Consider the following 90,219-nt stretch of genomic DNA (forward strand, 5'->3'; position numbering starts at 1 on the left):
GAGCGGTAGTTCAGTTGGTTAGAATACCTGCCTGTCACGCAGGGGGTCGCGGGTTCGAGTCCCGTCCGTTCCGCCACCCTAATTAGGGGCGTAGTTCAATTGGTAGAGCACCGGTCTCCAAAACCGGGTGTTGGGAGTTCGAGTCTCTCCGCCCCTGCCAGAAATAATCCTTAGCATCTGCTAAGGATTTTTTTTTTGCCTGAAATTACCTGATTATCTGATCAGGTAATCGTAAGTTCCCTTCTTTTTCTTTTCATCATTTTCATTGTTCATCCAGCACATCCGTTTTTAACAGATCGCAGATCAGCGAGTATTTATCGCTGTTTTGCAGCCAAATGGCGTATAGCGGCCGTGAAAGCGTTGCGCTGTCGGCAACGGTATGTAATCCGCCCTTTTCATTTGCCCAGTTTACAGGAAGCCAGCTACAGCCATTTAATGCGCTAAGCTGCTGTCGGGCGAGTTCGGCTGAGCTGGTTGTTAATACCGGCACTTCATCTGCTGCGATCAACCCGGTTTCATGCTGTTGGAAGTCTGGGCCCCACTCCAGCCGCAGATAATTGAGTTCTGATTTCTTACGGGCAGGGCTGCTGCAATATAACGCCAAAGTGAAGTGCCCTAACAGCTGACTGCTGAACTCATCCATTTTGGGCGCTTCGGTAGTAATGAGGAGATCAAGCTGGCGTTCATGAAGTTGCTTCACAAGCGATTGCCGTTGAGCGATTCTGGCTTCGAATTGCAGGCCGCTTTGCGGCTCCTGTAGTTGGTACAGTCGCCCCAGCCAGGCGTTAAGCATACACTCCCATAAAGACGCGCTGGCGCCGATGGAAAACTCGTTATGGCGTGAGGTATGCGCCACCTCTTTACGTGCCGCCTGCCACGTATTCATCAGCGTTTCCGCATACGGTAAAAGTTTTTCGCCAGCCGTGGTTAAACGGATATTGTTTCTGTGCCGCGTAAAAAGGTTTACGCCCAGTTGATTCTCCAGTTGCCTGATACGAAAGCTCACCGCGGATTGCGTCAGGTAAAGTGCTTCTGCGGCCCGCCCGAAATGGCGTGTCCGGCTAACTTCCAGGAAAGTTTTTAACAATTCCGTATCCACTGTGCTCTCCACAAAATTATTTGTCGTTATGATTTAAATGTTTTGTTTTACACTCTGTCAAGCGTAACTAATACTCCGCGCCATAAATAGCTCAGACAAAGAATTAGGAGCGTGCAGGATGGCGGAAAGCTTTACGACGACTAATCGATATTTTGACAATAAACATTATCCACGTGGATTCTCTCGTCACGGTGATTTCACGATTAAAGAGGCACAACTGCTTGAGCGTCATGGTCATGCCTTTAATGATCTGGATCTTGGCAAGCGTGAGCCTGTGACTGAAGAAGAGAAGCTGTTTGTAGCGGTATGTCGCGGCGAACGCGAGCCGGTAACGGATGCAGAACGCGTCTGGTCCAAGTATATGACGCGTATCAAGCGTCCAAAACGCTTCCACACCTTGTCTGGCGGCAAGCCGCAAGTTGAAGGCGCAGAAGACTACACCGAAGCTGATGATTAATAAAAAGGGCGTAATGCCCTTTTTTTACGCCAACAGCTTTTGCAAATGAATTAACAATCTGTCTATCGCCCGATAGCTTACCGCCTCCTGCAAATGCTGACGCGAGATCTGGTCAGCCAGTTCTATGTCGGCAATGGTTCTGGCCACTTTTAGTAAACGCTGCCAGGCGCGAATGGATAATCCAAGATGCACCAGCGTGTCTTCAAGCCAGCGGGCGTCATCGTGATGCAAAATACAATATTTTTGGATTTCGCGACCCTCCAGACGCGCGTTTAACTTCTTCTGCCGTCGGTACTGCCGTTCATGGGCGGCGATGACCCGCTTTTTTACCGTAGCGCTGCTCTCACCCTTTGAGGCGTGTTGGCTAAGAATCCCGGGCGGTGGAAGCGGTATCTCAAGCGAAAGGTCAAAACGATCAAGAAACGGGCCTGACAACCGATTAAGGTAACGTAGTGTCTGTTCTGGCGTGCAGCGATTATGGTTTCCCTGATAATGTCCGGTCGGGCTGGGATTCATTGCGGCGATTAACTGGAACCTGGCAGGGTACGTTATTTTCGCTCTGGTACGGGATAAATGAATTTGACCGGATTCTATAGGTTCACGTAGCGCATCCAGTGTGCGTCGTTCAAATTCAGGCAATTCATCAAGGAACAAAATTCCGTTGTGCGCCAGCGATATCTCTCCCGGGGCGGGTATTGCGCCGCCGCCGACCATAGCAGTAAGTGAGGCGCTATGATGAGGTGAGCGAAAGGGACGTTGCTGCCATCGTTTTTGTACCGTATCGGCATTAACCAGACTGAGGATCGCGGCGCTTTCCAACGCCTCTTCATTGCTTAATGGTGGAAGAATCCCGCTCAGTCGACTGGCCAGCATGGTTTTACCCGTACCCGGCGGGCCGATCAATAGCAGATTATGTCCCCCTGCCGCTGTAATCTCCAGGCCGCGTTTACCCTGCTCCTGACCGATCACATCGCGAAGATCGGCAGTTGCGGTAGACGATGCCATATCCTGAGCTAAAGGTCTTTCCAGGGCGTGTTTCCCTTCCAGAAAGGCGCAGACGGTTTGTAGATGATCGGCGATAAAACATCCTTCTTTGCTGATAAGCCCAACCTCCGCCGCGTTCTCTGTTGCGACGATAATATTTCTGCCGGCCCTGATGGCTTCCGTTGCACTTGATATTGCGCCAGGAACGCCGCGTAATGCGCCTGTAAGCGCTAACTCACCCACCAGCTCATATGCCTCAAGATTCGACGCTGTAAGCTGCTCAGACGCGGCCAGAAGCGCAACAGCAATAGGCAGGTCATACCTTCCGCCCTCTTTCGGTAGATCGGCTGGAGCAAGGTTAATGGTTATTTTTTTAGCCGGAAATTCATATCCGCTATTAATAATCGCACTACGTACCCGGTCACGCGCCTCTTTTACCGTGGTTTCCGGTAGGCCAACCATGGTTAATCCCGGTAATCCATTACTGATATGCACCTCTATAGTGATAGGCGGCGCATTGACGCCAAGTGCGGCGCGAGTATGAACAATCGCCAGTGACATAATCCCTCCTGTTACGTGGATTATGCGGGATAGAAGAGAAAATCGAATTACTGACTTTTTGTTTTTTAGCGGCTGCTTCCTGAATTTTGGCGTCATTTTCAGGTAAGAAACATCAAACTAGAAGAACGCTCGCAGAAGCGAAAAGAAGGAAAACAGGGTGTAAAGCGCGCCAAAAGGGGGAGGAAAACGTGAAAATTTTTCAGTTGCTAATTTTTCTTATAAAAAACAAAGCACTTTTAGGCATTCACCTGCATTATCTGAAACGTGGTTAAAAAAATATCTTGTGCTATTGGCAAAACCTATGGTAACTCTTTAGGTATTCCTTCGAACAAGATGCAAGAATAGACAAAAATGACAGCCCTTCTACGAGTGATTAGCCTGGTCGTGATTAGCGTGGTGGTGATTATTATCCCACCGTGCGGGGCTGCACTTGGACGAGGAAAGGCTTAGAAATCAAGCCTTAACGAACTAAGACCCCCGCACCGAAAGGTCCGGGGGTTTTTTTTGGCCTGAAAAACTTAAGCGAGGAGCAGAACGTGAATAACAGCATAAAATTCTGTTTCTCAAGATTTACGACGGGGATGTAACTATGAACGGGGCACAGTGGGTGGTACATGCTTTGCGAGCGCAGGGGGTGAAAACCGTATTTGGTTATCCTGGCGGAGCAATTATGCCGGTTTACGACGCGTTGTATGACGGTGGTGTGGAGCATTTGTTGTGCCGACACGAACAGGGTGCGGCAATGGCGGCAATCGGTTATGCCCGTTCTACCGGCAAAACCGGTGTTTGTATCGCCACTTCCGGCCCTGGCGCCACTAACCTGATCACTGGCCTGGCGGATGCGTTGTTAGATTCGGTCCCCGTCGTCGCGATCACGGGTCAGGTTTCCGCCCCGTTCATCGGCACTGATGCGTTCCAGGAGGTGGATGTGTTAGGCCTGTCGCTGGCCTGTACCAAACACAGCTTCCTGGTGCAGTCGCTGGCAGAGCTGCCTCGTATCATGGCAGAGGCTTTTGAAGTCGCCAACGCTGGCCGTCCTGGCCCGGTTCTGGTGGATATCCCGAAAGATATCCAGTTGGCCAGCGGTGAGCTGGAACCCTGGTTTACTACCGTTGATAACGAAGCGACTTTCCCGCAGGCTGATGTGGAACAGGCGCGCCAGATGCTGGAACAGGCGAAAAAACCCATGCTGTACGTCGGCGGTGGTGTTGGTATGGCGCAGGCGGTTCCGGCGCTGCGTAAATTTATCGCGGTAACGCAAATGCCAGTTACCTGCACGCTGAAAGGGCTGGGGGCTGTTGAAGCTGATTATCCGTACTATCTGGGCATGCTGGGAATGCACGGTACTAAAGCGGCTAATTTCGCGGTGCAAGAGTGTGATTTACTGATCGCCGTTGGTGCACGTTTTGATGACCGGGTGACCGGTAAGCTGAATACGTTTGCGCCGAACGCCAGCGTAATCCATATGGATATCGACCCGGCGGAAATGAACAAACTGCGTCAGGCACACGTCGCGTTGCAGGGCGATTTAAATTCGCTGTTGCTGGCATTACAGCAACCGCTGAAGATCGACGCATGGCGTCAGTCCTGTGCAGAGCTGCGCGCAGAACACGCCTGGCGCTATGACCATCCTGGCGAGACTATCTATGCGCCGTTGTTGTTGAAGCAATTGTCGGAACGCAAACCCGCAGACAGTGTGGTGACGACGGATGTTGGGCAGCATCAGATGTGGTCAGCCCAGCATATGACTTACACCCGCCCGGAGAACTTCATCACTTCCAGCGGTCTGGGGACGATGGGATTCGGCTTACCGGCGGCCGTTGGCGCGCAGGTAGCGCGACCGAATGATACTGTTATCTGTATCTCCGGTGACGGCTCCTTCATGATGAATGTTCAGGAGTTGGGCACCGTAAAACGCAAGCAGTTACCGTTGAAGATAGTCTTACTCGACAACCAGCGGTTAGGGATGGTTCGACAATGGCAGCAACTGTTTTTCCAGGAGCGATATAGCGAAACCACCCTGACCGATAACCCCGATTTCCTCATGCTGGCCAGCGCCTTCGGCATTCCAGGCCAGCACATTACTCGTAAAGACCAGGTTGAAGCGGCACTCGACACGATGTTGGCAAGCGAAGGGCCGTACCTGCTTCACGTCTCAATCGACGAACTTGAAAATGTCTGGCCGTTGGTGCCGCCTGGCGCCAGTAACTCTGAAATGCTGGAGAAATTATCATGATGCAACATCAGGTCAATGTATCGGCACGCTTTAATCCAGAAACCTTAGAACGTGTTTTACGCGTGGTGCGCCATCGTGGTTTTCAGGTGTGCTCCATGAATATGGAAGCCGCGACCGATGCGCAGAATATAAATATTGAATTGACCGTTGCCAGTCCCCGGTCGGTCGACTTACTGTTTAGTCAGTTAAGTAAACTGGTAGATGTTGCGCATGTCGCAATCTGCCAGAGCGCTGCCACATCACAACAAATCCGCGCCTGAGCGCAAAAGGAAGAAAAATGACGACGAAAAAAGCTGATTACATTTGGTTCAATGGCGAGATGGTGCGCTGGGAAGACGCGAAGGTTCACGTAATGTCTCACGCGCTGCACTACGGTACGTCGGTATTTGAAGGGATTCGGTGCTACGACTCTCACAAAGGCCCGGTAGTGTTTCGTCATCGTGAACATATGCAGCGCCTGCGCGACTCAGCAAAAATTTATCGTTTTCCGGTTTCCCAGAGCATTGATGAGCTGATGGAAGCCTGCCGCGACGTAATTCGTAAAAATAATCTGACCAGCGCCTATATCCGTCCGTTGGTATTTGTCGGCGATGTCGGTATGGGCGTTAACCCGCCCCCGGGATACACCACTGACGTCATCATCGCCGCGTTCCCGTGGGGGGCATACCTGGGCGCCGAAGCGCTGGATCAGGGGATCGATGCGATGGTTTCTTCCTGGAATCGCGCTGCGCCGAACACCATTCCAACCGCTGCGAAAGCGGGCGGTAACTATCTTTCCTCACTGCTGGTGGGTAGCGAAGCGCGCCGCCACGGCTATCAGGAAGGCATCGCCCTGGATGTAAACGGCTATATCTCCGAAGGCGCAGGCGAAAACCTGTTTGAGGTAAAAGATGGCGTGCTGTTTACTCCGCCGTTTACCTCTTCCGCGCTGCCAGGCATTACTCGCGACGCGATCATCAAACTGGCGAAAGAGCTGGGTATTGAAGTGCGCGAGCAGGTGCTGTCCCGTGAATCGCTGTATCTGGCCGACGAAGTGTTTATGTCCGGAACCGCGGCAGAAATTACTCCGGTACGCAGCGTTGATGGTATCCAGGTAGGTGAAGGCCGTTGCGGCCCTGTTACCAAGCGTATTCAACAAGCCTTCTTTGGTCTCTTCACTGGAGAAACCGAGGATAAATGGGGCTGGTTGGATCCGGTAAATTCATAATAAATAAAATTAATATTTTCCCAAAATAATTTGCGTCACAGGAAGGCGGCAACGCAGCGAATCCCCAGGAGCTTACTGTAGTAAGTGACTGGGGTGAGTGAGGCAGCCAACGCACCTGTGGCGTGAAGTATGAAGGGAAAAGATGGGGAGTAAATAAAGCATGCCTAAGTACCGTTCCGCCACCACCACCCATGGTCGTAATATGGCGGGTGCCCGCGCGCTGTGGCGCGCCACCGGAATGACCGACAGTGATTTTGGCAAACCGATTATCGCCGTGGTGAACTCATTCACTCAGTTTGTGCCGGGTCACGTTCATCTGCGCAATCTCGGTAAGCTGGTCGCCGAACAGATTGAAGCTTCCGGCGGTGTGGCGAAAGAGTTCAACACTATTGCCGTGGATGACGGGATCGCCATGGGGCACGGGGGTATGCTCTATTCACTGCCGTCGCGCGAGCTGATCGCCGACTCCGTGGAGTACATGGTGAACGCTCACTGCGCTGACGCGATGGTGTGTATCTCCAACTGCGACAAAATCACCCCAGGGATGCTCATGGCCTCGCTGCGCCTGAATATTCCGGTGATCTTTGTTTCCGGCGGACCGATGGAAGCCGGGAAAACCAAACTGTCCGATCAGATCATCAAGCTCGATCTGGTTGATGCCATGATTCAGGGAGCGGACCCGAAAGTCTCTGACGATCAAAGTAACCAGGTGGAGCGCTCCGCCTGTCCAACCTGCGGCTCCTGCTCCGGCATGTTTACCGCTAACTCCATGAATTGCCTGACCGAAGCGCTGGGCCTGTCGCAGCCGGGCAACGGTTCGCTGCTGGCGACCCATGCTGACCGGAAGCAGTTGTTCCTCAATGCCGGTAAGCGGATTGTTGAACTGACTAAACGTTACTACGAGCAAAACGACGAAAGTGCACTGCCGCGTAACATCGCCAGCAAAGCCGCGTTTGAAAACGCCATGACGCTGGATATTGCGATGGGCGGTTCGACCAATACCGTTCTGCATCTACTGGCGGCGGCGCAGGAAGCGGAAATCGACTTCACCATGAGTGATATCGACAAGCTGTCCCGCAAGGTGCCGCAGTTGTGTAAAGTGGCGCCAAGTACCCAGAAATACCATATGGAAGACGTTCACCGTGCCGGCGGTGTGCTGGGTATTTTAGGCGAGCTGGATCGCGCCGGGCTGCTGAACCGCAACGTGAAAAACGTATTAGGCCTGACGCTGCCACAAACGCTGGAACAGTACGACATCACGGTTACGCAGGACGAAGCGGTTAAAAAAATGTTCCGTGCTGGCCCTGCCGGTATCCGTACTACCCAGGCATTCTCGCAGGATTGTCGCTGGGATTCGCTGGATGACGACCGCGCAGCGGGTTGCATCCGCTCGCTGGAATATGCCTATAGCAAAGACGGCGGTCTGGCGGTGCTGTATGGCAACTTCGCCGAAAACGGCTGCATCGTTAAAACCGCGGGCGTCGATGACAGCATCCTTAAATTCACCGGCCCGGCGAAAGTTTACGAAAGCCAGGACGACGCGGTAGAGGCGATTCTCGGCGGCAAAGTAGTGGAAGGCGATGTAGTCGTGATCCGCTACGAAGGGCCGAAAGGCGGGCCGGGAATGCAGGAAATGCTCTATCCGACCAGTTTCCTGAAGTCGATGGGGCTGGGCAAAGCCTGCGCGCTCATCACCGATGGGCGATTCTCCGGCGGTACTTCGGGTCTTTCCATCGGCCACGTTTCGCCGGAAGCGGCCAGCGGCGGCACTATTGCGCTGATTGAAGATGGCGACACTATTGCGATTGATATCCCGAACCGCAGCATTCAGTTGCAGTTGAGCGAGGCTGAAATCGCCGCACGCCGCGAGGCGCAGGAAGCTCGCGGCGATAAAGCCTGGACGCCGAAAAATCGTCAGCGTCAGGTTTCGTTTGCCCTGCGTGCCTACGCCAGCCTGGCGACCAGCGCCGATAAAGGCGCGGTGCGCGATAAATCGAAATTGGGAGGTTGATGATGGCGGAATCTCAACCTCTGTCAGTCGCGCCGGAAGGGGCGGAGTATCTGCGCGCGGTGCTACGCGCGCCAGTATACGAAGCGGCGCAGGTGACGCCGCTGCAAAAAATGGAAAAGCTCTCGTCACGTCTGGACAACGTTATTCTCGTCAAACGCGAAGACCGGCAGCCGGTACATAGCTTTAAGCTGCGCGGCGCTTACGCGATGATGGCCGGATTGACCGAAGAACAAAAAGCCCACGGCGTGATTACCGCGTCGGCGGGGAACCATGCACAGGGCGTGGCGTTCTCCTCCGCACGGCTTGGCGTGAAGTCTCTGATCGTCATGCCAAAAGCAACGGCGGATATTAAAGTCGATGCGGTACGCGGTTTTGGCGGCGAAGTGCTGTTGCACGGCGCTAATTTTGATGAAGCGAAAGCGAAAGCTATTGAACTGGCGCAGCAGCAGGGTTTTACCTGGGTGCCGCCGTTTGATCACCCAATGGTGATCGCCGGGCAGGGCACGCTGGCGCTGGAGCTGCTTCAGCAGGATTCGCATCTCGATCGTGTCTTTGTGCCGGTTGGTGGTGGCGGCCTGGCGGCGGGCGTAGCGGTACTGATCAAACAATTGATGCCGCAAATCAAAGTGATTGCCGTCGAAGCGGAGGATTCCGCCTGCCTGAAAGCGGCGTTGGAAGCCGGTCATCCAGTGGATCTCCCGCGCGTTGGGTTGTTTGCTGAAGGCGTGGCGGTAAAACGCATCGGCGACGAAACCTTCCGGCTGTGTCAGGAATACCTTGATGATATTGTCACCGTGGATAGCGACGCTATCTGCGCGGCGATGAAAGATCTGTTTGAAGATGTGCGTGCGGTGGCGGAACCGTCCGGCGCGCTGGCGCTGGCGGGGATGAAAAAATATATCGCCCAGCACAATATTCGCGGCGAACGCCTGGCGCACGTCCTTTCCGGCGCCAACGTCAACTTCCACGGCTTGCGCTATGTGTCTGAACGCTGCGAGCTGGGGGAACAGCGCGAAGCGCTACTGGCGGTGACCATTCCGGAAGAAAAAGGGAGCTTCCTCAAATTCTGCCAGTTGCTTGGCGGGCGTATGGTCACCGAATTTAACTACCGTTTTGCCGACGCGAAAAATGCCTGTATTTTTGTCGGCGTCCGCGTCAGTCAGGGGCTGGAGGAGCGAAAAGAGATTATCACCCAACTGTGCGACGGCGGTTATAGCGTAGTGGATCTCTCCGACGATGAAATGGCGAAGCTGCATGTGCGCTATATGGTCGGCGGACGCCCCTCCAAGCCATTACAGGAGCGTTTGTATAGTTTCGAATTTCCGGAGTCGCCCGGCGCGTTGCTCAAATTCCTGCATACGCTTGGCACGCACTGGAATATTTCGTTATTCCATTACCGCAGCCACGGTACCGATTATGGCCGCGTGCTGGCGGCGTTCGAGTTAGGCGATCATGAGCCGGATTTCGAAACCCGGCTGCATGAGCTGGGCTATGAATGCCATGATGAGAGCAATAACCCGGCGTTCCGGTTCTTTCTGGCGGGTTAATTCAGCGTTTAGTTTTTCAGGCCCACAAAGTAAAGTGGGCCTGATATCCAGATATGTCTTCCCTCAGTTATTGGGCTTTTCTGCCAGCCCGGAGCATCCACTCATTTAATTTTGCGAGACGTTTTCCAGAAGGCGCTCAATCTGCTTGTGGTGAAACTCGGCTCACCATATCGTTAGCACCGCCATCATTTGCACCTGTTAAAAGCAATGTATAAAATTTTATACACAAGGGTGTTATGTTACTCACCCGAGCTCTCTCCAATGAAAAAGAAATTCGATGGGTGGGATCTTCTCTGGAGGATCTCCTGGCTTTTCCCATAACGGTACGTAAAGCAGTCGGTTATCAGCTTCACAAAATTCAGTATGGAATTGAACCCGATGACTGGAAACCGTTTTCAGAAATTGGGGCTGGGGTAAATGAAATTCGGATTCGTGACAACAATGGTATCTATCGCGTTATGTATGTCGCTAAGTTTGAAGAAGCACTCTACGTTTTGCATAGTTTCCAAAAACAGACGCAACAAACCAGCAGCACGATAAAAACATCGCCAGAACGCGTTATAACCGGGTGGTACAACAACGGAGAAACAGCTTGTGATTGCCAAAACTGATAGTGATATTCGCCATGTGACGCCATCTGGCGGTAATGTTTTTGCTGATTTGGGGGTTCATAAGCAGGACGCAGAAAAGTTTTACATTGATTCCCTAAGTGAAATCGAAAACACGTTAGCCATTAAAGAACAGCTCATGGAAGAAATTACCCTCTGGATTACGCGAAACCAGATGAAGCAAGCCGAGGTTGCTACAGTTTTGCATATATCCCGACCGCGCGTTTCTGATGTCGTCAACAAGAAATGCAGCAAATTCACCATTGATGCTCTGGTGAATATGCTTAGCCGTATTGGGAAGCCTGTTCGGGTAATGGTAGGGCCGTAAAACTAATTCGGTAAAATCTTCCAGAACGCATCAATTAGCGGCTCATGCAGCCGCTTTTTTTGCGCGCAGACGCCAAGCTCAAACGGCGTTTTTTCATCACTACGTTCTAAAATCATCACCCGGTTGCGCACCGGTTCCGGGCTGTTTTCCAGCACCACTTCCGGCAGCAGCGCCACGCCGCAGCCCAGCGCCACCATTGAAACCATCGCTTCATGACCGCCGACGGTGGCGTAAATCTGCGGATTGCTGATTTTATGGCGGCGAAACCACAGCTCAATGCGGCGGCGTACCGGCCCCTGATCGGCCATGATAAACGGCACCGTCGACCAGTCGGGCTTATCAACCGAAACCTGATTACGCACCGGGCAGGGCAGCGCCGGGGCGATCAGCACCACCGCCAGATTCTCCAGCATCGAAAACGCCACTGCGCCAGGCAGCGTTTCTGGTTTGCCGGCGATTGCCAGGTCCGCTTCTCCCGTTACCACCTTTTCCATCGCATCGGCAGCATCTCCGGTCGTCAATTTGATTTCAACAGAAGGGTGTTCGGCGCGAAAACGGTCGAGGATCGGCGGCAGATGACTGTATGCCGCGGTCACTGAACAGAAGATATGGAGTTCGCCGGAAAGGGATGGCCCCTGCTGATCGAGGGTATGGCGCAACTGCTGATATTGCAAAAGTGTCTGTTGGGCAAACACTCGCAGCTCTTCACCCGCTTCGGTCAGCGTGACCGTGCGGTTATCGCGCACAAACAGCGGCTGGCCGAGATCTTCTTCCAGCCGCTGAATCTGCCGGGAGAGCGTGGAGGGGCTGACGTGCATCGCCCGCGCGCTGCGGCCAAAGTGGCGGCTTTCCGCCAGATGCAGGAAGGTTTTTAGATCGCGTAAATCCACAGACAGACCTCCGGTTTTTGACGTTGCATAAACCGCAACATAACGTTGTGAATATATCAATTTCCGCAATAAATTTCCTGTTGTAATGTGGGTTCATTCGCACAGATAGCAATCTGTAAACCGAACAATAAGCGCGACAACACAACATCACGGAGTACACCATCATGGCTAACTACTTTAATACACTGAATCTGCGCCAGCAGCTGGCGCAGCTGGGTAAATGTCGCTTTATGGGCCGCGACGAATTCGCCGATGGCGCGAGCTACCTGCAGGGTAAAAAAGTGGTCATCGTCGGCTGTGGCGCTCAGGGGCTGAACCAGGGCCTGAACATGCGTGACTCCGGTCTGGATATTTCCTACGCCCTGCGTAAAGAAGCCATTGCTGAGAAGCGTGCTTCCTGGCGTAAAGCGACCGAAAACGGCTTCAAAGTGGGTACCTACGAAGAGCTGATCCCGCAGGCTGACCTGGTGGTTAACCTGACGCCAGACAAACAGCACTCCGACGTGGTGCGCTCCGTACAGCCGCTGATGAAAGACGGCGCGGCGCTGGGCTATTCACACGGCTTCAACATCGTGGAAGTGGGCGAGCAGATCCGTAAAGACATCACCGTGGTGATGGTAGCGCCGAAATGCCCGGGTACCGAAGTGCGTGAAGAATACAAACGTGGTTTCGGCGTGCCGACGCTGATCGCCGTTCACCCGGAAAACGACCCGAAAGGCGAAGGCATGGCGATTGCTAAAGCCTGGGCGGCAGCCACCGGCGGTCACCGTGCGGGCGTACTGGAATCTTCTTTCGTTGCGGAAGTGAAATCTGACCTGATGGGCGAGCAGACTATTCTGTGCGGTATGCTGCAGGCCGGTTCTCTGCTGTGCTTCGACAAGCTGGTGGCAGAAGGCACCGACCCGGCATACGCCGAAAAACTGATTCAGTTCGGCTGGGAAACCATCACCGAAGCGCTGAAGCAGGGCGGCATCACTCTGATGATGGACCGTCTGTCTAACCCGGCGAAACTGCGTGCTTACGCGCTGTCCGAGCAATTGAAAGAGATCATGGCACCGCTGTTCCAGAAACACATGGATGACATCATCTCCGGCGAATTCTCTTCCGGCATGATGGCTGACTGGGCTAACGACGATAAGAAACTGCTGACCTGGCGTGAAGAGACCGGCAAAACCGCGTTCGAAACCGCACCGCAGTTTGAAGGTAAAATCGGCGAGCAGGAGTACTTCGATAAAGGCGTGCTGATGATTGCGATGGTGAAAGCGGGCGTTGAGCTGGCGTTCGAAACCATGGTCGATTCCGGCATCATCGAAGAGTCCGCTTACTACGAATCACTGCACGAACTGCCGCTGATCGCCAACACCATCGCCCGTAAGCGTCTGTACGAAATGAACGTGGTTATCTCCGATACCGCAGAATACGGTAACTACCTGTTCTCTTACGCTTGCGTACCGCTGCTGAAACCGTTTATGGCGGAATTGCAACCGGGCGATCTGGGTAGTGCTATCCCGGAAGGCGCGGTAGACAACGCACAGCTTCGCGACGTGAACGATGCGATTCGTAGTCATGCGATTGAGCAGGTAGGTAAGAAACTGCGCGGCTATATGACGGATATGAAGCGTATTGCGGTAGCGGGTTGATATACCTTGTCGGGTGGCGCTAGCGCTTACCCGACCTACAAAATCAAGCAGACGATGTAGGCCGGGTAAGGCGTAGCCGCTACCCGGCTTTTTATTTGCGATACAATACTTTAATGATGTGGTAACCGAACTGGGTATGCAGCGGGCCGGTTGGCTCCAGTACCGGGCAGGAAAATACTACTTTATCGAATGCCGGAACCATCTGGCCCTGACGAAATTCGCCTAAATGACCGCCTTTTTTACCGGATGGGCAGATAGAATGCTTCTTCGCCAGCTTCTCAAAATCGCCGCCGTTTTTAATTTGCTCCAGAAGATCTAAAGCCAGTTTCTCTTCTTTTACAAGAATATGCAGTGCTGCTGCCATTTTTGCCATTATTGAGTTCTCACGTCGCAAAGATTGGCCGTCACTTTATCACTCCTTAGGCCGTCAGACATATACTCTTCGCCATTACAGGACAGATGTCCCGCCTGATTTAATGAACCGGGAGATAAGCGGCATTTTTAGCGGGCGTATTTCGGATGCGCGGGACGGCGGTCCTGTCCTTTCTGACAAGGGGCGAGATACCATGAACATAATGAAAAACGCAGAATTTCCAGACGACTGGCTTTTAGGGCTACGCCAGGTTGTACGCGACCCAGTGCTCTATGAATTACTCAAATACTGCCCGTTGGAAATCATGCAGTACAGGGCGTTTATGCGATGTCGCTTGAGTATGTTCTGCTGACGGGGGTTCTTACAGTTGGATCAAGAGCGCACAGCGTAATGGCTATACGCCGCTTGCCGCCAGAGCCTGCTGATTGACCTTTTCCAGGCTGCCTGAAAAAGCAGCCTGGTCTTCTCTGGGCCTCGCTTTCTGCTACAATCCCTCCCCCGTTCGAAGATTGAGCACTATTCCCATGCGTTTAAATCCCGGCCAACAACACGCTGTCGAATTCGTCACCGGACCCTGCCTGGTGCTGGCAGGAGCGGGTTCTGGTAAAACTCGCGTAATTACCAATAAAATCGCCCACCTGATCCGCGGATGCGGCTATCAGGCCCGGCATATTGCGGCGGTGACGTTTACCAACAAGGCCGCGCGTGAGATGAAAGAACGCGTCGGGCAGACGCTCGGCCGTAAGGAAGCGCGCGGTTTGATGATCTCCACCTTTCATACGCTAGGGCTGGATATTATTAAGCGCGAGTACGCTGCGCTGGGGATGAAATCGAACTTTTCATTGTTTGACGATACCGACCAGGTCGCCTTGCTCAAAGAGCTGACCGAAGGCCTGATCGAAGACGACAAGGTTCTGTTGCAACAGCTGATCTCCACGATCTCCAACTGGAAAAACGATCTCAAAACGCCTGCACAGGCAGCGGCGGGGGCGAAAGGTGAACGCGATCGTATTTTTGCCCACTGCTACGGGCTTTACGACGCCCATATGAAGGCATGTAACGTTCTCGATTTTGATGATTTGATTTTGCTGCCGACGCTGCTGCTGCAACGCAATGACGAGGTGCGCGAGCGCTGGCAGAATAAAATTCGTTATCTGCTGGTGGATGAATATCAGGATACTAACACCAGCCAGTATGAGTTGGTTAAGCTGCTGGTCGGGCAACGCGCGCGCTTTACGGTCGTAGGCGATGACGATCAGTCTATCTACTCCTGGCGCGGGGCGCGTCCGCAAAACCTGGTGTTACTGAGCCAGGACTTTCCGGCGCTGCAGGTGATTAAACTGGAGCAAAACTATCGTTCTTCGGGCCGCATCCTGAAAGCGGCGAATATTCTCATCGCCAACAATCCGCACGTCTTTGAAAAGCGCCTCTTTTCCGAGCTCGGTTACGGCGCGGAACTCAAAGTGTTAAGCGCAAACAATGAAGAGCATGAAGCTGAGCGCGTTACCGGCGAACTGATTGCCCATCACTTTGTTAACAAGACCCAGTACAAGGATTACGCCATTCTGTATCGCGGGAATCATCAGTCGCGGGTATTTGAAAAATTCCTCATGCAGAACCGTATTCCGTACAAAATTTCCGGCGGCACCTCATTTTTCTCCCGTCCGGAGATTAAAGACTTGCTGGCCTATCTGCGGGTGTTGACCAACCCGGATGATGACAGCGCTTTCCTGCGCATCGTGAATACGCCAAAACGCGAAATCGGTCCGGCCACGCTGCAAAAGCTGGGTGAATGGGCAATGACGCGTAATAAAAGCCTGTTTACCGCCAGCTTTGATATGGGACTTAGCCAAAAGCTGACCGGACGTGGTTACGATTCATTGACGCGTTTTACCCACTGGCTGGGGGAAATCCAGCGTCTGGCCGAACGCGAGCCTGTCGCCGCCGTGCGCGATCTCATCCACGGTATTGACTATGAATCCTGGTTGTACGAAACCTCGCCGAGCCCCAAAGCGGCGGAAATGCGTATGAAAAACGTTAACCAGCTCTTTAGCTGGATGACTGAGATGCTGGAAGGCAACGAACTCGATGAGCCGATGACGCTCACCCAGGTGGTTACACGCTTTACGCTGCGCGATATGATGGAGCGTGGCGAGAGCGAAGAAGAGCTGGATCAGGTACAGTTGATGACGCTTCATGCATCGAAAGGACTGGAGTTCCCGTATGTCTATATGGTGGGAATGGAAGAAGGATTTTTGCCGCATCAAAGCAGCATTGACGAAGATAACATTGAGGAAGAGCGTCGGCTGGCCTATGTCGGGATCACTCGCGCGCAGAAAGAGCTCACCTTTACATTATGTAAAGAGCGCCGTCAGTATGGGGAACTGGTGCGCCCGGAACCCAGTCGCTTCCTGTTAGAACTGCCGCAGGATGATTTAATCTGGGAGCAGGAGCGCAAAGTGGTAAGCGCTGAGGAGCGAATGCAAAAAGGGCAAAGTCACCTGGCTAATCTGAAAGCCATGATGGCGGCAAAGCGAGCGAAATCGTAGGCCGGATAAGCGAAGCGCCATCCGGCAATCAGACTACGGTTAGCGAACGTCCAGCGGCCAGTGTACATAGCTTTGCCACTGGCTTTCCTGATCAATCAACTCTTTACCCAGCGGGTGATGCGCCAGCCAGTCGCCAGGCAAGGTTAACGTCAGATTTTCATTTAGCGCCTGTAGCGTAATTTCTGGTACCAGATCGTCACGACGGCGACCGGCAAAAAGAATCGCCAGGCGCAGCAAACGGCATAGCTGTTCCGCAACACGGGGCGGTACCGCGTTTTGCTGATGAAGCGAAGAGAGATCGACCGGATTGGTCTGATTCAGTAAGAGGGTGGCGAGCAACTTTTTCTGCGCGGGCGTATAGCCAGGCAGATCCAAATGGCGTACTAAATAGGCGGCATGATAGGGCGCCTGTTTAAAATCAACGCTCAGACCGATCTCATGCAACTGGCAAGCGCTAAGCAACAGTTCACGACTGATAGGCTCAATATGCCAGGCATTTTCTACCTGTTTGAGGAAGTTATCTGCCAGCTTCGCTACGCGGTTCGCCTGATCGGTATCGACGATAAACCGACGCTGAATGTTTCGCAGCGTGCGGCTGCGGATATCCTGATCTACCGCCAGATGCAACATCCCATACACCAGCCCTTCGCGTAACGCGCCGCCTGCCAGCGTCATGCTCTGGATGTTCAGCTCGGTAAATATCGCGATCAGAATAGCCAGCCCGCTTGGGAAAACCAGCGCGCGCTCCAGCGTCAGGCCCTCGATTTCCAGCTCTTCCAGACGCCCGCACTGTATCGCGCGTTGTTTTAGCTGCTGCAGTTTGGCGAGCGTAATGCGCTCGTCCATCCCCTGCGCCATCATGATTTCCTGCAATGCCTGTACGGTGCCGGAGGCACCCACGCAGACCTTCCAGCCATGAAAACGCAGTTCATCGGCGACCGGACGCAGTACATCGCGCGCGGCCTTCTCCGCATCATCAAAGTTTTCTTGCGCCAGATTACGATCGCTAAAATAGCGTTCAAGCCACGTTACGCAGCCCATCGACAGGCTAAACAGCGACGTGGTTTGCGCGCCAGTGCCGGTAACCAGTTCAGTGCTGGCGCCGCCGATATCCACCACCAGCCGCTGATCTGCGCCGCCGGTGGTATGAGCGACCCCCTGATAAATCAGCCGCGCCTCTTCTTCGCCGCTGATAACCTGCACCGGACAACCAAGGATAGTCTGCGCTTTCGCGATAAATTCACCCGCATTGACGGCGAGACGCAATGTTGCGGTGGCAACCACGCGGATTTGCGGCTGCGGGATATCCTGCAAACGTTCAGCAAACAGGCGCAGACATTGCCAGCCGCGTTCCATCGCTTCGGCTGAAAGGTAGTTGTCGTTGTTCAGACCCGCGGCCAGACGCACCTTGCGTTTTATTCGGGTCAGCGTCTGGATGCTTCCCGCCGCCTCGCGCACGACCAGCATATGAAAACTATTGGAACCGAGATCAATAGCGGCATACAACGAGGTGGAATTCATACACTTCATCCTTCAACCTGTATCCGTGTTGGCTGCGTACTCTTCCTAAGCTCATCGGGATTTGTTTTCTTGCCGCCTTGATACAGGCTAAATGATTTTGTGTATGGCATAACTTTTCTTAACCTGAACGACGACGATTACGCGGAGCGCCAGCGCGGCGCGGACCATTGCCAGGACGCGAACGCGTCAGGCGCAACGGCTTGGGCAGATCGTTCATGAGCGCTTCCGGATTGTATTTGCTGACCGGAATCGAGTGGCCGATATAGCTCTCAATGGCGGGCAGATTCAGCGCATACTCTTCGCAAGCCAGGCTGATGGAATGTCCGCTGGCGCCAGCGCGACCGGTACGACCGATACGGTGAACATAGTCTTCACAATCATCTGGCAGATCGTAGTTAAAGACGTGCGTTACGGCGGGGATATGCAACCCGCGCGCCGCGACATCGGTCGCCACAAGAATATCCAGATCGCCGCGGGTGAACTCATCCAGAATCCGCAGGCGCTTTTTCTGCGCGACGTCACCGGTCAGCAGACCAACACGATGGCCATCTGCCGCCAGATGTCCCCAGATATCTTCGCAACGATGCTTGGTGTTGGCGAAAATAATGGCGCGATCCGGCCACTCTTCTTCGATCAGCGTTTGCAGTAAACGCATTTTCTCTTCATTAGAGGGGTAGAAAAGCTCTTCTTTAATGCGGTGGCCGGTCTTTTGCTCCGGTTCCACTTCAACATATTCGGCGTTGTTCATCTGTTCAAACGCCAGCTCGCGAACCCGATAAGACAGGGTGGCGGAGAACAACATGTTCAGACGCTGCGCAGCCGGCGGCATACGACGGAACAGCCAGCGGATATCTTTAATAAAGCCCAAATCGTACATGCGATCGGCTTCATCGAGTACGACGACCTGAATGGCACCGAGGTTAATGTGATTTTGTTTGGCGTAGTCAATCAGTCGGCCCGTCGTACCAATAAGAATATCAACGCCGCTTTCCAGCACTTTAAGCTGCTTGTCGTAACCATCGCCGCCGTAAGCCAGGCCTAATTTTAAGCCTGTCGCTTGCGCCAACGGCTCCGCGTCTGCGTGAATTTGTACGGCTAATTCACGCGTCGGCGCCATGATCAGCGCGCGCGGCTGGTTCACCTTGCGATCGTCGATCGCGGGATGAGAAAGTAAATAATGAAACGTTGACGTCAGAAACGCCATCGTTTTCCCGGTACCGGTTTGCGCCTGCCCTGCAACGTCACGACCCGCCAGCGTTAGCGGAAGGGCCAGTGCCTGAATGGGCGTACAATTATAAAACCCTTTTTTTTCAAGGGCTTCAACCACCTGTGGGTGCAGGGCGAAGTCGGAAAACTTCTGTTCTGTTAAATGTGTTTTGCTCATAGTGTGGTAGAATATCAGCTTACTATTGCTTTACGAAAGCGTATCCGGTGAAATAAAGTCAACCTTTGTTGGCGAAGTTAACATCAGCACCTCGTTGGTTAATGCTACACCAACACGCCAGGCTTATTCCTGTGGAGTTATATATGAGCGATAAAATTATTCACCTGACTGACGACAGTTTTGACACGGATGTACTCAAAGCGGACGGGGCTATCCTCGTTGATTTCTGGGCAGAGTGGTGCGGGCCGTGTAAAATGATCGCTCCGATTCTGGATGAAATCGCTGACGAATATCAGGGCAAATTGACCGTTGCCAAACTGAACATTGACCAGAACCCAGGTACTGCGCCTAAATATGGCATCCGCGGTATTCCGACTCTGCTGCTGTTTAAAAACGGCGAAGTGGCGGCAACCAAAGTAGGCGCACTGTCTAAAGGTCAGTTGAAAGAGTTTCTCGACGCCAATCTGGCGTAATACCTTTTATACGTCGAATGACAAAGGCGCTGTATGGTCAGGCGTCTGTCATTCGACGAATGATTAAGGTATCAGGCAGTTTCGTGGCGTCTGTTGTCCTTACGTTATTCTTAAATTGTCAGGATCTCTGGACGCCCGGTCTGAGTCGTGCTAAGTTAGTATTGACTTCGAATTAAACATACCTTATTAAGTTTGAATCTGGTTTTATCCGTCACTTCCCGTTTTTTCTCGCACGAGAAGTGGAAAGATTCCTGGCTCTTCGCTCATTCCGTCTTGTCGTTTCAGTTCTGCGTACTTTCCTGTGACCAGACAGCGAACAGACATGAGTTGATAGCCGTAAACAGGCATGGATGACCCTGCCATACCATTCACAACATTAAGTTCGAGATTTACCCCAAGTTTAAGAACTCACACCATTATGAATCTTACCGAATTAAAGAATACGCCGGTTTCTGAGCTGATCACTCTCGGCGAAAGTATGGGGCTGGAAAACCTGGCCCGTATGCGCAAGCAGGACATTATTTTTGCCATCCTGAAGCAGCACGCAAAGAGTGGCGAAGATATCTTTGGCGACGGTGTGCTGGAGATATTGCAGGATGGATTTGGTTTCCTCCGTTCTGCAGACAGCTCCTACCTCGCCGGTCCTGATGATATCTACGTTTCCCCCAGCCAAATCCGCCGTTTCAACCTCCGCACTGGTGATACCATTTCTGGTAAGATTCGCCCGCCGAAAGAAGGTGAACGCTATTTTGCGCTGTTGAAAGTTAACGAAGTTAACTACGACAAACCGGAAAACGCCCGTAACAAAATCCTCTTTGAGAACTTAACCCCGCTGCACGCAAACTCTCGTCTGCGTATGGAGCGTGGTAACGGTTCTACCGAAGACTTAACGGCACGCGTTCTGGATCTGGCTTCGCCGATCGGTCGCGGCCAGCGCGGTCTGATTGTCGCGCCGCCGAAGGCGGGTAAAACCATGCTGCTGCAGAACATCGCGCAGAGCATCGCGTATAACCACCCAGACTGCGTGCTGATGGTGCTGCTGATTGACGAACGTCCGGAAGAAGTGACCGAGATGCAGCGTCTGGTGAAAGGCGAAGTGGTTGCGTCTACCTTTGACGAACCGGCATCCCGCCACGTTCAGGTTGCCGAAATGGTTATCGAGAAGGCGAAACGTCTGGTTGAACACAAGAAAGACGTTATCATCCTGCTCGACTCCATCACCCGTCTGGCGCGTGCCTATAACACCGTGGTGCCGGCTTCCGGTAAAGTACTGACCGGTGGTGTGGACGCTAACGCCCTGCATCGTCCGAAGCGTTTCTTCGGCGCGGCGCGTAACGTGGAAGAGGGCGGTAGCCTGACGATCATCGCGACGGCGCTAATCGATACCGGTTCCAAGATGGACGAAGTTATCTACGAAGAGTTTAAAGGCACCGGTAACATGGAGCTGCATCTTTCGCGTAAGATCGCTGAAAAACGTGTCTTCCCGGCTATCGACTACAACCGTTCCGGTACCCGTAAAGAAGAGCTGCTCACCACTCAGGAAGAGCTGCAGAAAATGTGGATCCTGCGTAAGATCATCCATCCGATGGGTGAAATTGACGCGATGGAATTCCTCATTAACAAACTGGCGATGACCAAAACTAATGACGACTTTTTCGAGATGATGAAGCGCTCATAACCTGGTCTTTACCTGAAAACGCCACGTTTTTACGTGGCGTTTTTGTTTTATATCTGTAATCTTAACGATACATTTACAAAATGATGATAAACCGGGTCGGGGCTTCGCCATCCATTCGTTATCGGTATCGTGTGGTTGATATTTAAACAATTCTGCCTGATTCAGAGCAGGGTTTCCCTTCTGAATAAAGGTCTTCATGGTTATACTTCTGGTACTAATTTTATCTGAGAGCACGCATTGTGAATTTACTGACCGTGAGTACTGATCTCATCAGTATTTTTTTATTCACGACACTGTTCCTGTTTTTTGCGCGTAAAGTCGCAAAAAAAATCGGTTTAGTGGATAAACCCAACTTTCGTAAACGCCACCAGGGGCTGATACCGTTGGTTGGAGGGATTTCGGTTTACGCAGGGATTTGCTTCACATTCGGAATCGTTGACCACTATATTCCTCATGCGTCGCTTTATCTTTCTTGTGCGGGCGTACTGGTTCTTATCGGTGCGCTGGACGACCGTTTTGATATCAGCGTGAAGATCCGTGCGACCATACAGGCCGCGATCGGTATCATTATGATGGTATTCGGTAAGCTCTATCTTAGCAGCCTCGGCTATATCTTTGGCTCCTGGGAGATGGTGCTCGGTCCCTTCGGCTATTTCCTTACTCTGTTTGCCGTATGGGCGGCGATCAACGCTTTCAATATGGTGGACGGTATTGACGGCCTGTTGGGCGGGCTATCCAGCGTCTCATTCGCGGCGATGGGGCTGATTTTATGGTTTGACGGTCAAACCAGCCTGGCAATATGGTGCTTCGCCATGATCGCCGCGATTCTGCCTTACATTATGCTTAATCTCGGTATTTTGGGGCGGCGTTATAAAGTCTTTATGGGCGATGCCGGTAGTACTCTAATTGGTTTTACCGTTATCTGGATCTTACTGGAAACGACGCAGGGGAAAACTCACCCTATCAGTCCGGTTACCGCGCTATGGATTATCGCTATCCCGCTGATGGATATGGTGGCGATTATGTATCGCCGTCTGCGTAAAGGAATGAGTCCCTTCTCACCTGATCGTCAGCATATTCACCATCTTATCATGCGCGCCGGATTTACCTCTCGTCAGGCGTTTGTACTGATTACGCTTGCCGCCGCCATTCTGGCGGGAGTCGGCGTAGCGGCAGAATATTCTCATTTTGTTCCTGAATGGGTTATGTTGGTGCTCTTTTTGCTAGCATTCTTCCTCTATGGCTACTGCATTAAGCGGGCCTGGAAGGTGGCGAGATTTATTAAGCGTGTGAAGCGTCGCCTGCGCAGACACCGTAAGAACCGGCCAAACTTAACCAAGTAAATGAGGATACGATGACACAACCATTACCGGGGGCACGCGCGGTGAGCGCTGAAAATGAACTGGATATTCGCGGGTTGTTTCGTACTTTATGGGCTGGCAAATTCTGGATTATCGGCATTGGCCTGCTATTTGCCCTTATCGCGTTAGCCTATACCTTTTTTGCTCGTCAGGAGTGGAGTGCGACGGCGATCACCGATCGCCCAACCGTAAATATGTTGGGCGGTTATTACTCCCAGCAGCAGTTTCTGCGCAACCTGGATATTAAGACCGATCCTGCTTCTTCTGATAAGCCCTCGGTGATGGATGAAGCGTATAAAGAGTTCATCATGCAACTTGCCTCCTGGGATACGCGTCGCGATTTCTGGTTACAGACGGACTATTACAAGCAGCGAATGGTCGGGAATAGCAAAGCTGATGCGGCGATGCTTGATGAACTGATCAATAACATACAGTTTACGCCCGGCGATTTTACACGCGCCATCAACGACAACGTGAAGCTGATTGCTGAAACTGCGCCGGATGCCAATAATCTGCTGCGTCAGTATGTCGCATTCGCCAGCCAGCGGGCGGCGAGCCATCTGAATGATGAATTAAAAGGTGCCTGGGCTGCGCGTACCGTGCAGATGAAAGCGCAGGTCAAACGGCAGGAAGAGGTTGCGAAAGCGATCTATTCACGTCGTGTAAACAGTATTGAGCAGGCGCTCAAAATTGCGGAACAACATAATATTTCTCGTAGCGCGACGGATGTCCCGGCGGATGAATTACCGGACTCAGAGCTTTTTTTACTCGGTCGCCCTATGTTGCAGGCGCGTCTTGAAAATCTGCAAGCGGTTGGCCCTGCGTTCGATTTGGACTACTTTCAAAATCGGGCAATGTTGAATACGCTTAATGTGGGGCCGACCCTGGACCCTCGTTTTCAGACCTATCGTTATTTGCGTACGCCGGAAGAACCGGTAAAACGTGATAGCCCACGCCGAGCCTTCCTGATGATTATGTGGGGTATCGTTGGGGCGCTAATCGGTGCGGGCGTTGCCTTAACCCGTCGCCGCACGATTTAGCAACACCTCTGCAGTAGGGGGCTGGGCCCCTGCTGTCTATTCGAAGAGAATCGATGTGAAAGTACTGACTGTATTTGGTACACGACCGGAGGCCATTAAGATGGCGCCTCTGGTCCATGCGCTGGAAAAAGATCCTCATTTCGAGGCCAAAGTATGCGTTACTGCGCAGCATCGGGAGATGCTTGATCAGGTATTAACTCTTTTTTCTATTGTGCCTGATTACGATCTCAACATTATGCAGCCGGGACAGGGGTTGACGGAAATTACCTGCCGAATTCTGGAGGGATTAAAGCCGATCCTGGCAGATTTTAAACCTGATGTGGTGCTGGTTCATGGCGATACCACCACTACGATTGCTACCAGCCTGGCGGCTTTCTATCAACGAATTCCGGTAGGGCACGTAGAAGCCGGGTTGCGAACCGGCGATCTTTATTCCCCCTGGCCGGAAGAGGCAAACCGCACGCTGACCGGACATCTGGCGATGTACCACTTTGCGCCGACGGAAAACTCGCGGCAGAATCTGTTGCGGGAGAACATTCCGGATGAGCGCATTTTTGTCACTGGCAATACCGTTATCGACGCGCTGATCTGGGTACGCGATCGCGTTCTGGCGAGCGATACATTACAGGCTGAACTGGCCGAGCAGTATCCTTTCCTCAATGTGAATAAGAAGATGATTTTGGTGACCGGTCATCGGCGTGAAAGCTTTGGTCAGGGCTTTGAGCATATCTGCCAGGCGCTGGCGGAAATCGCCGCCGCGAACCAGAATGTGCAAATTGTCTATCCGGTGCACCTCAATCCCAACGTCAGCGAACCTGTCAACCGTATCCTCGGCCATGTTGAAAACGTGGTGCTGATTGAGCCGCAGGACTACTTACCTTTTGTCTGGCTGATGAATCACGCCTGGCTCATTCTGACCGATTCCGGCGGTATTCAGGAAGAAGCGCCGTCATTAGGTAAGCCGGTATTGGTCATGCGTGAAACCACAGAGCGTCCGGAAGCCATTACCGCTGGTACGGTAAGACTGATCGGCACGGACTCCCGGCGCATTGTGGCGGAAGTTATGCGTCTGCTGCACGACGAAAATGAATATCAAACTATGAGCCGCGCCCATAATCCTTATGGTGACGGGCAATCATGCGCGCGCATTTTACAGGCGTTAAAAAGTTATCGGGTATCGTTATGAGTTTTACGACCATTTCTGTTATTGGGCTGGGGTATATCGGATTACCGACTGCGGCCGCTTTTGCTTCCCGCCAGAAGCAGGTTATCGGCGTGGATATCAACCAACATGCGGTAGACACCATAAATCGCGGTGAAATTCACATCGTGGAGCCGGCGTTGGGCAATGTGGTGAAGATGGCGGTGGAAGGCGGCTTTCTGCGTGCGACGACGACACCTGTCGAGGCCGATGCGTACCTGATTGCCGTGCCGACGCCATTCAAAGGCGATCACGACCCTGACATGGCCTATGTGGAAGCCGCGGCGAAATCCATTGCGCCGGTATTAAAAAAAGGGGCACTGGTGATTCTGGAATCAACATCGCCGGTCGGCGCAACGGAGCAAATGGCCGGCTGGCTGGCCGGGATGCGCCCGGATCTGACCTTTCCCCAGCAGGCGGGCGAGCAGGCCGACGTGAATATCGCCTATTGTCCGGAGCGTGTGCTGCCGGGTCAGGTGATGGTGGAACTCATTAAAAATGACCGCGTGATTGGCGGTATGACGCCAGTATGTTCGGCTCGCGCCAGCGCTCTGTACAAAATTTTCCTTGAGGGCGAATGCGTTGTCACCAACTCGCGCACCGCAGAGATGTGCAAGCTGACGGAAAATAGCTTCCGTGATGTGAATATCGCCTTTGCGAATGAATTGTCGCTGATTTGCGCCGAACAGGGGATTAACGTCTGGGAATTGATCCGCCTGGCGAACCGCCATCCGCGCGTCAATATTTTGCAGCCGGGCCCAGGCGTTGGCGGGCACTGCATTGCGGTCGATCCGTGGTTTATTGTGGCGCAAAATCCGCAGCAGGCGAGACTGATTCGCACCGCGCGTGAAGTGAACGACGGCAAACCGCACTGGGTAGTCGATCAGGTAAAAGCCGCGGTCGCAGATTGCCTGGCGGCCACCGATAAACGCGCCAGCGAAGTGAAAATCGCCTGTTTTGGGCTGGCCTTTAAGCCGAATATCGACGATTTGCGCGAAAGCCCGGCGATGGGGATCGCGCAAAGTATCGCCCGCTGGCACAGCGGCGAAACCCTGGTCGTCGAACCGAATATCCGTCAGTTGCCGAAAAAATTGGACGGACTTTGCACGCTGGCGAAACTGGACGCGGCGCTGGCCGCCGCCGATGTGCTGGTGATGCTGGTCGATCATGACGAATTTAAAGCGATTCCCGGCGATGCGGTTAATCAACGTTATGTGGTTGATACCAAAGGAGTCTGGCGCTGATGAAACGGATTCTGGTGACCGGCGGCGCAGGCTTTATCGGATCTGCGGTGGTGCGGCATATCATCCATGAAACGGCAGACGCGGTGGTGGTGGTGGATAAACTCACCTATGCGGGCAACCTGATGTCTCTGGCGTCGGTGGCGCAAAGCGACCGTTTCGCCTTTGAGAAGGTGGATATCTGCGATCAGGCATCACTGGAGCGAGTTTTCCAGCAGTATCAGCCCGATAGCGTGATGCACCTGGCGGCGGAAAGCCATGTAGACCGTTCCATCGACGGCCCCGCGGCGTTTATTGAAACGAATATCGTTGGTACTTACACCTTGCTGGAAGCCGCTCGCGCTTACTGGTCCGCGCTTGACGCGGACGCTAAAGCGGCGTTCCGCTTCCACCATATCTCCACCGATGAAGTGTATGGCGATCTGCATACTGCAGACGATTTCTTCACCGAAACCACGCCATATGCGCCAAGCAGCCCTTATTCCGCCTCCAAAGCCAGCAGCGACCATCTGGTACGCGCCTGGTTACGTACCTACGGTTTGCCTACGCTTGTCACCAACTGCTCTAATAACTACGGGCCCTACCATTTCCCGGAAAAACTGATCCCGCTGATGATTCTGAACGCGCTGGCGGGTAAACCATTGCCGGTCTATGGCAACGGTCAGCAAATTCGCGACTGGCTGTATGTGGAAGATCATGCCCGTGCGTTGTATCACGTGGTGACGAACGGCGCGGTGGGCGAAACGTATAATATCGGCGGTCATAACGAACGTAAAAATCTGGATGTGGTCAGGACGATTTGCGCTCTGCTGGAGGAACTGGCCCCGCAAAAACCGCAGGGTGTGGCGAATTATCACGATCTGATTACCTTCGTCGACGATCGACCCGGCCATGACTTACGTTATGCCATCGACGCGTCGAAAATCGCCCGCGAGCTGGGCTGGACGCCGCAGGAAACCTTCGAAAGCGGGATGCGAAAAACCGTTCAGTGGTATCTCGCCAATGAGGCCTGGTGGAAACCCGTGCAGGATGGCAGTTATCAGGGCGAACGCTTAGGTCTGAAACGCTAAACGGCAGGTTCTTACTCCTGGAGGAGAAACGAATGAAAGGCATCATTCTGGCGGGAGGTTCCGGTACCCGGTTGCATCCCATTACGCGCGGCGTATCAAAGCAGCTTCTGCCCGTCTACGATAAACCGATGATTTACTATCCGTTATCGGTGCTAATGCTGGCGGGCATTCGTGAGATCTTGATCATCACCACGCCGGAGGATAAACGCGACTTTCAGCGTTTGCTGGGTGACGGCGCAGCGTTCGGTATCGATTTACACTATGCCGAACAGCCCAGTCCGGACGGGCTGGCGCAGGCCTTTATCATTGGCGAAACGTTCCTCAACGGTGAACCCTCATGCCTGGTATTGGGCGACAATATCTTTTTTGGTCAGGGTTTTAGCCCCAAACTCCGTCAGGTCGCGGCGCGTACCGAAGGCGCTACAGTATTTGGCTATCAGGTCATGGACCCGGAACGCTTTGGCGTCGTGGAGTTTGACGATGATTTTCGCGCGCTCTCGCTGGAAGAAAAGCCGAAACAGCCTAAATCTAACTGGGCGGTCACCGGCCTCTATTTCTATGACAGCAAGGTCGTCGAGTATGCGAAGCGCGTGAAACCGTCCGGGCGTGGCGAGCTGGAGATCACTTCTATCAACCAGATGTATCTGGAGGAAGGTAAGCTGACCGTTGAACTGCTGGGCCGCGGTTTCGCCTGGCTGGATACGGGCACCCACGACAGTCTGATTGAGGCGAGCACTTTTGTGCAGACGGTGGAAAAGCGCCAGGGCTTCAAAATTGCCTGTCTGGAGGAGATTGCCTGGCGCAACGGCTGGCTGGATGATGATGGTTTGAAACGCGCCGCCAGTCAGCTTGAAAAAACCGGCTATGGCCAATATTTACTGGAGTTGCTCCGTGCCCGTCCGCGCCAGTATTGAACCGTTACTCTGGGAAAATACGTTCTTTGGCGTGAATAGCGGCATTGTGCGTATCGATGCCTCAGCGCCCGAATTAACGCCAGAAGCGCTGCAGGCGTGGCAACGCGTGCAGGTAAAAGTGCCGGCTGAAAACATCGCCTGGCTGTCGGCGTTGCAATCGCTGGGATTCTCTTTGGTTGAAGGCGAAGTGGATTTTGCGTTGCCGGTAAAAGGGCATCGCGACCAGCATGGCGCGGAAATTGCACACCTTAAAGACATTCCTGCTTTGCGTCAGTTGGCCGGAGAGGCGTTTACGCAGAGTCGTTTTCGCGCGCCGTGGTATGCGCCCGACGCCAGTGCCCGTTTTTACGCCCAGTGGATTGAGAATGCGGTACGCGGCACGTTTGATCACCAATGCCTGGTGCTTCGCACAGAGACAGGCGCTATCCGCGGTTACGTCTCGCTGCGGGAATTGAATGATACCGACGCGCGCATTGGCCTGTTGGCCGGACGCGGCGCGGGAGCGGAACTTATGCAGGCGGCGATCTGTTGGGCGCAGAGTCGCGGCAAAGCAACATTGCGGGTGGCGACCCAGTTGGGCAACACCGCCGCGCTTAAACGTTACATACAAAGCGGTGCCAACATCGAAAGCACTGCGTACTGGTTATACAGGTGACAACATGATTCCTTTTAATGCGCCGCCGGTGGTGGGAACCGAACTCGAATACATGCAGTCTGCAATGAGCAGCGGCAAACTGTGCGGCGACGGCGGCTTTACGCGCCGTTGCCAGCAGTGGCTGGAGCAACATTTCGGCAGCGCGAAGGTGTTGCTGACGCCTTCCTGTACCGCGTCGCTGGAGATGGCGGCTCTGTTGTTGGATATTCAGCCCGGCGATGAAGTGATCATGCCGAGCTTTACGTTTGTCTCCACCGCTAACGCTTTTGTCCTGCGCGGCGCGAAAATTGTGTTTGTCGATATTCGTCCGGATACGATGAATATTGACGAAACGCTGATTGAGGCGGCAATTACTGATAAAACCCGCGCTATCGTGCCGGTACACTACGCTGGCGTCGCTTGTGAAATGGACGTCATCATGGCGCTGGCGGATAAGTATAATCTGTTCGTTGTCGAGGATGCCGCCCAGGGCGTGATGTCCACGTACAAAGGGCGCGCGTTAGGAACGATCGGCCACGTCGGCTGTTTTAGCTTCCATGAAACCAAAAATTACACCGCTGGCGGCGAAGGCGGCGCGACGCTGATCAACGATCGTACGCTGATTGAACGCGCGGAGATCATCCGCGAAAAAGGCACCAACCGCAGCCAGTTCTTCCGTGGTCAGGTGGACAAATACACCTGGCGGGATATCGGCTCCAGTTATTTGATGTCCGATCTGCAGGCTGCCTACCTGTGGGCGCAACTGGAGGCCGCCGATCGTATCAATCAACAGCGTCTGTCGCTGTGGCAGACTTACTACGATGCGTTAACGCCGCTGGCGCGCGCCGGGCGTATCGAGCTGCCTTCTATTCCGGAAAACTGCGGGCATAATGCCCACATGTTTTACATCAAACTGCGGGATATCGCCGATCGCAGCGCGCTGATTAATTTCCTGAAAGAGGCGGAAATCATGGCGGTATTCCATTACATTCCGCTGCATGATTGTCCGGCGGGCGATAAATTTGGCGAGTTTATCGGGGACGATGTCTACACCACAAAAGAGAGCGAACGTTTGTTGCGTCTGCCGCTGTTTTATAATCTTGCGCCCGTCGATCAACGAACGGTGATTACTACCTTGCTAAATTATTTCTCCTGATATGTCGCTTGCTAAAGCCTCCCTGTGGACGGCGGTCAGTACGCTGGTAAAAATTGGCGCCGGACTGCTGGTGGTGAAACTACTGGCCGTCTCTTTTGGTCCGGCGGGCGTCGGACAAGCGAGTAACTTCCGCCAGATGATCACCGTGCTGGGCGTATTGGCTGGCGCCGGGATATTTAACGGCGTTACCAAACTCGTCGCACAATATCATGATAACCCGGCGCAGTTACGTACCGTGGTGGGAACCTCCTCCGCGATGGTATTGGGTTTCTCTACGCTGCTGGCGCTGGTCTTCCTGCTGGCGGCGGCGCCGATTAGCCAGGGACTGTTCGGTCATACGGACTATCAAGGGCTGGTGCGTCTGGTTGCGCTGGTACAAATGGGGATCGCCTGGGCGAACCTGCTGCTGGCGCTAATGAAGGGCTTTCGTGACGCGTCGGGTAATGCCTTATCGTTAATTGTCGGCAGCTTTTTGGGCGTTGCCGCCTGGTATCTCTGCTACCGTGTCGGCGGCTATGAAGGCGCTCTGCTTGGCCTGGCGCTGGTGCCGGCGCTGGTGGTAGTGCCAGCCGGTATGATACTGATTAAGCGCGGCACCGTCCCGCTACGCTATCTCAAGCCCTCCTGGGACAACGGTCTGGCAGGGCAGCTCAGTAAATTTACCCTGATGGCGCTGATTACCTCCGTTACGATGCCGGTCGCCTATGTGATGATGCGAAACCAACTGGCCGCGCACTATAGCTGGAGCGATGTCGGGATCTGGCAGGGCGTAAGCAGCATTTCTGATGCCTATCTGCAATTTATCACCGCCTCCTTCAGCGTTTACCTGTTACCCACGCTCTCACGCCTGACGGAAAAACAGGACATTACGCGTGAAGTGGTAAAAGCGCTGAAATTTGTTTTACCGGCGGTCGCGGCGGCGAGTTTTACCGTCTGGCTACTGCGCGATTTTGCTATCTGGCTGCTTTTTTCCGCCAAATTCACCGCGATGCGCGATCTGTTCGCTTGGCAGTTAGTGGGCGACGTGCTGAAAGTCGGCGCCTATGTTTTCGGTTATCTGGTGATTGCCAAAGCGTCGTTGCGATTTTACATTCTGGCCGAAATTAGCCAGTTCATTCTGTTAACGGCATTCGCTCACTGGCTGATTCCCGCTCACGGCGCGCTGGGTGCGGCACAGGCTTATATGGCCACCTATATTGTCTATTTTTCACTTTGTTGCGGCGTATTTTTACTCTGGCGTAGGCGAGCATGACTGTACTGATTCACGTCCTGGGATCGGATATCCCTCACCATAACCACACCGTGTTGCGGTTTTTCAATGATACGCTGGCCGCCACAAGCGAGCACGCGCGTGAATTTATGGTTGCCGGCGAAGATAACGGCTTCACGGAAAGCTGCCCGGCGCTCTCGCTTCGTTTTTATGGCAGTAAGAAAGCGCTGGCGCAGGCGGTCATCGCCAAAGCGAAAGCAAATCGTCGACAGAGATTCTTCTTTCACGGTCAGTTCAACACCAGCCTGTGGCTGGCGCTGTTAAGCGGCGGTATTAAGCCAGCTCAGTTTTACTGGCATATCTGGGGCGCGGATCTCTACGAAGTGTCCCACGGGCTGAAATTCCGCCTTTTCTACCCGCTTCGTCGTATCGCGCAGGGACGAGTAGGGGGCGTATTCGCGACGCGCGGCGATCTCAGCTATTTTGCGCGCCAGCACCCGGGCGTACGCGGCGAGTTGCTCTATTTCCCGACGCGCATGGATCCTTCCCTGAACTCTATGGCAAAAGAGCGCCAACGTGCGGGGAAATTGACCATTTTAGTAGGGAACTCCGGCGATCGCAGTAACCAACATATTACGGCGTTACGGGCGGTGTATCAGCAGTTTGGCGATACGGTAAACGTGGTGGTGCCGATGGGCTATCCGGCCAATAAGGCCTATATTGATGAGGTTCGCCAGGCCGCTCTGGTGCTATTTAGCGCCGAAAATCTACAAATTCTTAGCGAAAAAATGGAATTTGATGCCTATCTTGCGCTGTTGCGCCAGTGCGACCTCGGTTATTTTATTTTTGCCCGCCAACAGGGGATCGGGACGTTGTGCCTGCTAATTCAGGCCGATATCCCGTGCGTACTGAATCGCGACAATCCTTTCTGGCAGGATATGGCGGAACAGCATCTGCCCGTCCTGTTTACCACGGACGATCTTAATGAGCAGGTCGTGCGCGAGGCGCAGCGTCAGCTCGCATCGGTAGATAAAAGCGGTATCACCTTCTTTAGCCCCAACTACCTGCAACCGTGGCATAATGCGTTGAGAATCGCCGCAGGAGAAGCCGAATGAGTTTAATGCAATTCAGCGGGCTGCTGGTGGTCTGGCTGCTCTCTACGCTGTTTATCGCCACGCTGACCTGGTTTGAATTCCGCCGCGTGCGTTTTAACTTCAACGTTTTCTTTTCGTTGCTGTTTTTGTTGACCTTCTTTTTTGGTTTTCCGCTAACCAGCGTGCTGGTATTTCGTTTCGACGTTGGCGTCGCGCCGCCGGAAATCTTATTGCAGGCTCTATTATCCGCCGCCTGTTTCTACGGCGTGTATTACGTGACCTATAAAACGCGTTTACGCAAACGCGTTGTGGATGTACCACGCAAGCCGCTATTTACCATGAACCGGGTGGAAACCCACCTTACCTGGGTGATCCTGATGGGCATCGCGCTGGTGAGCGTGGCGATTTTCTTTATGCATAACGGCTTTTTGCTGTTCCGGCTGCACTCCTACAGCCAGATCTTTTCCAGCGAAGTCTCCGGCGTGGCGTTAAAACGGTTCTTCTATTTCTTCATTCCGGCGATGCTGGTGGTCTATTTCCTGCGCCAGGACAGCAAAGCGTGGCTGTTTTTTCTGGTGAGTACCGTCGCGTTTGGCCTGTTGACCTATATGATTGTCGGCGGCACGCGCGCCAACATCATTATTGCGTTTGCTATCTTCCTGTTTATCGGCATTATTCGGGGCTGGATCAGCCTGTGGATGCTGGCGGCGGCGGGCGTGCTGGGAATTGTCGGTATGTTCTGGCTGGCGCTCAAACGCTACGGATTAAATGTGAGCGGCGATGAGGCGTTCTATACGTTTCTTTATCTAACGCGCGATACCTTTTCGCCGTGGGAGAATCTGGCGCTGCTGTTGCAAAATTACCACAATATCGATTTTCAGGGGCTGGCCCCTATCGTGCGTGATTTCTACGTCTTTATTCCCACCTGGTTATGGCCGGGACGACCCAGTATCGTGCTGAATTCTGCGAATTACTTCACCTGGGAAGTCCTGAACAACCATTCTGGCCTGGCGATATCGCCAACGCTTATCGGATCGCTGGTGGTCATGGGCGGGGCGCTGTTTATTCCGCTCGGCGCGATCGTCGTCGGGCTGATTATCAAATGGTTCGACTGGCTATATGAACTGGGTAACCGGGAGCCCAATCGCTATAAGGCGGCGATTCTGCACAGTTTCTGCTTTGGCGCCATCTTTAATATGATTGTGCTGGCGCGAGAAGGGCTGGATTCGTTTGTCTCGCGCGTGGTTTTCTTCCTGGTGGTTTTTGGCGCCAGCCTGCTGGTCGCTAAGCTTCTGTTCTGGTTATTTGATAGCGCCGGACTGATTCATAAACGTACAACTTCGCTCCCTCAGGCACAGGTGGAAGGAAAACTATGACTAACAATGCCGCTGCGCCCCTTTACTCGCTGCGAGGATTACCTCTGATTGGCTGGCGCGACATGTCACACGCGCTGAATTATCTGTTTGCCGATGGACAACTGAAGCAAGGTACGTTGGTGGCAATCAACGCCGAAAAGCTGCTGACGGCGGAAGATAATCCGGAAGTCCGCGCGTTGATAGCGGCGGCGGAATTTAAATATGCCGATGGCATCAGCGTGGTGCGTTCAATACGTAAAAAATTTCCGCAGGCGCAGGTTTCTCGTGTGGCTGGCGCTGACCTTTGGGAAGCGTTAATGGCGCGCGCGGGTAAAGAAGGCACGCCGGTATTTCTTGTCGGCGGCAAGCCTGAGGTGCTGGCGCAGACGGAAGCAAAACTGCGGACGCAGTGGAACGTCAATATTGTGGGTAGCCAGGACGGTTACTTTACGCCGGAGCAGCGTCAGGCGCTATTTTCGCGTATCCATGCCAGCGGCGCGAAAATTGTCACCGTCGCGATGGGATCGCCAAAACAGGAATTGCTCATGCGCGATTGTCGGGAAGTGCATCCCCATGCGCTATATATGGGGGTGGGCGGTACCTATGATGTGTTTACCGGTCACGTCAAACGCGCCCCCAAAATATGGCAGAACCTGGGGCTGGAGTGGTTGTATCGTCTGCTTTCTCAACCGAAGCGTATTACCCGCCAGATGCGTCTGCTGCGCTACCTTCGCTGGCACTATACTGGCGATCTCTAATTCTCCCTTCTGATGACTTGAGCAGCGGATTGTGCTTATGGCGCTGCTCATTTACAACACAATCGATGATTTCTTACACAATAAGTGCATTTTTTTAATGCTCCATTTGCCATTTGTCCAAATTTAAGAAAATATTCGCAACAATCAATGTACCCATAACAATAACCGGTACTACCGGAACCGTTGCAAACACGACATGAGGATTTATGGCAGAGAAAAAACCGGAGCTACAGCGTGGGCTGGAAGCTCGTCATATTGAATTGATTGCCCTCGGGGGCACCATCGGCGTCGGACTCTTTATGGGTGCCGCCAGTACGCTGAAATGGGCGGGCCCGTCAGTGCTGCTGGCGTATATTATCGCCGGATTGTTCGTCTTTTTCATTATGCGTTCGATGGGGGAGATGCTCTTTCTGGAACCTGTTACCGGCTCTTTTGCCGTGTACGCCCACCGGTATATGAGTCCTTTTTTTGGCTATCTTACCGCCTGGTCATACTGGTTTATGTGGATGGCGGTCGGGATCTCGGAAATTACCGCCATTGGGGTCTACGTCCAGTTCTGGTTTCCGGAGATGGCGCAGTGGATACCGGCGCTGATTGCCGTCGGACTGGTCGCGTTGGCGAATCTGGCTACGGTGCGCCTGTATGGTGAAATCGAGTTCTGGTTTGCGATGATCAAAGTCACCACGATTATTGTGATGATCATCATCGGTCTGGGGGTGATTTTCTTCGGTTTTGGTAACGGCGGCCAGGCGATTGGCTTTGGTAATCTGACCGAGCATGGCGGCTTTTTTGCTGGCGGCTGGAAAGGCTTTCTGACCGCATTATGTATCGTGGTGGCCTCTTATCAGGGGGTTGAGTTGATCGGTATTACCGCCGGTGAAGCGAAGAATCCGCAGGTGACGTTGCGTAGCGCGGTGGGTAAGGTGCTGTGGCGTATCCTAATTTTTTATGTTGGCGCGATTTTCGTGATCGTCACCATTTTCCCGTGGAATGAGATTGGCAGCAACGGCAGCCCCTTTGTACTCACCTTCGCGAAAATCGGCATCACCGCCGCGGCAGGCATTATCAACTTTGTCGTGCTGACGGCGGCGCTCTCCGGCTGTAACAGCGGAATGTATAGCTGTGGGCGTATGCTTTACGCGCTGGCGAAAAACCGTCAACTGCCGGCGGCAGTCGCGAAAGTCTCTCGCCACGGCGTGCCGGTCGCGGGCGTGGCGCTCTCTATTTTGATTTTGCTGGTAGGTTCTTGCCTGAACTACATCATCCCCAATCCGCAGCGCGTCTTTGTTTACGTTTATAGCGCCAGCGTACTGCCGGGGATGGTGCCGTGGTTTGTCATTCTGATTAGCCAACTGCGCTTTCGTCGGGCGCATAAAGAAGCGATTGCGGATCATCCTTTTCGTTCCATTATGTTCCCGTGGGCGAACTATTTGACGATGGCGTTTCTGGTTTGCGTTTTAATCGGCATGTACTTTAATGAAGATACGCGCATGTCGCTGTTTGTCGGCGTCATCTTCCTGCTGGCCGTCACGCTGGTCTACAAAGTTTTCGGTCTGAATCGTCACGGAACCGCCCACAAGGTGGGGGAATAAGCGCCAAAATGCGCAAAGCATAACCAAACGCGCATTTTATTTAAAAAGGCACTGGACAGCGGGGTGTGAAGTCCGTATTATCCACCCCCGCAACGGCGCTAAGCGCCCGTAGCTCAGCTGGATAGAGCGCTGCCCTCCGGAGGCAGAGGTCTCAGGTTCGAATCCTGTCGGGCGTACCATTTATTTAGGTGCTTGAGCTGCGGTGGTTTAATACCGCGTAAAAAGTTTCAGTGGTGGCTATAGCTCAGTTGGTAGAGCCCTGGATTGTGATTCCAGTTGTCGTGGGTTCGAATCCCATTAGCCACCCCATTAATATAGAGTTGTGAAACGCGAAGGTGGCGGAATTGGTAGACGCGCTAGCTTCAGGTGTTAGTGTCCTTACGGACGTGGGGGTTCAAGTCCCCCCCCTCGCACCACGACTCAATGAATTGAACTAAAAATTCAAAAAAGCAGTATATCGGCGAGTAGCGCAGCTTGGTAGCGCAACTGGTTTGGGACCAGTGGGTCGGAGGTTCGAATCCTCTCTCGCCGACCAATTTTGAACCCCGCTTCGGCGGGGTTTTTTGTTTTCTGTTTCTTTTCAACCGCTTATCCCGCACGTGTTGCCATTATGGTTTATTGGCGATATCCCAGGCTTTATTTGTCGCTATTCGGTGACGAATAATCTATTGATTTATAATCACTTTATAAAAAACATCCTGTTCTGTCTCCGCCAGGCGACACGCTAAAACCTCGCCAGCGGCGGGGGGATGACAATCGCGTGAATTCTCTACGTTTTTTAATACCTGCGCCTGTTTTTTAGCGGTGCAAAGATGGCACGTTATGTGCAATAATATACGGGTAGATGCTCATTCCATCTCTTATGTTCGCCTTCTGGCCTCATAAACTCAGGAATGATGCAGAGCCGTTTACGGTGCTTATCGTCCACTGACAGATGTCGCTTACGCCTCATCAAACACCCTGGACACAACGTTGAGTGAAGCACCCCTTTATGTTGTCATACAGACCTGTTTTGACGCCTGCCCCTTAACCGGGCAGGCGTTTTTTTATGCATCCCGAATGATTTTGTGTAAGCGGTAGGCCCGGTAAGCGAAGCGCCACCGGGCAAGAGGGAATTACTGCGGGGGATTGTTCTGTAATGTCAGCATCAGGCCGTCGCGCCGCATGGCGGCGGCCTCTTCCGGTTGATGCAGTCGATCAAGCGCATCGGCAAGCCAGGCATAATCATACGCGTCCGGGCGTTGTTTCAGCGCGGCGCGGAAAGCCAGAGTCGCCTCCTGCCATTCACCGTGTTTCATTAGCGACTGACCGAGCGTGCTCCATAACAGCGGGCGATCGCCTACTGTCTTAATTTGCTGGCGCAGCACTTTCTCCAGTTGTTCCGGATTATTGGTTCTGAGACGAGGAATGGGCAGCACCAGTCGATCGTCATACTGGCGTTTCAGACCGTCGATGATAATCTGCTGCGCCATATCATGATCGTCACATTCGATCAGATGCTCGGCCATCGCGACCTGCAGCGCCACCTGATGGCGGGTTTTACGGCTTTGGTTTTTCCACCAGGTGCGTAATCCTTCGCTGCCCTGCTCGGCGCGCGCCTGATCCATGAGTCCTATCCACGCCTGTTGTTCGAGCATGGCGCGATGCGCTTCATCGCCAACGTGCGCTTTCGCCATGGATGGGATGATATCCAGTAAAGAACTCCATGCGCTGGTGCGAATATAGGCCTGCTCCGCCAGACGCAGAACTTCCGGGTGACGCGGCGTGACCTCCAGCAGTTTGTCCACGCCGTGACGCGCCGCGTGATTTTCATTGCGCGCCAGCTGTAAGCGCACGCGTGTGATCTCGACCGGGATGGTGTCGTTCCCCGCCAGCTCTGCCGCACGTTCAAGGTGCTGATTAGCGCGTGCTTCATCGCCGCGCTGCTGCGCCGCTTCTGCCGCCAGCAGATAATTTACCACCGGTTGTTCAGCATGGTCGGCATTTTTTGACATCAACTTTTCAACCTGCTGATAGTCGCCCTCCGCCAGCTTCAGCAGCGCCTGTTCGGTCTGCTTGCGGGCGCGACGGCGTTTACGGCCGGCAAACCAACCGCGGGTGTGCGCGCCGGTACGAAACAGACGGCGTAGCAACCACTCAATGGCGAATAGCACCACCATAGCGACGATGAGAATGATCGCCAGTCCGGTGACGCTGGTTTCAATGTTGTAGTTATCGGTCTGGATTAACACATAGCCCTGGTGACCGGCTATCATCGGGCCGACCACGATACCCGCGAGCAACAACACAAAGAGCAATAATACTTTTAGCATCATTATTCTCCTTGCGGCGCGGCTGCCGGAGCGTCTGTCTGCGTGGCAGGCGCTGCCGTAGAGACTGTCGGTTGCGCCAGCAGATTACGCACGCGGGTTTGCATCAGTTTTTCAAGAATCGCCTGGCTTTCCAGGGTTTCCGGCAGATCCATCGTGATATTTTGCTGGCTTAATTTATCGACCTCCTCCAGGAAGGCTTTTGTCGCGGCGTCGTCAGTATCGTAATAAGCGCGAACCCAGGTCGAAACGTTATCCAGCGCCTGACGGTATGTTTCTTCCTGATGGCGTGGCACGGCCTGCGCGGCGACTAACAGGCGAGAGCGAATATTTTCGCGTAAATAGACGTCCTGGTTGGGCGCCAACAGCGGTACAGCGGTATCATCGCGGCGGCGAATGGTAATAAAGCTGTCCATAAAGTTCTGCCAGCTTTTTTGCAGGTTAACGCGCCATTCGCTTAGCGAGCTGGACAGCTCGCTGCTGTCTGAATCCATCGGCGAACCATCGGTATCGTTATCCGCCAGACGCAAGTTATCGATTTGGTTAGAGAGCTGATTGAGCTTGAGAATAATGCCGTCGTAGTCGATCTGCGCAACGGATGACAGGCTGGCGATATCGTCAGTAATCGCGCGTCGTGCGGTAATCAGGCTGGGGTCATTCATGTCCGCCAGACTGGCGTCAGCGCTTTTGAGCAGCGCAGCGGCGGTAGTGACGTCCTGATCGCTCCACAGCTTGCGTCCGGCGAGTTTCACCAGGAAATCAGCCTGCGCCAGCAGCCAGGTTTTAGCATCGCTGCCGGAAATGGTGGCGACTTTTTGTTGTACTTCATCAAGCTGTTTCGCCAGCGCCGCCTGTTGGCGATTCGCGTCATCTAACTGCGCCGCTTGTTTTTTGATAATCCCTTCCAGCTCCGCTTTTTGGCTCTCCTGCGCCTTTTGCAAGGCGGTCAGTTGCGTCGCCAGCGCATCGCTGGTTTCCGTTTGCGCGGTTGCTTGCTGTTTCCCCCAGCCATAAAGCCCAATACCTGCCGCCAGGGCAATCGCAATCGCCACCGCGCTTAATACCAGCGCGGCGCCGTTCTTACTTTTTTTCTCGGTATTAACTGGCTGTGGCGTGGTTTCCACGCTCTCCCTGGTCTCATCAACCACGGCGGAGGATTTTTCTTGTTCCGTCATTATGGCATCCCATTATGAGAGTTATTGTAATGCGCGCAACAGCGCATCGTTGTCGGCGTTATCAGCGACCTTAATATCTTGCCAGCCCAGTTCCCGGGCGAGGTGCGCCAGACGCTCACTGACGACCAATAGCCGACAGCGTAGTAACCAGTGCTCACGATACCACTGGGGAGTCAGCGACCAGAGCCGTTGCAACATCTCGCCGCTGGTAACAACAAGCGTTGTTACGCCGCGAGTATGCCAGCGCATCGCTTCTTCCGCGCCATCGTAATGTTTCGCACATCGTTGATAACATTCACAAAAACTGACTTCGGCTCCGCGAGCTGTCAGGGTTTCGCCCAGCAGTTCGCGGCCGCCATTGCCACGCAAAATCAGCGCGCGTTTGCCCGCAATATTTTGTAATTCAGGTAATTGTAGCAAGGCTTCGCTGATTTCCCGATCCAATGGATAACGAATATCGAACCCGCTAACGGTATGAAGGGCGAGCGCCGTGGTGCGGCCAATCGCGAAATAGCGCGGCGACGCAGGCCAGTTTCGGCCATCCCGCTGGAGCTGGGCGTGAGCAAAGGCGACGGCGTGCTGTGAAAGGGCAAAAACCAGATCGTTTTCCGTCAGAGTCGCCAGGCGGTCGGCCAGGGTGGGTAGCTCCCGACCGGCGACAAATTCAATCAGTGGAAAACTCCAGGCCACCTGCCCCAGTGCGCGCAGACGGCTCACTAACGCTTCCCCTGCGGGAGAGGGGCGGGTGATCAGAATACTCATGCGGGCGTCTCGCCGTTATAAACTTCCGTCAGAATCGCGCGCGCGCCGTTTTCCAGCAGTTCCTCTGCAAGCGAGATGCCCATTTGCTCCGCTTGCTCGGGAGAACCACGACGTTCGCCGCGCACCATCACCGAACCGTCCGGCGCGCCAACCAGCGCGCGTAGCCAAATTTCACCGTTGATGATTTCTGCATAGCTGCCAATCGGCACCTGACAACCGCCTTCCAGGCGGGTGTTCATAGCGCGTTCCGCCGTTACGCGCAGCGCGGTTTGCGAGTGATTCAACGGTGCGAGCAGCGCCTGCGTTCGCGCGTCGTCAAGACGACACTCAATCCCGACGGCGCCCTGGCCTACGGCAGGAAGTGAAACGTCGGGCGGCAAGGCTGTGCGAATGCGCGACTCCAGACCTAAGCGTTTCAGACCGGCCACGGCCAGGATAATGGCGTCATAGTCGCCGTTGTCCAGCTTGCCGAGACGTGTGCCGACGTTGCCGCGCAACGAACGGATAATGAGGTCCGGACGGCGTTCCGCCAGTTGACACTGACGACGCAAACTGGACGTCCCGACGATACTACCCGCGGGCAGATCGTCCAGACTGTGATATTTATTCGAGACAAACGCGTCGCGCGGATCTTCGCGCTCGCAAATGGTCACCAGACCGAGACCATCCGGGAAGGCCACCGGAACGTCTTTCATAGAGTGCACGGCGATATCAGCGCGTTTTTCCAGCAGCGCGATTTCAAGCTCTTTAACAAACAGTCCCTTACCGCCCACTTTCGCCAGGGGAGTATCAAGGATCACGTCGCCGCGTGTGACCATCGGCACCAGTTCTACTGTCAGTCCCGGATGGGTTGCCATCAATGCGTCTTTGACATAATGTGCCTGCCAAAGCGCAAGGGGACTTTGGCGTGTGGCAATTCTTAAAACATTGTCTAACATGCTTGTTACCGTCATTATCAATCATTGACCATCCTAACATCCTTATAGAGAGTATGTTAGTTTTCCGGTCACCGTGAGTGAGAGGATAAGGCGCAGTGTCGTCAATGACAGTGAATAATGACGAGAAACCGCCAGCCCGTATTTAAGAATTTACACGCAGCGAACGGTGCTACACTTGTATGTAGCGCATCTTTCTTTACGGTCAATGAGCAAGGTGTTAAATTGATCACGTTTTAGACCATTTTTTCGTCGGTATTAGATAAAAATATGCAGGCGAGAAAGGGTAACGGTTATTTTTGACATACGGTTTATCCCGAATGGCGACGGTCAAGTACTGACCTGCACCATGACGGGTAGCAACATCAGGCGATACGTCTTGTACCTCTATATTGAGACTCTGAAACAGAGACTGGATGCCATAAATCAACTGCGTGTGGATCGCGCGCTTGCTGCCATGGGACCCGCTTTTCAGCAGGTTTACAGTCTTCTGCCGACATTATTGCACTATCACCATCCACTGATGCCGGGTTACCTTGATGGTAACGTTCCCAGCGGTATTTGCTTCTACACGCCTGATGAAACCCAACGCCACTATCTGAACGAACTTGAGCTGTACCGCGGTATGACGCCGCAGGACCCGCCGAAGGGCGAGCTGCCGATTACCGGTGTTTACACCATGGGCAGCACCTCCTCGGTCGGGCAGAGCTGCTCGTCCGACCTGGATATCTGGGTGTGCCATCAGTCCTGGCTCGACGGCGAAGAGCGTCAGTTGCTGCAACGTAAGTGTAGCCTGCTGGAAAGCTGGGCCGCCTCGCTTGGCGTTGAGGTGAGCTTCTTCCTGATCGACGAGAACCGTTTCCGCCATAACGAAAGCGGCAGTCTGGGCGGGGAAGACTGTGGTTCTACGCAGCATATCCTGTTGCTTGATGAGTTTTATCGTACCGCTGTGCGCCTGGCCGGGAAGCGTATCCTGTGGAGTATGGTGCCGTGCGACGAAGAAGAGCATTACGACGACTATGTCATGACGCTCTACGCGCAGGGCGTATTAACGCCAAACGAATGGCTGGATCTGGGGGGCTTAAGCTCGCTCTCCGCCGAAGAGTACTTTGGCGCCAGCCTGTGGCAGCTATACAAGAGCATTGACTCGCCGTACAAAGCGGTGCTGAAAACGCTGCTGCTGGAAGCCTACTCATGGGAATATCCCAACCCATGTCTGCTGGCGAAAGATATTAAACAACGTCTGCATGACGGTGAAATCGTATCGTTTGGACTCGATCCCTACTGCATGATGCTGGAACGGGTCACTGAATACCTGACGGCGATTGAAGATCCGACGCGGCTGGATTTAGTCCGCCGCTGCTTTTACCTGAAAGTGTGCGAGAAATTAAGTCGCGAGCGTGCCTGCGTAGGCTGGCGTCGGGAAGTATTAAGCCAGTTAGTCAGCGAGTGGGGATGGGACGACGCGCGTCTGACCATGCTCGATAATCGCGCAAACTGGAAAATCGATCAGGTGCGCGAAGCCCACAACGAATTGCTCGACGCCATGATGCAAAGCTATCGTAATCTGATTCGCTTTGCGCGGCGCAACAACCTCAGCGTGAGTGCCAGCCCGCAGGATATCGGCGTACTGACGCGTAAGCTGTACGCGGCGTTTGAAGCGTTGCCGGGTAAAGTCACGCTGGTGAACCCGCAGATATCGCCGGATCTGTCCGAGCCGAATTTAACCTTTATCCATGTGCCGCCGGGACGCGCCAACCGTTCAGGCTGGTATCTCTACAACCGTGCGCCGAACATGGATTCCATCATCAGTCATCAGCCGCTGGAATATAACCGTTATCTTAATAAGCTGGTCGCGTGGGCGTGGTTCAACGGCCTGCTGACGTCGCGAACGCATCTGTTTATTAAGGGCAACGGTATTGTCGACCTGCCTAAGTTACAGGAGATGGTCGCCGATGTTTCGCACCATTTCCCGCTGCGCTTGCCTGCTCCGACGCCGAAAGCGCTCTACAGCCCCTGTGAAATTCGCCATCTGGCGATTATCGTTAACCTCGAATATGACCCGACGGCGGCGTTTCGCAATAAAGTGGTCCATTTTGACTTCCGTAAGCTGGACGTTTTCAGCTTTGGCGAAGAGCAAAACTGTCTGATAGGCAGTATCGACTTGTTATATCGCAACTCGTGGAACGAAGTGCGTACTCTGCACTTTAACGGCGAGCAGGCGATGATCGAAGCGCTGAAAACGATTCTGGGGAAAATGCACCAGGATGCCGCGCCGCCGGATAGCGTCGAAGTGTTCTGCTACAGTCAACATCTTCGCGGTCTGATTCGCACCCGCGTGCAGCAACTGGTTTCCGAGTGCATTGAACTGCGCCTTTCCAGTACCCGTCAGGAAACCGGCCGCTTCAAAGCGCTGCGTGTCTCCGGGCAAACCTGGGGGCTATTCTTCGAACGCTTGAATGTCTCGGTGCAGAAGCTGGAGAACGCCATCGAATTCTACGGCGCGATTTCGCATAACAAGCTGCACGGGCTGTCGGTACAGGTGGAAACCAACCAGGTGAAATTGCCGTCAGTGGTGGATGGCTTCGCCAGCGAAGGGATTATCCAGTTCTTCTTTGAAGAAACGGGTGATGAGAAAGGCTTTAATATTTATATTCTGGATGAAAGTAACCGGGCGGAAGTGTATCACCACTGCGAAGGTAGCAAGGAAGAACTGGTGCGCGACGTCAGTCGCTTCTATTCGTCATCGCACGATCGCTTCACGTATGGCTCCAGTTTTATCAACTTTAACCTGCCGCAGTTCTACCAGATAGTGAAAACCGATGGCCGCGAGCAGGTGATCCCATTCCGTACGCAGCCTATCAACACCGTGCCGCCAGCAAACCAGGATCATGACGCGCCGCTATTGCAGCAGTATTTTTCCTGAGGATTTTTGCCCGGTGGCGGCTACGCCTTACCGGGCCTACAGTAAGCCGGATAAGAAAAGCGCATCCGGCAAATAAATCAACGGAAGCTCACCGCTTCACCTGCCTGCTGTGTCGCCGCCTGCTCCAGCAGATCCCAGAAGGTTTCGCCGCTGCGATCGCAAATCCACTCGTCGCCTTTCAGGTCAAAGTGATAGCCGCCCTGTTTGGTCGCCAGCCATACCTGATGCAGCGGCTCCTGACGGTTAATAATGATTTTACTGCCGTTCTCAAAGCTGAGGGTCAGCACGCCGCCGTTAATTTCGCAGTCGATATCGCTGTCGCCGTCCCAGCTATCGAGGCGTTCTTCAATGGTGAGCCACAGGGCGTCAGCCAGGCGATGAAATTCACTGTCGTTCATTGTTTTATCCCGCTATTGAGTGATAGCGCCAGTATAAGGGGAAGCGTCAGCTTCTGGAACCGATACGCCTTAGCGTTGTGAGCGGTAAAGAATAAAACCCAGCGGTAGATAAATGACGATAAATAGCGCACTGGCAATGAGGATGACGGACGCATTAACCGGGAAATGGTTCAGAGCCGACAGCATTGCTACCATCAGCACGACGCAGCTGCCGCAAAGGAGAAAATGCAACAGGATTAAGGGGGCGCGCGGCTTTGCTTTGATATCCAAAAGAGCGCTAAGCAGACCGAGTACCGCGCTTATCGTCAGAACCCCGGCAGCTTCAACACCGTTTATCGTGCCGTGCATAACGCTTTCAATAATGACGTAAATGCATGAACCGATCCCCACGCCCCGAAGGGCGTTTTTCAAATGTTTATCCAAGCGCGCAAAACGGCTTAGCGGCGTGATTTTTGGCATTCCTGTGCCTGCGTTATGATGATGATGTCTTTATTGTTGGTGTACCTGACGTTCCTATTCAGAGTATGCGTCTTATCCGGGCAGGGGGATGCTGTTCGGTAAAGCTGGCTGCCAATCCACGTATAAACGTAGCGGTTGTCATACGCAAAACGCTCGGTGACTTTTAGCGGCCCATTGATGCTAAAGATCTGAATACCCTGACCTTGTTGGCTATCACGCATAAAATAGCCGTGCTCTTTTCCGGCGTTAATTTTCCGGTTCAGGAAGGGGGTTGCGCTATCCAGTTCCAGCGTTTCCAACTGGTCTTCGCCAAAAGGTGAGAGCCTCGCAATGTATAGCCGGTTCTTATATTGCGCGATGCGATCGTTAACCAGATGAAACTGACTCGGGTCAACGTTGGGAATGGTTTGCCAACGGCCCCACTCGCCGTCAGGTGACAGAACCTTGCGCCAGCGAACCGCTGTTTTGCCGATGTCAAAGGTGCCATCGGTTTTAACATAGGCTGTTTTTACGGAAGGATCGCGCGGGATACCCGTGGCGATAAAAGAGCCATCCTCCATGAGAGCGCCATCTAACTGGGCTATGCGGTAATCCACCCAATAGCCGTATCCTGAGTACGTTGTTTGCCATTTCACGCGTAGAGCTTTGGGATTGGGCGTAGGATAGCGCCACAGTTGAGCGCCATCAAACGCGTAAACATAGCGATCGTCGCGCGCGTACCATTTTTTGTAATGTGGGCTGTCGCCCAGATGCGCTTCTGTCTCGCCCGGAACGTGATAGTCCATCAGAATAAGCGGGCCAGCCGACTCGAATACCTGCAATCCGTCTTCTTCCTTAAAGTCGGATCGCGTTTTAGTGAGTAAATAACCGTGATGCCGCCCGGCATTAAAACGCTTGTCTATCACCAGATTTGGGTTATCCAGCGTGACGACATCCAGTTGGTTTTCGCCGAATTCCGTTTTCCTGATGACATAAAGCCGATCCTGATACTGCGCCACCGCATTACTGAGCGGATGAAATTGTTCCGGGTCAAGGCCGGGGATTTCGGCAAATTTACATCCCGGACCTTTACGCCACAGCACGCGTTTTTCCTGCAGGTTGAACGCATCACAGTGTTTTTCAATTTGCATGTCCCAATCCAGGTTGTTCTGGTTGAGAACGTAACGGTGCAAGCCGTTTTTATCGCGCCAGGTCAATAGAGAACCGGGCATCCAGCGCACCACGGAAAAGGTATCCGGATCGGCATCCAATAGTTCGCCATTGAGCATTATTTTTGTACGCGTGCGGGCCAGCGTATCCCAGGGATCAAAGGGGACAGCGACACACGGATTAAATGTGGCGGAAAATTTACCGCGCTGATCCCAGGGCTTTTGCGCCAGAACGGTGAAACTGCCCGGGTCGCTCAGGCGATGCCCTTCGAAATAAAGAAAGCGATCGTCGCGCAGCGTCAAGCCCATCAGGTCTGGTTTCCACTGGCTGCTGAATTCAACTTTGCGCAATGACTGTAAATTAACGCGGTTTTCGCCGCCGTTGTCATCCGTTCGTTTGCCTTCGTAATAGAGACTATTTTTATCAACACCGATTTTGCCAAAGGCGCGAAATGAGGCGACATCTACCGATGGCGTCCCCGGCGGATTACGCATGATTTTTCCACCGTACAGAATAACGCGTCCGTCGCTGTAGTAGGAAAAGTGCGGGAAGATAGCCTGTGCACCGGTATGAACGTGATCGGTCGTCAGGTCGGTGAGCGGTGGTTCCCTGTCCCACTCATCCTGAGTTGCTGGGTTAATCAATGAATTGGGTAACCGACGCAGGCGTTTGAAATTCACCTCCGGCAACGAAAGATTGTTCTCCTCTTCTGGCTGGAGATAAACCACGCCGCTGCCTTGCCGTTGATAAACATTGTGCGGAGATTCACTTAGCCGGCATCCCCAGGCGGGAGGCAGCAGAAGTGAAAGCGAAAAAAGGCAAAACAAATTACGATATTGCATAAGGTCATCCGGACGTGGTACGTAAACCTAAAGTGATTAGCAAAGCATGTTTCCTGATGTAAATGCGCAATAATCATGGCAACGCGCCGCTTTTCAGATTTTATAAAGAGCCCCTAAACGCTTGCTTTTACGCCTTCTCCTGCGATGATAGAAAATAGAAAGCATGAACTTACAGGCAATCCATAATGAAAAACGTGTTTAAGACACTCGCTGTACTTCTGACTCTGTTCAGCCTGACGGGCTGCGGTTTGAAAGGGCCGCTTTATTTCCCGCCAGCCGATAAAAATGCGCCGCCGCCGACGAAAAAAGTCGATTCGCAAACGCAGTCCACGATGCCCGATAAGAACGATCGCGCAACGGGAGATGGTCCGTCCCAGGTCAATTACTGAGGATAGTTTTCTGTCCCCGCGTGAACGGAGTGAATGATGCAATTCTCTAAAATGCATGGCCTTGGCAACGATTTTATGGTCGTCGACGCGGTAACGCAGAATGTCTTTTTTTCGCCGGAACTGATTCGTCGGCTATCCGACAGACACCTGGGCGTAGGGTTCGATCAGCTGCTGGTAGTTGAGCCTCCCTATGATCCTGAGTTGGACTTTCATTACCGCATCTTCAACGCCGACGGCAGTGAAGTCTCGCAGTGCGGCAATGGCGCGCGCTGTTTCGCGCGATTTGTTCGCCTGAAAGGGCTAACCAATAAACGCGACATTCGGGTCAGTACCGCGAATGGCCGGATGGTACTGAGCGTCACGGAAGATGAACTGGTGCGGGTGAATATGGGGGAGCCAAACTTTGAACCCGCGCAGGTGCCGTTTCGCGCCAACAAAGCGGAAAAGACGTATATTATGCGAGCGGCGGAACAGACCATACTGTGCGGCGTGGTTTCAATGGGCAATCCGCACTGTGTCATTCAGGTTGATAACGTCGACACGGCGGCCGTTGAAACGCTGGGGCCGGTTCTGGAAAGCCATGAGCGTTTTCCGGAACGCGCCAACATTGGTTTTATGCAGGTTGTAAGACGTGAGCATATCCGGCTGCGAGTCTATGAACGCGGCGCAGGGGAGACCCGCGCGTGCGGCAGCGGCGCGTGCGCTGCCGTTGCCGTGGGGATTCAGCAGGGGCTGCTGGCTGAAGAAGTACGCGTGGAATTACCGGGCGGTCGGCTGGATATCGCCTGGAAAGGTCCGGGTCATCCGTTATACATGACTGGTCCGGCGGCACATATCTACGACGGATTTATCCATTTATGAAGCAACCAGAGGAAGAACTACAGGAAACGCTCACGGAACTGGACGATCGAGCGGTCGTCGATTACCTGCGCCACCACCCTGAGTTTTTTATCCGTAACGCCCATGCCGTGGAAGCGATGCGTGTTCCACATCCCGTGCGGGGAACGGTTTCGCTCGTTGAGTGGCATATGGCCCGCGCGCGTAATCACATCAATGTGCTTGAAGAAAATATGACGCTGCTGATGGAACAGGCCCATGCCAATGAAAGCCTGTTTTATCGCTTGCTGCATCTGCAAAGCCGTCTGGTCGCCGCGGATAGTCTGGATGAGATGCTGATGCGGTTTCACCGCTGGGCGCGCGATTTGGGGCTTGCCGGCGCGACGCTGCGTTTGTTCCCGGATCGGTGGCGTCTTGGCGCGCCATCGCGCTATACGCATCTGGCTTTAAACCGTCAGGCCTTCGAGCCGCTGCGTATTCAACGACTGGGACAGTCGCAGCATTATCTTGGCCCGCTAAACGGCCCGGAACTGCTGGTGGTCTTGCCGGAGGCGAAAGCTGTAGGCTCGGTAGCTATGTCGATGATGGGCAGCGATGGCGACCTCGGGGTGATTCTCTTCAGCAGCCGTGACCCGCACCACTATCAGCCTGGGCAGGGGACGCAGCTTTTACAGGAGATCGCGCTGATGCTGCCGGAACTGCTGGAACGCTGGATTAAACGCGTATGACGGATGTCGCGCTTTCTCTGGATGTCTCGCGGTTCCTGCGCTATTTAGGCGTGGAGCGCCAGCTTAGCCCCATTACCCTGCAGAACTACCAGCGTCAGCTTGATGCCATTATCGCTTTAGCCGGAGAAACCGGGCTGAAAAGCTGGCAACAATGTGACGCTGCGATTGTGCGCAGTTTTGCGGTGCGCAGTCGGCGTAAAGGGCTTGGCCCTGCCAGTCTGGCGCTACGTCTCTCGGCATTGCGAAGCTTTTTTGACTGGTTAGTCAGTCAGGGCGAATTGAAAGCTAACCCGGCGAAGGGTGTCTCCGCACCGAAAGCGCCGCGTCATCTGCCGAAAAATATTGATGTCGACGACGTTAACCGCCTGCTGGACATCGATCTTAACGATCCGCTCGCCGTACGTGATCGGGCGATGCTGGAGGTCATGTACGGCGCGGGACTGCGTTTATCCGAACTGGTTGGCCTGGATATAAAGCACCTCGATCTCGATACCGGCGAAGTGTGGGTAATGGGTAAAGGCAGCAAAGAGCGACGCCTGCCGATTGGCCGTAACGCGGTGACGTGGATTGAGCACTGGCTGGATCTGCGCGGACTGTTCGCCAGCGATGAAGAGGCGTTATTCCTGTCGAAGCTCGGCAAGCGTATCTCCGCGCGCAATGTCCAAAAACGGTTCGCTGAATGGGGCATAAAGCAGGGGCTAAACAGCCACGTGCATCCACATAAGCTGCGCCATTCGTTTGCGACCCATATGCTGGAATCGAGCGGCGATCTGCGCGGCGTGCAAGAGCTGCTGGGTCATGCCAACCTTTCCACCACCCAAATTTATACTCATCTTGATTTTCAACATCTTGCTTCAGTGTACGACGCGGCGCATCCGCGCGCTAAACGGGGGAAATAATGCGTTTTTACCGGCCTTTGGGGCGTATTGCCGCGCTCACCTTTGACCTGGATGATACCCTTTATGATAACCGTCCGGTGATTTTGCGTACTGAGCAGGAAGCGCTCGCTTTTATGCAGAATTATCACCCGTCGCTACGTTCGTTTCAAAACGTCGATTTACAGCGGATACGGCAGGCGGTGCGTGAAGCGGAGCCGGAAATCTATCATGACGTTACCCGCTGGCGCCATCGCGCGATAGAGCAGGCCATGCGGGATGCGGGATTATCGGCGCAGGAGGCCATTGCCGGCGCGAATGCGGCGATGATGCATTTTGCCAAATGGCGCAGCCAGATTGAGGTTCCGCAGGCTACCCATGAGACGTTACAGCAGCTTGCGAAAAAATGGCCGCTGGTGGCGATCACTAACGGCAACGCCCAGCCGGAACTGTTTGGCCTCGGCGATTACTTTAAGTTTGTACTGCGCGCCGGCCCGGATGGACGTTCCAAGCCGTTTAGCGACATGTATTTCCTGGCGGCGGAAAAACTGCATGTGCCGATCGGCGAGATCCTGCATGTCGGCGACGATCTGACTACCGATGTGGCTGGCGCTATTCGCTGTGGGATGCAGGCCTGCTGGATTAAACCTGAAAATGCCGACCTGATGCGGACGCAGGACAGCCGTTTACTGCCGCATATCGAAATTTCGCGGTTGGCATCTCTCACCTCGCTGATATAATCACCAGTAGTTCTGTATAAATTCCCAGTTATTCTGGCGGATGGCGTTATGCTTATCCGCCCTACGATAAGTAGCCCCGGTAAGCGAAGCGCCACCGGGCGTTTTTAGTTTTCATGTTTTTACGCGGCGGTGCCAATGGACGTTTCTTACCTGCTCGACAGCCTTAATGATAAACAGCGCGAAGCGGTGGCCGCGCCACGTAGCAACATGCTGGTGTTGGCGGGCGCGGGAAGCGGGAAAACCCGCGTGCTGGTGCACCGTATCGCCTGGTTACTGAGCGTAGAAAACAACTCGCCATACTCCATCATGGCGGTGACCTTTACCAACAAAGCGGCGGCGGAAATGCGCCATCGTATTGGCCAGTTGATGGGGACCAGCCAGGGCGGAATGTGGGTAGGGACGTTCCACGGTCTGGCGCACCGCCTGCTGCGCGCGCATCATATGGACGCTAATTTGCCGCAGGATTTCCAGATTCTCGACAGCGAAGATCAGATGCGTTTGCTTAAACGCCTGATTAAGGCGATGAATCTTGATGAGAAGCAGTGGCCGCCGCGTCAGGCGATGTGGTACATCAATAGCCAGAAAGACGAAGGGCTACGCCCACACCATATTCAAAGCTATGGCAACCCGGTGGAGCAGACCTGGCAGAAGGTGTATCAGGCCTATCAGGAAGCGTGCGATCGCGCTGGTCTGGTGGATTTCGCCGAGCTACTGCTGCGCGCTCATGAACTATGGCTGAACAAGCCGCACATCCTGCAACACTATCGCGAGCGGTTTACTAACATCCTGGTGGACGAATTCCAGGATACCAACAACATTCAGTACGCCTGGGTTCGTCTGCTGGCGGGCGATACCGGTAAAGTGATGATTGTCGGCGACGATGACCAGTCGATCTACGGCTGGCGCGGGGCCCAGGTAGAGAACATCCAGCGCTTCCTCAATGATTTCCCCGGCGCGCAGACCATTCGTCTGGAGCAGAATTACCGCTCGACCAGCAACATCCTTAGCGCGGCGAACGCTCTGATTGAGAATAACAATGGGCGTTTGGGTAAAAAACTGTGGACTGATGGCGTTGATGGCGAACCGATATCGCTGTACTGCGCTTTCAACGAACTGGATGAAGCGCGCTTTGTGGTTAACCGTATCAAAACCTGGCAGGACAACGGCGGCGCGCTTGCGCAATGCGCCATCCTTTATCGCAGCAACGCCCAGTCGCGCGTGCTGGAAGAAGCGTTATTACAGGCCAGTATGCCGTACCGGATTTACGGCGGTATGCGCTTCTTCGAACGCCAGGAGATCAAAGATGCGCTCTCTTATCTGCGTTTGATTGCCAATCGCAACGATGATGCCGCCTTTGAACGCGTGGTGAACACTCCGACGCGCGGCATCGGCGACCGCACGCTGGACGTGGTGCGCCAGACCTCGCGCGATCGCCAGCTAACATTGTGGCAGGCGTGCCGTGAATTGTTACAGGAAAAAGCCCTGGCCGGGCGTGCGGCCAGCGCGTTGCAACGCTTTATGGAACTGATCGACGCCCTGGCGCAGGAAACCGCCGACATGCCGCTGCATGTGCAGACTGACCGGGTGATCAAAGATTCCGGCCTGCGCACCATGTATGAGCAAGAAAAAGGTGAGAAAGGCCAGACGCGCATCGAAAACTTAGAGGAACTGGTGACGGCGACGCGGCAGTTCAGCTACAACGACGAAGATGAAGATTTAATGCCGTTGCAGGCCTTCCTCTCTCATGCGGCGCTGGAAGCGGGCGAGGGGCAGGCGGATACCTGGCAGGATGCGGTACAGCTGATGACGCTGCACTCGGCCAAAGGGCTGGAGTTTCCGCAGGTGTTTATCGTCGGCATGGAAGAGGGCATGTTCCCCAGCCAGATGTCGCTGGATGAGGGCGGGCGTTTGGAAGAGGAGCGTCGTCTGGCCTACGTCGGCGTTACCCGTGCCATGCAGAAACTAACGTTAACCTATGCCGAAACGCGTCGTCTGTACGGTAAAGAGGTCTACCATCGCCCGTCGCGTTTTATCGGCGAACTGCCGGAGGAGTGCGTGGAAGAGGTCCGTCTGCGCGCCACCGTCAGTCGTCCGGTGAGCCATCAACGAATGGGAACGCCGCTGGCGGAAAACGACACAGGCTACAAACTCGGCCAACGCGTGCGCCATGCGAAGTTCGGCGAGGGAACTATTGTCAACCTGGAGGGCAGCGGCGAGCATAGCCGGTTGCAGGTGGCTTTTCAGGGGCAAGGGATCAAATGGCTGGTTGCCGCGTATGCGAAGCTGGAAACGGTTTGACCGGCTCTCATATTGCCGGATGGCACCTCTTATCCGGCCTACGCGCTGGCTAACATTTTGATTTGTAGGCCGGATAAGGCGAAGCCGCCATCCGGCGATATAGTGATGTTAATATTCTGAAATCATAGATAAATACTCTCACTCTGCTAACCTTTCTGCATAAGGGGAAATTATTGCTTTTTCGCGTTTCGTTGCGTGTTGACGGCAAATTTTTGCTGGCGTAACATGCGCCCACGATTACGCTAAGAGGACATTCGCCTTGGACACACCCAGTAGATACTGGCTCATTATCCTGTTATCCAGGATCAACTCCTAAGGCTATCCCTTTTTGCTGATAGCCTTAGCGGTTGTCAGCGACCTTTCATTTTTTCCCGTCGCGTTGAGTCAGGCTGTTTAATGGTCTGAAACCCAATTTGTTTCTGTGTGCCCATCTGAACTGTCCGATATTTTTACGCATTGGGAGTCCCGGTCATGCTGAGCGCATTTCAACTGGAAAAAAACCGACTGACCCGGCTGGAAGTCGAGGAGTCACAAAGCCTGATTGATGCCGTATGGGTCGATTTGGTCGAACCGGACGACGACGAGCGATTGCGCGTACAATCTGAGCTGGGCCAGAGTCTGGCGACGCGTCCTGAACTGGAAGATATCGAAGCATCCGCGCGCTTCTTTGAAGACGAAGACGGACTGCATATCCACTCCTTCTTCTTCTTCGAAGATGCGGAAGATCATGCCGGTAACTCTACGGTGGCATTCACTATTCGCGATGGCCGTCTGTTTACGCTGCGTGAACGCGAACTGCCCGCCTTCCGTCTGTATCGTATGCGCGCCCGCAGCCAGGCGATGGTCGACGGTAATGCATACGAATTACTGCTCGATCTGTTCGAAACCAAAATTGAACAGTTAGCGGATGAAATCGAAAACATCTACAGCGATCTGGAAAAACTGAGCCGCGTCATTATGGAAGGGCATCAGGGCGATGAATACGACGAAGCGCTCTCCACGCTGGCGGAACTGGAAGATATCGGCTGGAAGGTACGCCTGTGTCTGATGGATACCCAACGCGCGCTGAACTTCCTGGTGCGCAAGGCGCGCTTACCGGGCGGGCAGCTGGAGCAGGCGCGTGAGATCCTGCGCGATATCGAATCTTTGCTGCCGCACAATGAATCGCTGTTCCAGAAGGTGAACTTTCTGATGCAGGCGGCGATGGGTTTTATCAACATCGAGCAGAACCGCATTATCAAAATCTTCTCGGTGGTTTCCGTGGTGTTCCTGCCGCCGACGCTGGTCGCTTCCAGCTATGGGATGAACTTCGAGTTTATGCCGGAACTGAAGTGGAGCTTTGGTTATCCAGGCGCGATTATCTTTATGATTCTGGCGGGGCTTGCGCCGTATTTGTACTTTAAGCGCAAGAACTGGTTGTAATATTGTGCCTGGTGGCGCTACGCTTACCAGGCCTACAGGATCAGGCATTTACGTTGCCATCCGGCAAAAAACGCTACATTTTCATGCGCGGTCTGCGATGGGTATAGACAGCATCCATCACGAAAATCGCCAGCGCGACCCAGATAAACGCAAATGTCACCATCTTATCCGCGCCCGGCACTTCGCCATAAAACGTCACCGCCAGTAAAAACATCAGCGTTGGGCCGATATACTGGAAAAAGCCCAGTGTAGAAAGACGCAGACGCGTAGCCGCTCCGGTAAAGCACAGCAGCGGAATCGTAGTGACCACACCCGCCGCCATTAACAGCAAGTTCAACGATAGTGCGTTTTGCCCCATATGGCTGGTGGCGCTATCCGCAATGCCAAACAGATAAATCGCGGCGACCGGCAACAGCCATAGCGTTTCGACCAGCATACCCGTCTGCGCTTCAACGGCGATCTTCTTGCGCACCAGGCCGTAAAACGCAAAACTAAACGCCAGCCCCAGCGCGATAATCGGCAGCGAGCCAAAGGTCCAGAGTTGCACCAGCACGCCGCACACCGCCAGAATCACCGCCAGCCACTGCATTCGACGGAAGCGTTCGCCAAGAAAAATCATCCCCAGCAAGATGTTAACCAGCGGATTAATGAAATAACCCAGACTGGCCTCCAGCATATGGTGATTATTTACCGCCCAAATGAACAATAGCCAGTTACCGCCGACCAGTACGGCGGACAGGGCCAGCAGAAAAATCTTCTTTGGCGTTTTCAGTAAGCGCTTAACCTGTCGCCACTGCCGGCTGACGCTAAGCAGCGCCACCATAAAGAAAAATGACCAAATCACGCGGTGCGTCAGGATCTCATCTGCGGGAACGTAATAGATCAGCTTGAAATACGCGGGGGCGATCCCCCAAATAAAATAGGCGGCAAGAGCGAGTAATACGCCCTGCCGTGTTTGTTTTGCGTCCATCCGGAAAAACTCGTATCTGAAGTGTAACAACAGTTTACCTGCTTTTATCCCACCATATAAGTAGCGGTGGCGCTGGCGATGTACAGCTGATCTTCATTGTGTAATTCCACGCGGGCGACGGCCACTTTATTCCCTGCGCGCAGCAGGCTACTGGTGGCCGTAAAGCGGTTGCCTCTGCCCGGACGCAGGTAATCAACGCGCAGGTCAATCGTTCCCATCCGCGACAGGCGCTGGCGTAGTTCATCTTCGCTGATGGTTTCGTGGCGAGTTAGCGTGCTGCCGACGCATACCAGTCCGGCGGCGACATCCAGCGCAGAGGCGATCACGCCGCCGTGTAAAATGCTTTGCGCCCAGTTGCCGACCATCATCGGCTGGTTGTTGAAGGCCAGTTGGGCGAACGCTTTTTCATAGCGTTCCAGCTCCAGCCCTAACGCCCGATTAAACGGCATGTGGTAGACAAACATTTCACCCACTAATTTCAGAGCTTGTTCAGCGGTAAGTACAGCGGACATAGATTCCTGACACTCCATTGGTTAATGAAATGTTGATGTTATGCTTCTTAATTGTTGTTTTCTACTTTAAGAAGGGATAACTAACGGCTATGTGTGTAAATATGTAAAAATGGTTGGCAGAGAATGATTCAAGCTGAAAATACTTCGTCAGGAGAACGTCAAGAATGCGGGCGATTTTGAGAGGGTTGTTGCCAGCCACGCTACTGCCATTAGCGGCATATGCACAAGAAGCTACGATAAAAGAGGTTCATGATGCGCCTGCAGTACGGGGAAGTATCATCGCTAACATGCTACAGGAGCATGATAACCCTTTTACGCTTTACCCTTATGACACGAACTACTTGATCTACACGAACACCAGCGATCTGAACAAAGAGGCCATAAGTACCTACAACTGGTCTGAAAACGCACGTAAAGATGAAGTGAAATTTCAGTTGAGCCTGGCGTTTCCGCTGTGGCGCGGAATACTGGGGCCGAACTCGGTACTGGGCGCTTCCTATACGCAGAAATCCTGGTGGCAGCTTTCCAACAGTAAAGAGTCTTCGCCGTTTCGCGAAACCAACTACGAACCGCAGCTTTTTCTTGGTTTTGCTACCGATTATCGCTTTGTCGGCTGGACACTGCGCGACGTAGAGATGGGCTACAACCATGACTCTAACGGACGTTCGGACCCCACCTCGCGTAGCTGGAACCGTCTGTATACCCGTCTGATGGCCGAAAACGGTAACTGGCTGGTAGAGGTCAAACCGTGGTACGTGATTGGCAGTACCGACGATAATCCGGACATCACCAAATATATGGGTTATTACCAGCTTAAAATCGGTTATCACCTGGGCGAGGCGGTATTAAGCGCCAAAGGCCAGTACAACTGGAATACAGGCTACGGCGGCGCGGAAGTTGGATTAAGCTATCCGGTCACTAAACATGTCCGGCTTTATACCCAGGTGTACAGCGGCTATGGCGAATCGCTGATCGACTATAATTTTAATCAGACACGTGTCGGCGTCGGTGTGATGCTTAACGATATCTTCTGATTGGATCGTGTTTTAAACATTGCAGTTTCTCTCGCAGGCGCTGAAAATAGCGCCTGTTTTGATTTATGGTGAACGGGGTTAATGTGGCGCAGGCGGAAGTGTTGAATCTGGAATCAGGGGCTAAACAGGTTTTGCAGGAAACCTTTGGCTACCAACAGTTTCGCCCGGGTCAGGAAGCGATTATTGATACTGCGCTCTCCGGTCGCGACTGTTTGGTCGTCATGCCCACCGGCGGCGGCAAATCTCTGTGCTATCAAATCCCCGCGTTGTTGCTGGACGGATTGACCGTCGTCGTTTCGCCCCTGATCTCGTTGATGAAAGACCAGGTCGATCAGCTACTGGCGAACGGTGTGGCGGCGGCCTGTCTGAACTCCACTCAAAGCCGCGAGCAGCAGCTTGAGGTGATGGCGGGGTGCCGTACCGGACAGGTTCGTCTGCTGTATATTGCGCCGGAACGCCTGATGCTGGACAACTTTCTTGATCATCTGGCGCACTGGAATCCGGTATTGCTGGCGGTGGATGAAGCGCACTGTATCTCGCAATGGGGACATGATTTCCGTCCGGAATATGCGGCGCTCGGTCAGCTTCGCCAGCGTTTTCCCGCTTTGCCGTTTATGGCATTGACCGCCACCGCCGACGACACCACGCGCCTGGATATTATTCGTCTGCTTGGGCTTAATGATCCGTTAATCCAGATCAGTAGCTTTGACCGACCGAATATCCGCTACATGCTGATGGAGAAGTTTAAGCCGCTCGACCAGCTAATGCGCTATGTTCAGGAGCAACGCGGCAAATCGGGTATCATCTACTGCAACAGTCGGGCGAAAGTGGAAGATACCGCCGCGCGCTTGCAAAGTCGCGGCATTAGCGCGGCGGCCTATCATGCGGGGCTGGAAAACGCTATTCGCGCCGATGTGCAGGAAAAATTTCAGCGCGACGATCTGCAAATCGTGGTGGCGACCGTCGCTTTTGGAATGGGCATAAACAAACCTAACGTACGTTTCGTCGTGCATTTCGATATCCCGCGTAATATTGAATCCTACTATCAGGAAACGGGCCGCGCCGGGCGCGACGGACTGCCTGCGGAAGCCATGCTATTTTACGATCCGGCTGACATGGCCTGGCTACGTCGTTGTCTGGAAGAGAAACCAGCCGGACAGCTTCAGGATATTGAACGGCATAAACTGAATGCGATGGGCGCTTTTGCCGAAGCGCAAACCTGCCGCCGCCTGGTATTGCTTAATTACTTTGGCGAAGGCCGACAAGAACCGTGCGGCAACTGCGATATCTGTCTTGATCCGCCCAAACAATATGATGGCTTAAACGATGCCCAGATTGCGCTTTCTACCATTGGTCGGGTTAACCAGCGTTTTGGCATGGGCTACGTTGTCGAGGTGATCCGCGGCGCGAATAACCAACGCATCCGCGATTTCGGTCATGACAAACTCAAGGTTTATGGCATGGGGCGCGAAAAGAGCCATGAGCACTGGGTGAGCGTGATTCGCCAGCTCATTCATCTGGGGCTGGTAATGCAAAATATTGCGCAGCACTCTGCATTACAGTTGACGGATGCCGCGCGTCCGGTACTCCGTGGAGACGTTCCGCTAAAGCTTGCGGTGCCGCGCATTGTCGCCCTCAAACCCCGCGTGATGCAGAAATCGTTCGGCGGTAATTACGATCGCAAATTGTTCGCTAAGTTGCGCAAGCTGCGTAAAGCTATCGCTGATGAAGAGAATATGCCGCCGTATGTGGTCTTTAACGACGCCACGTTGATAGAAATGGCGGAACAGATGCCGGTTTCCGCCAGCGAGATGTTAAGCGTTAACGGGGTTGGGATGCGCAAACTGGAGCGCTTCGGGAAAGAATTCATGGCGCTCATCCGCGCGCATGTCGATGGTGATGACGAAGAGTAGTCAGCCCGGCAAAAAAGTGCCAGGATGGTGACTCACTGAACTATTTCCCCGCGAGCCATTTTTATGTTGATGCTATTTTTCACCGTGGCAATGGTGCACATCGTTGCGCTAATGAGCCCCGGCCCCGACTTTTTCTTCGTGTCTCAAACTGCTGTCAGCCGTTCGCGTAAAGAAGCGATGATGGGCGTACTGGGCATTACCTGCGGCGTGATGGTATGGGCGGGCGTGGCGCTGCTTGGCCTGCATCTCATCATCGAAAAAATGGCCTGGCTGCATACGATCATTATGGTAGGCGGCGGCCTGTATCTGTGCTGGATGGGCTATCAGATGCTGCGCGGCGCGCTGAAAAAACAGGATGCGGCGGCGTCTTCTCCGCACATTGAACTGGCGCAGAGCGGGCGCAGCTTTCTCAAAGGGCTGCTGACCAATCTGTCGAATCCTAAAGCGATTATCTATTTTGGTTCCGTTTTTTCACTGTTTGTCGGCGATAACGTCGGCGCTGCGGCGCGCTGGGGTATTTTCGCGTTAATCACCCTGGAAACGCTGGCCTGGTTTACCGTAGTCGCCAGCCTGTTCGCGCTGCCGAAAATGCGCCGCGGCTATCAGCGTCTGGCGAAATGGATTGATGGCTTTGCCGGCGCTCTGTTTGCGGGCTTTGGTATTCACCTGATTATTTCGCGCTAATTTACCTCCGGGCCGGATAAACATCATCCGGCACGACTATCACGCGTGTCTTGCCGACGCCAGGAGCGCGCCTACCAGCATAAACAACGAACCAAACGCTTTATTCAGCGCCTTCATCTGCTTTGGTCCTTTAATCCAGGCGGCAATGCGTTGCGCCAGTGTGGCGTAACCGGTCATTACAATCATATCCACCACAATCGTGGTAACGCCGAGAATGAGGTACTGCGCCAGTTGCGGTTGCTGCGGCATGATGAATTGCGGAAACAGGGCGGCAAGAAAGACAATACTTTTGGGATTGGTTAGATTGACAAATATCGCCCGTTTGAACAGCCGACCCCGCGATTGCGTCTGGGCGAGAGTATGCAGATCGATAGCGCCTGCGGCGCGCCATTGCTGGATACCCAGCCAGATAAGATAAGCCGCGCCAGCCCATTTCAGAATTTCAAAAGCGAGGAGCGAGCGCGAAAAGAGCGTACCCAGTCCGACGCCCACCAGTACGATATGTATCCCCAGTCCGGTCTGGAGTCCGGCGATAGAAGCCGCTGCGCCACGATATCCATGGTTGATAGACGTCGTCATGGTATTGATGGCGCCTGAACCCGGAGAAAGACTCAGCAGAGTTGAGGTCAGTAGATAGGCGAACCACCATTCAAAGGTCATGCGAAACTCCCTGGTTGTCTGTTTTTGTGCCACAATACGCTACTGCCGCTGTGTTGTGTCAGGCACGACGCAAAAAACGATTTTACCTGGTAAACGAGGCCGAAAACCCGATGTTTCAGCAGCAAAATGACTGGGAAACAAGAGAAAATGCGTTTGCCGCTTTTGCTATGGGGCCGCTGACCGATTTCTGGCGTCAGCGGGAAGAGGCGGAGTTTATCGGCGTGGGTAACATTCCGGTGCGCTTTGTCCGTTTTCGAAATGATTCCAACGATCGGACGATCGTCATTTGTCCTGGCCGCATTGAGAGTTATGTAAAATACGCTGAACTGGCGTATGACCTTTTTCATCTCGGTTTTGATATCTTCATCATCGACCACCGTGGTCAAGGGCGCTCCGGGCGGATGTTATCGGACCCGCATCGGGGTCATGTCGATCATTTTAACGATTATGTTGAGGACTTAGCGGCGTTCTGGCAGCAGGAAATTGAGCCGGGGCCGTGGCGTAAGCGTTATATCCTGGCGCACTCAATGGGGGGCGCGATAGCCACTCTGTTCCTGCAACGCCATCGTGTGCGGTGCGACGCTATTGCGCTCACCGCGCCGATGTTTGGTATTGTGATACGCTTGCCTTCCTTTATGGTGCGCCATATTCTCGACTGGGCCGAAGGGCACCAGCGTATCCGTGAAGATTACGCTATTGGTACCGGTCAGTGGCGGGCGTTGCCGTTTGGGATGAATGCGCTGACCCACAGCCGCCAGCGTTATCAGCGCAACTTACGATTTTATGCCGACGAGCCGCAGCTGCGCGTTGGCGGCCCCACCTGGCATTGGGTACGCGAAGGCATTCTGGCGGGTGAGCAGGTTCTGGCTGGGGCGAGCGATGACACGACGCCTACGCTACTGATTCAGGCGGAAGAAGAGCGGGTAGTGGATAACCGCACCCACGATCGTTTTTGTGAAATTCGCGCCGCGGCGGGATACCCTTGTGAAGGGGGAAAACCGCTGGTTATCAAAGGCGCGTACCATGAGATCCTTTTTGAAAAGGACGCCATGCGCTCAGTCGCGCTTAACGCCATTGTTGAATTTTTCAACAAGCCTAATTTATCCAGCGGAAATCGCTTTGCTTAGAGGTTAAATTTTATTATGTATCAGGTTGTTGCGTCTGATTTAGATGGCACGCTGCTCTCCCCCGACCATACGTTGTCCCCTTATGCCAAAGAGACTCTGAAGCTGTTGACCGCACGCGGCATCCATTTTGTCTTTGCCACTGGTCGTCATCATGTCGATGTAGGGCAAATCCGCGATAATCTTGAAATCAAGTCTTACATGATCACCTCCAACGGCGCGCGAGTGCACGATACCGACGGGAATTTGGTTTTTACGCATAATCTGGACAGCGACATTGCCAGAGACCTGTTCGGAGTGGTGAATGCGAACCCGGACATCGTGACTAACGTTTATCGCGACGACGAATGGTTTATGAATCGTCATCGCCCCGATGAAATGCGTTTTTTCAAAGAGGCGGTATTTAACTATTCGCTGTTTGAGCCTGCGCTGCTGGAGCCGGAGGGCGTCAGCAAAGTGTTTTTCACCAGCGACACTCATGAAAAGTTGTTGCCGCTGGAGCAGGCGATTAACGCGCGCTGGGGCGATCGGGTAAACGTGAGCTTCTCTACGCTAACCTGTCTGGAAGTGATGGCGGGCGGAGTGTCGAAAGGTCATGCGCTGGAAGCGGTCGCTCATGCGATGGGGTACAGCCTGAAAGAGTGTATCGCCTTTGGCGACGGAATGAACGACGCTGAAATGCTCACGATGGCGGGCAAAGGCTGCATCATGGGCAATGCGCACCAGCGTCTGAAAGACCTGTATCCCGAACTTGAGGTGATCGGCATCAACGCGGATAACGCCGTGCCGCATTACCTGCGCGATCTTTTCTTACGTTGATGTGATTGTTTGTTAGTTGACCAGTTGTCAACTTCACTCTCCGCTACAATGGGTGTTCCCTGTTTTAAGAGACATCCATTGTGGCGCTACTCATCATTACCACTATCCTGTGGGCTTTCTCCTTTAGTCTATTTGGCGAGTATCTTGCCGGGCATGTCGATAGCTATTTCGCGGTGCTGATACGCGTTGGGCTGGCGGCGCTCGTTTTTCTGCCGTTTTTGCGTTCTCGCGGGCACAACTTAAAAACCATCAGCCTGTATATGCTGGTGGGGGCGATGCAGCTTGGCATCATGTATATGTTGAGCTTCCATGCTTACCTCTACCTGACCGTATCCGAACTGCTGCTGTTTACCGTTCTGACGCCGCTCTATATCACGCTGATTTACGATGTGATGAGTCAGCGTCGTTTGCGCTGGGGCTATGCATTTAGCGCGTTGCTGGCGGTGATTGGCGCCGGGATTATTCGCTACGATCGCGTGACCGACCATTTTTGGGTCGGTTTGCTCCTGGTGCAGCTTTCTAATATCAGTTTCGCTATCGGAATGGTGGGGTATAAACGTCTGATGGAGACCCGTCCCATGCCGCAGCACAACGCCTTTGCGTGGTTCTATCTGGGGGCGTTTTTGGTGGCGGCGGTGGCGTGGTCGCTGTTGGGGAACGCGCAAAAGCTGCCGGAAACCACGCTGCAATGGAGCATTCTGGTGTTTCTCGGCGTGGTGGCGTCCGGCATTGGCTACTTTATGTGGAACTATGGCGCTACCCAGGTAGACGCCGGGACGCTGGGTATCATGAATAATATGCATGTTCCCGCAGGACTGCTGGTTAATCTTGCCATCTGGCATCAGCAGCCCCACTGGCCAAGCTTTATTACAGGCGCGGCTGTGATCCTGGCTTCGCTGTGGGTGCATCGAAAATGGGTCGCTCCGCGCTCCGCACAAACGGCAGATGATCGCAGGCGTGATCCCGCGTCGAGCGAATAAACGCCTCGGTCACCGCCTGACGCTGGTCGCCGTCGCGCACGGCGGCATACAGGCGGCTCCACAGACCATCGCCCAGGGTTTTGGTCACCACCAGACCCTGGCGCTCAACGCTTTCCACCACCCAGTGCGGCAGGGCGGCAATGCCCATTCTGGCCGCCACCATCTGAATCAGCAGTAGCGTATTATCCACGCTTTTCAGCAGCGGACTGATACCCGCCGGTTGCAGGAAATGTCGCCAGACATCCAGTCGGCTGCGCTGCACCGGGTAAATCAACAGCGTTTCGCTGGCTAAATCTTCCGGCGTAATCTGCGTTTTGCTGGCCAGCGGATGGTCGGGCGCCAGCACCAGTCGGACTTCAAAATCAAACATCGGCGAATAATGCAGCCCGCTGCGCGGCAAAATATCCGACGTCATCACCAAATCCAGCTCGCCCTGTTGCAAGGCCGGTTGCGGATCAAAAGTGACGCCGGATGTGAAATCCATTTCTACCTGCGGCCAGCTTGCACGGAAGTTTTCCAGCGCCGGGGTCAACCACTGAATACAGCTATGACATTCAATAGCGATGCGCAGACGAGTTTGCTGCGGTTCGTTGCACGCCTGCAGCGCACGGCTGATTTGCGGCAGCACCTGGTTTGCCAGTTGCAGCAGAACTTCCCCCTGCGGCGTAAAGCGCAGCGGCTGGCTTTTACGCACGAACAGGCGGAAGCCAAGGCGTTGTTCCAGATCGCTGAACTGATGAGACAGAGCGGATTGGGTCTGGTGCAGCACCGCAGCAGCAGCAGCCAGCGATCCACTATTCCGCAATGCCTGGAGTGTTTTCAGATGTTTAATTTCGATCATGAAAGTCCTTCACTTCGCCATGAACAAATTGCGCTTGAGGAATATACAGTACCTTTACATTATGGATGTGTAAACATCCAGACGTCTAAAACTCGTCATATTTCGACTTGCAGATGCGTTGGCTTCCTTGCTTACCCCAGTCACTTACTTCAGTAAGCTCCTGGGGATGCGCTGTGTCGCCGCCTTCCTGCAAGCCGAACTATTTAGAGTTTTACTTTCAGATTCAATAAAATAAGAGAGTAAGTAAAATGACAATATTGACTCACACCCTCGGTTTTCCTCGCGTTGGCCTGCGTCGCGAGTTGAAAAAAGCGCAAGAGAGCTATTGGGCGGGGAACACAACGCGTGAAGCGTTACTGGCGGTGGGGCGCGAACTGCGCGCGCGTCACTGGGAGCAGCAGAAACAAGCGGGTATTGACCTGTTACCGGTAGGCGACTTTGCCTGGTACGACCATGTTCTGACCACCAGCCTGCTGTTAGGCAATGTGCCGGCTCGTCATCAGAACAACGACGGTTCCGTGGACATCGACACTCTGTTCCGCATTGGCCGCGGTCGCGCGCCAACCGGTGAACCAGCGGCGGCAGCGGAAATGACCAAATGGTTTAATACTAACTATCACTACATAGTACCGGAGTTCAGCAAAGGCCAGCAGTTCAGACTCACCTGGACACAGTTGCTGGAGGAAGTGGACGAAGCGCTGGCGCTGGGGCATAAGATCAAACCCGTACTGCTGGGGCCCGTCACGTATCTGTGGCTGGGTAAAGTGAAAGGCGAGCCGTTTGACCGCCTGACGTTGCTGAAAGACATTTTGCCGGTGTATCAGCACGTGCTGGCTGAACTGGCAAAACGTGGTATTGAGTGGGTCCAAATTGATGAGCCAGCGCTGGTGCTGGAACTGCCGCAGGCGTGGCTGGATGCCTTCAAACCGGCTTACGACGCGCTCGCCGGCCAGGTGAAGCTGTTGCTGACGACCTATTTTGAAGGCGTGACGCCAAACCTGGACACTATTATCGCGCTACCGGTACAGGGGCTACATGTTGACCTCATTCATGGCAAAGATGATGTAGCGGAACTGCATCAACGTCTGCCGGTCGACTGGCTGCTTTCTGCAGGCTTGATTAACGGGCGTAATGTCTGGCGCGCCGATTTGACCGAAAAATACGCGCAGATTAACGCCATTGTGGGCAAACGCGCGCTGTGGGTAGCATCCTCCTGCTCTTTGCTGCACAGCCCGATCGATCTCAGCGTCGAAACGCGTCTGGATACGGAAGTTAAAAGCTGGTTTGCCTTTGCGCTGCAAAAATGCGGTGAACTGGCGTTGCTGCGCGATGCGCTGAACAGCGGCGAAACGGCGGCGCTTGAGGAATGGAGCGCACCGATTCAGGCTCGTCGTCACTCCCGCCGCGTACATAATGCCGCGGTAGAAAAACGCCTGGCGGCGATCACCGCGCAGGACAGCCAGCGTGAGAATCCGTATGAGGTGCGCGCTGAAGCGCAACGCGCCCGCTTTAAACTTCCCGCCTGGCCGACGACGACTATCGGTTCGTTTCCGCAAACCACGGAAATTCGCGGCCTGCGTCTGGACTTCAAAAAGGGCAACCTCGACGCGAATAACTACCGCACCGGCATCGCCGAACATATCAAACAGGCTATCATCGAGCAGGAGCGTTTAGGGCTGGATGTGCTGGTACACGGCGAAGCCGAGCGAAACGACATGGTGGAATACTTCGGCGAGCATCTGGACGGCTTCGTCTTTACCCAGAATGGTTGGGTGCAAAGCTATGGCTCCCGCTGTGTGAAACCGCCGGTAGTGATTGGCGATATCAGCCGTCCGGCACCGATTACCGTGGAGTGGGCGAAATATGCCCAGTCGCTGACCGACAAGCCGGTAAAAGGGATGTTGACCGGCCCGGTGACTATTCTTTGCTGGTCATTCCCCCGCGAAGACGTGACCCGCGAAACGATTGCGAAACAGATTGCGCTGGCGCTGCGTGATGAAGTCGCGGATCTGGAGGCGGCGGGGATTGGGATTATTCAGATCGACGAACCGGCGCTGCGCGAAGGTCTACCGCTGCGTCGCAGCGACTGGGACGCCTATCTGGAATGGGGTGTGGAAGCCTTCCGCATCAACGCGGCGGTGGCGAAGGATGAAACTCAGATCCACACCCACATGTGTTACTGCGAGTTCAACGACATTATGGATTCGATCGCCGCGCTGGACGCGGATGTGATCACCATTGAGACCTCCCGCTCGGATATGGAGTTGCTGGAGTCGTTCGAAGCGTTCGACTACCCGAACGAAATCGGGCCGGGCGTGTACGATATTCACTCGCCGAACGTGCCGAGCGTCGAGTGGATTGAAGCCCTGCTGAAGAAGGCGGCACAGCGTATTCCGGCACAACGCCTGTGGGTGAATCCGGACTGCGGTCTGAAAACTCGCGGTTGGCCGGAAACCCGCGCGGCGTTAGCGAACATGGTCAAAGCGGCGCACAATCTGCGTCAGGCGAAATAACCCATCCTGGCCGCTGCGTTTATCCGACAGCAATGCGGCGCTACCTTTTGACGGGTAGCGCCCGTGTCTGACCTGATTAACAGTGCCTCTTTCTTCTCATTTCCCTTTTTCTTATTTTCCGCGCTGTCTTTTTCAGGATCTGGCTATTTGGCGATCTTGATAATAAAAAGGTTCTCCGTATGAATAACAATCAGGCGGATAGCGTCCCCGGAAGCAGCGCGGCGGATTTTATTGCCTCGCAGATCGTTTTTCCTGTCATGATCGCCCAGCGCTCTCATAGCACAAAACGAGGTTTTCCATTCTGTTATGTTCCCTGGCGACGGTAAACGTCGCATTGTCTCATGGCGCTGGTGAACCTTATTTTTTAACGGAGATGTCTGACATGGCGGTAGCAGGTTGTCACGTAATGGCCAAACCCGGCGGCGCGATCTGCAATATTGATTGCACATATTGCTTCTATCTTGAAAAAGAGGCGCTGTACCCGGAACGCAATAAAAACTGGCGGATGTCGGACGAGACGCTGGAACAGTTTATACGCCAGCATATTGCCGCGCAGAGTGGCGACCGCATTGACTTTGCCTGGCAGGGCGGCGAACCGACCATGATGGGGCTACCGTTTTTCCGTCGGGTTGTCGCATTATGTGAAAAGTACGGCGATGGGCGAAAAATCACTCATGCGTTGCAGACGAACGGCATCCTGGTGAATGACGAGTGGGCGCGCTTTTTCGCTGAACAGCATTTTCTCATCGGTCTCTCTATCGACGGCCCGGCGTCGTTACACAACCACTATCGGCTTAATCGCGCTGGAAAAGGAACTCATGAACAGGTCGTCGCAGCAATGGCGCGGCTTAAAGCGCACCATGTCGACTTTAATACCTTAACCGTCGTGGGAAAACATAACGTCGGTCATGCAGCAGACGTCTACGAATTTCTTCTGGCGGCGGGATCGCGTTTTATTCAGTTTATCCCGCTGGTGGAGCGAATGAGCACCGATAACTCATCGGTACTTAATCTGGTGATGCCCGGCGAAAGCGCGGCGACGCTGGCGCCATGGACGGTACCGTCGTGGCAATATGGCGAATTTCTCAACCAGATCTTTGATATCTGGGTTCGTCGCGACGTAGACCGCGTCTATGTGCAGATGTTTGACGTGGCGTTAGCCGCCTGGACGGCGCAGAAGCCGATACTGTGTGTGCATTCCGAGACTTGTGGACATGCCTTCGCGTTGGAGTCGAACGGCGATCTCTACAACTGCGACCACTTTGTCTACCCGGAGCATCTGCTGGGGAATATCCACCAGCACAGCATCAAAACCTTAAATAATAGCGAGCGGGCTATTGCGTTTGGCGAGGCCAAGCGGGAGACCCTGACCGCCGATTGTCGTCGCTGTGACTACCGCTTTGCGTGTCATGGCGGCTGTCCGAAGCATCGCTTTGCCGTCTCGCCGTCCGGTCATCCTGCGCATAATTACTTGTGTGCGGGCTATAAGCATTTTTTCCAGCACGTTACGCCGTATATGAATGTCTGGCGGGAGCTGCTGGCGCAAGGCTATCCGATGGCATCGATCATGCGCTGGCTGGCGCAGGACGCGCGTAAAGATACAGGAGCCGTCAGTCGTAACCATCTCTGTCCCTGCGGCAGCGGCAAAAAATATAAAAAATGCTGTGGTAAAGCATAGCTAACGTGGCGATGACGCTTTGTTGAGCCTACACCGACTCCGGTCTCGTAGGCCCAACAAACATCGTAATGCGCTGTGGTTAGCCTTTTTTCCCACCGTACTGCGCGAACCATTCCAGCATTCTTTGCCAACCGTCTTTCGCTGAGGCTTCGTGGTAGCCCGGACGATAATCGGCATTAAACGCGTGCCCTGCATCGGGATAGACCACGATTTCCGCCTTCGCATTAGCGGCGCGTAGCGCCTGACGCATGGTTTCCACGCTCTCCTGTGGAATACTGGTATCCTGCCCGCCGTATAAACCCAGTACCGGCGCGTTAAGATCGGTGGCGATGTCAACGGGATGCTTCGGCGAATTGAGTGACGTGTCGCCTACCAGCTTGCCGTACCACGCTACCGCCGCTTTTAACTGTGGGTTGTGCGCGGCGTACAGCCAGGTAATCCGGCCTCCCCAACAAAAACCGGTGATCATTAGCCGATGCGCATCCCCGCCGTTGCGCGAAGCCCAACTGGCGACGTGATCCAGGTCGGCAAGGACTTGCGAATCGGGTACTTTAGCCACCAGCCCGCTCAATAATGTGGGTATATCGGCGAAATCATTGGGGTCGCCTTCGCGGAAATAGAGCTCCGGCGCGATAGCGAGATAGCCTTCCAGCGCCAGTCGTCGGCAAATATCGCGAATGTGTTCATGTACGCCAAAAATTTCCTGTACCACAATGACCACAGGCAGCGCGCCGTCGCTTGCCTTTGGTCTGGCGTAATAGGCTGGCATATCGTCGCCCTGAGAGGGAATCGACGTTATCCCCGCGCTAATGGCCCCATCAGGCGTATGAATCATCGTAGGGGCAAGTGGGGAAGCTGCAGGTGCAAAGCCGGATGGATGTGTCGTTGTCATGGTATTCTCCGTACCCTTAAAAAATAGCGCAATCTTAACTATAGACAGTGTGTAACAAACCACATTGCCTTAAAGCGGCTATCTTTTGTGCAATGCCTGGCGATATTGATTATTTATTGTGATGTACATCACTTTTTAATGGTAAGCGAGTGCAATTGTTTTACGCCATAGTGATGGCTGTCACGAAAATATCTTTATGCCTTAGGTAAAGTGTCTTTTTGCTTCTTCTGACAAACCCGATTCACAGAGGAGTTTTATATGTCCAAGTCTGATGTTTTTCATCTCGGCCTCACCAAAAACGATTTACAAGGGGCCCAGCTCGCCATCGTCCCTGGCGATCCTGAGCGTGTGGAAAAGATCGCCGCGCTGATGGATAAGCCGGTTAAGCTGGCATCTCACCGCGAATTCACCTCCTGGCGCGCTGAGCTGGATGGCAAAGCAGTTATCGTTTGCTCTACCGGTATCGGCGGCCCGTCTACTTCTATTGCCGTGGAAGAACTGGCGCAACTGGGTATTCGTACCTTCTTGCGTATCGGCACCACGGGGGCTATTCAGCCGCACATCAACGTCGGCGACGTTCTGGTAACGACCGCATCCGTACGTCTGGATGGGGCGAGCCTGCATTTTGCGCCGATGGAATTCCCGGCGGTTGCCGACTTTGCCTGCACCACTGCGCTGGTTGAAGCCGCGAAATCGATTGGCGCCACGACTCACGTTGGCGTAACCGCCTCTTCCGACACTTTCTATCCGGGTCAGGAACGTTATGACACCTATTCTGGCCGCGTTGTTCGTCGCTTCAAAGGCTCTATGGAAGAGTGGCAGGCGATGGGCGTAATGAACTACGAAATGGAATCCGCTACGCTGTTAACCATGTGCGCAAGCCAGGGGTTACGCGCAGGTATGGTGGCGGGCGTTATCGTCAACCGTACCCAACAAGAGATTCCGAATGCGGAAACGATGAAACAAACTGAAAGCCACGCGGTGAAAATCGTCGTGGAAGCGGCCCGTCGTCTGCTGTAATTCTCCTCTCTTTTGCAAAGGCCGACGCGTTCGGCCTTTTCTTTTTGCGTGGCGCCTCGCAGGAAATTCCTTTTAAACTGGACGTTTATACAGCACAATTCTATTTTGTGCAGGACAGTGTGGTTCCAGGAGAGGTGTTGTGGATATTACTCTTATGATAAGCGCCGTCGTGGCGCTGGCGGCTGGGGCGGTGATTGGCTGGCTGGCGACGAAAGCGCACGCCGATCAAATCCGCGCCGATCTTATCGAAGAACGGCGTGAGCTGGATATCGAACTTAGCGCGGCCCGGCAGCAATTAGCGCAAGAAGCGCACTGGCGTAGTGAATGCGAGTTACTTAATAACGAACTGCGTAGCCTGCACAGTATCAATACCTCTCTGGAAGCCGATCTGCGTGAAGTCACGACCCGTCTGGAAGCGACTCAACAACACGCGGAAGACAAAATCCGTCAGATGATCAACAGCGAACAGCGTTTAAGCGAGCAGTTTGAAAATCTGGCGAACCGTATCTTTGAACACAGTAATCGTCGCGTAGACGAACAAAACCGACAAAGCCTGAATAGCCTGCTAACGCCGCTGCGTGAGCAACTGGACGGTTTTCGCCGCCAGGTTCAGGAGAGTTTTGGCAAAGAAGCGCAGGAGCGGCATACGCTGGCGCACGAAATTCGTAATTTGCAGCAGCTTAACGCGCAAATGGCGCAGGAAGCGATCAACCTGACGCGCGCCCTGAAAGGGGACAATAAGGCGCAAGGAAACTGGGGCGAAGTTGTGCTGGCGCGGGTGCTGGAGGCATCCGGACTGCGTGAAGGCTACGAATACGAAACCCAGGTCAGTATTGAGAACGATGCGAGCTCGCGGATGCAGCCGGATGTCATCGTCCGCTTGCCGCAGGGCAAAGATGTGGTCATCGACGCTAAAATGACGTTGGTCGCCTACGAGCGTTACTTTAACGCTGAAGATGACTACACGCGCGAGGCCGCTTTACAAGAGCACATCGCCTCGGTGCGCAATCATATTCGCTTACTGGGGCGTAAAGACTACCAGCAGCTTCCCGGCCTCCGCTCGCTGGACTATGTTCTGATGTTTATCCCCGTAGAACCCGCTTTCCTGCTGGCGTTAGATAAACAGCCCGAACTGATAACCGAGGCGCTAAAAAATAACATTATGCTGGTAAGCCCCACGACGCTGCTGGTGGCGTTACGGACAATCGCCAACCTGTGGCGCTATGAACACCAGAGCCGCAATGCGCAGCACATCGCAGACAGAGCCAGTAAGCTCTACGATAAAATGCGGTTGTTCGTTGATGATATGTCAGCGATCGGTCAGAGTCTGGATAAAGCGCAGGATAACTACCGCCAGGCGATGAAAAAACTTGCGTCGGGGCGTGGCAACGTTTTGGCGCAGGCAGAGGCCTTCCGGGGGCTAGGCGTGGAAATCAAACGCGAGATTAATCCGGATTTAGCGGAACAGGCCGTTACGCAAGATGAAGAATATCGTTTACGATCGATCCCTGAAGGGCGGCAGGATGAACATTATCCCAATGATGAACGGGTGAAGCAGCAGTTAAGTTAACCCATACGGAGTAGTTTAGTCCTGGCGCAGAGTAGGGCAAATTGGCCCAATCTGTTACACTTCTTGAACATTTTTATCGATAAGCAGGCACTGAGATGGTGGAAGATTCACAAGAAACGACGCACTTTGGCTTTCAGACCGTCGCTAAAGAGCAGAAAGCTGACATGGTGGCCCACGTTTTTCATTCTGTGGCGTCAAAATACGATGTGATGAATGATTTAATGTCATTTGGCATTCATCGTTTGTGGAAGCGCTTCACCATTGATTGCAGTGGCGTGCGTCGTGGACAAACCGTTCTCGATTTAGCGGGCGGTACGGGCGATCTTACCGCGAAATTTTCACGTATGGTCGGGGAAACTGGCAAAGTTATCCTGGCGGATATTAATGATTCTATGCTCAAAATGGGGCGTGAGAAGCTGCGTAATATCGGCGTGATCGGCAACGTAGAGTATGTGCAGGCGAATGCCGAAGCTCTGCCTTTCCCTGATAATACGTTTGATTGCATTACCATTTCGTTTGGTTTGCGCAATGTAACGGAAAAAGAAAAAGCGCTGCGGTCAATGTTCCGTGTGTTGAAACCCGGCGGACGTTTACTGGTGCTTGAATTTTCCAAGCCTATCATTGAGCCGCTGAGTAAAGCGTATGACGCCTATTCTTTCCATATTTTACCGCGTATTGGCTCGATGGTCGCAAACGATGCGGATAGCTATCGGTATCTCGCGGAATCCATCCGTATGCATCCCGATCAGGATACCTTAAAAGCCATGATGCAGGACGCCGGATTTGAGAGCGTGGATTATTACAATCTGACGGCGGGCGTTGTGGCATTGCACCGTGGTTATAAATTCTAGGAGGGTGGAATGCCTTTTAAACCCTTAGTGACCGCAGGAATTGAAGGTCTCCTCAATACGTTTCTGTATCGTTCGCCAGCGCTGAAATCAGCCAGAACGCGATTACAGGGAAAAGTACTGTGTGTGAAGCTAAAGGGATTTTCGACGCCATTAGTCCTGGTATTCAGCGAACGCCAGGTTGATGTGCTGGGGGCATGGGAAGGCGAAGCGGACTGTACGGTAATCACTCAAGCTAGCGTTTTGCCAAAACTACGCGATCGTCAGCAGTTGGCCGCGCTTATTCGCAGCGGCGAACTGGAAGTGCAGGGCGATATTCAGGTCGTGCAAAATTTTGTGGCGCTCGCCGATCTCGCCGAATTCGATCCTGCGGAGCTGTTGGCGCCATACACGGGTGATATTGCGGCGGAAAGTATCGGTAAGGTCGTGCGTGGCGGGGCTAAATTCCTGCGCCACGGGTTTCAACGCCAGCAGCGTTATGCCGCTGAAGCGATCACTGAAGAGTGGCGTATGGCGCCTGGCCCGCTGGAAGTCGCATGGTTTGCCGAAGAAACCGCGGCTATTGAGCGCGCCGTAGATTCTCTGACCACACGGCTGGAAAAACTGGAGGCCAAATGACGCCAGGTGAAGTACGGCGCCTATATTTCATCATCCGCACGTTTTTAAGCTACGGCCTTGATGAACTCATCCCCCGAATGCGTCTTACACTGCCACTCCGATTATGGCGCTATTCGCTGTTCTGGATGCCAAACCGGCATAAAGATAAATTGCTGGGTGAACGATTAAGACTGGCGTTGCAAGAGCTGGGACCGGTCTGGATCAAATTTGGTCAGATGCTCTCCACACGCCGTGACCTGTTCCCGCCGCAAATCGCCGATCAGCTCGCTTTGCTCCAGGATAAAGTCGCGCCATTCGATGGTCGGCTGGCGAAAGCCCAGATTGAAGAGGCGATGGGGGGGCTACCAGTCGAAGCCTGGTTTGACGACTTTGATATCCAGCCTTTAGCGTCGGCGTCAATCGCCCAGGTACATACCGCGCGATTGAAATCAAACGGTAAAGAAGTGGTTATTAAGGTCATTCGCCCGGATATTTTGCCGGTAATTCAGGCAGACCTGAAACTGATTTATCGCCTTGCTCGCTGGGTACCACGCCTGTTGCCGGATGGGCGTCGTCTGCGCCCGACGGAAGTGGTGCGTGAGTATGAGAAAACGCTGATCGATGAGCTGAATCTGCTGCGGGAATCGGCCAACGCGATTCAGTTACGCCGCAATTTTGAAAATAGTCCCATGCTGTATATCCCGGAGGTGTACTCCGATTACTGTAGCCAGAACATGATGGTGATGGAGCGGATATACGGCATTCCGGTTTCGGATGTGGCGGCGCTGGAAAAGAACGGCACCAACATGAAACTGCTGGCGGAACGCGGGGTTAAAGTTTTCTTCACCCAGGTTTTCCGCGACAGCTTTTTCCATGCGGACATGCATCCGGGAAATATTTTTGTCAGCCATGAACACCCTGAAAATCCGCAATATATCGGCATTGACTGTGGTATCGTCGGGTCGCTAAACAAAGAAGATAAGCGCTATCTGGCAGAAAACTTTATCGCGTTTTTTAACCGCGATTACCGAAAGGTGGCGGAGCTGCATGTCGATTCAGGTTGGGTTCCGCCAGATACCAACGTTGAAGATTTTGAGTTTGCCATCCGCACCGTCTGTGAACCTATCTTTGAAAAGCCGCTCGCGGAAATCTCGTTTGGTCATGTGTTGTTAAACCTTTTCAATACAGCGCGTCGATTTAACATGGAAGTCCAGCCGCAACTGGTGTTGTTGCAGAAAACATTATTGTATGTTGAAGGGGTTGGGCGGCAACTTTATCCTCAGCTTGATTTGTGGAAAACGGCGAAGCCGTTTCTTGAGTCCTGGATCAAAGATCAGGTGGGTATTCCGGCTCTCACGCGGGCTCTTAAAGAAAAAGCGCCGTTCTGGGTCGAAAAAATGCCAGAAATACCTGAACTGGTGTACGACAGTTTGCGCCAGGGCAAATATTTACAGCACAGTGTTGATAAGATTGCGCGCGAGTTACAGGTAAACCATGTGCGCCAAAGCCAGTCTCGTTACTTATTGGGAATTGGCGCAACGCTGTTACTGAGCGGGTCATTCTTACTCGTTAACCGCCCTGAATGGGGATTGATGCCTGGCTGGCTCATGGTCGGCGGCGTAGTTGTCTGGCTGGTTGGCTGGCGTAAAACTCGTTGAGATTTTTTTATCGCTCAACGCCGGTTGTGTCACGCAGGTACATATTATCACTCGAGGCAGTACTCAGGCCGCAAGTCAATGTCGTCCCGGTCGTATGTAAAAGTATGTGAATAGGGCGGGCGAAAGCGGTTAACAAAGAGGCAGCGCGAAGGATAATGTGTATAATGCGGCCCTAATAATTCATCATCTATCACAGAGGAACATGTATGGGTGGTATCAGTATTTGGCAGTTGTTGATTGTTGCCGTTATCGTTGTACTGCTGTTCGGCACCAAAAAACTCGGTTCCATCGGTTCCGATCTTGGCGCGTCTATCAAAGGCTTTAAAAAGGCCATGAGCGATGATGATGCCAAACAGGATAAAACCAGTCAGGACGCTGATTTTACCGCTAAATCTATCGCGGATAAGCAAGGCGAAGCGAAAAAGGAAGACGCTAAAAGCCAAGATAAAGAGCAGGTATAATCCGTGTTTGATATCGGTTTTAGCGAACTGCTGTTAGTGTTCGTTATCGGCCTCATTGTGTTGGGGCCGCAACGATTGCCAGTAGCGGTAAAAACGGTAGCGGGCTGGATTCGCGCGTTGCGATCCCTTGCGACAACGGTTCAGAATGAACTGACTCAGGAACTGAAACTTCAGGAGTTCCAGGACAGTCTGAAAAAAGTCGAAAAGGCGAGCCTGGAAAATCTGACTCCCGAACTGAAAGCATCTATGGATGAACTGCGTCAGGCGGCGGAGTCGATGAAACGCACCTACAGCGCTAACGATCCCGAACAAGCGAGCGATGAAGCGCATACCATCCATAATCCGGTGGTAAAAGGGAACGAAACGCAGCATGAGGGCGTCACCCCTGCCGCCGCTGAAACACAGGCGAGCGCGCCGGAACAAAAGCCGGAGCCCGTTAAAGCTAACGTGCCTGAGTCGACGGAAACCGCTTCCGTAGCCACGATAGACGCCGAGAAGAAATCCGCTGCGCCTGTTGTCGAATCTTCCCCCTCGTCGAGTGATAAACCGTAAACATGGCTGTAGAAGATACTCAACCGCTTATCACGCATCTGATCGAGTTGCGTAAGCGCCTGCTAAACTGCATCGTCGCAGTACTTCTGATTTTTCTGGCGTTAATTTATTTCGCCAATGATATTTATCATTTAGTCGCCGCACCGCTGATTAAACAGATGCCGCAAGGGGCGACAATGATTGCGACGGATGTGGCGTCGCCGTTTTTTACGCCTATCAAACTCACCTTCATGGTGTCTTTGATCTTATCCGCGCCTGTCATTTTGTACCAGGTTTGGGCCTTTATCGCCCCGGCGCTATATAAGCATGAGCGTCGTCTGGTCGTACCGCTGCTGGTATCCAGCTCGCTGCTTTTCTACATTGGTATGGCCTTCGCCTATTTTGTCGTATTCCCTTTGGCCTTTGGTTTCCTGACGCATACGGCGCCGGAAGGGGTACAGGTTTCGACAGATATCGCCAGCTATCTTAGCTTTGTCATGGCGCTTTTTATGGCCTTTGGAGTAGCCTTTGAAGTGCCGGTGGCGATTGTGTTGCTGTGCTGGATGGGCATCACCACGCCAGAAGATTTGCGTAAAAAACGGCCTTATATCCTGGTCGGGGCATTCATTGTGGGAATGCTGCTTACGCCGCCAGATGTTTTCTCGCAAACGTTGCTGGCGATACCGATGTACTGCCTGTTTGAAATTGGCGTTTTCTGCTCACGCTTTTATGTCGGTAAGCGACGGACGCGCGACGAAGATAACGAGGCCGAAACCGAAAAGGCCGAGCACACTGAAGACTAAACACAACCGCCCGCCAGGGCGGTTGTCATATGGGGGCAAGCATGTTTGATATTGGCGTTAATTTAACCAGTAGCCAGTTTGCAAAAGATCGTGATGATGTGGTCGCCCGTGCGTTTGCGGCGGGAGTAAAAGGTATGCTACTGACCGGAACGAACATCCATGAAAGCCAGCAGGCGTTAAAACTGGCGCGGCGCTACCCCCATTGTTGGTCGACGGCTGGCGTCCATCCCCATGACAGCAGTCAGTGGTCATCCGCGTCTGAAGACGCCATTATTGCGCTGGCGAACCAGCCGGAAGTCGTCGCTATCGGTGAGTGCGGGCTGGATTTCAATCGCAATTTTTCCACGCCGCAGGAGCAGGAGCGTGCCTTTCAGGCGCAGCTACAAATTGCCGCCGAATTGCAGATGCCAATCTTTATGCACTGCCGGGACGCGCATGAGCGATTTCTGGCATTGCTTGATCCCTGGCTGGATAGTCTTCCTGGTGCAATACTGCACTGCTTTACCGGTTCACGCCAGCAAATGCAGGCCTGTGTGGACAGAGGGCTCTATATCGGTATTACCGGGTGGGTTTGCGACGAACGACGCGGGCTTGAGCTACGTGAACTCTTACCGTTTATTCCAGCGGAAAAGCTACTGATAGAAACCGACGCGCCGTATCTGTTGCCTCGCGATCTTACGCCGAAACCAACGTCACGACGCAACGAGCCCGCGTATCTGCCTCACATCCTGGAGCGCATTGCGCTATGGCGTGGTGAAGATCCGCAATGGTTAGCGGCGATGACAGATGCCAACGCCAGAACCTTATTTGAGGTCGTATTCTGAACGATCGCTAAATCTTGCGAAAACCGGTGTTTTTTACGCTCTGCTTCACTTCTTTATTGAGTAAATTAAGCAGTAACATCGAACGCGTTTCGCCATCCGGTTCGGTAAAAATCGCTTTCAGCCCTTCAAATGCGCCTTCCGTGATGATGACGCTATCGCCGGGATAGGGGGTTTCAGGATCGACAACGCCTTCGGGCTTGTAGATAGAAAGCTGATGAATAACGCTGGAAGGCACGATCGCAGGATGCGCGCCAAAGCGCACAAAATGGCTGACGCCGCGCGTGGCGTTGATTGTAGTGGTATGTATCACTTCCGGATCAAATTCAACGAACAGATAATTAGGAAAGAGCGGTTCGCTGACGGAGGTACGTTTTCCGCGTACCATTTTTTCCAGGGTGATCATCGGTGTCAGGCAACTTACCGCTTGTCTTTCGAGGTGTTCCTGAGCACGCTGAAGTTGCCCGCGTTTGCAGTACAGTAAATACCAGGATTGCATAATGACTCTTATCCGCTTGTTCGGGGCGCAAGCATAGCAAAAGCCATGCGCGAAGTTAATTATACACTTCATCCTTTAAGCCGTATCTGGATTAGCGTTGGTTGCCAGAGTTCACGCTAATTTAACAAAAATACAGCATCCCGATGATGAACGCCGTATAATGATGCGCTTACCAAGAGGCTACAATGGACGCCATGAAATATCACGATTTACGCGACTTCCTGACGCTACTTGAGCAGCAGGGGGAACTAAAACGCATCACGCTACCTGTGGATCCTCATCTGGAAATCACGGAAATCGCTGACCGCACGCTGCGTGCCGGTGGACCGGCGTTGCTGTTTGAAAATCCTAAAGGTTACGCCATGCCGGTGCTGTGCAACCTTTTTGGCACGCCAAAACGCGTGGCGATGGGCATGGGGCAGGATGATGTTTCCGCATTACGGGAAGTGGGTAAATTATTAGCGTTTCTGAAAGAACCTGAGCCGCCGAAAGGCTTTCGCGATCTGTTTGACAAGCTGCCGCAGTTTAAGCAAGTGCTGAATATGCCGACGAAACGGTTACGCGGCGCGCCTTGCCAGCAGAAAATCGCGTCTGGCGATGATGTCGATTTAACGCGTCTTCCTGTCATGACCTGTTGGCCGGACGACGCCGCGCCGCTGATTACCTGGGGACTGACGGTAACGCGTGGTCCGCACAAAGAGCGGCAAAACCTGGGCATTTATCGTCAGCAGTTGATAGGTAAAAATAAGCTGATTATGCGCTGGCTGTCTCATCGCGGCGGCGCGCTGGATTTTCAGGAGTGGTTAGCCGCGCGTCCGGGTGAACGTTTCCCGGTCTCCGTCGCATTGGGCGCCGATCCGGCGACGATTCTTGGCGCCGTGACTCCTGTTCCCGATACTCTGTCGGAGTATGCCTTTGCGGGCTTGCTGCGCGGCACGAAAACTGAAGTGGTTAAATGCCTTTCTAACGATCTGGAAGTGCCTGCCAGCGCCGAGATTATCCTTGAAGGTTACATTGAGCCGGGAGAGATGGCGCCGGAAGGACCGTATGGCGATCATACGGGCTATTATAATGAAGTGGATAACTTTCCGGTCTTTACCGTCACGCATATTACGCAGCGTGAGGATGCCATCTATCACTCCACCTATACCGGGCGTCCGCCCGATGAGCCTGCGGTATTAGGGGTGGCGCTCAATGAAGTCTTCGTGCCTATTCTGCAAAAACAGTTTCCGGAAATCGTCGACTTTTATCTGCCGCCGGAAGGGTGTTCTTACCGCCTGGCGGTAGTGACGATGAAAAAGCAGTACGCTGGTCATGCGAAACGCGTCATGATGGGCGTCTGGTCGTTTTTGCGCCAGTTTATGTATACGAAATTTGTTATCGTTTGCGATGATGACGTTAACGCACGCGACTGGAATGATGTGATCTGGGCGATTACCACCCGTATGGACCCTGCGCGGGATACGGTGCTGGTTGAAAATACGCCGATTGACTACCTGGATTTTGCCTCGCCGGTCTCCGGGCTGGGTTCAAAAATGGGGCTGGATGCCACAAACAAATGGCCGGGCGAAACCCAACGCGAGTGGGGTCGTCCTATTGTTAAAGATCCTGAAGTTACCGCGCGTATTGATGCGATTTGGGATGAGCTGGCTATCTTTAAATAACTGAAAGCGGACATCGACATTTCAGGCTGCGGCGACTCGGCTTGAAAAATGTCGGTATTGACCCGACACCCGACAGAGGGAGCGCATGACAACCTTAAGCTGTAAAGTGACCTCGGTAGAAGCTATCACCGATACCGTATATCGGGTTCGTTTAGTGCCGGACGCGGCGTTTACATTCCGCGCTGGTCAGTATTTGATGGTCGTAATGGACGAGCGTGACAAACGCCCGTTTTCGATGGCCTCAACGCCGGACGAGAAAGGGTTTATTGAATTACACATTGGCGCTTCCGAGCTCAATCTGTATGCGATGGCGGTCATGGATCGGATTCTGAAAGACCGGGAAATCGTCGTCGATATTCCGCATGGCGACGCCTGGCTACGTGACGATGAAGAGCGTCCGTTGATTCTGATCGCGGGCGGTACGGGCTTTTCTTATGTGCGCTCCATCCTGTTGACGGCGTTAGCGCGCAACCCGAACCGCGATGTTACTATTTACTGGGGCGGCCGCGAAGAAAAGCACCTCTATGATCTCTCTGAGCTGGAAGCACTCTCTGTTAACCATCCGAATTTGCGTATTGAACCTGTTGTTGAGCAGCCGGAAGAAGGCTGGCGTGGACGTACAGGAACGGTACTTACGGCGGTATTGCAGGATTATGGTACGCTGGCGGGGCACGATATTTATATTGCCGGACGTTTTGAGATGGCGAAAATCGCCCGCGATCTGTTCTGTCATGAGCGTAACGCGCGGGAAGATCGTCTGTTTGGCGATGCGTTCGCATTTATTTAACTATTCTATGGGACGCAGTAGCGTCCCTTTTTACGTTAGCCTACCTAAAAGTCCTCTTAAATATTAATTAATCGTCAACTATAAAACCTTATGATATTGAATATCTACAGGCTTTGTATTGCGTGTAATAAATTAAGTAATATTATGTCCTGAGGCTATCAATAAAAATAGTTAATTATATATGCTTCATTTATTTTTATAAAAGAAACATAAAATGGAAAGTTAGTTATTTATTTATAAGATGGAGAGTGTTATGAAATTTAAATATGCTTTAACTTCTCTCGCATTATCTGTTGCAATTTTGTCATCAGTACCTTCTACTGCTTTCGCCATCGGCGGCGCCAGCGGCGCTAAAGTGGACTATCAGGTCCAGGGGAAAATTGGCGAAGTTGTTATGAACCCCTATGATATCGCGCCGCTAACCGCCGTTATTCGTAATGGCGGTTACCAGTTACGTGACGTGCATGTACGGATTGTACCCAAAGAAAATGGCCAGGAGATCGCGTATAAAGTTAATAATAAATACCTTTTAACGTATGGCGGTATTCCCGTCTTTGGTCTTTACCCAGATTATGTCAATACCGTTGAAGTTGAATATACAAGAATCCAGGGTAGTAAAACCGAAAATATAAAAGAAAGCTATAAAATGTATGCACCGCCTGCCTATATTGAATCAGCGGGTACAAAGGAAGAACAATCAGCACTCTTTACTATCGATGTTAAAAAGGTTTCCCCAGAATTTAAAGATCGCTTGTATCTTTTGAATAATACGAAAGATAAGTCTGGGAATGGAACGCGTACTGTCTGGAACAACCCTACTGGGGGTGCATTAGAATGGAACTTCACTACAGCTAACGCTATTATCGACACCTCCGGTGATATTCGTTGGTTTATGAATCCAAGTTCAATTTATGATTTAAAGTCAATTTATCGTGCTGGCGTTATGATGGGCTTTAAACAAAACCAGGATGGCGCACTATCGTGGGGCTACGGTCAGCGTTATGTGAAATACGATATCATGGGGCGTGAAATCTTTAACCGCCGCCTGCCGGATAATTATAACGATTTTTCACACTCAATGGATAACGCGGCCAACGGTCACTACTTCCTGCGTGTAGCCAGCTCTAACTATAAACGTCCTGATGGAAAAAATGTTCGTACCGTGCGTGATGTGATTGCCGAAGTTGATCAGAACGGCGTGGTAGTGGATGAATGGCGTCTGTTTGATATCCTCGATCCTTATCGTGATGTGATAATGAAAACCCTCGATCAGGGCGCTGTATGCTTGAATATCGACGCCAGCCAGTCCGGCCATACGTTGAGCGAAGAAGATCTGGCGGCGCTGGACTCCTCCGATAAATTCGGGGATATCGTGGGTAGTGGGGCTGGCCGCAACTGGGCGCATGTCAACAGTGTCGACTATGACAGTGAAGATGATTCCATCATCATCAGCTCCCGCCACCAGAGTGCGATTATCAAAATCGGCCGCGATAAGAAAGTGAAGTGGATACTGGGTACGCCTGCTGGCTGGAAAGCGCCATTTAATGCCGCAATTCTGACGCCAGTGGATAGCAAAGGCCAAAAAATTGCTTGCCAGGACAGTGGCTGCGAGGGTGACTTCGACTGGACATGGACGCAACATACGGCCTTTAAAATTGATAGTAAGAGTAAAGGCGATACCTTATACCTTTCCGCTTTCGACAATGGCGATGGCCGCGGCTTAGAACAGCCTGCTATGCAGAGTATGAAATACAGCCGCTCCGTGATTTACAAAATCGACCAGAAAAACAAGACCGTCCAACAGATCTGGCAATACGGTAAAGAGCGCGGGAACGAGTGGTTTAGCCCGGTAACCTCTATCACCGAGTACCAGACTGACAAGAATTCTGTGTTCGTGTATTCCGCAACAGCAGGTGGTGCGTTTGATTTGTCGGTAGGCGCATTTACCAGCTTGCCTAATCCGTATCTGGAAGAGTTCAAATGGGGAGAAAAAGAGCCTGTGGTCGAAATGCAAATACATGGTGCGCGTGGATATCAGGCTATGCCATTTAGCCTGACCAAAGCGCTTACTGAGTAGAGCGGGCCATACGGTGAAAAAACCCGCCCCTGACGGGCGGGAAAAACGGCAACTAAACTGTTTCCCGTCATAATTCGCGCAGTCTCTTTGTTGGCTGCCTTTGCTCACCCCGGGCACATAGTTATCTATGTTCCCGGGGATTCGCTCAGTTGCCGCTGCGCTGCAATGCGAGTTATTTAGGGGATATTATCTTTGATTAAACCCGCTCAAACACCGTGGCGATGCCCTGACCCAGACCAATACACATCGTCGCCAGACCAAACTGCGCGTCTTTGCGCTCCATCAGGTTGATAAGCGTGGTGCTGATACGTGCTCCGGAGCAGCCGAGCGGATGACCAAGCGCGATCGCGCCGCCGTTGAGGTTGATCTTCTCGTCTATCTGCTCCATCAATCCCAGATCCTTAATGCATGGCAGGATCTGTGCGGCAAACGCTTCGTTCATCTCAAACACATCGATATCGCTGGCCGACAGTCCCGCTTTTTTCAACGCCAGTTTTGACGCCGGAACCGGCCCGTAACCCATAATTGACGGATCACAACCAACCACTGCCATTGAACGAATACGGGCGCGAGGTTTCAGACCCAGCTCACGGGCACGACTTTCGCTCATTACCAGCATGGCAGCTGCGCCATCGGAAAGCGCGGATGAGGTGCCCGCCGTGACCGTGCCACTAACCGGATCAAATGCCGGACGCAGTGTTGATAGCGCTTCGACCGTGGTTTCCGGGCGGATCACTTCATCGTAGTTAAACTGCTTCAACACGCCGTCTGCATCATGACCGCCAGTCGGGATAATCTCCGTTTTGAATGCGCCAGACTGGGTGGCGGCCCAGGCGCGAGCGTGAGAACGCGCGGCGAACTGGTCCTGCATTTCCCGGCTAATGCCGTGCAGGCGGGAGAGCATTTCCGCCGTTAGCCCCATCATCCCTGCCGCTTTGGCGACGTTGCGACTCAGACCCGGGTGAAAATCCACACCGTGACTCATCGGCACGTGCCCCATATGCTCCACGCCGCCAACCAGACAAACCTGCGCATCGCCGGTCATGATCATTCGCGCTGCATCGTGTAACGCCTGCATCGAGGAACCACACAGACGGTTGACGGTGACCGCCGGTACCGAATGGGGAATTTCTGCCAGCAGCGCGGCGTTACGGGCAATGTTGAAGCCTTGCTCCAGCGTTTGTTGTACGCAGCCCCAGTAAATATCATCGAGGGTCGCCGCTGTAAGCGACGGATTACGCGCCAGCAGGCTACGCATTAAGTGGGCGGAGAGATCTTCTGCCCGCACGTTGCGAAACGCGCCGCCCTTCGAACGGCCCATCGGGGTGCGAATAGCATCGACAATGACAACCTGTTCCATTGTGACTCCTTAAGCCGTTTTCAGAGAACCAACCGGACGGGCTGGTTCAACCGGGGGATAATACGGTTCGTTATGGCGCGCTTTATTACGCAGCCCTTCCGGCACTTCATACAGCGGGCCGAGGTGTTGATACTGCTGCGCCATATCAAGATATTTCGCGCTGCCCTGTGTATCCAGCCAGCGGAATGCGCCGCCGTGGAACGGAGGGAAGCCCAGGCCGTAGACCAGCGCCATATCGGCTTCCGCCGGGCTTGCGATAATGCCTTCTTCCAGACAGCGAACCACTTCGTTAATCATCGGGATCATCATACGGGCGATTATCTCGTCGTCGCTGAAGTCGCGTTTCGGCTGGCTGACGCTTGCCAGCAGGTCATCCACCGCGGCATCTTCTTCTTTCTTCGGCTTACCCTTGTTGTCTTCTTTATAGCGCCAGAAGCCCAGACCGTTTTTTTGCCCAAAACGGCTGGCGTCAAACAATGCGTCGATCGCGTCGCGATACTCTTTCTGCATCCGTTGCGGGAAGCCTGCCGCCATTACCGCCTGCGCGTGATGCGCGGTATCAATGCCGACAACATCCAGCAGATAGGCCGGGCCCATCGGCCAGCCGAACTGTTTTTCCATCACTTTATCGACCTTGCGGAAATCCGCGCCGTCGCGCAGCAGTTGACTGAAACCGGCGAAATAGGGGAACAGCACGCGGTTAACAAAGAAGCCGGGGCAGTCGTTGACTACAATCGGCGTCTTGCCCATTTTGCTTGCCCAGGCGACGACTTTGGCAATGGTTTCGTCTGAACTCTTCTCACCGCGGATGATTTCAACCAGCGGCATCCGGTGTACCGGGTTGAAGAAGTGCATTCCGCAAAAGTTTTCCGGACGTTCCAGGGCGCTTGCCAGTTCGCCAATCGGGATGGTAGAGGTATTTGAGGCCAGCACGGTTTCCGGGCGCACTTTCTGCTCGGTTTCCGCCAGTACCGCTTTTTTGACTTTCGGATTTTCGACCACCGCTTCGACAACAACATCTACGCGATCGAAACCGGCATAATCGAGAGTCGGGTGGATGGTCGAAATGACGCCCGCCAGCTTCAGACCGTCGATCTTGCCGCGCTCCAGCTGTTTGTTCAGCAGCTTGGCCGCTTCGGTCATGCCGAGGTTCAACGATTTATCGTTGATATCTTTCATGATGACCGGTACGCCTTTCCAGGCCGACTGGTAAGCGATACCGCCGCCCATAATGCCCGCGCCCAGTACGGCTGCCTGTTTCGGCGTCTCAATATCTTTGGTCAGCTTTTTGGCTTTACCTTTTACATATTGATCGTTGAGGAAGATACCGACCAGCGCACGAGCCTCATTGGTATGCGCCAGCGGAACAAAGCTTTTATTTTCCAGATTCAACGCTTCTTCACGACCAAAACGCGCGGCGGCTTCAATGGTTTTCACTGCGGTCATCGGCGCCGGATAATGTTTACCCGCCGTTTGTGCGACCATGCCTTTAGCGATGGTAAAGCTCATCGCCGCTTCAATCTTACTGAGTTTCAACGGTTCCAGTTTCGGCTGGCGTTTAGCTCTCCAGTCGAGATCGCCGGTAATGGCCTGGCGTAATACGGCTATTGCGCCGTCGATCAGCTTCTCTTGTTTCACCACGCCATCGACCAGACCGATTTTCAGCGCCTGTTCGGCGCCGATATCTTTCCCGGCGGCAATGATCTCCAGCGCGCTGTCTGCGCCCAGCATACGCGGCAGACGAACGGAGCCGCCGAAACCCGGCATGATGCCCAGTTTAGTTTCCGGCAGACCGATACGGAGGTCTGGCGTCGCCAGACGGTAATCGGTGGCCAGCACGCATTCGCACCCGCCGCCCAGCGCATAGCCGTTTACGGCGGCAAGGGTCGGTACGGGTAAATCTTCCAGACGGTTAAAGACGCTATTAGCGAAATGCAGCCATTGGCTTAACTGCTCTTCGGGGACGAGGAACAGTGAAAGAAATTCGGTGATGTCCGCGCCGACAATAAAGGCCGCTTTATTCGAGCGCAGCAGCAGCCCTTTTAAATCGTGTTGCTTTTCCAGCACCTCAAGCGCCTGGCCGAGGCTGGCGACGGTTGCGGTGTCGAGTTTATTGACCGAGCCTGGAGCATCGAACACCAGTTCGGCGATGCCATCTTCCAGCCAGTCGAGGTACAGGGTGTCGCCTTTATAAAGCATGTCAGTCTCCTGAATCCACAAGGTGATCTGGTCGTACCAGATGAAGCGAAGTGTGTATTTTGTGTTAATAAAATGCAAATAAATGATTAAAGAAATGCCGATGTGATCACGCTCGGCAGAGATCACGCTCTCGTGGGGCGATGTGCTAAGATGCGGGAACTTGAGGTCAAAAAAGCAGAAGGGTAAAAAATGGAATCACTGGCCGCGCTCTATAAAAATCATATTGTTACCTTACAAGAACGGACGCGCGATGTTCTGGCGCGCTTTAAGCTGGATGCGTTACTTATTCATTCCGGCGAGCTTTTCAACGTCTTTCTCGACGATCACCCTTATCCGTTTAAGGTCAATCCACAGTTTAAAGCGTGGGTGCCGGTAACTCAGGTTCCAAATTGCTGGCTGCTGGTCGATGGCGTCAACAAACCCAAATTGTGGTTTTATCTGCCGGTCGATTACTGGCATAACGTTGAACCGCTGCCAACATCCTTCTGGACAGAAGAAGTCGAGGTCGTCGCCTTACCGAAAGCGGATGGCATCGGCAGCCAGCTGCCTGCCGCGCGTGGCAATATCGGCTATATCGGCCCGGTTCCTGAGCGCGCGCTACAATTGGATATCGCTGCCAGCAACATCAACCCGAAAGGTGTTATCGACTATCTGCATTACTACCGCGCCTATAAAACGGATTATGAACTGGCCTGTATGCGCGAAGCGCAGAAAATGGCGGTGAGCGGTCATCGTGCAGCGGAAGAGGCCTTCCGTTCCGGCATGAGCGAGTTCGACATCAACCTGGCGTACCTGACCGCCACGGGACATCGTGATACCGATGTTCCGTACAGCAACATTGTGGCGCTGAACGAACATGCCGCCGTGCTGCATTACACGAAACTGGATCATCAGGCACCGTCTGAAATGCGCAGTTTCCTGCTGGATGCGGGCGCGGAATACAACGGCTACGCGGCGGATCTGACGCGAACCTGGTCGGCGAAAAGCGATAACGACTACGCCCACCTGGTGAAAGATGTTAACGACGAACAGTTGGCGCTGATCGCTACCATGAAGGCGGGCGTCAGCTATGTGGATTATCATATTCAGTTCCATCAACGCATCGCGAAGCTGCTGCGTAAACATCAAATCATTACCGACATGAGTGAAGAGGCGATGGTGGAAAATGATCTCACCGGGCCGTTTATGCCGCACGGTATTGGTCATCCGTTGGGTCTGCAGGTACACGATGTGGCCGGGTTTATGCAAGATGATTCCGGTACGCATCTCGCCGCGCCGTCCAAATACCCGTATCTGCGCTGCACGCGTGTGTTACAGCCGCGAATGGTGTTGACCATCGAACCGGGGATTTACTTCATCGAATCGCTGTTAGCGCCGTGGCGCGAAGGGCCGTTCAGCAAGCACTTCAACTGGCAGAAAATTGAAGCGCTCAAGCCTTTCGGCGGTATTCGCATTGAAGATAACGTGGTCATCCACGAAAACGGCGTGGAAAACATGACGCGGGATTTAAAACTGGCGTAATGGACAGTTGGTTAATCCCTGCAGCGCCGGTCACCGTTGTTGAAGAGATCAAAAAAAGCCGCTTTATTACGCTATTGGCGCATACCGATGGCGTAGACGCGGCGAAAGCGTTTGTTGAGTCAGTCAGAGCTGAGCACCCTGATGCGCGCCACCATTGTGTGGCGTGGGTGGCGGGTGCGCCGGACGACTCACAGCAACTGGGCTTTTCAGACGACGGCGAACCGGCGGGAACGGCAGGCAAGCCGATGCTTGCGCAATTGATGGGCAGCGGCGTCGGAGAAATTACTGCCGTCGTCGTGCGCTACTATGGTGGTATTCTGCTGGGTACGGGCGGGCTGGTAAAAGCCTATGGCGGCGGTGTGAATCAGGCATTACGTCAGCTTGCCACACAACGCAAGACGCCATTAACCGAATATACTTTGCAGTGTGAGTACGGTCAGTTGGCCGGAATCGAAGCATTATTAGGACAGTTTGCCGGGAAGATCGTTTCCAGCGATTATCAGGCGTCTGTTCGGCTCAGGGTGGCGCTTCCTTTTGCTCATGTGAATGCATTTTCCACAAAACTGGCGGATTTTAGCCGTGGTTCATTGCAATTGTTAGCGATTGAAGAATAATCCCCACCTCATTTTTAAGAATAAAGGAAGCGGCAGAGATGCATTTTCGCGCCATTACCCGAATCGTTGGACTACTGGTTATCTTATTTTCGGGGACAATGATTCTCCCGGGACTGGTAGCGCTAATATATCGTGATGGCGCAGGAAGAGCGTTCACGCAGACCTTTTTTGTCGCACTGGCGATCGGTTCCATACTGTGGTGGCCGAACCGTAGGGAAAAGGGCGAGCTGAAATCCCGCGAAGGATTTCTTATCGTGGTGCTGTTCTGGACCGTGCTGGGCAGCGTGGGTGCGCTGCCGTTTATTTTCTCGGAAAGCCCAAACCTCACCATTACCGATGCTTTTTTTGAATCGTTCTCCGGGTTGACCACCACGGGCGCCACTACGCTGGTGGGGCTGGATTCATTACCGCACGCCATTCTCTTTTATCGTCAGATGCTGCAATGGTTTGGCGGTATGGGGATCATTGTGCTGGCGGTGGCGATTCTCCCTATCCTCGGCGTCGGGGGGATGCAGCTCTATCGGGCAGAAATGCCGGGGCCGTTGAAAGATAACAAAATGCGCCCGCGTATTGCCGAGACGGCGAAAACGCTGTGGCTTATCTATGTCTTGCTAACGGTAGCCTGCGCGCTGGCGCTATGGTTTGCAGGGATGCCCGCGTTTGACGCTATCGGACACAGCTTCTCCACTATTGCTATCGGCGGCTTCTCAACGCATGACGCCAGCGTAGGCTATTTTGATAGTCCCACTATTAATACCATCATCGCTATTTTCCTGCTGATCTCCGGTTGTAACTATGGCCTGCATTTCTCTTTATTAAGCGGGCGTAGCCTGAAAGTATACTGGCGCGATCCGGAATTCCGCATGTTCATCGGCGTACAGTTGACGCTGGTGGTAATCTGCACGCTGGTACTGTGGTTCCATAATATCTACGACTCGGCGCTGACAACGCTAAATCAGGCATTCTTCCAGGTTGTGTCGATGGCGACAACGGCAGGGTTTACCACGGACAGCATTGCGCGCTGGCCGCTGTTTTTGCCCGTCTTGCTGCTATGTTCCGCGTTTATTGGCGGTTGCGCCGGGTCAACGGGCGGGGGGTTAAAGGTCATCCGTATTCTGTTGTTGTTTAAACAGGGGAACCGCGAACTCAAACGTCTGGTGCATCCGAATGCCGTTTACAGTATTAAGCTGGGGAACCGGGCGCTGCCAGAACGTATTCTGGAAGCCGTCTGGGGATTCTTTTCTGCCTACGCGCTGGTATTTATCGTCAGTATGCTGGCTATTATCGCTACAGGCGTAGATGATTTCTCGGCTTTCGCCTCGGTAGTGGCTACGCTTAATAACCTGGGACCGGGGCTGGGGGTGGTTGCTGATAACTTCGCCAGTATGAATCCGGTTGCGAAATGGATACTCATCGCCAACATGCTATTTGGTCGTCTGGAAGTATTCACTTTGCTGGTACTTTTTACCCCGACTTTCTGGCGTGAATAATGGAGTAACACGTGAAAACATTGATTCTTTTCTCTACCCGGGACGGACAAACGCGCGAAATTGCCTCTTATCTGGCTTCTGAACTCAAAGAGATGGGGATCTGGGCCGATGTCGTTAATCTGCATCGCGCAGAAGAGCCGGACTGGGATAGCTATGATCGCGTAGTGATTGGCGCGTCTATTCGTTATGGTCATTACCACAGCGCCTTTCAGGAGTTCGTTAAGAAATACGCCACGCGGTTGAACGGAATGCCGAGTGCCTTTTATTCCGTTAACCTGGTGGCGCGTAAAGCTGAAAAACGGACGCCGCAGACTAACAGCTACGCGCGTAAGTTTTTAATGAGCTCTCCGTGGCGACCTGACTACTGTGCCGTCATTGCAGGCGCGCTTCGCTATCCCCGCTATCGCTGGTATGACCGTCTGATGATCAAGCTTATTATGAAAATGTCGGGCGGCGAAACGGATACCAGTAAAGAAGTGGTGTACACCGACTGGGAGCAGGTTACGCACTTTGCCCGTGAAATAGCCCATTTAACCAACAAATCGTCGGCAAAATAAACGCAAAGAATAAAAAGTGCGCACTCAGAAAATTATTTTAAATTTCCTCTTGTCAGGCAGAAATAACTCCCTATAATGCGCCACCACTGACACGGAACAACGGCAC

General features: G+C 53.4%; 81 protein-coding genes, 5 tRNA genes and 3 pseudogenes. 68 read left to right on the forward strand and 21 right to left on the reverse strand.

The genetic code is table 11. The features are described from left to right. The first annotated feature begins 84 nt into the window (after window positions 1-84). Window positions 85-160: transfer RNA gene (locus NA389_RS20240), tRNA-Trp, on the forward strand. Window positions 161-262: 102 nt separating this feature from the next. Here NA389_RS20240 and hdfR read toward each other — a convergent pair. Continuing rightward, window positions 263-1,111 (reverse strand): HTH-type transcriptional regulator HdfR, encoded by an 849-nt coding sequence (gene hdfR / locus NA389_RS20245; RefSeq protein WP_001541181.1) that lies wholly within the window; start codon window positions 1,109-1,111, stop codon window positions 263-265. 106 nt (window positions 1,112-1,217) lie between these two features. Here hdfR and maoP point away from each other — a divergent pair, with 106 nt between their 5' ends. Next, window positions 1,218-1,556: a macrodomain Ori organization protein MaoP gene (gene maoP, locus NA389_RS20250; RefSeq protein WP_000840996.1), complete on the forward strand. Its 339-nt coding sequence runs from the start codon at window positions 1,218-1,220 to the stop codon at window positions 1,554-1,556. Between the two features lie 24 nt (window positions 1,557-1,580). On the opposite strand, the gene NA389_RS20255 is transcribed toward maoP, so the two are convergent. Further along, the gene (locus NA389_RS20255) at window positions 1,581-3,101 is read right to left on the reverse strand and encodes a YifB family Mg chelatase-like AAA ATPase (RefSeq protein ID WP_000050218.1); all 1,521 of its coding nucleotides are present in this window, start codon (window positions 3,099-3,101) and stop codon (window positions 1,581-1,583) included. Window positions 3,102-3,452: 351 nt separating this feature from the next. Between NA389_RS20255 and ilvL the strand changes: the two genes are divergently transcribed. From ilvL to NA389_RS20300, 9 genes and pseudogenes are all read left to right on the forward strand, one after another. Beyond that, window positions 3,453-3,551, forward strand: coding sequence for an ilv operon leader peptide (gene ilvL / locus NA389_RS20260; RefSeq protein ID WP_001311244.1), 99 nt, complete (start codon window positions 3,453-3,455; stop codon window positions 3,549-3,551). 86 nt (window positions 3,552-3,637) lie between these two features. Further along, window positions 3,638-3,688 carry a peptide IlvX gene (ilvX, locus tag NA389_RS20265; protein WP_192930503.1) on the forward strand — a complete coding sequence of 17 codons (51 nt, stop codon included), beginning with the start codon at window positions 3,638-3,640 and terminating at the stop codon, window positions 3,686-3,688. A 2-nt stretch (window positions 3,689-3,690) separates the two neighbouring features. Continuing rightward, complete coding sequence (gene ilvG / locus NA389_RS20270) at window positions 3,691-5,337, forward strand: acetolactate synthase 2 catalytic subunit (RefSeq protein WP_001012563.1); 1,647 nt, start codon at window positions 3,691-3,693, stop codon at window positions 5,335-5,337. Then, window positions 5,334-5,597, forward strand: coding sequence for an acetolactate synthase 2 small subunit (ilvM, locus tag NA389_RS20275; protein ID WP_000983260.1), 264 nt, complete (start codon window positions 5,334-5,336; stop codon window positions 5,595-5,597). The genes ilvG and ilvM overlap by 4 nt, the downstream gene beginning before the upstream one ends. Before the next feature lie 17 nt (window positions 5,598-5,614). After that, window positions 5,615-6,544 carry a branched-chain-amino-acid transaminase gene (gene ilvE, locus NA389_RS20280; RefSeq protein WP_000208528.1) on the forward strand — a complete coding sequence of 310 codons (930 nt, stop codon included), beginning with the start codon at window positions 5,615-5,617 and terminating at the stop codon, window positions 6,542-6,544. Window positions 6,545-6,704: 160 nt separating this feature from the next. After that, window positions 6,705-8,555, forward strand: coding sequence for a dihydroxy-acid dehydratase (gene ilvD / locus NA389_RS20285; protein WP_001127447.1), 1,851 nt, complete (start codon window positions 6,705-6,707; stop codon window positions 8,553-8,555). A 2-nt stretch (window positions 8,556-8,557) separates the two neighbouring features. Continuing rightward, window positions 8,558-10,102 carry a threonine ammonia-lyase, biosynthetic gene (gene ilvA, locus NA389_RS20290; protein ID WP_001524959.1) on the forward strand — a complete coding sequence of 515 codons (1,545 nt, stop codon included), beginning with the start codon at window positions 8,558-8,560 and terminating at the stop codon, window positions 10,100-10,102. 281 nt (window positions 10,103-10,383) lie between these two features. Beyond that, window positions 10,384-10,700, forward strand: a pseudogene (locus NA389_RS20295) (type II toxin-antitoxin system RelE/ParE family toxin). Further along, on the forward strand, window positions 10,697-11,038 hold the full coding sequence (locus NA389_RS20300) for a helix-turn-helix domain-containing protein (RefSeq protein WP_000560831.1): 342 nt from the start codon (window positions 10,697-10,699) through the stop codon (window positions 11,036-11,038). Before NA389_RS20295 ends, NA389_RS20300 begins: the two are co-directional and overlap by 4 nt. A gap of 2 nt (window positions 11,039-11,040) precedes the next feature. On the opposite strand, the gene ilvY is transcribed toward NA389_RS20300, so the two are convergent. Next, complete coding sequence (gene ilvY / locus NA389_RS20305) at window positions 11,041-11,928, reverse strand: HTH-type transcriptional activator IlvY (RefSeq protein ID WP_000365798.1); 888 nt, start codon at window positions 11,926-11,928, stop codon at window positions 11,041-11,043. 164 nt (window positions 11,929-12,092) lie between these two features. On the opposite strand from ilvY, the gene ilvC reads away from it, so the two are divergent. Next, window positions 12,093-13,568, forward strand: coding sequence for a ketol-acid reductoisomerase (ilvC, locus tag NA389_RS20310; protein WP_000024943.1), 1,476 nt, complete (start codon window positions 12,093-12,095; stop codon window positions 13,566-13,568). A gap of 91 nt (window positions 13,569-13,659) precedes the next feature. Here ilvC and ppiC read toward each other — a convergent pair whose 3' ends face one another. After that, the gene (ppiC, locus tag NA389_RS20315; protein WP_001096806.1) at window positions 13,660-13,941 is read right to left on the reverse strand and encodes a peptidylprolyl isomerase PpiC; all 282 of its coding nucleotides are present in this window, start codon (window positions 13,939-13,941) and stop codon (window positions 13,660-13,662) included. Between the two features lie 193 nt (window positions 13,942-14,134). Between ppiC and NA389_RS20320 the strand changes: the two are divergent. From NA389_RS20320 to rep, 3 genes and pseudogenes are all read left to right on the forward strand, one after another. After that, window positions 14,135-14,290: pseudogene (locus NA389_RS20320) on the forward strand (Crp/Fnr family transcriptional regulator); the annotation flags it as partial. After that, window positions 14,242-14,366, forward strand: a pseudogene (locus NA389_RS20325) (nicotinamide riboside transporter PnuC); the annotation flags it as partial. The pseudogenes NA389_RS20320 and NA389_RS20325, both read left to right, overlap by 49 nt. 99 nt (window positions 14,367-14,465) lie before the next feature. Then, window positions 14,466-16,490, forward strand: coding sequence for a DNA helicase Rep (gene rep / locus NA389_RS20330; RefSeq protein WP_001238842.1), 2,025 nt, complete (start codon window positions 14,466-14,468; stop codon window positions 16,488-16,490). A 39-nt stretch (window positions 16,491-16,529) separates the two neighbouring features. Here rep and gppA read toward each other — a convergent pair whose 3' ends face one another. Next, window positions 16,530-18,011 (reverse strand): guanosine-5'-triphosphate,3'-diphosphate diphosphatase, encoded by a 1,482-nt coding sequence (gene gppA, locus NA389_RS20335; protein ID WP_001089453.1) that lies wholly within the window; start codon window positions 18,009-18,011, stop codon window positions 16,530-16,532. Between the two features lie 118 nt (window positions 18,012-18,129). After that, entirely contained in the window at window positions 18,130-19,395 is a 1,266-nt protein-coding gene (gene rhlB / locus NA389_RS20340; RefSeq protein WP_000047525.1) for an ATP-dependent RNA helicase RhlB, read from the reverse strand. A gap of 143 nt (window positions 19,396-19,538) precedes the next feature. Between rhlB and trxA the strand changes: the two genes are divergently transcribed. The 20 genes from trxA to NA389_RS20440 all read left to right on the forward strand — a co-directional run bounded on the left by trxA (window position 19,539) and on the right by NA389_RS20440 (window position 36,707). Next, complete coding sequence (gene trxA / locus NA389_RS20345) at window positions 19,539-19,868, forward strand: thioredoxin TrxA (RefSeq protein WP_001280776.1); 330 nt, start codon at window positions 19,539-19,541, stop codon at window positions 19,866-19,868. A gap of 247 nt (window positions 19,869-20,115) precedes the next feature. After that, a complete protein-coding gene (locus tag NA389_RS20350) occupies window positions 20,116-20,199 on the forward strand; it encodes a rho operon leader peptide (protein WP_134820045.1) in 84 nt (27 codons plus the stop codon). 87 nt (window positions 20,200-20,286) lie between these two features. Then, window positions 20,287-21,546 (forward strand): transcription termination factor Rho, encoded by a 1,260-nt coding sequence (rho, locus tag NA389_RS20355; protein WP_001054532.1) that lies wholly within the window; start codon window positions 20,287-20,289, stop codon window positions 21,544-21,546. A gap of 239 nt (window positions 21,547-21,785) precedes the next feature. Next, window positions 21,786-22,889, forward strand: a complete 1,104-nt coding sequence (gene wecA, locus NA389_RS20360) for a UDP-N-acetylglucosamine--undecaprenyl-phosphate N-acetylglucosaminephosphotransferase (protein WP_001050948.1) — start codon at window positions 21,786-21,788, stop codon at window positions 22,887-22,889. 11 nt (window positions 22,890-22,900) lie between these two features. Continuing rightward, window positions 22,901-23,947, forward strand: coding sequence for an ECA polysaccharide chain length modulation protein (gene wzzE / locus NA389_RS20365; RefSeq protein ID WP_000193413.1), 1,047 nt, complete (start codon window positions 22,901-22,903; stop codon window positions 23,945-23,947). Between the two features lie 55 nt (window positions 23,948-24,002). Continuing rightward, on the forward strand, window positions 24,003-25,133 hold the full coding sequence (gene wecB / locus NA389_RS20370; RefSeq protein ID WP_000866682.1) for a non-hydrolyzing UDP-N-acetylglucosamine 2-epimerase: 1,131 nt from the start codon (window positions 24,003-24,005) through the stop codon (window positions 25,131-25,133). Further along, a complete protein-coding gene (gene wecC, locus NA389_RS20375; RefSeq protein WP_000011237.1) occupies window positions 25,130-26,392 on the forward strand; it encodes a UDP-N-acetyl-D-mannosamine dehydrogenase in 1,263 nt (420 codons plus the stop codon). Before wecB ends, wecC begins: the two co-directional genes overlap by 4 nt. Beyond that, window positions 26,392-27,459 (forward strand): dTDP-glucose 4,6-dehydratase, encoded by a 1,068-nt coding sequence (rffG, locus tag NA389_RS20380; protein WP_000822137.1) that lies wholly within the window; start codon window positions 26,392-26,394, stop codon window positions 27,457-27,459. The genes wecC and rffG overlap by 1 nt, the downstream gene beginning before the upstream one ends. A gap of 32 nt (window positions 27,460-27,491) precedes the next feature. Then, entirely contained in the window at window positions 27,492-28,373 is an 882-nt protein-coding gene (gene rfbA / locus NA389_RS20385; RefSeq protein ID WP_000676077.1) for a glucose-1-phosphate thymidylyltransferase RfbA, read from the forward strand. Beyond that, window positions 28,351-29,028 carry a dTDP-4-amino-4,6-dideoxy-D-galactose acyltransferase gene (gene rffC / locus NA389_RS20390; RefSeq protein ID WP_001145154.1) on the forward strand — a complete coding sequence of 226 codons (678 nt, stop codon included), beginning with the start codon at window positions 28,351-28,353 and terminating at the stop codon, window positions 29,026-29,028. Before rfbA ends, rffC begins: the two co-directional genes overlap by 23 nt. 4 nt (window positions 29,029-29,032) lie before the next feature. Further along, the gene (gene rffA, locus NA389_RS20395; RefSeq protein ID WP_000612084.1) at window positions 29,033-30,163 is read left to right on the forward strand and encodes a dTDP-4-amino-4,6-dideoxygalactose transaminase; all 1,131 of its coding nucleotides are present in this window, start codon (window positions 29,033-29,035) and stop codon (window positions 30,161-30,163) included. Between the two features lies 1 nt (window position 30,164). Next, a complete protein-coding gene (wzxE, locus tag NA389_RS20400; protein WP_000050301.1) occupies window positions 30,165-31,415 on the forward strand; it encodes a lipid III flippase WzxE in 1,251 nt (416 codons plus the stop codon). Next, the gene (locus tag NA389_RS20405; protein WP_000217192.1) at window positions 31,412-32,488 is read left to right on the forward strand and encodes a TDP-N-acetylfucosamine:lipid II N-acetylfucosaminyltransferase; all 1,077 of its coding nucleotides are present in this window, start codon (window positions 31,412-31,414) and stop codon (window positions 32,486-32,488) included. Before wzxE ends, NA389_RS20405 begins: the two co-directional genes overlap by 4 nt. Beyond that, complete coding sequence (gene wzyE / locus NA389_RS20410) at window positions 32,485-33,843, forward strand: ECA oligosaccharide polymerase (protein ID WP_000055605.1); 1,359 nt, start codon at window positions 32,485-32,487, stop codon at window positions 33,841-33,843. Before NA389_RS20405 ends, wzyE begins: the two co-directional genes overlap by 4 nt. Further along, window positions 33,840-34,580: a lipopolysaccharide N-acetylmannosaminouronosyltransferase gene (gene wecG / locus NA389_RS20415; protein WP_000183625.1), complete on the forward strand. Its 741-nt coding sequence runs from the start codon at window positions 33,840-33,842 to the stop codon at window positions 34,578-34,580. Before wzyE ends, wecG begins: the two co-directional genes overlap by 4 nt. A 206-nt stretch (window positions 34,581-34,786) precedes the next feature. Then, window positions 34,787-36,172 carry a bifunctional threonine/serine APC transporter ThrP gene (gene thrP / locus NA389_RS20420; RefSeq protein ID WP_000818386.1) on the forward strand — a complete coding sequence of 462 codons (1,386 nt, stop codon included), beginning with the start codon at window positions 34,787-34,789 and terminating at the stop codon, window positions 36,170-36,172. A 102-nt stretch (window positions 36,173-36,274) separates the two neighbouring features. Beyond that, window positions 36,275-36,351: transfer RNA gene (locus tag NA389_RS20425), tRNA-Arg, on the forward strand. 54 nt (window positions 36,352-36,405) lie between these two features. Beyond that, window positions 36,406-36,481: transfer RNA gene (locus NA389_RS20430), tRNA-His, on the forward strand. Window positions 36,482-36,501: 20 nt separating this feature from the next. Continuing rightward, window positions 36,502-36,588 (forward strand) — tRNA-Leu (locus tag NA389_RS20435). A gap of 42 nt (window positions 36,589-36,630) precedes the next feature. Then, a tRNA-Pro gene (locus NA389_RS20440) sits at window positions 36,631-36,707 on the forward strand. Window positions 36,708-37,287: 580 nt separating this feature from the next. Here the strand turns inward: NA389_RS20440 and hemY are convergent. From hemY to hemC, 4 genes are read right to left on the reverse strand one after another with little or no spacing between them, the layout of a single operon-like run. Continuing rightward, complete coding sequence (gene hemY, locus NA389_RS20445; protein ID WP_001546072.1) at window positions 37,288-38,484, reverse strand: protoheme IX biogenesis protein HemY; 1,197 nt, start codon at window positions 38,482-38,484, stop codon at window positions 37,288-37,290. A gap of 2 nt (window positions 38,485-38,486) precedes the next feature. Next, window positions 38,487-39,656 carry a uroporphyrinogen-III C-methyltransferase gene (gene hemX, locus NA389_RS20450; protein WP_000138960.1) on the reverse strand — a complete coding sequence of 390 codons (1,170 nt, stop codon included), beginning with the start codon at window positions 39,654-39,656 and terminating at the stop codon, window positions 38,487-38,489. 21 nt (window positions 39,657-39,677) lie between these two features. Beyond that, entirely contained in the window at window positions 39,678-40,418 is a 741-nt protein-coding gene (hemD, locus tag NA389_RS20455) for a uroporphyrinogen-III synthase (protein ID WP_000025495.1), read from the reverse strand. Beyond that, window positions 40,415-41,356, reverse strand: a complete 942-nt coding sequence (gene hemC, locus NA389_RS20460) for a hydroxymethylbilane synthase (protein WP_001521319.1) — start codon at window positions 41,354-41,356, stop codon at window positions 40,415-40,417. Before hemC ends, hemD begins: the two co-directional genes overlap by 4 nt. Before the next feature lie 376 nt (window positions 41,357-41,732). On the opposite strand from hemC, the gene cyaA reads away from it, so the two are divergent. Further along, entirely contained in the window at window positions 41,733-44,279 is a 2,547-nt protein-coding gene (gene cyaA, locus NA389_RS20465; protein ID WP_000281710.1) for a class I adenylate cyclase, read from the forward strand. 77 nt (window positions 44,280-44,356) lie between these two features. Here cyaA and cyaY read toward each other — a convergent pair whose 3' ends face one another. The 3 genes from cyaY to NA389_RS20480 all read right to left on the reverse strand — a co-directional run bounded on the left by cyaY (window position 44,357) and on the right by NA389_RS20480 (window position 47,127). Beyond that, complete coding sequence (gene cyaY / locus NA389_RS20470) at window positions 44,357-44,677, reverse strand: iron donor protein CyaY (RefSeq protein WP_000999926.1); 321 nt, start codon at window positions 44,675-44,677, stop codon at window positions 44,357-44,359. Window positions 44,678-44,746: 69 nt separating this feature from the next. Continuing rightward, window positions 44,747-45,136, reverse strand: coding sequence for a DUF3021 family protein (locus NA389_RS20475; RefSeq protein WP_001124434.1), 390 nt, complete (start codon window positions 45,134-45,136; stop codon window positions 44,747-44,749). Next, entirely contained in the window at window positions 45,115-47,127 is a 2,013-nt protein-coding gene (locus NA389_RS20480; protein WP_001667146.1) for a hypothetical protein, read from the reverse strand. The genes NA389_RS20475 and NA389_RS20480 overlap by 22 nt, the downstream gene beginning before the upstream one ends. A 185-nt stretch (window positions 47,128-47,312) precedes the next feature. Here NA389_RS20480 and lptM point away from each other — a divergent pair, with 185 nt between their 5' ends. The 8 genes from lptM to corA all read left to right on the forward strand — a co-directional run bounded on the left by lptM (window position 47,313) and on the right by corA (window position 54,416). Continuing rightward, window positions 47,313-47,516 (forward strand): LPS translocon maturation chaperone LptM, encoded by a 204-nt coding sequence (gene lptM, locus NA389_RS20485; protein ID WP_000799903.1) that lies wholly within the window; start codon window positions 47,313-47,315, stop codon window positions 47,514-47,516. 36 nt (window positions 47,517-47,552) lie between these two features. Further along, window positions 47,553-48,377 carry a diaminopimelate epimerase gene (gene dapF / locus NA389_RS20490; protein WP_001160671.1) on the forward strand — a complete coding sequence of 275 codons (825 nt, stop codon included), beginning with the start codon at window positions 47,553-47,555 and terminating at the stop codon, window positions 48,375-48,377. Continuing rightward, entirely contained in the window at window positions 48,374-49,081 is a 708-nt protein-coding gene (locus NA389_RS20495; RefSeq protein WP_000812760.1) for a DUF484 domain-containing protein, read from the forward strand. The genes dapF and NA389_RS20495 overlap by 4 nt, the downstream gene beginning before the upstream one ends. Continuing rightward, window positions 49,078-49,980 carry a tyrosine recombinase XerC gene (gene xerC, locus NA389_RS20500; RefSeq protein ID WP_000132868.1) on the forward strand — a complete coding sequence of 301 codons (903 nt, stop codon included), beginning with the start codon at window positions 49,078-49,080 and terminating at the stop codon, window positions 49,978-49,980. Before NA389_RS20495 ends, xerC begins: the two co-directional genes overlap by 4 nt. Continuing rightward, window positions 49,980-50,696: a 5-amino-6-(5-phospho-D-ribitylamino)uracil phosphatase YigB gene (yigB, locus tag NA389_RS20505; protein WP_001213560.1), complete on the forward strand. Its 717-nt coding sequence runs from the start codon at window positions 49,980-49,982 to the stop codon at window positions 50,694-50,696. Before xerC ends, yigB begins: the two co-directional genes overlap by 1 nt. A gap of 135 nt (window positions 50,697-50,831) precedes the next feature. Then, window positions 50,832-52,994: a DNA helicase II gene (gene uvrD / locus NA389_RS20510; RefSeq protein ID WP_000383436.1), complete on the forward strand. Its 2,163-nt coding sequence runs from the start codon at window positions 50,832-50,834 to the stop codon at window positions 52,992-52,994. A 259-nt stretch (window positions 52,995-53,253) separates the two neighbouring features. Next, window positions 53,254-53,310: a YsgD/CorL family protein gene (gene ysgD, locus NA389_RS20515; protein WP_213083418.1), complete on the forward strand. Its 57-nt coding sequence runs from the start codon at window positions 53,254-53,256 to the stop codon at window positions 53,308-53,310. Window positions 53,311-53,465: 155 nt separating this feature from the next. Next, window positions 53,466-54,416 carry a magnesium/cobalt transporter CorA gene (gene corA / locus NA389_RS20520; RefSeq protein WP_000947139.1) on the forward strand — a complete coding sequence of 317 codons (951 nt, stop codon included), beginning with the start codon at window positions 53,466-53,468 and terminating at the stop codon, window positions 54,414-54,416. 73 nt (window positions 54,417-54,489) lie between these two features. On the opposite strand, the gene rarD is transcribed toward corA, so the two are convergent. After that, on the reverse strand, window positions 54,490-55,386 hold the full coding sequence (gene rarD / locus NA389_RS20525; protein ID WP_000339079.1) for an EamA family transporter RarD: 897 nt from the start codon (window positions 55,384-55,386) through the stop codon (window positions 54,490-54,492). Window positions 55,387-55,430: 44 nt separating this feature from the next. Then, on the reverse strand, window positions 55,431-55,898 hold the full coding sequence (gene yigI / locus NA389_RS20530; protein WP_001277136.1) for an acyl-CoA thioesterase YigI: 468 nt from the start codon (window positions 55,896-55,898) through the stop codon (window positions 55,431-55,433). A 164-nt stretch (window positions 55,899-56,062) separates the two neighbouring features. Between yigI and pldA the strand changes: the two genes are divergently transcribed. The 3 genes from pldA (at window position 56,063) to rhtC (ending at window position 59,529) form a co-directional block, all read left to right on the forward strand. Continuing rightward, on the forward strand, window positions 56,063-56,932 hold the full coding sequence (gene pldA / locus NA389_RS20535) for a phospholipase A (protein WP_001201693.1): 870 nt from the start codon (window positions 56,063-56,065) through the stop codon (window positions 56,930-56,932). Window positions 56,933-57,015: 83 nt separating this feature from the next. Beyond that, window positions 57,016-58,845, forward strand: a complete 1,830-nt coding sequence (recQ, locus tag NA389_RS20540; RefSeq protein ID WP_023251717.1) for an ATP-dependent DNA helicase RecQ — start codon at window positions 57,016-57,018, stop codon at window positions 58,843-58,845. Between the two features lie 63 nt (window positions 58,846-58,908). Further along, complete coding sequence (gene rhtC / locus NA389_RS20545) at window positions 58,909-59,529, forward strand: threonine export protein RhtC (RefSeq protein WP_000928814.1); 621 nt, start codon at window positions 58,909-58,911, stop codon at window positions 59,527-59,529. A gap of 39 nt (window positions 59,530-59,568) precedes the next feature. Here rhtC and rhtB read toward each other — a convergent pair whose 3' ends face one another. Then, the gene (gene rhtB / locus NA389_RS20550; protein ID WP_000142523.1) at window positions 59,569-60,189 is read right to left on the reverse strand and encodes a homoserine/homoserine lactone efflux protein; all 621 of its coding nucleotides are present in this window, start codon (window positions 60,187-60,189) and stop codon (window positions 59,569-59,571) included. A 110-nt stretch (window positions 60,190-60,299) separates the two neighbouring features. Here rhtB and pldB point away from each other — a divergent pair, with 110 nt between their 5' ends. The 3 genes from pldB to NA389_RS20565 all read left to right on the forward strand — a co-directional run bounded on the left by pldB (window position 60,300) and on the right by NA389_RS20565 (window position 63,112). Then, entirely contained in the window at window positions 60,300-61,316 is a 1,017-nt protein-coding gene (gene pldB, locus NA389_RS20555) for a lysophospholipase L2 (protein WP_000487685.1), read from the forward strand. Window positions 61,317-61,331: 15 nt separating this feature from the next. Continuing rightward, complete coding sequence (yigL, locus tag NA389_RS20560) at window positions 61,332-62,132, forward strand: sugar/pyridoxal phosphate phosphatase YigL (protein ID WP_000285334.1); 801 nt, start codon at window positions 61,332-61,334, stop codon at window positions 62,130-62,132. An 80-nt stretch (window positions 62,133-62,212) separates the two neighbouring features. After that, window positions 62,213-63,112 carry a carboxylate/amino acid/amine transporter gene (locus NA389_RS20565; protein WP_001196254.1) on the forward strand — a complete coding sequence of 300 codons (900 nt, stop codon included), beginning with the start codon at window positions 62,213-62,215 and terminating at the stop codon, window positions 63,110-63,112. On the opposite strand, the gene metR is transcribed toward NA389_RS20565, so the two are convergent. After that, window positions 63,000-63,953 (reverse strand): HTH-type transcriptional regulator MetR, encoded by a 954-nt coding sequence (metR, locus tag NA389_RS20570; RefSeq protein WP_000569786.1) that lies wholly within the window; start codon window positions 63,951-63,953, stop codon window positions 63,000-63,002. The two genes, NA389_RS20565 and metR, sit on opposite strands and share 113 nt — an antisense overlap. A 248-nt stretch (window positions 63,954-64,201) precedes the next feature. Between metR and metE the strand changes: the two genes are divergently transcribed. Beyond that, window positions 64,202-66,466, forward strand: coding sequence for a 5-methyltetrahydropteroyltriglutamate--homocysteine S-methyltransferase (gene metE, locus NA389_RS20575; protein WP_000154193.1), 2,265 nt, complete (start codon window positions 64,202-64,204; stop codon window positions 66,464-66,466). Between the two features lie 334 nt (window positions 66,467-66,800). Continuing rightward, a complete protein-coding gene (locus tag NA389_RS20580) occupies window positions 66,801-68,144 on the forward strand; it encodes an anaerobic sulfatase maturase (protein ID WP_000017946.1) in 1,344 nt (447 codons plus the stop codon). Window positions 68,145-68,223: 79 nt separating this feature from the next. Here NA389_RS20580 and NA389_RS20585 read toward each other — a convergent pair whose 3' ends face one another. Then, the gene (locus tag NA389_RS20585) at window positions 68,224-69,036 is read right to left on the reverse strand and encodes a dienelactone hydrolase family protein (protein WP_000213959.1); all 813 of its coding nucleotides are present in this window, start codon (window positions 69,034-69,036) and stop codon (window positions 68,224-68,226) included. 258 nt (window positions 69,037-69,294) lie between these two features. On the opposite strand from NA389_RS20585, the gene udp reads away from it, so the two are divergent. The 9 genes from udp (at window position 69,295) to tatD (ending at window position 77,348) form a co-directional block, all read left to right on the forward strand. Then, on the forward strand, window positions 69,295-70,056 hold the full coding sequence (gene udp, locus NA389_RS20590; protein ID WP_000045169.1) for a uridine phosphorylase: 762 nt from the start codon (window positions 69,295-69,297) through the stop codon (window positions 70,054-70,056). A gap of 139 nt (window positions 70,057-70,195) precedes the next feature. Beyond that, entirely contained in the window at window positions 70,196-71,626 is a 1,431-nt protein-coding gene (gene rmuC, locus NA389_RS20595; protein ID WP_000355564.1) for a DNA recombination protein RmuC, read from the forward strand. Between the two features lie 95 nt (window positions 71,627-71,721). After that, window positions 71,722-72,477 (forward strand): bifunctional demethylmenaquinone methyltransferase/2-methoxy-6-polyprenyl-1,4-benzoquinol methylase UbiE, encoded by a 756-nt coding sequence (gene ubiE, locus NA389_RS20600; RefSeq protein WP_000229009.1) that lies wholly within the window; start codon window positions 71,722-71,724, stop codon window positions 72,475-72,477. A 9-nt stretch (window positions 72,478-72,486) separates the two neighbouring features. Then, window positions 72,487-73,092: a ubiquinone biosynthesis protein UbiJ gene (gene ubiJ, locus NA389_RS20605; RefSeq protein ID WP_001116091.1), complete on the forward strand. Its 606-nt coding sequence runs from the start codon at window positions 72,487-72,489 to the stop codon at window positions 73,090-73,092. Then, entirely contained in the window at window positions 73,089-74,729 is a 1,641-nt protein-coding gene (gene ubiB, locus NA389_RS20610; RefSeq protein WP_000187559.1) for a ubiquinone biosynthesis regulatory protein kinase UbiB, read from the forward strand. Before ubiJ ends, ubiB begins: the two co-directional genes overlap by 4 nt. Window positions 74,730-74,935: 206 nt before the next feature. Then, the gene (gene tatA / locus NA389_RS20615; RefSeq protein ID WP_000508972.1) at window positions 74,936-75,190 is read left to right on the forward strand and encodes a Sec-independent protein translocase subunit TatA; all 255 of its coding nucleotides are present in this window, start codon (window positions 74,936-74,938) and stop codon (window positions 75,188-75,190) included. A 3-nt stretch (window positions 75,191-75,193) separates the two neighbouring features. After that, on the forward strand, window positions 75,194-75,742 hold the full coding sequence (gene tatB, locus NA389_RS20620) for a Sec-independent protein translocase protein TatB (RefSeq protein WP_000459612.1): 549 nt from the start codon (window positions 75,194-75,196) through the stop codon (window positions 75,740-75,742). A 2-nt stretch (window positions 75,743-75,744) separates the two neighbouring features. After that, window positions 75,745-76,524 (forward strand): Sec-independent protein translocase subunit TatC, encoded by a 780-nt coding sequence (gene tatC / locus NA389_RS20625; protein WP_000257554.1) that lies wholly within the window; start codon window positions 75,745-75,747, stop codon window positions 76,522-76,524. A gap of 41 nt (window positions 76,525-76,565) precedes the next feature. Beyond that, a complete protein-coding gene (gene tatD / locus NA389_RS20630) occupies window positions 76,566-77,348 on the forward strand; it encodes a 3'-5' ssDNA/RNA exonuclease TatD (protein WP_000459642.1) in 783 nt (260 codons plus the stop codon). Window positions 77,349-77,355: 7 nt separating this feature from the next. On the opposite strand, the gene rfaH is transcribed toward tatD, so the two are convergent. Continuing rightward, window positions 77,356-77,844, reverse strand: coding sequence for a transcription/translation regulatory transformer protein RfaH (gene rfaH / locus NA389_RS20635; RefSeq protein ID WP_001192410.1), 489 nt, complete (start codon window positions 77,842-77,844; stop codon window positions 77,356-77,358). A 185-nt stretch (window positions 77,845-78,029) separates the two neighbouring features. On the opposite strand from rfaH, the gene ubiD reads away from it, so the two are divergent. From ubiD to NA389_RS20650, 3 genes are all read left to right on the forward strand, one after another. Continuing rightward, window positions 78,030-79,508 (forward strand): 4-hydroxy-3-polyprenylbenzoate decarboxylase, encoded by a 1,479-nt coding sequence (ubiD, locus tag NA389_RS20640; protein ID WP_000339760.1) that lies wholly within the window; start codon window positions 78,030-78,032, stop codon window positions 79,506-79,508. A gap of 85 nt (window positions 79,509-79,593) precedes the next feature. Further along, window positions 79,594-80,295 carry an NAD(P)H-flavin reductase gene (gene fre, locus NA389_RS20645; protein ID WP_000209838.1) on the forward strand — a complete coding sequence of 234 codons (702 nt, stop codon included), beginning with the start codon at window positions 79,594-79,596 and terminating at the stop codon, window positions 80,293-80,295. A 253-nt stretch (window positions 80,296-80,548) separates the two neighbouring features. Next, window positions 80,549-82,372 carry an aryl-sulfate sulfotransferase gene (locus NA389_RS20650; RefSeq protein ID WP_000669890.1) on the forward strand — a complete coding sequence of 608 codons (1,824 nt, stop codon included), beginning with the start codon at window positions 80,549-80,551 and terminating at the stop codon, window positions 82,370-82,372. Window positions 82,373-82,568: 196 nt separating this feature from the next. Here NA389_RS20650 and fadA read toward each other — a convergent pair whose 3' ends face one another. Both fadA and fadB read right to left on the reverse strand, forming a co-directional pair. Beyond that, on the reverse strand, window positions 82,569-83,732 hold the full coding sequence (fadA, locus tag NA389_RS20655) for an acetyl-CoA C-acyltransferase FadA (protein WP_000438778.1): 1,164 nt from the start codon (window positions 83,730-83,732) through the stop codon (window positions 82,569-82,571). 9 nt (window positions 83,733-83,741) lie between these two features. Continuing rightward, window positions 83,742-85,931: a fatty acid oxidation complex subunit alpha FadB gene (fadB, locus tag NA389_RS20660; protein WP_023217096.1), complete on the reverse strand. Its 2,190-nt coding sequence runs from the start codon at window positions 85,929-85,931 to the stop codon at window positions 83,742-83,744. A gap of 189 nt (window positions 85,932-86,120) precedes the next feature. On the opposite strand from fadB, the gene pepQ reads away from it, so the two are divergent. Genes pepQ through hemG form a run of 4 tightly spaced genes read left to right on the forward strand, consistent with a single transcriptional unit; the run spans window position 86,121 to window position 90,113 of the window. Beyond that, window positions 86,121-87,452 carry a Xaa-Pro dipeptidase gene (gene pepQ / locus NA389_RS20665; protein ID WP_000444529.1) on the forward strand — a complete coding sequence of 444 codons (1,332 nt, stop codon included), beginning with the start codon at window positions 86,121-86,123 and terminating at the stop codon, window positions 87,450-87,452. Then, window positions 87,452-88,066 carry an IMPACT family protein gene (locus tag NA389_RS20670; RefSeq protein WP_000378897.1) on the forward strand — a complete coding sequence of 205 codons (615 nt, stop codon included), beginning with the start codon at window positions 87,452-87,454 and terminating at the stop codon, window positions 88,064-88,066. Before pepQ ends, NA389_RS20670 begins: the two co-directional genes overlap by 1 nt. Window positions 88,067-88,104: 38 nt before the next feature. Then, window positions 88,105-89,556, forward strand: coding sequence for a Trk system potassium transporter TrkH (gene trkH / locus NA389_RS20675; protein WP_000545688.1), 1,452 nt, complete (start codon window positions 88,105-88,107; stop codon window positions 89,554-89,556). An 11-nt stretch (window positions 89,557-89,567) separates the two neighbouring features. Further along, entirely contained in the window at window positions 89,568-90,113 is a 546-nt protein-coding gene (hemG, locus tag NA389_RS20680) for a menaquinone-dependent protoporphyrinogen IX dehydrogenase (RefSeq protein WP_000853983.1), read from the forward strand. Window positions 90,114-90,219 lie beyond the last annotated feature (106 nt).

This window comes from Salmonella sp. NW645 (assembly GCF_051703725.1).
Taxonomy (GTDB): Bacteria; Pseudomonadota; Gammaproteobacteria; order Enterobacterales; family Enterobacteriaceae; genus Salmonella; species Salmonella enterica.

Coding starts and splice junctions, on each gene's coding strand:
- NA389_RS20475 (WP_001124434.1), bottom strand. CDS start 45,136: ATGCCAAAAATCACGCCGCTAAGCCGTTTTGCGCGCTTGGATAAACAT.
- pepQ (WP_000444529.1), top strand. CDS start 86,121: ATGGAATCACTGGCCGCGCTCTATAAAAATCATATTGTTACCTTACAA.
- hemX (WP_000138960.1), bottom strand. CDS start 39,656: ATGACGGAACAAGAAAAATCCTCCGCCGTGGTTGATGAGACCAGGGAG.
- ubiE (WP_000229009.1), top strand. CDS start 71,722: ATGGTGGAAGATTCACAAGAAACGACGCACTTTGGCTTTCAGACCGTC.
- hemY (WP_001546072.1), bottom strand. CDS start 38,484: ATGCTAAAAGTATTATTGCTCTTTGTGTTGTTGCTCGCGGGTATCGTG.
- NA389_RS20480 (WP_001667146.1), bottom strand. CDS start 47,127: ATGCAATATCGTAATTTGTTTTGCCTTTTTTCGCTTTCACTTCTGCTG.
- trxA (WP_001280776.1), top strand. CDS start 19,539: ATGAGCGATAAAATTATTCACCTGACTGACGACAGTTTTGACACGGAT.
- rho (WP_001054532.1), top strand. CDS start 20,287: ATGAATCTTACCGAATTAAAGAATACGCCGGTTTCTGAGCTGATCACT.
- rfaH (WP_001192410.1), bottom strand. CDS start 77,844: ATGCAATCCTGGTATTTACTGTACTGCAAACGCGGGCAACTTCAGCGT.
- wecG (WP_000183625.1), top strand. CDS start 33,840: ATGACTAACAATGCCGCTGCGCCCCTTTACTCGCTGCGAGGATTACCT.
- rep (WP_001238842.1), top strand. CDS start 14,466: ATGCGTTTAAATCCCGGCCAACAACACGCTGTCGAATTCGTCACCGGA.
- rffA (WP_000612084.1), top strand. CDS start 29,033: ATGATTCCTTTTAATGCGCCGCCGGTGGTGGGAACCGAACTCGAATAC.
- hemC (WP_001521319.1), bottom strand. CDS start 41,356: ATGTTAGACAATGTTTTAAGAATTGCCACACGCCAAAGTCCCCTTGCG.
- thrP (WP_000818386.1), top strand. CDS start 34,787: ATGGCAGAGAAAAAACCGGAGCTACAGCGTGGGCTGGAAGCTCGTCAT.
- ilvL (WP_001311244.1), top strand. CDS start 3,453: ATGACAGCCCTTCTACGAGTGATTAGCCTGGTCGTGATTAGCGTGGTG.
- ubiB (WP_000187559.1), top strand. CDS start 73,089: ATGACGCCAGGTGAAGTACGGCGCCTATATTTCATCATCCGCACGTTT.
- tatA (WP_000508972.1), top strand. CDS start 74,936: ATGGGTGGTATCAGTATTTGGCAGTTGTTGATTGTTGCCGTTATCGTT.
- yigL (WP_000285334.1), top strand. CDS start 61,332: ATGTATCAGGTTGTTGCGTCTGATTTAGATGGCACGCTGCTCTCCCCC.
- ilvC (WP_000024943.1), top strand. CDS start 12,093: ATGGCTAACTACTTTAATACACTGAATCTGCGCCAGCAGCTGGCGCAG.
- udp (WP_000045169.1), top strand. CDS start 69,295: ATGTCCAAGTCTGATGTTTTTCATCTCGGCCTCACCAAAAACGATTTA.
- wzzE (WP_000193413.1), top strand. CDS start 22,901: ATGACACAACCATTACCGGGGGCACGCGCGGTGAGCGCTGAAAATGAA.
- NA389_RS20405 (WP_000217192.1), top strand. CDS start 31,412: ATGACTGTACTGATTCACGTCCTGGGATCGGATATCCCTCACCATAAC.
- metR (WP_000569786.1), bottom strand. CDS start 63,953: ATGATCGAAATTAAACATCTGAAAACACTCCAGGCATTGCGGAATAGT.
- ppiC (WP_001096806.1), bottom strand. CDS start 13,941: ATGGCAAAAATGGCAGCAGCACTGCATATTCTTGTAAAAGAAGAGAAA.
- tatD (WP_000459642.1), top strand. CDS start 76,566: ATGTTTGATATTGGCGTTAATTTAACCAGTAGCCAGTTTGCAAAAGAT.
- ilvD (WP_001127447.1), top strand. CDS start 6,705: ATGCCTAAGTACCGTTCCGCCACCACCACCCATGGTCGTAATATGGCG.
- tatC (WP_000257554.1), top strand. CDS start 75,745: ATGGCTGTAGAAGATACTCAACCGCTTATCACGCATCTGATCGAGTTG.
- pldB (WP_000487685.1), top strand. CDS start 60,300: ATGTTTCAGCAGCAAAATGACTGGGAAACAAGAGAAAATGCGTTTGCC.
- corA (WP_000947139.1), top strand. CDS start 53,466: ATGCTGAGCGCATTTCAACTGGAAAAAAACCGACTGACCCGGCTGGAA.
- trkH (WP_000545688.1), top strand. CDS start 88,105: ATGCATTTTCGCGCCATTACCCGAATCGTTGGACTACTGGTTATCTTA.
- pldA (WP_001201693.1), top strand. CDS start 56,063: ATGCGGGCGATTTTGAGAGGGTTGTTGCCAGCCACGCTACTGCCATTA.
- lptM (WP_000799903.1), top strand. CDS start 47,313: ATGAAAAACGTGTTTAAGACACTCGCTGTACTTCTGACTCTGTTCAGC.
- ubiD (WP_000339760.1), top strand. CDS start 78,030: ATGGACGCCATGAAATATCACGATTTACGCGACTTCCTGACGCTACTT.
- rhlB (WP_000047525.1), bottom strand. CDS start 19,395: ATGAGCAAAACACATTTAACAGAACAGAAGTTTTCCGACTTCGCCCTG.
- xerC (WP_000132868.1), top strand. CDS start 49,078: ATGACGGATGTCGCGCTTTCTCTGGATGTCTCGCGGTTCCTGCGCTAT.
- ilvM (WP_000983260.1), top strand. CDS start 5,334: ATGATGCAACATCAGGTCAATGTATCGGCACGCTTTAATCCAGAAACC.
- ilvG (WP_001012563.1), top strand. CDS start 3,691: ATGAACGGGGCACAGTGGGTGGTACATGCTTTGCGAGCGCAGGGGGTG.
- hemD (WP_000025495.1), bottom strand. CDS start 40,418: ATGAGTATTCTGATCACCCGCCCCTCTCCCGCAGGGGAAGCGTTAGTG.
- fadA (WP_000438778.1), bottom strand. CDS start 83,732: ATGGAACAGGTTGTCATTGTCGATGCTATTCGCACCCCGATGGGCCGT.
- wecC (WP_000011237.1), top strand. CDS start 25,130: ATGAGTTTTACGACCATTTCTGTTATTGGGCTGGGGTATATCGGATTA.
- ubiJ (WP_001116091.1), top strand. CDS start 72,487: ATGCCTTTTAAACCCTTAGTGACCGCAGGAATTGAAGGTCTCCTCAAT.
- cyaY (WP_000999926.1), bottom strand. CDS start 44,677: ATGAACGACAGTGAATTTCATCGCCTGGCTGACGCCCTGTGGCTCACC.
- fre (WP_000209838.1), top strand. CDS start 79,594: ATGACAACCTTAAGCTGTAAAGTGACCTCGGTAGAAGCTATCACCGAT.
- metE (WP_000154193.1), top strand. CDS start 64,202: ATGACAATATTGACTCACACCCTCGGTTTTCCTCGCGTTGGCCTGCGT.
- uvrD (WP_000383436.1), top strand. CDS start 50,832: ATGGACGTTTCTTACCTGCTCGACAGCCTTAATGATAAACAGCGCGAA.
- NA389_RS20650 (WP_000669890.1), top strand. CDS start 80,549: ATGAAATTTAAATATGCTTTAACTTCTCTCGCATTATCTGTTGCAATT.
- NA389_RS20255 (WP_000050218.1), bottom strand. CDS start 3,101: ATGTCACTGGCGATTGTTCATACTCGCGCCGCACTTGGCGTCAATGCG.
- yigI (WP_001277136.1), bottom strand. CDS start 55,898: ATGTCCGCTGTACTTACCGCTGAACAAGCTCTGAAATTAGTGGGTGAA.
- ilvA (WP_001524959.1), top strand. CDS start 8,558: ATGGCGGAATCTCAACCTCTGTCAGTCGCGCCGGAAGGGGCGGAGTAT.
- ilvE (WP_000208528.1), top strand. CDS start 5,615: ATGACGACGAAAAAAGCTGATTACATTTGGTTCAATGGCGAGATGGTG.
- rhtB (WP_000142523.1), bottom strand. CDS start 60,189: ATGACCTTTGAATGGTGGTTCGCCTATCTACTGACCTCAACTCTGCTG.
- rfbA (WP_000676077.1), top strand. CDS start 27,492: ATGAAAGGCATCATTCTGGCGGGAGGTTCCGGTACCCGGTTGCATCCC.
- wzyE (WP_000055605.1), top strand. CDS start 32,485: ATGAGTTTAATGCAATTCAGCGGGCTGCTGGTGGTCTGGCTGCTCTCT.
- maoP (WP_000840996.1), top strand. CDS start 1,218: ATGGCGGAAAGCTTTACGACGACTAATCGATATTTTGACAATAAACAT.
- rarD (WP_000339079.1), bottom strand. CDS start 55,386: ATGGACGCAAAACAAACACGGCAGGGCGTATTACTCGCTCTTGCCGCC.
- fadB (WP_023217096.1), bottom strand. CDS start 85,931: ATGCTTTATAAAGGCGACACCCTGTACCTCGACTGGCTGGAAGATGGC.
- NA389_RS20495 (WP_000812760.1), top strand. CDS start 48,374: ATGAAGCAACCAGAGGAAGAACTACAGGAAACGCTCACGGAACTGGAC.
- NA389_RS20585 (WP_000213959.1), bottom strand. CDS start 69,036: ATGACAACGACACATCCATCCGGCTTTGCACCTGCAGCTTCCCCACTT.
- NA389_RS20670 (WP_000378897.1), top strand. CDS start 87,452: ATGGACAGTTGGTTAATCCCTGCAGCGCCGGTCACCGTTGTTGAAGAG.
- yigB (WP_001213560.1), top strand. CDS start 49,980: ATGCGTTTTTACCGGCCTTTGGGGCGTATTGCCGCGCTCACCTTTGAC.
- rhtC (WP_000928814.1), top strand. CDS start 58,909: ATGTTGATGCTATTTTTCACCGTGGCAATGGTGCACATCGTTGCGCTA.
- rffG (WP_000822137.1), top strand. CDS start 26,392: ATGAAACGGATTCTGGTGACCGGCGGCGCAGGCTTTATCGGATCTGCG.
- gppA (WP_001089453.1), bottom strand. CDS start 18,011: ATGAATTCCACCTCGTTGTATGCCGCTATTGATCTCGGTTCCAATAGT.
- dapF (WP_001160671.1), top strand. CDS start 47,553: ATGCAATTCTCTAAAATGCATGGCCTTGGCAACGATTTTATGGTCGTC.
- wzxE (WP_000050301.1), top strand. CDS start 30,165: ATGTCGCTTGCTAAAGCCTCCCTGTGGACGGCGGTCAGTACGCTGGTA.